General features: G+C 68.2%; 116 protein-coding genes and 14 pseudogenes (1 of these 130 only partly in view). 61 read left to right on the top strand and 69 right to left on the bottom strand.

Going from position 1 to position 110784, the window contains the following annotated elements:
• On the top strand, nucleotides 1–11 hold the 3' end of the coding sequence (locus tag ACWDEX_RS19170) for a TIGR04222 domain-containing membrane protein (protein WP_450464764.1). The gene continues 850 nt to the left of window position 1, outside the view; only the last 11 of its 861 coding nucleotides appear in the window; its start codon lies beyond the left edge, outside the window; its stop codon occupies nucleotides 9–11.
• 351 nt (nucleotides 12–362) lie between these two features.
• Here the strand turns inward: ACWDEX_RS19170 and ACWDEX_RS19165 are convergent.
• The 4 genes and pseudogenes from ACWDEX_RS19165 to ACWDEX_RS19150 all read right to left on the bottom strand — a co-directional run bounded on the left by ACWDEX_RS19165 (nucleotide 363) and on the right by ACWDEX_RS19150 (nucleotide 3952).
• Nucleotides 363–927 (bottom strand): annotated as a pseudogene (locus ACWDEX_RS19165) (GNAT family N-acetyltransferase).
• Nucleotides 928–1207: 280 nt separating this feature from the next.
• Nucleotides 1208–1630 (bottom strand): DUF6924 domain-containing protein, encoded by a 423-nt coding sequence (locus tag ACWDEX_RS19160; protein WP_450464762.1) that lies wholly within the window; start codon nucleotides 1628–1630, stop codon nucleotides 1208–1210.
• Between the two features lie 179 nt (nucleotides 1631–1809).
• The gene (locus ACWDEX_RS19155) at nucleotides 1810–3129 is read right to left on the bottom strand and encodes a serine hydrolase domain-containing protein (protein ID WP_450464760.1); all 1320 of its coding nucleotides are present in this window, start codon (nucleotides 3127–3129) and stop codon (nucleotides 1810–1812) included.
• 130 nt (nucleotides 3130–3259) lie between these two features.
• Nucleotides 3260–3952, bottom strand: a complete 693-nt coding sequence (locus ACWDEX_RS19150; RefSeq protein WP_450464758.1) for a Clp protease N-terminal domain-containing protein — start codon at nucleotides 3950–3952, stop codon at nucleotides 3260–3262.
• 260 nt (nucleotides 3953–4212) lie between these two features.
• On the opposite strand from ACWDEX_RS19150, the gene ACWDEX_RS19145 reads away from it, so the two are divergent.
• A complete protein-coding gene (locus ACWDEX_RS19145; protein WP_450464757.1) occupies nucleotides 4213–4479 on the top strand; it encodes a zinc finger domain-containing protein in 267 nt (88 codons plus the stop codon).
• On the opposite strand, the gene ACWDEX_RS19140 is transcribed toward ACWDEX_RS19145, so the two are convergent.
• The 6 genes from ACWDEX_RS19140 to ACWDEX_RS19115 form a co-directional block, all read right to left on the bottom strand.
• Entirely contained in the window at nucleotides 4423–5424 is a 1002-nt protein-coding gene (locus tag ACWDEX_RS19140) for a hypothetical protein (RefSeq protein WP_450464755.1), read from the bottom strand. The two genes, ACWDEX_RS19145 and ACWDEX_RS19140, sit on opposite strands and share 57 nt — an antisense overlap.
• Before the next feature lie 70 nt (nucleotides 5425–5494).
• Nucleotides 5495–6334: an SDR family NAD(P)-dependent oxidoreductase gene (locus ACWDEX_RS19135; RefSeq protein ID WP_450464754.1), complete on the bottom strand. Its 840-nt coding sequence runs from the start codon at nucleotides 6332–6334 to the stop codon at nucleotides 5495–5497.
• A gap of 124 nt (nucleotides 6335–6458) precedes the next feature.
• Nucleotides 6459–6875: a hypothetical protein gene (locus tag ACWDEX_RS19130; protein WP_450464752.1), complete on the bottom strand. Its 417-nt coding sequence runs from the start codon at nucleotides 6873–6875 to the stop codon at nucleotides 6459–6461.
• 474 nt (nucleotides 6876–7349) lie between these two features.
• Nucleotides 7350–8819: an MFS transporter gene (locus ACWDEX_RS19125; protein ID WP_450464751.1), complete on the bottom strand. Its 1470-nt coding sequence runs from the start codon at nucleotides 8817–8819 to the stop codon at nucleotides 7350–7352.
• A gap of 126 nt (nucleotides 8820–8945) precedes the next feature.
• Nucleotides 8946–9392 carry an RrF2 family transcriptional regulator gene (locus ACWDEX_RS19120; RefSeq protein ID WP_450464750.1) on the bottom strand — a complete coding sequence of 149 codons (447 nt, stop codon included), beginning with the start codon at nucleotides 9390–9392 and terminating at the stop codon, nucleotides 8946–8948.
• A 50-nt stretch (nucleotides 9393–9442) separates the two neighbouring features.
• Complete coding sequence (locus ACWDEX_RS19115) at nucleotides 9443–9718, bottom strand: hypothetical protein (RefSeq protein ID WP_450464749.1); 276 nt, start codon at nucleotides 9716–9718, stop codon at nucleotides 9443–9445.
• A gap of 41 nt (nucleotides 9719–9759) precedes the next feature.
• On the opposite strand from ACWDEX_RS19115, the pseudogene ACWDEX_RS19110 reads away from it, so the two are divergent.
• Nucleotides 9760–10044 (top strand): annotated as a pseudogene (locus tag ACWDEX_RS19110) (Tn3 family transposase); the annotation flags it as partial.
• 97 nt (nucleotides 10045–10141) lie between these two features.
• Here the strand turns inward: ACWDEX_RS19110 and ACWDEX_RS19105 are convergent.
• Nucleotides 10142–10744, bottom strand: coding sequence for a TetR/AcrR family transcriptional regulator (locus tag ACWDEX_RS19105; RefSeq protein ID WP_450464748.1), 603 nt, complete (start codon nucleotides 10742–10744; stop codon nucleotides 10142–10144).
• Nucleotides 10745–10898: 154 nt separating this feature from the next.
• Between ACWDEX_RS19105 and ACWDEX_RS19100 the strand changes: the two genes are divergently transcribed.
• Together ACWDEX_RS19100 and ACWDEX_RS19095 are read left to right on the top strand one after the other, a co-directional pair.
• Complete coding sequence (locus ACWDEX_RS19100; protein WP_450464746.1) at nucleotides 10899–11744, top strand: 4Fe-4S domain-containing protein; 846 nt, start codon at nucleotides 10899–10901, stop codon at nucleotides 11742–11744.
• A 531-nt stretch (nucleotides 11745–12275) separates the two neighbouring features.
• Complete coding sequence (locus ACWDEX_RS19095) at nucleotides 12276–12848, top strand: hypothetical protein (protein WP_450464745.1); 573 nt, start codon at nucleotides 12276–12278, stop codon at nucleotides 12846–12848.
• Nucleotides 12849–13031: 183 nt separating this feature from the next.
• Here the strand turns inward: ACWDEX_RS19095 and ACWDEX_RS19090 are convergent, their stop codons facing one another.
• From ACWDEX_RS19090 to ACWDEX_RS19080, 3 genes and pseudogenes are all read right to left on the bottom strand, one after another.
• Entirely contained in the window at nucleotides 13032–13232 is a 201-nt protein-coding gene (locus tag ACWDEX_RS19090) for a hypothetical protein (protein WP_450464744.1), read from the bottom strand.
• Nucleotides 13233–13457: 225 nt separating this feature from the next.
• Nucleotides 13458–13850 (bottom strand): hypothetical protein, encoded by a 393-nt coding sequence (locus ACWDEX_RS19085; protein WP_450464743.1) that lies wholly within the window; start codon nucleotides 13848–13850, stop codon nucleotides 13458–13460.
• A gap of 185 nt (nucleotides 13851–14035) precedes the next feature.
• Nucleotides 14036–14325 (bottom strand): annotated as a pseudogene (locus tag ACWDEX_RS19080) (phosphotransferase); the annotation flags it as partial.
• Between the two features lie 439 nt (nucleotides 14326–14764).
• Between ACWDEX_RS19080 and ACWDEX_RS19075 the strand changes: the two are divergent.
• Nucleotides 14765–15280 (top strand): RICIN domain-containing protein, encoded by a 516-nt coding sequence (locus ACWDEX_RS19075; protein ID WP_450464742.1) that lies wholly within the window; start codon nucleotides 14765–14767, stop codon nucleotides 15278–15280.
• 50 nt (nucleotides 15281–15330) lie between these two features.
• Here the strand turns inward: ACWDEX_RS19075 and ACWDEX_RS19070 are convergent.
• From ACWDEX_RS19070 to ACWDEX_RS19060, 3 genes and pseudogenes are all read right to left on the bottom strand, one after another.
• Nucleotides 15331–15830: pseudogene (locus tag ACWDEX_RS19070) on the bottom strand (IS5/IS1182 family transposase); the annotation flags it as partial.
• Between the two features lie 119 nt (nucleotides 15831–15949).
• Entirely contained in the window at nucleotides 15950–17131 is a 1182-nt protein-coding gene (locus ACWDEX_RS19065; protein ID WP_450464741.1) for an alpha/beta hydrolase family protein, read from the bottom strand.
• Nucleotides 17128–17268 carry a hypothetical protein gene (locus ACWDEX_RS19060; RefSeq protein ID WP_450464739.1) on the bottom strand — a complete coding sequence of 47 codons (141 nt, stop codon included), beginning with the start codon at nucleotides 17266–17268 and terminating at the stop codon, nucleotides 17128–17130. Before ACWDEX_RS19060 ends, ACWDEX_RS19065 begins: the two co-directional genes overlap by 4 nt.
• Nucleotides 17269–18337: 1069 nt before the next feature.
• Here ACWDEX_RS19060 and ACWDEX_RS19055 point away from each other — a divergent pair.
• Complete coding sequence (locus ACWDEX_RS19055) at nucleotides 18338–19255, top strand: IS5 family transposase (protein ID WP_450464737.1); 918 nt, start codon at nucleotides 18338–18340, stop codon at nucleotides 19253–19255.
• On the opposite strand, the gene ACWDEX_RS19050 is transcribed toward ACWDEX_RS19055, so the two are convergent.
• From ACWDEX_RS19050 to ACWDEX_RS19030, 5 genes are all read right to left on the bottom strand, one after another.
• Complete coding sequence (locus ACWDEX_RS19050; RefSeq protein WP_450464736.1) at nucleotides 19212–19745, bottom strand: hypothetical protein; 534 nt, start codon at nucleotides 19743–19745, stop codon at nucleotides 19212–19214. The two genes, ACWDEX_RS19055 and ACWDEX_RS19050, sit on opposite strands and share 44 nt — an antisense overlap.
• 1059 nt (nucleotides 19746–20804) lie before the next feature.
• Nucleotides 20805–21743: a bile acid:sodium symporter family protein gene (locus ACWDEX_RS19045; protein ID WP_450464735.1), complete on the bottom strand. Its 939-nt coding sequence runs from the start codon at nucleotides 21741–21743 to the stop codon at nucleotides 20805–20807.
• 61 nt (nucleotides 21744–21804) lie between these two features.
• Nucleotides 21805–23139, bottom strand: coding sequence for a Dyp-type peroxidase (locus ACWDEX_RS19040; RefSeq protein ID WP_450464734.1), 1335 nt, complete (start codon nucleotides 23137–23139; stop codon nucleotides 21805–21807).
• A gap of 19 nt (nucleotides 23140–23158) precedes the next feature.
• Nucleotides 23159–24097, bottom strand: coding sequence for a hypothetical protein (locus ACWDEX_RS19035; protein WP_450464733.1), 939 nt, complete (start codon nucleotides 24095–24097; stop codon nucleotides 23159–23161).
• 86 nt (nucleotides 24098–24183) lie between these two features.
• The gene (locus tag ACWDEX_RS19030; protein ID WP_450464732.1) at nucleotides 24184–24717 is read right to left on the bottom strand and encodes a hypothetical protein; all 534 of its coding nucleotides are present in this window, start codon (nucleotides 24715–24717) and stop codon (nucleotides 24184–24186) included.
• Nucleotides 24718–25530: 813 nt separating this feature from the next.
• On the opposite strand from ACWDEX_RS19030, the gene ACWDEX_RS19025 reads away from it, so the two are divergent.
• Complete coding sequence (locus ACWDEX_RS19025; protein ID WP_450464730.1) at nucleotides 25531–26133, top strand: GNAT family N-acetyltransferase; 603 nt, start codon at nucleotides 25531–25533, stop codon at nucleotides 26131–26133.
• A gap of 226 nt (nucleotides 26134–26359) precedes the next feature.
• Nucleotides 26360–27003: pseudogene (locus ACWDEX_RS19020) on the top strand (IS701 family transposase); the annotation flags it as partial.
• A 273-nt stretch (nucleotides 27004–27276) separates the two neighbouring features.
• Here the strand turns inward: ACWDEX_RS19020 and ACWDEX_RS19015 are convergent.
• On the bottom strand, nucleotides 27277–27621 hold the full coding sequence (locus ACWDEX_RS19015; RefSeq protein ID WP_386579934.1) for a MerR family transcriptional regulator: 345 nt from the start codon (nucleotides 27619–27621) through the stop codon (nucleotides 27277–27279).
• A 1148-nt stretch (nucleotides 27622–28769) separates the two neighbouring features.
• Here ACWDEX_RS19015 and ACWDEX_RS19010 point away from each other — a divergent pair.
• On the top strand, nucleotides 28770–28931 hold the full coding sequence (locus tag ACWDEX_RS19010; RefSeq protein ID WP_450464729.1) for a hypothetical protein: 162 nt from the start codon (nucleotides 28770–28772) through the stop codon (nucleotides 28929–28931).
• A 445-nt stretch (nucleotides 28932–29376) separates the two neighbouring features.
• Nucleotides 29377–30021, top strand: coding sequence for a hypothetical protein (locus tag ACWDEX_RS19005; RefSeq protein ID WP_450464728.1), 645 nt, complete (start codon nucleotides 29377–29379; stop codon nucleotides 30019–30021).
• 188 nt (nucleotides 30022–30209) lie between these two features.
• Here the strand turns inward: ACWDEX_RS19005 and ACWDEX_RS19000 are convergent, their stop codons facing one another.
• Complete coding sequence (locus tag ACWDEX_RS19000; protein ID WP_450464801.1) at nucleotides 30210–30365, bottom strand: DUF6131 family protein; 156 nt, start codon at nucleotides 30363–30365, stop codon at nucleotides 30210–30212.
• Between the two features lie 534 nt (nucleotides 30366–30899).
• On the opposite strand from ACWDEX_RS19000, the pseudogene ACWDEX_RS18995 reads away from it, so the two are divergent.
• Nucleotides 30900–31081: pseudogene (locus ACWDEX_RS18995) on the top strand (IS256 family transposase); the annotation flags it as partial.
• 363 nt (nucleotides 31082–31444) lie between these two features.
• Here ACWDEX_RS18995 and ACWDEX_RS18990 read toward each other — a convergent pair.
• The 3 genes from ACWDEX_RS18990 to ACWDEX_RS18980 form a co-directional block, all read right to left on the bottom strand.
• Nucleotides 31445–32689, bottom strand: coding sequence for an MFS transporter (locus ACWDEX_RS18990; protein ID WP_450464726.1), 1245 nt, complete (start codon nucleotides 32687–32689; stop codon nucleotides 31445–31447).
• Between the two features lie 1179 nt (nucleotides 32690–33868).
• Nucleotides 33869–34435 carry a CocE/NonD family hydrolase gene (locus ACWDEX_RS18985; RefSeq protein WP_450464724.1) on the bottom strand — a complete coding sequence of 189 codons (567 nt, stop codon included), beginning with the start codon at nucleotides 34433–34435 and terminating at the stop codon, nucleotides 33869–33871.
• Between the two features lie 1065 nt (nucleotides 34436–35500).
• Nucleotides 35501–35761, bottom strand: a complete 261-nt coding sequence (locus ACWDEX_RS18980; RefSeq protein WP_450464723.1) for a hypothetical protein — start codon at nucleotides 35759–35761, stop codon at nucleotides 35501–35503.
• Nucleotides 35762–36380: 619 nt separating this feature from the next.
• Between ACWDEX_RS18980 and ACWDEX_RS18975 the strand changes: the two genes are divergently transcribed.
• On the top strand, nucleotides 36381–36806 hold the full coding sequence (locus tag ACWDEX_RS18975; protein WP_450464722.1) for a hypothetical protein: 426 nt from the start codon (nucleotides 36381–36383) through the stop codon (nucleotides 36804–36806).
• The gene (locus tag ACWDEX_RS18970; RefSeq protein WP_450464721.1) at nucleotides 36754–37209 is read left to right on the top strand and encodes a hypothetical protein; all 456 of its coding nucleotides are present in this window, start codon (nucleotides 36754–36756) and stop codon (nucleotides 37207–37209) included. The genes ACWDEX_RS18975 and ACWDEX_RS18970 overlap by 53 nt, the downstream gene beginning before the upstream one ends.
• Here the strand turns inward: ACWDEX_RS18970 and ACWDEX_RS18965 are convergent.
• On the bottom strand, nucleotides 37131–38483 hold the full coding sequence (locus ACWDEX_RS18965; RefSeq protein ID WP_450464720.1) for a phosphatase PAP2 family protein: 1353 nt from the start codon (nucleotides 38481–38483) through the stop codon (nucleotides 37131–37133). The two genes, ACWDEX_RS18970 and ACWDEX_RS18965, sit on opposite strands and share 79 nt — an antisense overlap.
• Nucleotides 38484–39092: 609 nt before the next feature.
• The gene (locus ACWDEX_RS18960) at nucleotides 39093–39560 is read right to left on the bottom strand and encodes a hypothetical protein (protein WP_450464719.1); all 468 of its coding nucleotides are present in this window, start codon (nucleotides 39558–39560) and stop codon (nucleotides 39093–39095) included.
• A gap of 393 nt (nucleotides 39561–39953) precedes the next feature.
• On the opposite strand from ACWDEX_RS18960, the gene ACWDEX_RS18955 reads away from it, so the two are divergent.
• Entirely contained in the window at nucleotides 39954–40478 is a 525-nt protein-coding gene (locus ACWDEX_RS18955) for a peptidylprolyl isomerase (protein ID WP_450464800.1), read from the top strand.
• Nucleotides 40479–40507: 29 nt separating this feature from the next.
• On the opposite strand, the gene ACWDEX_RS18950 is transcribed toward ACWDEX_RS18955, so the two are convergent.
• The 4 genes from ACWDEX_RS18950 to ACWDEX_RS18935 form a co-directional block, all read right to left on the bottom strand.
• Entirely contained in the window at nucleotides 40508–41128 is a 621-nt protein-coding gene (locus ACWDEX_RS18950; RefSeq protein WP_450464718.1) for a transposase family protein, read from the bottom strand.
• Between the two features lie 228 nt (nucleotides 41129–41356).
• Nucleotides 41357–42085 carry an SDR family oxidoreductase gene (locus ACWDEX_RS18945; RefSeq protein ID WP_450464716.1) on the bottom strand — a complete coding sequence of 243 codons (729 nt, stop codon included), beginning with the start codon at nucleotides 42083–42085 and terminating at the stop codon, nucleotides 41357–41359.
• Between the two features lie 173 nt (nucleotides 42086–42258).
• The gene (locus ACWDEX_RS18940; protein WP_450464715.1) at nucleotides 42259–44328 is read right to left on the bottom strand and encodes an NB-ARC domain-containing protein; all 2070 of its coding nucleotides are present in this window, start codon (nucleotides 44326–44328) and stop codon (nucleotides 42259–42261) included.
• A gap of 215 nt (nucleotides 44329–44543) precedes the next feature.
• Entirely contained in the window at nucleotides 44544–44921 is a 378-nt protein-coding gene (locus ACWDEX_RS18935; protein ID WP_450464714.1) for a hypothetical protein, read from the bottom strand.
• Between the two features lie 328 nt (nucleotides 44922–45249).
• On the opposite strand from ACWDEX_RS18935, the gene ACWDEX_RS18930 reads away from it, so the two are divergent.
• Nucleotides 45250–45576, top strand: a complete 327-nt coding sequence (locus ACWDEX_RS18930) for a hypothetical protein (RefSeq protein WP_450464713.1) — start codon at nucleotides 45250–45252, stop codon at nucleotides 45574–45576.
• Nucleotides 45577–45642: 66 nt separating this feature from the next.
• Nucleotides 45643–45900 carry a hypothetical protein gene (locus tag ACWDEX_RS18925; protein ID WP_450464712.1) on the top strand — a complete coding sequence of 86 codons (258 nt, stop codon included), beginning with the start codon at nucleotides 45643–45645 and terminating at the stop codon, nucleotides 45898–45900.
• Nucleotides 45901–46414: 514 nt separating this feature from the next.
• On the opposite strand, the gene ACWDEX_RS18920 is transcribed toward ACWDEX_RS18925, so the two are convergent.
• Nucleotides 46415–47083: a TetR/AcrR family transcriptional regulator gene (locus ACWDEX_RS18920; RefSeq protein WP_450464710.1), complete on the bottom strand. Its 669-nt coding sequence runs from the start codon at nucleotides 47081–47083 to the stop codon at nucleotides 46415–46417.
• A gap of 70 nt (nucleotides 47084–47153) precedes the next feature.
• Between ACWDEX_RS18920 and ACWDEX_RS18915 the strand changes: the two genes are divergently transcribed.
• The 4 genes from ACWDEX_RS18915 to ACWDEX_RS18900 all read left to right on the top strand — a co-directional run bounded on the left by ACWDEX_RS18915 (nucleotide 47154) and on the right by ACWDEX_RS18900 (nucleotide 49598).
• Nucleotides 47154–47456 carry a hypothetical protein gene (locus ACWDEX_RS18915; protein ID WP_450464708.1) on the top strand — a complete coding sequence of 101 codons (303 nt, stop codon included), beginning with the start codon at nucleotides 47154–47156 and terminating at the stop codon, nucleotides 47454–47456.
• Nucleotides 47453–48445 (top strand): saccharopine dehydrogenase NADP-binding domain-containing protein, encoded by a 993-nt coding sequence (locus ACWDEX_RS18910; RefSeq protein ID WP_450464707.1) that lies wholly within the window; start codon nucleotides 47453–47455, stop codon nucleotides 48443–48445. The genes ACWDEX_RS18915 and ACWDEX_RS18910 overlap by 4 nt, the downstream gene beginning before the upstream one ends.
• Before the next feature lie 110 nt (nucleotides 48446–48555).
• Entirely contained in the window at nucleotides 48556–48969 is a 414-nt protein-coding gene (locus ACWDEX_RS18905) for a hypothetical protein (RefSeq protein ID WP_450464706.1), read from the top strand.
• Nucleotides 48970–48980: 11 nt separating this feature from the next.
• Nucleotides 48981–49598, top strand: a complete 618-nt coding sequence (locus tag ACWDEX_RS18900) for a hypothetical protein (protein WP_450464705.1) — start codon at nucleotides 48981–48983, stop codon at nucleotides 49596–49598.
• Here the strand turns inward: ACWDEX_RS18900 and ACWDEX_RS18895 are convergent.
• Nucleotides 49598–49717: pseudogene (locus tag ACWDEX_RS18895) on the bottom strand (IS5/IS1182 family transposase); the annotation flags it as partial. The gene ACWDEX_RS18900 and the pseudogene ACWDEX_RS18895 sit on opposite strands and share 1 nt — an antisense overlap.
• Before the next feature lie 120 nt (nucleotides 49718–49837).
• The gene (locus ACWDEX_RS18890) at nucleotides 49838–50224 is read right to left on the bottom strand and encodes a hypothetical protein (protein ID WP_450464704.1); all 387 of its coding nucleotides are present in this window, start codon (nucleotides 50222–50224) and stop codon (nucleotides 49838–49840) included.
• Between the two features lie 199 nt (nucleotides 50225–50423).
• Here ACWDEX_RS18890 and ACWDEX_RS18885 point away from each other — a divergent pair, with 199 nt between their 5' ends.
• Nucleotides 50424–51791, top strand: coding sequence for a hypothetical protein (locus ACWDEX_RS18885; RefSeq protein ID WP_450464703.1), 1368 nt, complete (start codon nucleotides 50424–50426; stop codon nucleotides 51789–51791).
• A 446-nt stretch (nucleotides 51792–52237) separates the two neighbouring features.
• A complete protein-coding gene (locus ACWDEX_RS18880; RefSeq protein ID WP_450464702.1) occupies nucleotides 52238–53374 on the top strand; it encodes a hypothetical protein in 1137 nt (378 codons plus the stop codon).
• A 326-nt stretch (nucleotides 53375–53700) separates the two neighbouring features.
• On the opposite strand, the pseudogene ACWDEX_RS18875 reads toward ACWDEX_RS18880, so the two are convergent.
• A pseudogene (locus ACWDEX_RS18875) lies at nucleotides 53701–53814 on the bottom strand (BTAD domain-containing putative transcriptional regulator); the annotation flags it as partial.
• Between the two features lie 360 nt (nucleotides 53815–54174).
• On the opposite strand from ACWDEX_RS18875, the gene ACWDEX_RS18870 reads away from it, so the two are divergent.
• On the top strand, nucleotides 54175–54834 hold the full coding sequence (locus ACWDEX_RS18870) for a LysE family translocator (RefSeq protein ID WP_450464701.1): 660 nt from the start codon (nucleotides 54175–54177) through the stop codon (nucleotides 54832–54834).
• Between the two features lie 341 nt (nucleotides 54835–55175).
• Here ACWDEX_RS18870 and ACWDEX_RS18865 read toward each other — a convergent pair whose 3' ends face one another.
• Together ACWDEX_RS18865 and ACWDEX_RS18860 are read right to left on the bottom strand one after the other, a co-directional pair.
• Nucleotides 55176–56348: a sensor histidine kinase gene (locus ACWDEX_RS18865; protein WP_450464700.1), complete on the bottom strand. Its 1173-nt coding sequence runs from the start codon at nucleotides 56346–56348 to the stop codon at nucleotides 55176–55178.
• Nucleotides 56341–57036, bottom strand: a complete 696-nt coding sequence (locus tag ACWDEX_RS18860; protein WP_450464699.1) for a response regulator transcription factor — start codon at nucleotides 57034–57036, stop codon at nucleotides 56341–56343. The genes ACWDEX_RS18865 and ACWDEX_RS18860 overlap by 8 nt, the downstream gene beginning before the upstream one ends.
• Nucleotides 57037–57210: 174 nt before the next feature.
• On the opposite strand from ACWDEX_RS18860, the gene ACWDEX_RS18855 reads away from it, so the two are divergent.
• The 4 genes from ACWDEX_RS18855 to ACWDEX_RS18840 all read left to right on the top strand — a co-directional run bounded on the left by ACWDEX_RS18855 (nucleotide 57211) and on the right by ACWDEX_RS18840 (nucleotide 59944).
• A complete protein-coding gene (locus ACWDEX_RS18855; RefSeq protein ID WP_450464697.1) occupies nucleotides 57211–58299 on the top strand; it encodes an endonuclease/exonuclease/phosphatase family protein in 1089 nt (362 codons plus the stop codon).
• Nucleotides 58296–58484, top strand: a complete 189-nt coding sequence (locus ACWDEX_RS18850; protein WP_450464696.1) for a hypothetical protein — start codon at nucleotides 58296–58298, stop codon at nucleotides 58482–58484. Before ACWDEX_RS18855 ends, ACWDEX_RS18850 begins: the two co-directional genes overlap by 4 nt.
• A 180-nt stretch (nucleotides 58485–58664) precedes the next feature.
• Nucleotides 58665–59819 (top strand): lipid II:glycine glycyltransferase FemX, encoded by a 1155-nt coding sequence (locus ACWDEX_RS18845; RefSeq protein WP_450464695.1) that lies wholly within the window; start codon nucleotides 58665–58667, stop codon nucleotides 59817–59819.
• Nucleotides 59816–59944: a hypothetical protein gene (locus ACWDEX_RS18840; RefSeq protein ID WP_450464694.1), complete on the top strand. Its 129-nt coding sequence runs from the start codon at nucleotides 59816–59818 to the stop codon at nucleotides 59942–59944. Before ACWDEX_RS18845 ends, ACWDEX_RS18840 begins: the two co-directional genes overlap by 4 nt.
• A gap of 1 nt (nucleotide 59945) precedes the next feature.
• Here the strand turns inward: ACWDEX_RS18840 and ACWDEX_RS18835 are convergent, their stop codons facing one another.
• On the bottom strand, nucleotides 59946–61289 hold the full coding sequence (locus ACWDEX_RS18835; protein WP_450464692.1) for a UDP-N-acetylmuramoyl-tripeptide--D-alanyl-D-alanine ligase: 1344 nt from the start codon (nucleotides 61287–61289) through the stop codon (nucleotides 59946–59948).
• Between the two features lie 159 nt (nucleotides 61290–61448).
• Here ACWDEX_RS18835 and vanH point away from each other — a divergent pair, with 159 nt between their 5' ends.
• Genes vanH through vanX form a run of 3 tightly spaced genes read left to right on the top strand, consistent with a single transcriptional unit; the run spans nucleotide 61449 to nucleotide 64127 of the window.
• Nucleotides 61449–62489: a D-lactate dehydrogenase VanH gene (vanH, locus tag ACWDEX_RS18830; RefSeq protein ID WP_450464691.1), complete on the top strand. Its 1041-nt coding sequence runs from the start codon at nucleotides 61449–61451 to the stop codon at nucleotides 62487–62489.
• Nucleotides 62482–63522, top strand: coding sequence for a D-alanine--(R)-lactate ligase VanA-Sc (gene vanA-Sc / locus ACWDEX_RS18825; RefSeq protein ID WP_450464690.1), 1041 nt, complete (start codon nucleotides 62482–62484; stop codon nucleotides 63520–63522). Before vanH ends, vanA-Sc begins: the two co-directional genes overlap by 8 nt.
• Nucleotides 63519–64127: a D-Ala-D-Ala dipeptidase VanX gene (vanX, locus tag ACWDEX_RS18820; RefSeq protein WP_450464689.1), complete on the top strand. Its 609-nt coding sequence runs from the start codon at nucleotides 63519–63521 to the stop codon at nucleotides 64125–64127. Before vanA-Sc ends, vanX begins: the two co-directional genes overlap by 4 nt.
• Nucleotides 64128–64197: 70 nt before the next feature.
• Here the strand turns inward: vanX and ACWDEX_RS18815 are convergent, their stop codons facing one another.
• Nucleotides 64198–64365, bottom strand: a complete 168-nt coding sequence (locus ACWDEX_RS18815) for a hypothetical protein (protein ID WP_450464687.1) — start codon at nucleotides 64363–64365, stop codon at nucleotides 64198–64200.
• A gap of 181 nt (nucleotides 64366–64546) precedes the next feature.
• Here ACWDEX_RS18815 and ACWDEX_RS18810 point away from each other — a divergent pair, with 181 nt between their 5' ends.
• Nucleotides 64547–65764, top strand: a complete 1218-nt coding sequence (locus tag ACWDEX_RS18810) for an MFS transporter (RefSeq protein WP_450464686.1) — start codon at nucleotides 64547–64549, stop codon at nucleotides 65762–65764.
• Between the two features lie 193 nt (nucleotides 65765–65957).
• A complete protein-coding gene (locus tag ACWDEX_RS18805; protein ID WP_450464684.1) occupies nucleotides 65958–66683 on the top strand; it encodes a dienelactone hydrolase family protein in 726 nt (241 codons plus the stop codon).
• Here the strand turns inward: ACWDEX_RS18805 and ACWDEX_RS18800 are convergent.
• The 3 genes from ACWDEX_RS18800 to ACWDEX_RS18790 all read right to left on the bottom strand — a co-directional run bounded on the left by ACWDEX_RS18800 (nucleotide 66605) and on the right by ACWDEX_RS18790 (nucleotide 68334).
• Nucleotides 66605–67012 carry a hypothetical protein gene (locus ACWDEX_RS18800; protein WP_450464683.1) on the bottom strand — a complete coding sequence of 136 codons (408 nt, stop codon included), beginning with the start codon at nucleotides 67010–67012 and terminating at the stop codon, nucleotides 66605–66607. The two genes, ACWDEX_RS18805 and ACWDEX_RS18800, sit on opposite strands and share 79 nt — an antisense overlap.
• A gap of 477 nt (nucleotides 67013–67489) precedes the next feature.
• On the bottom strand, nucleotides 67490–68098 hold the full coding sequence (locus ACWDEX_RS18795; RefSeq protein ID WP_450464681.1) for a MarR family winged helix-turn-helix transcriptional regulator: 609 nt from the start codon (nucleotides 68096–68098) through the stop codon (nucleotides 67490–67492).
• Entirely contained in the window at nucleotides 68095–68334 is a 240-nt protein-coding gene (locus tag ACWDEX_RS18790; protein ID WP_450464680.1) for a hypothetical protein, read from the bottom strand. The genes ACWDEX_RS18795 and ACWDEX_RS18790 overlap by 4 nt, the downstream gene beginning before the upstream one ends.
• 216 nt (nucleotides 68335–68550) lie before the next feature.
• Here ACWDEX_RS18790 and ACWDEX_RS18785 point away from each other — a divergent pair, with 216 nt between their 5' ends.
• The gene (locus ACWDEX_RS18785; RefSeq protein ID WP_450464678.1) at nucleotides 68551–68835 is read left to right on the top strand and encodes a hypothetical protein; all 285 of its coding nucleotides are present in this window, start codon (nucleotides 68551–68553) and stop codon (nucleotides 68833–68835) included.
• Between the two features lie 89 nt (nucleotides 68836–68924).
• Nucleotides 68925–69410 carry a DUF1877 family protein gene (locus tag ACWDEX_RS18780; RefSeq protein WP_450464677.1) on the top strand — a complete coding sequence of 162 codons (486 nt, stop codon included), beginning with the start codon at nucleotides 68925–68927 and terminating at the stop codon, nucleotides 69408–69410.
• On the opposite strand, the gene ACWDEX_RS18775 is transcribed toward ACWDEX_RS18780, so the two are convergent.
• Nucleotides 69391–69996: a transposase gene (locus ACWDEX_RS18775; protein ID WP_450464675.1), complete on the bottom strand. Its 606-nt coding sequence runs from the start codon at nucleotides 69994–69996 to the stop codon at nucleotides 69391–69393. The genes ACWDEX_RS18780 and ACWDEX_RS18775 overlap by 20 nt on opposite strands.
• A gap of 60 nt (nucleotides 69997–70056) precedes the next feature.
• On the opposite strand from ACWDEX_RS18775, the gene ACWDEX_RS18770 reads away from it, so the two are divergent.
• Together ACWDEX_RS18770 and ACWDEX_RS18765 are read left to right on the top strand one after the other, a co-directional pair.
• Complete coding sequence (locus ACWDEX_RS18770) at nucleotides 70057–70311, top strand: DUF6332 family protein (protein ID WP_450464674.1); 255 nt, start codon at nucleotides 70057–70059, stop codon at nucleotides 70309–70311.
• 91 nt (nucleotides 70312–70402) lie between these two features.
• Nucleotides 70403–70691, top strand: a pseudogene (locus tag ACWDEX_RS18765) (transposase); the annotation flags it as partial.
• A 441-nt stretch (nucleotides 70692–71132) separates the two neighbouring features.
• Here the strand turns inward: ACWDEX_RS18765 and ACWDEX_RS18760 are convergent.
• The 3 genes from ACWDEX_RS18760 to ACWDEX_RS18750 form a co-directional block, all read right to left on the bottom strand.
• On the bottom strand, nucleotides 71133–71525 hold the full coding sequence (locus ACWDEX_RS18760; protein ID WP_450464672.1) for a VOC family protein: 393 nt from the start codon (nucleotides 71523–71525) through the stop codon (nucleotides 71133–71135).
• Nucleotides 71522–71824: an ArsR/SmtB family transcription factor gene (locus ACWDEX_RS18755; RefSeq protein WP_450464670.1), complete on the bottom strand. Its 303-nt coding sequence runs from the start codon at nucleotides 71822–71824 to the stop codon at nucleotides 71522–71524. Before ACWDEX_RS18755 ends, ACWDEX_RS18760 begins: the two co-directional genes overlap by 4 nt.
• A 70-nt stretch (nucleotides 71825–71894) precedes the next feature.
• The gene (locus ACWDEX_RS18750) at nucleotides 71895–72080 is read right to left on the bottom strand and encodes a hypothetical protein (protein WP_450464669.1); all 186 of its coding nucleotides are present in this window, start codon (nucleotides 72078–72080) and stop codon (nucleotides 71895–71897) included.
• A 773-nt stretch (nucleotides 72081–72853) separates the two neighbouring features.
• Here ACWDEX_RS18750 and ACWDEX_RS18745 point away from each other — a divergent pair.
• Nucleotides 72854–73951: a PP2C family protein-serine/threonine phosphatase gene (locus ACWDEX_RS18745; protein ID WP_450464668.1), complete on the top strand. Its 1098-nt coding sequence runs from the start codon at nucleotides 72854–72856 to the stop codon at nucleotides 73949–73951.
• Between the two features lie 661 nt (nucleotides 73952–74612).
• Nucleotides 74613–75089: an SRPBCC family protein gene (locus tag ACWDEX_RS18740; RefSeq protein WP_450464667.1), complete on the top strand. Its 477-nt coding sequence runs from the start codon at nucleotides 74613–74615 to the stop codon at nucleotides 75087–75089.
• Nucleotides 75090–75351: 262 nt separating this feature from the next.
• On the opposite strand, the gene ACWDEX_RS18735 is transcribed toward ACWDEX_RS18740, so the two are convergent.
• From ACWDEX_RS18735 to ACWDEX_RS18720, 4 genes and pseudogenes are all read right to left on the bottom strand, one after another.
• A complete protein-coding gene (locus ACWDEX_RS18735) occupies nucleotides 75352–76845 on the bottom strand; it encodes a phosphatase PAP2 family protein (protein WP_450464665.1) in 1494 nt (497 codons plus the stop codon).
• A 282-nt stretch (nucleotides 76846–77127) separates the two neighbouring features.
• Nucleotides 77128–77298 carry a DUF5670 family protein gene (locus tag ACWDEX_RS18730; protein ID WP_086727732.1) on the bottom strand — a complete coding sequence of 57 codons (171 nt, stop codon included), beginning with the start codon at nucleotides 77296–77298 and terminating at the stop codon, nucleotides 77128–77130.
• A 63-nt stretch (nucleotides 77299–77361) separates the two neighbouring features.
• A pseudogene (locus tag ACWDEX_RS18725) lies at nucleotides 77362–77585 on the bottom strand (hypothetical protein); the annotation flags it as partial.
• 93 nt (nucleotides 77586–77678) lie between these two features.
• Nucleotides 77679–79013: an aminotransferase-like domain-containing protein gene (locus ACWDEX_RS18720; protein WP_450464663.1), complete on the bottom strand. Its 1335-nt coding sequence runs from the start codon at nucleotides 79011–79013 to the stop codon at nucleotides 77679–77681.
• A 133-nt stretch (nucleotides 79014–79146) separates the two neighbouring features.
• On the opposite strand from ACWDEX_RS18720, the gene ACWDEX_RS18715 reads away from it, so the two are divergent.
• On the top strand, nucleotides 79147–79923 hold the full coding sequence (locus ACWDEX_RS18715; RefSeq protein WP_450464662.1) for a crotonase/enoyl-CoA hydratase family protein: 777 nt from the start codon (nucleotides 79147–79149) through the stop codon (nucleotides 79921–79923).
• 131 nt (nucleotides 79924–80054) lie between these two features.
• Here ACWDEX_RS18715 and ACWDEX_RS18710 read toward each other — a convergent pair whose 3' ends face one another.
• Nucleotides 80055–81005, bottom strand: a complete 951-nt coding sequence (locus ACWDEX_RS18710) for a LysR family transcriptional regulator (protein ID WP_450464661.1) — start codon at nucleotides 81003–81005, stop codon at nucleotides 80055–80057.
• A gap of 82 nt (nucleotides 81006–81087) precedes the next feature.
• Between ACWDEX_RS18710 and ACWDEX_RS18705 the strand changes: the two genes are divergently transcribed.
• The 3 genes from ACWDEX_RS18705 to ACWDEX_RS18695 all read left to right on the top strand — a co-directional run bounded on the left by ACWDEX_RS18705 (nucleotide 81088) and on the right by ACWDEX_RS18695 (nucleotide 83137).
• Nucleotides 81088–81849, top strand: a complete 762-nt coding sequence (locus ACWDEX_RS18705; RefSeq protein ID WP_450464659.1) for a sulfite exporter TauE/SafE family protein — start codon at nucleotides 81088–81090, stop codon at nucleotides 81847–81849.
• 446 nt (nucleotides 81850–82295) lie between these two features.
• Nucleotides 82296–82835 carry a putative immunity protein gene (locus tag ACWDEX_RS18700; RefSeq protein ID WP_450464658.1) on the top strand — a complete coding sequence of 180 codons (540 nt, stop codon included), beginning with the start codon at nucleotides 82296–82298 and terminating at the stop codon, nucleotides 82833–82835.
• 110 nt (nucleotides 82836–82945) lie between these two features.
• Nucleotides 82946–83137, top strand: coding sequence for a hypothetical protein (locus ACWDEX_RS18695; protein WP_450464657.1), 192 nt, complete (start codon nucleotides 82946–82948; stop codon nucleotides 83135–83137).
• A gap of 240 nt (nucleotides 83138–83377) precedes the next feature.
• On the opposite strand, the gene ACWDEX_RS18690 is transcribed toward ACWDEX_RS18695, so the two are convergent.
• From ACWDEX_RS18690 to ACWDEX_RS18670, 5 genes are all read right to left on the bottom strand, one after another.
• The gene (locus ACWDEX_RS18690) at nucleotides 83378–84544 is read right to left on the bottom strand and encodes an alpha/beta fold hydrolase (RefSeq protein WP_450464655.1); all 1167 of its coding nucleotides are present in this window, start codon (nucleotides 84542–84544) and stop codon (nucleotides 83378–83380) included.
• A 473-nt stretch (nucleotides 84545–85017) separates the two neighbouring features.
• Nucleotides 85018–85599, bottom strand: a complete 582-nt coding sequence (locus ACWDEX_RS18685) for a GNAT family N-acetyltransferase (RefSeq protein ID WP_450464654.1) — start codon at nucleotides 85597–85599, stop codon at nucleotides 85018–85020.
• 113 nt (nucleotides 85600–85712) lie between these two features.
• Nucleotides 85713–85913, bottom strand: a complete 201-nt coding sequence (locus ACWDEX_RS18680; protein ID WP_450464653.1) for a hypothetical protein — start codon at nucleotides 85911–85913, stop codon at nucleotides 85713–85715.
• 71 nt (nucleotides 85914–85984) lie between these two features.
• A complete protein-coding gene (locus tag ACWDEX_RS18675) occupies nucleotides 85985–86641 on the bottom strand; it encodes a response regulator (protein ID WP_450464799.1) in 657 nt (218 codons plus the stop codon).
• Nucleotides 86638–87882 (bottom strand): sensor histidine kinase, encoded by a 1245-nt coding sequence (locus tag ACWDEX_RS18670; RefSeq protein ID WP_450464652.1) that lies wholly within the window; start codon nucleotides 87880–87882, stop codon nucleotides 86638–86640. Before ACWDEX_RS18670 ends, ACWDEX_RS18675 begins: the two co-directional genes overlap by 4 nt.
• A gap of 224 nt (nucleotides 87883–88106) precedes the next feature.
• On the opposite strand from ACWDEX_RS18670, the gene ACWDEX_RS18665 reads away from it, so the two are divergent.
• Both ACWDEX_RS18665 and ACWDEX_RS18660 read left to right on the top strand, forming a co-directional pair.
• Nucleotides 88107–88562, top strand: a complete 456-nt coding sequence (locus tag ACWDEX_RS18665) for a hypothetical protein (protein WP_450464650.1) — start codon at nucleotides 88107–88109, stop codon at nucleotides 88560–88562.
• 11 nt (nucleotides 88563–88573) lie between these two features.
• Nucleotides 88574–88999, top strand: coding sequence for a hypothetical protein (locus ACWDEX_RS18660; RefSeq protein ID WP_450464649.1), 426 nt, complete (start codon nucleotides 88574–88576; stop codon nucleotides 88997–88999).
• Between the two features lie 260 nt (nucleotides 89000–89259).
• Here ACWDEX_RS18660 and ACWDEX_RS18655 read toward each other — a convergent pair whose 3' ends face one another.
• On the bottom strand, nucleotides 89260–89520 hold the full coding sequence (locus ACWDEX_RS18655) for a transposase (protein WP_450464648.1): 261 nt from the start codon (nucleotides 89518–89520) through the stop codon (nucleotides 89260–89262).
• A gap of 334 nt (nucleotides 89521–89854) precedes the next feature.
• Here ACWDEX_RS18655 and ACWDEX_RS18650 point away from each other — a divergent pair, with 334 nt between their 5' ends.
• A complete protein-coding gene (locus tag ACWDEX_RS18650) occupies nucleotides 89855–90370 on the top strand; it encodes a putative immunity protein (protein ID WP_450464647.1) in 516 nt (171 codons plus the stop codon).
• 350 nt (nucleotides 90371–90720) lie between these two features.
• On the opposite strand, the gene ACWDEX_RS18645 is transcribed toward ACWDEX_RS18650, so the two are convergent.
• On the bottom strand, nucleotides 90721–90954 hold the full coding sequence (locus ACWDEX_RS18645; protein WP_450464798.1) for an nSTAND1 domain-containing NTPase: 234 nt from the start codon (nucleotides 90952–90954) through the stop codon (nucleotides 90721–90723).
• A gap of 271 nt (nucleotides 90955–91225) precedes the next feature.
• Between ACWDEX_RS18645 and ACWDEX_RS18640 the strand changes: the two genes are divergently transcribed.
• Entirely contained in the window at nucleotides 91226–91423 is a 198-nt protein-coding gene (locus tag ACWDEX_RS18640) for a hypothetical protein (RefSeq protein ID WP_450464646.1), read from the top strand.
• A 115-nt stretch (nucleotides 91424–91538) separates the two neighbouring features.
• On the opposite strand, the gene ACWDEX_RS18635 is transcribed toward ACWDEX_RS18640, so the two are convergent.
• Both ACWDEX_RS18635 and coaD read right to left on the bottom strand, forming a co-directional pair.
• Entirely contained in the window at nucleotides 91539–91751 is a 213-nt protein-coding gene (locus ACWDEX_RS18635) for a hypothetical protein (RefSeq protein ID WP_450464644.1), read from the bottom strand.
• 456 nt (nucleotides 91752–92207) lie between these two features.
• Nucleotides 92208–92837, bottom strand: coding sequence for a pantetheine-phosphate adenylyltransferase (gene coaD / locus ACWDEX_RS18630; RefSeq protein WP_450464643.1), 630 nt, complete (start codon nucleotides 92835–92837; stop codon nucleotides 92208–92210).
• Nucleotides 92838–92931: 94 nt separating this feature from the next.
• On the opposite strand from coaD, the gene ACWDEX_RS18625 reads away from it, so the two are divergent.
• The 6 genes from ACWDEX_RS18625 (at nucleotide 92932) to ACWDEX_RS18600 (ending at nucleotide 98403) form a co-directional block, all read left to right on the top strand.
• Nucleotides 92932–94263, top strand: a complete 1332-nt coding sequence (locus ACWDEX_RS18625) for an extracellular solute-binding protein (RefSeq protein ID WP_450464642.1) — start codon at nucleotides 92932–92934, stop codon at nucleotides 94261–94263.
• Between the two features lie 73 nt (nucleotides 94264–94336).
• Entirely contained in the window at nucleotides 94337–95218 is an 882-nt protein-coding gene (locus ACWDEX_RS18620) for a carbohydrate ABC transporter permease (RefSeq protein WP_450464640.1), read from the top strand.
• A complete protein-coding gene (locus ACWDEX_RS18615; protein ID WP_450464639.1) occupies nucleotides 95215–96051 on the top strand; it encodes a carbohydrate ABC transporter permease in 837 nt (278 codons plus the stop codon). The genes ACWDEX_RS18620 and ACWDEX_RS18615 overlap by 4 nt, the downstream gene beginning before the upstream one ends.
• Nucleotides 96052–96053: 2 nt before the next feature.
• On the top strand, nucleotides 96054–96779 hold the full coding sequence (locus ACWDEX_RS18610; RefSeq protein WP_450464637.1) for a GntR family transcriptional regulator: 726 nt from the start codon (nucleotides 96054–96056) through the stop codon (nucleotides 96777–96779).
• On the top strand, nucleotides 96776–97669 hold the full coding sequence (locus ACWDEX_RS18605; RefSeq protein WP_450464635.1) for an ROK family protein: 894 nt from the start codon (nucleotides 96776–96778) through the stop codon (nucleotides 97667–97669). The genes ACWDEX_RS18610 and ACWDEX_RS18605 overlap by 4 nt, the downstream gene beginning before the upstream one ends.
• Nucleotides 97670–97692: 23 nt before the next feature.
• Nucleotides 97693–98403: an N-acetylmannosamine-6-phosphate 2-epimerase gene (locus tag ACWDEX_RS18600; protein WP_450464634.1), complete on the top strand. Its 711-nt coding sequence runs from the start codon at nucleotides 97693–97695 to the stop codon at nucleotides 98401–98403.
• A 318-nt stretch (nucleotides 98404–98721) separates the two neighbouring features.
• Here the strand turns inward: ACWDEX_RS18600 and ACWDEX_RS18595 are convergent.
• Nucleotides 98722–98961: pseudogene (locus ACWDEX_RS18595) on the bottom strand (alpha/beta hydrolase); the annotation flags it as partial.
• 62 nt (nucleotides 98962–99023) lie between these two features.
• Between ACWDEX_RS18595 and ACWDEX_RS18590 the strand changes: the two are divergent.
• Nucleotides 99024–99371 (top strand): hypothetical protein, encoded by a 348-nt coding sequence (locus ACWDEX_RS18590; protein ID WP_450464632.1) that lies wholly within the window; start codon nucleotides 99024–99026, stop codon nucleotides 99369–99371.
• Here ACWDEX_RS18590 and ACWDEX_RS18585 read toward each other — a convergent pair.
• Nucleotides 99350–100042, bottom strand: a complete 693-nt coding sequence (locus tag ACWDEX_RS18585; RefSeq protein WP_450464630.1) for a hypothetical protein — start codon at nucleotides 100040–100042, stop codon at nucleotides 99350–99352. The two genes, ACWDEX_RS18590 and ACWDEX_RS18585, sit on opposite strands and share 22 nt — an antisense overlap.
• Before the next feature lie 202 nt (nucleotides 100043–100244).
• Between ACWDEX_RS18585 and ACWDEX_RS18580 the strand changes: the two are divergent.
• A pseudogene (locus ACWDEX_RS18580) lies at nucleotides 100245–100360 on the top strand (IS5/IS1182 family transposase); the annotation flags it as partial.
• Between the two features lie 117 nt (nucleotides 100361–100477).
• Here the strand turns inward: ACWDEX_RS18580 and ACWDEX_RS18575 are convergent.
• The 3 genes and pseudogenes from ACWDEX_RS18575 to ACWDEX_RS18565 form a co-directional block, all read right to left on the bottom strand.
• Nucleotides 100478–101280 (bottom strand): annotated as a pseudogene (locus ACWDEX_RS18575) (GNAT family N-acetyltransferase).
• 308 nt (nucleotides 101281–101588) lie between these two features.
• A complete protein-coding gene (locus ACWDEX_RS18570; RefSeq protein ID WP_450464629.1) occupies nucleotides 101589–102092 on the bottom strand; it encodes a VanZ family protein in 504 nt (167 codons plus the stop codon).
• A gap of 345 nt (nucleotides 102093–102437) precedes the next feature.
• Nucleotides 102438–103100 carry a DUF4230 domain-containing protein gene (locus ACWDEX_RS18565; RefSeq protein ID WP_450464628.1) on the bottom strand — a complete coding sequence of 221 codons (663 nt, stop codon included), beginning with the start codon at nucleotides 103098–103100 and terminating at the stop codon, nucleotides 102438–102440.
• Nucleotides 103101–103735: 635 nt separating this feature from the next.
• On the opposite strand from ACWDEX_RS18565, the gene ACWDEX_RS18560 reads away from it, so the two are divergent.
• From ACWDEX_RS18560 to ACWDEX_RS18550, 3 genes are all read left to right on the top strand, one after another.
• Entirely contained in the window at nucleotides 103736–103999 is a 264-nt protein-coding gene (locus ACWDEX_RS18560) for a GlsB/YeaQ/YmgE family stress response membrane protein (RefSeq protein ID WP_450464627.1), read from the top strand.
• Nucleotides 104000–104277: 278 nt separating this feature from the next.
• Nucleotides 104278–104682: a DUF6281 family protein gene (locus tag ACWDEX_RS18555; RefSeq protein ID WP_450464625.1), complete on the top strand. Its 405-nt coding sequence runs from the start codon at nucleotides 104278–104280 to the stop codon at nucleotides 104680–104682.
• A 192-nt stretch (nucleotides 104683–104874) separates the two neighbouring features.
• A complete protein-coding gene (locus ACWDEX_RS18550; protein WP_450464623.1) occupies nucleotides 104875–105909 on the top strand; it encodes an AI-2E family transporter in 1035 nt (344 codons plus the stop codon).
• 117 nt (nucleotides 105910–106026) lie between these two features.
• On the opposite strand, the gene ACWDEX_RS18545 is transcribed toward ACWDEX_RS18550, so the two are convergent.
• Nucleotides 106027–106683, bottom strand: coding sequence for an HAD family hydrolase (locus tag ACWDEX_RS18545; RefSeq protein ID WP_450464622.1), 657 nt, complete (start codon nucleotides 106681–106683; stop codon nucleotides 106027–106029).
• A gap of 47 nt (nucleotides 106684–106730) precedes the next feature.
• Nucleotides 106731–107148 (bottom strand): annotated as a pseudogene (locus ACWDEX_RS18540) (PHP domain-containing protein); the annotation flags it as partial.
• A gap of 76 nt (nucleotides 107149–107224) precedes the next feature.
• Between ACWDEX_RS18540 and ACWDEX_RS18535 the strand changes: the two are divergent.
• From ACWDEX_RS18535 to ACWDEX_RS18525, 3 genes are all read left to right on the top strand, one after another.
• Nucleotides 107225–108031: an SDR family oxidoreductase gene (locus ACWDEX_RS18535; protein ID WP_450464621.1), complete on the top strand. Its 807-nt coding sequence runs from the start codon at nucleotides 107225–107227 to the stop codon at nucleotides 108029–108031.
• Nucleotides 108032–108389: 358 nt separating this feature from the next.
• A complete protein-coding gene (locus ACWDEX_RS18530) occupies nucleotides 108390–109514 on the top strand; it encodes an SPFH domain-containing protein (protein ID WP_450464620.1) in 1125 nt (374 codons plus the stop codon).
• Between the two features lie 46 nt (nucleotides 109515–109560).
• Entirely contained in the window at nucleotides 109561–110643 is a 1083-nt protein-coding gene (locus ACWDEX_RS18525) for a hypothetical protein (RefSeq protein WP_450464619.1), read from the top strand.
• The last annotated feature ends 141 nt before the right edge of the window (nucleotides 110644–110784 follow it).

Genomic DNA, 110784 nt, shown 5'->3' with positions numbered 1-110784 from the left:
GCGGCGGATGACGGTCCGGATGTGTCCGGAGGCGACCTCACCCCATCAGAGCGTGCAGCATCACGAACCGCGGTCAGAGCCTGATCACTCTCAGCGTCGAATGTTCGCTGACTGCTCCTCAAAGCTCTTGATCCCCGCGAGTTCGCGGAAATGAAGGTTCTTCAGCACGAACCCAAGGGTGCGATGCCCCGATTCTGGGGGAGAGACCCGTGGGTTCGCGGTCCGCCCCGGTCTCCTATCCCTGATCCACGGTGCAAAGTAGCCGTTGACCCTCAGCGTACTCCCGTTGCTTCGTCTCCGGCCTGTTCGTCAGGCCGAACGAGTGCCGACGAACGAGACTTGTGCAGGGTCTGCGAGCGCGGTCAGAACCAGTGCAGGCAGTGCGGGGAGCGCTCGGCGCGGAAGAGTAGGTCGGCGAGGGTGGCTGCGCCTGGGCGGTGGGCCCCGATGTGTCCGGCACGCACGAGCGTGCTCGGGGCAGTGCCGCCGAGGTAGATGGAGCCCAGGTCGCTGATGTCCAGGGACAGGTCGGGCTTCCGGTGCGTCGGGACGCAGTCGGCCTTGCTGTCCCGGACGGTCAACAGGTAGCGGCCGTGTTCGCCGAGGAACGGGTCGTCGGTGAGCTGATGTCGCATCATCGCGCTGAGCACGCCCTGGCGCCGGTGCGAGGGCAGGACGCCGACGGCGGTCACCCCGGCGGCCGGGACGAGGGTCTCACCGGGCAGGGTGAGCTCAAAGGAGTGCGTGGCGGCGGTGCCGACGGGCCGTCCGTCCGCCGTCAGGGCGAGCATGCAGCGGTCCATTTCGAGCGCCGACCACCAGAGCCCGCCGCCCTCTATCGAGGTTTCCGGGAAGCGCCCGAACGCGGCATGGACTGTGTCGACGAAGACGTTCGAGCTCGTTGTCGGTCGTGGGACGGATCTCCATTGCTGGCTGCTGCCTCCTGGGGATACCGGCACCACGACTCGTGGTGTCTGGCCACAGTGCAGCGTTGACCCGTGGCCAGGGCAAGCGAATGACGGCCGGGCCCGCGGCCGCATCGACGGCCGCCGCCCCCCGTCATCGCGAAGGCCCTCGGCTACCACGACAAGACCGCCACCCGGCTGATCATCGAGGCCGGAGGAACCTGGAGCCGATACGCACCCGGTGACACCCGTCAACCTCGCGGCGGAACTCAGGGCTCTCGGGCCGCGGAGACGATGTCGGGTCAGCCGCCCTCGAAGCCCCGAAACGTGCCCGATGCGCCCGCAGTATCGGCGAACTCGGCGAAGTCCATGTTGGCAATCGTCAAATTGGCGGAGACGTCGGCATACCAACGAGGTGGCACCCGAAACGTCCGGCCGGGTTCGTCACACAGATCGACGGCCATGAGAGGATGTTCCTCATCTGTCATGGTGATCGTGTCTGCGACGAACAGGTAGCAGAGCTTCTCATCGTCGTCAGCAGCCGCATCTGCGTCCACCAGCGCTTGAACGCTCACGCCCTTGAACGAACGGTCGCTGACATACGTCGCGTGAGGGTACTCATCAGCGCCGTCAAGCGCCGCTCGTACCAGCTCCCACGCCGCGTCGTTGCTGAAGTCGGTACGCAATATGAGCGAGGTCAGATCCTCGGGTTCAGGCAAGGCCATGCTGGCGATCCTCCCACCTGACGGGCCATGCCCAACACGCAAGGTCTGGCCCCCTACGTCCCGCCAGTGCGCCGCCACCACCGCGGCACGAGCCAGCCGTGACTCACCGTGTCCGCTGCCTCAGGCGGCTCGCGAATACGCGACACCTCAACATGCGAGCCCACCAGTCCCGGGGCCGGTCACCGGTGTGATGCGGTGCCGTCCCTGCGCATGACGCGCATCCGGAAGCGCAGGCAGTCAGGCGTGCCGTGGTCGTCGATGTCAAGGAACGCCACCGGCCCGCCCGGTGAATCGAAGGTCTGGCGGTCGCGCGGGACCAGTGGGAGGTCGGGGTACCCCTCGGCGCGGGCGAGAAGACCGTCGCCAGCTGTGGTGACCTCGACGGTAACGGCGTGTGAGACGTACCGGCCGGCGTATCGGGACAGGTCGGCTGGAGCGGGCTCGGGCTCGGGTGTGGGCAATGGCCCGGATGCGTCGAGCAGTGCGTTGACGGCGTTGATCCCCTGATCGGAGTTGGTGAGCACGACGACGGCGGTCTGGGTGGTGGGATCGGCGGCGATCAGGCCGGACTGGCCGGGATTGGCGCCGCCGACGCGCACGCTGGACTGGGCGGCGTTGGCCCAGATCATCCAGCCGAGTCCGGCCCCCTGCATGGTGGACACGCCTCCCGGGGCCGGCGCGTGCAACGTTCGCATGACCTCCGTGCCGGGCGTGCGCAGATGCGCCAGGGTGAAGCGGCCGAGGTCGGCCGCGGTGGACACCACGGTGCCGCCGGCCGGGTCAAGGCCGCGCGTGCACATCGGGTTGTCGATCCGCCGGGGCAGCGCGGCCAGTTCGCCGCCGCGGACCACATGACCACGGACGGTGCCCAGATCATGCTCGGCGTCCACACCGGTGACGAAGCTCGTCTCGCGCATGCCCACCGTGTCGAGCACCTTCTCCCGCAGTGTCTCGCGCCACGTCCGGTCCAGCAGAACCTCGACCAGTCGACCGGCGAGGATGATGCCACCATTGCAGTAGGAGAACGTCGCGCCCGGCGGGAACAGTGAGCCCACCCCCCGCAGCATCGCGGTGTAGCGCGCGATGGCGTCGTCGTCGTTCCCCGTGTCGACGAAGATGTCGCCGGCGTCCAACCCCGTGGAGTGCGACAGCAGGTGACGCACGAGAACGCCGTCCCAGGGACCGGGGACGAACCGGGCCAAGGGGTCGTCCAGACCGAGGCAGCCGTCGAGGACGCAGCGCATCACCAGGTCGGCCGTGAGCAGCTTGGTGATCGAGCCGATCCGGAACCTGGTCGCGGCGGTCACCGGCTCATCAGTCTCCACGTCGGTCACGCCCGCCGTGCCGACATCCACCGAGCCGTCGACGACGCCGGCGACCTGCACGCCCGCCACCGACGGCAACGCCGCCAGCCGCTCCGCTGCCGCCTGCGGATCGGCGGCCAGGGCACCAATGGAGTTCGAAGCGGGGGCGTTGAAGGGATTCAGCACAGGGTTCACCACACACTTCCCAACATGATGAGGACGAAGACGTCCAGCAGGAGTAATCGCTGCCAGACCGGAAGGAGATGTAAGCCACACCGCCGCTCCTGATCGGGCGGCGTGCTGTGGCTTCGGCTGACCACGGCGGTCAGCCTTCGGAAGTAAGGCCAAGGTGCTCCTCCAGCCGTGCGATGCGACGACTCAACGGTTCGAGTTCGGCACGGATGGCCGTGGCAAGCTCTTGTTGCGCCGCCGTGGGCCGGCCCTGCCCGCTCTCGGCCCGCAGGTGCACGTAGCCCGCCAGCGCGGCGGTGACGGCGCGGCGAACGAGCTTGGGATCGGCTCCCAGGGCCCGCAGTACCTGTCCGGCTGCACCGTCGGGTTCGACAGCCAGGCCGAGCAGCAGGTGTTCGCAGCCGATGTAGTTGTGGCCAAGGGCGGACGCCTCGGTCACCGCCAGTTCCAAGGCATTGGCCGCGGGTCCGTCGAGTCGGCGCGGATCACTGTCCGGTAGGGCGGCCGCTTGTTCTCCGGGCTGGCGACGGGTCAGATCGCGTCCGACCTGGTCCGGCTCGATCTCCATGGCGCGGAGCACGTGGAGCGCCAGGTTGGTGCCCTCGTCGAGCAGGGCACCCAGCAGGTGCTCGGTGCCCGTACTCGGTGCGTCGGCGTCCCGCGCCCGCTTCACCGCCAGTTTGAGCACGGCCCGCGTCCTCGCGGTGAAGTGCGCGAGTGCCCCGGCTGGTTCGTCATCGAGGTCGCCCAAGACCGTCTCCCGGATGGCGCTCACCCGGCGTACGGCCTGTTCCAGCGCCCGCTGACAGACAGCCGACACCGGCATACCGGCCTCCTTGACCGCCTCGCCAGATCGTCTGGCAGGTAGACATTGATCTTTGGCATACACCCAAGGCAACCCCATTGGGGTTACCTTGCCCAGGGGGCCACATTCTCGCCGGGTGACGCCTCGCGTTCGCAGAAATGAGTAAGTCTGAGAGACCAGAGCCCACCGCGGGAACGTGTCCGCTTTGCCCCTGACCCTCGTTCTCACAACCTCTCGCAAAACGGCTTTCGCACAATGTCCCTCGCGATAGGTACTGCGACATGCCCCAGCCCGCCGAACCGGCTGCTGCCGTCGCACAGTTCGACTGTCCGACCTGTGCGGTGCCTGCCGGAAGCACCTGCCGCAAACGCGGCGGCAAGGTCGCCCCGAAGTACCACACCCCGCGCTTCGTGCTCGTCCCCCGAGTGAGACGGTGCTTCGCCGGAATCTCACATGGTGTTGTCGCCCAGCGGCACTTCTCCAAGGTCGTCTCACTTGAAGTTGTCGGTCAGCGGTTCTGCCCGTCGGAGTCGGCTGTTGGCGATTAACGCGCCAGTGCATCCGTGCCTCGCGGGCCTGGTCGGCCCCGGAGTCCTACCTCTGACGCCAGCCGCAAAGTAGACCGAGTCGCTCGTCAGCGCCTGCGGCGCCGGGGAGCCCGCAGGTGATCTGCTCCACCATCGCGGCCCACTGCAGGTCTGCCTCGCGGATCCGCTGCCACCGCTGCTCGCGCAGCACCGGCCAGTACTCCTCGGTGCGGCGAAGCGCGGCCAACAGCCGCTCGGGGGTGGTGCCGAAGGCGGGCACGGCCCAGTCGTCCCAGGCGATCTACTCATCCCGCGCACGTTCGTAGTGGGCGCGGGTACCGCGGCGCCCGGGTCCCACCGGTGTGCGGCGACCAGTTGGGCCATGTAGTCGATCCTGGCTGCGAAGTTCTCCTGCTGGACCTCCAGCGTGGTGTCGACGCTGCTCGCGATCGAACTGCGCTCCAGGATGCCCGCCCGGTCCTCGAGCGGTGCCCCCAGCAACTCGCAGATCACGATCAGGGGCAGCGGTTCGGCGAAGGTCTTGATCAGGTCGGCGCCCGGACCGGCCTCCTCCACCGCCTCGAGGTGCTTCTCGACGATCTGCTCGATCACGCCACTGAGCGCCCGGATCCGCTTCATCGTGAAGGCGCCCGCCTGCATCTGGCGGTACCGGGTGTGCTCGTCCCCGTCGTAGTTGAGCAGGACGCCAGGCTGGTTCATCACCGAGCGCGGGCCGGTCCAGTGCGGATCGAAGGCGAACCCGACTTCGTGGCGGGCGTCGGACAGCACCGTAGGGGCGTCCTCCTCACGTGTGATGAGGACGGCTCCGACCTCGCCGAGCTGGGAGTTCGGCACCGGAACCCGGTGCAGCGACGGGTCTTCGTGCAGTTCAACGAGCGCGGGCCCGGGCCGGAACGGACACTCGGCCTGACGGTGGTTGTGGGGCATCGACACTGGTCCGGTCATGGCGTTCATTTCCTTCCTGACGGCACGAGGGCGATTCAGCGCAGAGCGGGCACCGGCTGCGGGCCGTTCGTCATGAGGCGCTCGCCTTCTCGCGCAGGAGTTCCCTGGTGATGCTGTCGAGCCGCGCCGCGGCGCCCTTGTCGAACGCAGGGCGCAGCAGGCTGAGGGGCGTGCCCTCCACGAAGGCGCTCAGCGGCTCCCGCGGCGGGGCGTCGATGATCTCGAGGATCGGCGGGACGGTGAACTCGACCGGCTGCGCAGCCCGCTTCATCTGGTCGATGTGCGCCGCGGTGGCGGCGTCGAACTCGCCCGCGAAGCCGGTGCGCGTCCCACCGGGGAACAGCAGCACGTACCGGGCGCGACGCGCGCTCCCGCCCTCGGCGAACGAGACGCCGAGGAGGTCGTTGAGCCGGCCGCCCTGGAACATGGCCGACCAGCCGTCGTAGCCCCGTTCGAGGCCGAGGTCGTTCCAGTGGATGCCCGGCGCCCCCACGCCGGGACCGGCGATGTTCATCACGACCGGCGTCTCGGCCTTGTTCATCAGGTCGGCCAGGCCGTACCCGAGCAGGTACCGGCTGAGGTAGTAGAGCGCGAAGTTGTGCTCGATCCCCTCGGAGGTGACCATCCGATGGCTGCGGAAGTACCGCGCGCACAGCACGAGTACGTCCACCGCCTCGAACCGGTCCTCGATCTCCGCGATGACGCGCCGGTTCTCGCTGACGAGGCTGAGGTTGGCCTCGATGAAGAAGGCGCGGTCGGCCGCGCCCAACTTCTGCGCCGTGTCGAGGTACTTCTTCCCCTTCACCGGGTCCGGAGCGATGACGACCACCTGGTCGCCCCGGCCGAGATAGGTGTTCGCGAGCGCCTGCCCGATACCGGAAGTGCCCCCCGTGACAACAATGGTCTTCACCGTGATCCTCCTCGGAACACCGAGTCGTGAGATTCTGCGCAGCAGAAGAGCTCCCGCCCGCGGGCAGACTCCACCCGGGGGCGGATTGCGAGAAAAGAGATGAATCGAGAAAAGAGAAAAGGGGTCAGCGAACGGGGATCAGCCGACCGCGGCGGCGATCTCCGCCCGGACCACGTCGCTGGCGAACCCGACGGCCGCCTCCGCGGCACCGGTCGAACCCAGGGTCGACCCGTTCACAGACACCGTCGATGATCAGCATGATCCGGTCGCCGAGCCGCTCCGGCTTCGCGGCCGGAGTCCTGCGCGCGAGGCCCCGCAGTTGCTCGCGCACGCGCCGGAAGTGCTTCACGGAGACCTGGTGCGCCGGATGGTCCGGGTCGGGGAACTCCGCCTGGGTGTTGCGCAGCGGGCAACCCCTGGCGTTCAGCGCCATGGCCCGGACCAACCCCATGCCGACCGCGTGCACGCCCCGCTGGTCGAAGAGGTGGACAGCGGCGTCCAGGATGCGCTCGCGGGTACCGGCAGCAGGTTTCCGGGCCATGGGCCGAGGCAAGCAGACCATTCGGTCCCGTCCCGGCTGAACTCCGGTCGTCACGACCGCTCGTGCGGCTCACCCCGGCCTCCACGCGCGCGCCATGGGCCCCGGCCCGCCGTGCCGCCTCCTCGACCGCACTGGGCGAACCGTCCCCACGCTCCGTCACCTCGTACCCCTGGCCTGCCAGCAGGATGGCGTTCTCGCCCAGTCCGCAGCCCACGTCGAGCACCTTGCCGCTGAAGCCTCCCGCGCGCGCTAGGTCCACCACGGCCCGCTGAGACTCACCGATGTCCCAGGGGATCAGCACCTCACCGGAGGCGACGCCGTCGAAGGACGCGCGCCCCGCGCACAACGCTTCGTATTCCTCGTCCTCTTGAGAGAAAGTCCGCTGCGTGGTCATGCCGGTCCCCTTGTCGCTCGCAAGCTCGTCAACCAACACTCGGTGGATCTGGCGCGCCCTGGACGGGGCGAGTCGCGTTCCTACTGGACGTTGTTCACTTCCTGCGCCGACGCGGCCACCGGAGCCGCCTCAGCCTTCGCTCCGGCCTCGCTCCTCGCTCCCGCCTCGCCCTCCGCCGCGGCCGCCACCGCTGCCGTGGGACGCATCCGGGACGCGACGACGAGCGTGAGGACGACGACCACGGCCATGGCCAGGAAGACGTCGGAGTAGGCCGAGCCGTGGTGGCCGGAGAAGAGGGGGTTGATGGCGTCGCTGCCGCTCTGCTGCCTCGCGGACACCAGCACACCGAACACGGCCGGGCCGGTACCGGCCCCGAGGAACTGGGCCCCCTGGAGGATCCCGAGGCCGACACCGACCTGCTCCGGGGGCAGTTCGCTCGCCGCGGCGCCGATGATGGTGGTCATCACGAACATGAAGCCGATGCTCAGCCCGAGGATCCCGACACCGGCGAACACCACCGAGGAGCCGCCGGTGAAGGACGAGAGGCACAGCGAGAACAGCCCGATGAGGCCGAGCCCGAAGAGCACCAGCACCCGCGCATTGACGCGGCCGGCGAGGCGTCCGATCCACGGCGAGAGGAGCGCGGTCACGACGCCGGCCGGGATCATGACCAACGCGCCCTTGCCCGGGGTGAGTTCGTTGACCTCCACAAGCAGCAGCGGGACGAACACCAGACCGCCGAGGTTGACGGCCATCGCCAGGAACGCCACGAGGATGCCGGTCCGGTAGACGCGGTTGGTGAACAGCGACGGCGGAACGAACGGCTGGTCGACCCGGACGGTGCGCACCCCGAAGACCACGAGCGCCGCGACGGCTACCAGCAGGCTGCCCCAGGACAGCGGGTCGGTGAAGCCGGAGACCTGCGCCCGGGTCATGCCGAACAGGACGAGACCGGCTCCGAGGCCGAGGAGGATGCCGCCCGGGAGGTCGAGTCGGCCCGAGCCTTGCGGAGCCTCGTCCGGGAGTACCCGCAGGGCCGGGACCAGCAGCAGCGAGACCACGAGCATGATCCAGAACAGCGCGGGCCAGCCGAGCGCCTCCCCGATGCCGCCGCCCAGCGCCGGCCCGGCGGCGGTGCCGACGCCCGCACCGGCCGAGACGACGCCGATCCCGACACCGCGCCGCTCCGGCGGCAGCAGCGTCGTGACGGCGATGATCGACAGCACGGGGATCGCGGCCGCGCCGATGCCCGTCACGATCCGCCCGGCCACGAGCACGGCCAGGTTCGGGGAGAGCGCGCAGATCAGGCTCCCGAGGGCGTAGGTGAGGAGCGCGAACGCGAAGAGCCGGCGCAGGCTCACCCGGTCCGAGATGCGGCCGTACAGGGGGATCCCGACGGAGAACATCAGCAGGAAGCCGGTGACGATCCAGGCGAGTTCCGCCTCGGAGGCGCCGAACTCGGACCCGATCGTCGGAAGCATCAGGTTGACCATGTCGCTGGCCGTGACCGTGGCGAGGATCGCCGGCATCAGGACGGCGAGTAAGCCCATCCCCGAGCCAGTCCGCTCGGTCGTTGTCGACGTGCAAGTCATTCGAGGCCCTTCGGGTGACTTACCGCCACCATGGTAGTTACAGTTAGGGCAAAAGGACGGCGGAGGCACTGCCTCCGCCATCGATCAGCTGGTGACGCGTCGCGCGAGCTCGCGCTCACTGGCCAGCACTTGCCGGACGAGGTGGGCGATCGTCGTCCGCCTGAGCCGTTCCTTCATGGCCCGCTCCGCGTCCTGGAACTCCGCCTCGAGCAGCTTCTGCATGTTCCGCCCCACCTCGCATTCGGCGCTCGGCGGGTGCGGGTGCCGCGACAGGATCGGCCCCGCCTCCACCGCCGTGTACGCGTCGTAGAGCGTGATCTCGCGGGCGGGCCGGGCAAGCGACCAGCCGCCGTTGCGCCCTTCGGTGGACGAGACCAGGCCGGCGTCCCGCAGGCTGCCGAGGATCCGCCGCACCAGAACCGGATTGCTGGCCAGGCTCTCCGCGATCTCCGCGGATGTCAGTGAGTGGTCCCAGCGCCCCAGCATGGTGAGTGCGTGGATCGCCACCGCGCTCCTGCTGCTGATACTCACCGTGATGATCCCTTCGCGACGGTCACCTCGCCGATCCAACTGCAACTACGCTAGTAGCGGTTTGATCCGGATGTCAATCCGCTGCGCGCGTGCGACGCCACCAGGGCTGGCATGGCCCTGCCCCACTCCGTCGCCAAGGCGGCGCTGAACACGTTCAGCCGCCACATCGCAGGCATCGCCGGCCACTTGACGTTCGCCAGCAGCACCGGATCGATCGATCCCACCCGGCGAAAGGCCCATCCGGCGAGTTCGTAGGCTCGCGCCGTGGCTGCGAACGCCGCCGCGTCGTCCGGCTCGATTCGGTCGTCAGGACGGACATCCACCACCAGACCGCCGCCGTCATCAAGCCGGGCAAAGAAGTCCGGGGCGTGCCCGCGAGGGCCAGGAGGACCAGCGAGCCGCCCTGGGCCTGGTCCTCAACGCCGTGGTCCTGTGGAACACCCGCTACCTCGACGCCGCCGTCACACAGCTGCGTGCCGAGGGCCACGACATTAAAGACGAGGACGTCGCCCGGCTCTCCCCGCTCAAGGACCGGCACATCAACTTCCTGGGCCGCTACCTGTTCAACATCAGGGCCAGCGGCCCCAGCCAGGGCCTGCCTCCTCTCCGGGACCTGGACGTCTTCGAGGACGACGCGGACGACGAAGGCTGACGAGGACTGCACCTGGACTCGCCGCCCGGATCGCTCTCGGCCTCTTCGGACGTGGGACGCCCATCATTCCGACCTGTTGGATGGCTGAGTTCGCGTCTCATGCCTGGCGGTGTTCCGGATCGGGCGTATGAATACCGTTTTCGAGCGTGCGGATGACAGTGGAGACAATGCCGTGCCTCGGCAGCCCACAGGCCTCGGCGTCCTGGTACCCGGTGTACACCAGCGACCAGAGCACACGTTGGATCCAGGCGGGAGTGACGTCCGGGTCGAAGGCGCCTTCGGCTTGCCCGCGCTTGATGAGAGTGAGCACCGGGTCATCGAGAGGCTCCGGTGTCTTTGCTGCGCCGCGACCTTCCAGAACGCGTGGATCGCCGAAGAGGAATACCAGCCGGTCGCCGACCGCCACCATCGCGGTGACCAGCCTGCGCATCGCCTCAATGGGGGAGCCCTGGTCGATGGCCGCCCCGGCCACCGACTCATCGATCGCCGCGATGGAGTCCTCGATGGCTGCGCTGATGAGCCCGGTGCGGTCGGAGAAGTAGCGGTGCAGTGTCGTGCGGCCGACGCCGGCGGCGTCTGCGATATCCGCCAGCGTGGCGTGATAGTCACGGCCGAGTACGGAGGCGGCCGCGCTGAGGATGGCGCGGCGTGTACGACTGCGCGTTCGCGCTCCCGCGGCCTCGGGTCCAGGCTCCTTCATGCTCGTCACTGTACTACCGGACCCCAATAAGTGACGTCGCTGATCATTAATGGAACACCAATGTTCCATTAGGTGATAGGTTTGTTCCCCCTGGTGACCCTTACTCAGAGGAGGAACGGCGATGGTCCGCGGAGACCGGCGTCACCCTGAGAACGTGGCTGGAGACTGGTTCGTCGACGACCGCTGTATCGGCTGCGGAGGTTCGGTCTCGCTCGCGCCGACGCTGTTCGGGCTGGCAACCGACGGCGAGCAGTTCGTCATGACCCGCCAGCCGACCACCGAAGACGAGATCTTGCAGGCACAGCTCGCCGCCGAGGTGTGCCCGTCCCGGTCGATCCGCACCGAATCCGGCGTGACGTGGCGGCGACACCACCCCTTGGAGATCACACCCGGCATCTGGCGGACGGGCTCGAACTCGTCCAAAACCGCAGGCGGCAACGCCTTCCTCGTGCAGCGCACCGAGGGCAACCTCCTCGTCGACGCGCCGCGCTTCACCCCGTCGCTCTGCGCCTGGATGGAATTGCTCGGTGGAATCACGGCGGTCTTGCTGACGCACCGCGACGACGTCGGCGACGCCGAGCGCTATGCCGATGCGTTCGGCTCTGAAGTGGTCATCCATGCCGCCGACGCTGACGCCGCCCCATTCGCAGACCGGATCCTGAGAAGTACCGAAACCTGCGAGGTTGCCGCTGGCGTGCTGGCGATCCCCACCCCGGGGCACACCGAGGGACACGTTATGTACCTGAATGACGACGGCACCCTGTTCACCGGCGACTCGCTCGGCTGGGACCCCTATCGTCGTGACCTCAGCGCAGAACCGTCCGTGTGCTGGTACTCCTGGCCCGCCCAGGTCGACTCACTCCAGCGGCTCGACGGCTTCAACTTCTCACGGGTCGTTCCCACCCACGGCACGATGAGCCCGACGCTCGAACCGGGCGACATGCGCCGGCGGCTGCAGGCGCTGGTCGCCCGCCTGCAGCGCGACCTGGCGGACGAGTAGCACGCTCCGCTCGCACGGGTTCGCGTCAGCGCCGCGAACACGTGCGAGTGGAGCGTGAGGTGGGGGGCGGTCGGACGGTTCCCGCGTTGCCAGACGATGCCAGAGTCGGCTGCGCGATGCGCATCCGCGGCCGCTGCCCCTGTTGCGACACCAACCGCCTGCTGCCCGGACGGCATACTGATGGCACCCCGATCTGCCGCGACTGCGCGGGCATCGTCCGCGACTTCTTCTGTGACCGCTGCGGCTTCGAGGGACTCTTGCTCGGTGGGCGTCTCTGCGGACACTGCACCCTCACCGACACGCTCGCCCGCCTCCTCGACGACGGCACTGGCCGTATCGCCTCGAACTTCCTGCCGCTGGTCAAGATGCTCCTGGAGATGGACCGGCCCAAGAGCCGCTTGATCTGGCTCCGCAACCCCCAACGTCGTCCGTCTCCTGCGGGGCCTGGCCACCGGCAGCATTCCGCTCACCCACGACGGGCTGCACCAGGAAAACCCCTGGCGAACCGTTACCCACCTGCGTGACCTGCTGATGGACAGCGGTGTCCTCCCGCGAGTCGACCGGCAGCTCCTGCTCTACCAACGCTGGCTGACCGAACGGCTCGCCACCATCAAGGAACCCGAACACCATCAGCTTCTCCGGAACTTCGCCATCTGGCACCAGTTGAGGCGCCTGCGGGCAAAGGCCGAGAAGGCACCCCTGGGACGCTCCCAGACCAACCACACCAAGCAGGAAGTCACCCAAGCCGGCGCCTTCCTCGCATGGCTCGCCGACCGAGGGCGCACAATCGGGCAGTGCCAACAGGCCGACATCGATGCCCGGCACACCGAGAGCCTGGCCACCCGCCGTCCGTTCCAGTCATTCCTGCGATGGTGCATGAAGACCGGCCGGATGCCCCGCCTCACACTGCCGCCCGTGGTCATCACCCAGGACTCGGAACCGCTGCACCAGCACCGCCGCCTCGCGATCCTCCGGCGGGTCCTCAATGACGTCTGCTTGCCCCTGCGGGCCCGCGTCGCCGCCGCCCTCGCTCTCCTCTATGCGCAACCCGTCAGCCGCATCGTCCGCCTCACCATCGACGACGTCTCGGCCAGGTGCCGCTGAGCGCCGGCGAGATCCGTCTTGTCGTGGTAGCCGAGTGCTTTCGCTATGACGGGGGCCGGGGCTTGCGGTCTCGTCGTCGATGAGCCACACGCCTGGTCACCGAGGCCGGCGGAACCTGGAGTCGATACGCCCCCGGTGACCACACACGGTGAGTTGTCGCTCCGCTCCCGCTGACATGCCTCGTCACTCGGGAAAAGTGAAGCCCAGATCGCGCAGGCGGGGCAGGCAGGCTTCGAGGCACTGCTCCATGTCGACGACGACAAGGTGACCCGTGTGGTCACACTGCCGGAAGAAGTTCGCGAGGACCGCGATGACATGGGCCACTTCCTGGTCTATGACGAGGAGTTCATCCGCCGGAGCGGCGACGACCAACCCCAGGTGCACGCCTTCTGTGTGGGGGAACCTCGGTGGGCAGACGACCGGTTTCGCATCGGCGGCCCGGCGAACTGGCCAGAGCGCTGGGAGGAGAGCTTCGGCCGGGACGAGTCCGACGACGGTACGAGGAGATCAACCCGTACGAGCTACGTGACGGTAGAACCCCGCTGGGCCCGGGATGCGGCGAGGGCCGCCGGGTCCGGCCCGGCGGCCCTCATACGTCGGGCGGTGCGCTCAGTCCTCGGCGAGGCGCCAGGCGCTGGGCACCAGGCCGGGCAAGCGGTGGTCGATCTGGTGCTCACCCTTGGTGCAGCCCGCGAACGGACGGTAGAGCCGCGCAGTTCCCGCAGGGCGGGGTCCGGGTGGTCGCGGTGCCACCCCGACGGCCCGGGGGACGCCGACGAGCCCCAGAACTGGGCCGATCGGCCGGTGGACGAGGCTGTAGGCGGCCACCTTGCCGCGTGGGAGCTGTCCGGATTCGTGCGGCCCCGCCGGCCCGACGAACAGCGCCAGGTCAGGAGCGATGAATCCCACCATGCCCAGAGGAATCGTCCCGCCGCCGTGGTTGACCATCTCGAGCACGGTCCAGGCCAGCAGAAACACGGCGAGCAGGTCCCAGGGCCCCACGGACCGGGCCCGAGGCTGAACTCCGGTTGGCTTTATGGCGTGTTGGGGATGTCATGCGTTCACTCCTTGCGAGGAGACGGTGGCCGAGATCCAGCTTGGGGCGGGGTGCTAAACGGTTGGCAAAGCGACGAGCCCTGCGGCGCGGGATTTGGTCATGCATTACTCGGGGGCGCTCAGCGCCGCATTCCGAAGTCGGGCTCACCCACCCCCGCTGGTACTGGGGTGGCCAACGGCAGGTGCGGGGCGATCCTGGGGAGCCACTCAGACTCCTTCATGGCCTGTCTGATGGCACCCGCATGGCGGGGCAGCCGGACGGACAGGTCCTCGCCCAGCCGGTAGATCACATGTCCGAACCGGCCGGGTCGAGCAGCTTGAGAGGCAGCCCGGACCACTGCGGGAACTGCGTATCGACCAGACGCCTGGCCAGTGCGGCATCGATCGCGGGGCGGGGGTCCGCGGCTCTCCCGGCTGCCAAGAGCAACTCCTGCGGTGGGCCCGCTCCATGCGGCGGGCAGTCGGTGACATCACAGTGCCTCGTGGACTCGTCTGTCGATCGGTTTTCTCGACTGGCCGTCCTCTGCTCCGCGCACTCCACACGCACGCCTATCGAAGCCGACCCAGCGTGTTCCCCATGAACCCAGGGGTCTATCGCTGAAAATGGAGGCACCGAACCCTCAGGTTCCCGATGAACTACCTTCAGTTTTCGCGAACCCACGGGGATCACGGCCCCGAACTCGTATCCCTGGCCCCAGCCGCAAATTGGCCGCGGGAGCGTATGACGGCCGATCTCGCACCATTCTGCTGGTCACCGGAGCTGGTGAAGATCTTCCTGGACACCAGCCTTGGCGCACAGGAATCGGGATTATCTATGTTAAAAGGTAGGCATTCACCGCCCAGGATAAAATGGAGGATTCATGCGCTTTTCGCTCAAACCCAGACAGCGTGTCCTCGCTGTCCTCGTCATCGCGGCATCCGCGGTGACCGCCATCCCCGCTACCGCTACATTCGCAGCCGCCGATCCCAGCTATGAGATTCGGACCTTCGTCAACAAGTGCCTCGACGTGAGGGGTAGCAGCACGGCCAACAGCGCGCCGATCATCCAGTTCCACTGCACCGGAAACGCCAACCAGCGGTTCCGGTTCGTGCCCGTCAAGTTGGGGACTTCTCCCCAGTACGAGATCCGGACCTTCGCCAACAAGTGCCTCGACGTGAGGGGCGGCAGCACGGCCAACAGCGCGCCGATCATCCAGTTCCACTGCACCGGAAACGCCAACCAGCGGTTCCGTGTACACGGGCCGCAATCTGGCTATGAGATCCGGACCTTCGCCAACAAGTGCCTCGACGTGAGGGGCGGCAGTACGGCCAACAGCGCGCCGATCATCCAGTTCCACTGCACCGGAAACGCCGACCAGCGGTCCCATTCTCAGTGATCCGTCCACCCCCGGACTGGATAGCACGTGGCAGGGCCTGCCACCGGCCCCACCCAGATCTGCCGCAGGACCTCCACCTCGTCCAGGGCCAGCAGACCGTGCGGGGCGGTGGGTGCGAAAACCGCTTCCAGCAGCCGTGTCCCGTCCCGGCCGATCCGCAGCCCCACTTCGTCCCGCTTGGCACGGGCCTTGGGGAAACGAGAGTCCTCGGCCCGGGTCGCGTAGTGCCTGAACCAGTCCGGCTCGGCGACGCCTGCCAGCCAGTCCGGGGCCACCCGAGCGAGCGTCGATCCTGGCCCGAACCGCCTCCGCGGCCTGCCGGTCGGTCAGCCCCACCACGAACTGCAACACCAGCACCAGAGCAAGCCGTCCCGGCGACCAGGCCGGTTTACCCCGTACCGGGAACAGGCCCGCGAACTGCTCGTCCATGAACAGCGGCCCCAGCTTGTCCCGCACCCGGATCACCAGACTGCCCTTCGGGAACGTTGGCCCGAGCCACCCGCACCGTCTCCGCCGGGATCTCCCCAGATCCCTTCGGCTGCAACGACATCCGCACCCACCCCATACGACAACGTCGGCCTTCAAGACCACAACCATGTCTTGAAGGCCGACGTCACGCCAGACCCCGGATTAACCAACAGCGACGCTCGCCGGCCGGGGCCCATCCCCTCAGCGGACGCGTACCGCCTCCGGGAAGCGGGCCGACGGCCCGTCGAGGAGGTGGTCGTCCCGGCCGCGCAGCCAGTGGTCGAAGAACGAAGTGACGTACGCCCGGGTCGCGGCCACGGCACGGTCCGGCGGCAGCGTGCCGATGTCGTCCCTGACGACGTCCTCCGGCACCGCGCCCTGCCGGGCCAGCTGCGGCAGCAGCGGTGCCGCGTCGGTGAACGCGCCGTGAGCGGTGTTCCGCAACGTCACCTGGCGGTGCCACCCGCGGGTGTTCCGGGCGAACGCCTCCCAGGAGGGCCGGTTGTCGGCCACCCCCGCGCTCGACCCGATCAGCAGGAACGGACGGTCCAGCCCGTCCCGGGCCGCCGTCCCGAGCGCGGTGCCCTGCCCGTTGGCCGTGGTCGGGAAGTGCATCTGGCCGTCCATGTTGATCCCCGCGGCGATCCGTGGGTCGTCGTGCATGGCCTGCGCCGCGGTGAAACGACCCGACGATTGCCCGGCCATGCCGATCCGCTTTGGGTCCAGGGCGTCCGTCAGCCCGCGCGGCAGTGAACGGGCCGCCGCGGACCGGCCCTTCCGGAGCTCGTCCAGCCGGTCGAGGACGAAGCGCGTGTCGTCCACCCGGGCCTTCATCGCGGTCCGGGTCAGCACCCGGATGTCCCGGTCGGGCCGGCCCATGAGGCCGGGCAGGACCGACGTCGCGAGCCTCCCGCCCGGGAGCAGGACCTCGGACGCCTCGTAGGTGTGGTCGAGGGTGACGACGACGTAGCCGCGCGACGCCAGTTCCTCCACGAGACCGGTGTTCCAGGTGCGGGGATCACCGATGCCCGAGGAGTACAGCACGACCGGGCGCGCTCCGCCCGGCAGGACCCGGGCGCCCGGCCGGGCGTGGGACCGCGTCGCCGCCCAGTCCGTACTCCCGGGCGGCACCCGGTAGTTCCGCGCGCCCATGCCGTCGGCGGTGCCGAAGTGGGCCGCCGCGCCCGGCTCCATGTGGGGCGCCACTCCGTCCCCGCCTGTGCCCCCGGCCGCCGGGTACCAGAAGCTGACCATCAGCTCACGGACCCGGTCGGGCCGCCACGGATCCCGCCGGGACCGGTCGGTGAGGTGCAGGGCGGCCGTGCCGACCGCGTACGGACCGGTGGGCGCGGGCAGTTCGGCCCGTGCGGGTCGGGCGGTCACGGCGGCCGGCGCGTTCCCGCCGCCGGCACGGTCGCGGCCAGCAGCAGTGCGGCCCCGACGACAGCACGACGGACGCGCCGACGGGCCGCCGGCCGGGCGGGATTCTCCTGGGGCTCACGGGGCTCGTGGGTCGGCACGTCGCTCTCCCTTCCGCACGTTTCCTCGCCCACCACGGCCGGTGGGTCCGGGGCCCCGACCTTACGGCCGGGAGCTCCGCGGCACGTCGTGCGTACGGGGGAACCGCCCCCTGAAACCCCCCTGACCGTCCCCTGAAAGACCCTGAGGCACTGGTGTTCCCGGGCTCTTCCCGGACGCCGTTTCCCGCTTCCTCTGTCGATCCGGCCCCCGCCCGTCAGCGACACCAGACGGCGCCAGCGCGCTGACTACCCCTGGCGGGACGTCCTTGTGACGGGCACGCGCGCCTGGGGGCATGGCCCCGCCGTCGGTACTGCTACGTCTGCGGAGTCGTGCTCCCGAAGGACGCGACACGGCGGCGCCTGCACTGCGGGCCGCCTGCCGGGCCCAGGCATACAGAGACCGGCAGCGCACCGTGTGGATCGGTGCCCTCGGTCGGCTGCCAGGAACAGGCCGACGTACCGCACCGTGCACATCTGGAGCGCGAACCTTATCTTCAGTCGCAAGACCGAAGATGGCTCTGGGCTGGGACGTTGCGTGGTGGCCGGTGTCGATGACGGTCGGGATCAGCAAGGGCCAATGGTCTTCGCTGAATGGCGGTCACTGCTGCTTGTTTCACCCGCAGAGGTGACCTCATCTGTTAGTGGCTGTTGTCGTTCCGATCTTGAGGGGTGTCGGTCGAACGGGCGTCTCGATCGGGTGAGCTACCCTGTCGGCCGTGGACACGCCTCCTGAGCAGCCAAGCTGCCCCGACTGCGGGCGGTCGCTGAAGAGCCTGGGTCTTGTCCTGTCTCTCCGCGACGAAGACCAGAAGCGCGTGTGCCGCCATGCGTGGAAGTGTTCGGCGGGTCACTTCTGGTGGCGCTGGGCGGATCGGCCTGCGGAGCCCCTGGAGGTCTGCCCCTACCCGCGGCTCTTTCGAAGTTAGTGACGGTCGTTGGCCCGCTCTCCGAGCGGTTTCGGTCGAGCGGAGATCTCGATCGGGTGGCCGCGGCGGCTACCACGCATGGAAGCAGGGCCTCTTGGTAGCTCGAAGGGTGTCTACGCCAACGACCATTCCAGGAGACCCTGTTGTCGCATTTCTACGGCATCGCGGATGCGGGGTCCACTTCGGCCACCCTCGCGTGTGACTGCCTGGCTCACAGGTTCGGGAACGCCGGCGACCACGGGGTGCGCGAACGCCGCTACCCGACCGACATGACCGACGCCGAGTGGGCGGCCGTCCGGCCGCTGCTGCCGGTTCCGGGATGGCTGCGCGGCCGGGGCGGCCAACCGGAGGCCTACTGCCACCGAGCGATACTGGACGCGATCCGCTACCTCGTCGACAACGCAACGAAGTGGCGAGCCATCCCAGTCGACTTCCCACCCTGGGACCGGGTCTATGCGTTCTTCCGACGCTGGCGCGACCACGGCCTAGTCCGCGAGTTCCACGACCGCCTCCGCCGAAAGGTCCGCGAGCAGGCCGGACGGGATCCGGAACCGAGCGCCGGGGTGATCGACTCCCAGTCCGTCAAGGCGGACGCCGTCGTCGGATCCGACAGCCGCGGCTTCGACGGCGGAAAATTGATCAACGGCCGCAAGCGGCACGCCGTGGTCGACACGCTCGGCCTGCTGCTCGCGGTCATGGTCACCGCCGCGGACGTCGGCGACCGCGCCGCCGCCCAGGTGCTGCTCGCCCAGGTCGCCGCCGCGCACCACCGACTGGCTCTGGTGTGGGCCGACGGCGGCTACACCGGCAGCCTCGTCGAATACAGCCTCGCCGTCCTCGCCGTGGTCCTGGCCATCGTCAAGCGCAGCGACGACATGCGCGGCTTCGTGGTGCTACCGAAGAGGTGGATCGTGGAGAGGTTCTTCGCTCACCTGATGCAAAGCCGCCGCCTCGTGCGCGACTTCGAGCGCTCCACTAGCAGCGCGGAGGCGATGGTCTACTGGTCGATGACGATGCTCATGACGCGCCGCCTTGCCCAGCCACGTCCTTCGCGAGCGTGAACTTGCCCGGCGCCGACTCGACCAGCCAACCCCGGGCCACCAGCCGCTTCGCCTTCGACCGCAGCGCTTCCACCTTCGCCGGCACCGGGTCCAGGCCGAAGCAGGCCGCCATCTCCTGGCACGTCAAAGGTCCTTGACCGAGCCGGCTCCGGTCCGCGAGAGCCTGCAGGATGCGCTGATAGTCCACCGAGAGCGCCGAGCAGGCCAGTCCCGCACGCCACATCGGTACCACGGACTTCCGCCTCGCCGCTTCCGCCGGCTCGGGACGAACCGGCGGCCCGTCCGGATGGCCTTGGTCCTCGGAGGCGTCGGCGTCGTCGTCCGGGGCCAGCACCTCGCCCACGCGCGAGCGGGCGATGACCCACTCGTTCCACTCCCGCTCGGCCACATCCAGCTCGGCGTGAATGCGGTCGGCATCCTCCCGCAGCTCGTCCACACGACGGCGAGCAGTGAGCTCACGCTGCTCCAGCAGCCCCACGACCGACGGCATCCCCGACCTCCACCCCAGCGACGACACGACACATCACCACTGCCACGAGGCCGCCGACCCTATACCTGACCAGCGGAAACACAGCCATCAAGACCGGAAAGACAACAACCACTTACTCACGCGTGCCGCTCCAGCAGCGTGTGCTTGGCTGGGTCGCCGCGGCTCGGCGGCGGGCCGCGGCGACGATGAGCCGGGAGTTGTCAGCCCGCATCGGCAGCCTCCTGCGTGCCGTCGGCTTCGAGTTCACTGATCATCCGGTCGAGGTTGGCCACGACCTGCTCGTTCATCTCGGCCACCCGTTGATGGCCGCAGCCCTTGGCGTTGTCGATGAGCGTCAGCGTCCGTCTGTGCTGAGCCTTCAGATCGGGGAAGGTCGGTCAGCCAGGCCAGGTAGCGCTCCAGCAAGGCCCGGTCGACGTCGCCCAGGCCGCGGACGACGGTGGGAACGACGGCGGTGAGGAACTCGCTGAATCGGGTCAGGCCTGCATGTAGCCGGTGACCGTGCTGACGTTCAGGCCGGCTGACAGCCGCAGCCGGATCCACCGCTTCGCCAGCACCCGCAGCCAGGGCTGGGCGATGCGGTCGAACCGCAGCTCGCTGCGTGGGCGGGGGCGGCTGGCGCTGCGGTTGATCCCGGTCAGCTTGCCCAGCCGCCAGATGTCGCGGGCGTACTCGACCTCCCAGCCGGCGCCGTCGCGCAGGGTCTCGACAGTGTCCTGGGCGTAGAGGAGGAAAACCGCGAGTGTCCTGGCGCCATCCGGCGGGGGCCTCCCACCCGGCGAGGTAGAGGCCGTAGCGGTACTTCGTGTCCTCGTCCCAGGCGCGGCCGTGGACCTCCTGGCCGTCGGGCCGGACGTACGCGCCGGAGAGCCGGCCGTGCAGGGTCGCGTGCGGGTCGAGGGCCTCGTGCGGTGAGCTCATGCCCCCACCCTGTGAACTTCAAGGACCAGACCGGCCACCGTCACCAAGAGCCAAGAGGTGGCTGAGCACCGTACGGACAGTGCGGAGCGGCGCCGCGCCCCGCCCCCACCGCACTTGGCTGGGGGAACGGTCTGTTCCTTAAAGTTCAGTCGGGTCAACGCCGGCTCCCGGTTCATGTGGTAGGCCATCGACACGCACCTCTGTCCCCGCTGGCGTAGGCGCGCGTCGCTGGCGGCTGAGCAGCGTGGCGATCGGCAGGGCTGCTGCCAGGCCGCTGAGGAGGATGGCGGCGAGTGCGCCGAGGATGGCGGGCTGGCCGTTGAAGGCGATGCCGATCGCGGCCAGTGCGGGACCGGCGTTGCGTACCGAGGCGATGCCGCCCATGGTGGTGCGCCGCACCGGCGGGCCCGTGGCCAGCAGCGTTCCTGCGGCGAAGGCGATGGCCGAGAGCAGGAACCCTGCGAGGAGGGCGAGGGAGCCGAGGAGCGCGACGACGCCCTGCCAGTTGCCGAGCAGCATGCCGGCCAGCACGATCAGGAACGTGACGTTGGAGACGGCCGCCGCCGGGGGGTGCCATGACCGTGCGGTGGGTTCGGCGTAGCGGCGTAGCAGCAGCCCCATGGCGAAGGGGACGAGTTGCAGCAGGGCAACGGTCCGTACCAGTGCTCCCACGTCGAGGGAGACGTTGGTGCCTACGTCGGCGGCGGTCAGGAGGCCGTTGACGGTGGGGGCGAAGGTGATGCTGCCGACGGAGGCGAGCAGCACCTGCATCGCCGCGCCGCCGACGAGGTCACCGCTTTGGACCATGGCGAGTTTCGCTCCGAAGGGGCCGCCCGGGGAGGCGGCGACCAAGAGGAGTGCGATGAAGGAAGCGGAGGGGAGGCTGAAGAGGGCACCGATGCCCCAGCCGAGCAGCGGGACGACGACCATGTTGGTGATCAGGGCCAGCAGCAGGAGCGGAACGTCGGTGAAGACCCCGCGCAGTGCCGGGACCGTGGCGCCCAGGCCGGCGGCGAACATGGTGGCCGCGATGAAGATGACGGTGACGGCGTTGAGTACCAGGTGCAGGGTCTCCATCAGCTTCCCCTCAGGCGGCGGGGCACGCGGGGACGGCGCCGGGGCGTCCGTCGCCGCGCTGTCAGTCGTGCAGGCCGCCGAGCCGGCGCAGGGCGGTCAGGCTCGGCAGGAAGCAGTACTCGCCTCCTCGGGTGACGACGAACCGCGGCAGCAGGGCGAGGCGCCGGCGCAGCGGCCGCCGGGGAATGGTGAAGTCGGTGGAGCCGTCGCGGGATCCGGTGATGGGGTCCTGGGCGTTGTTCGCGCCGAAGAAGACGCCGTCGTTCATCCACTGCGTCTGGACGAACTCGAACTGCCGCCCCAGGTGTGCGCCGATGAACGCGAACATCAGGCCGCGGTCGGCTCCGTCGTCCTCCAGTACCCCCTCGGGCAGCGGCGGACCGTAGACGGCGCCGCGGCGGATCATGCGGTGCAGTCGTACCTCTCCTGCCACCGCGGCGTCACGGGGGTTGGCCCGGCGGATGTGGCAGCCGCCGGGCGTTTTGAACCCTGACGGGTCGTCGCTCTCGTACAGGAAGGTGTTACGGCGGTGCGGGTCGGCGCCGAGGGCGGGGTCGTCGGCTTGCGGGGCCAGCGCCAAGGGAGCACCGCTGCGCCAGCGTCCCATGATCTTCGCGGCGATCAGCTCTTCGTCCTGGGGCCCGCTGGCGTTGTCCTTCAGATACCGGCGGAACTCGGCGACGTTCTGGTGGAGCTTGCGGAAGACCGCGTAGCTGCCGTTGCGTCCCAGCACGCTCGGCTGTGGGGTCTGGACGCCGCTGAGCTCGTCCGGGTAGCCCAGGACGAACTCACCGGCCTTCAGGGGAACTTCCAGCCGGTTGGATCCCGGTATGCCGCTGCCTTCGACGGCCGGATGGCTGACTCCGTCGCGGTAGCCGAAGTGCTCGGTCTCGGTGGGCATCGCGTAGCAGTCCTGCTGCCATATCGCCGTCACGCCGGACAGCCCATCGGATGCCGGACGGGCCTGGTCGACGGCCGCCTCCAAGTGCGCCGGGTCGGGCGCGACCGCTGTGACCACTACATGGACGTCGGGGCTGCCCAGCGGCGCTTCCCAGTGTTCCGGGCTGCTGTCGCCCACATCGCCCAGCGCTTCGGCGCGGGCCGCCATGCCCTGCCGGAACTCCCAGGCGAACGTGTTCAGCGAGGCGCGTGGCACTCCTAGCGCCTCCAGGCCGCGACAGGTGACGGCCACACTCACCCATGTCTCCCCCAGACGGCTGACTGAGTCCGCTGCGGAGGTCACCGCTGTACTCGCGCGCCGCATCAACTCCTGCCCATCACTTTGGTCGTCGATGCGGAAGGCGAGGTAGGTCGCCGCGTAAGGCGTCGGCCGAGGACTGAGCACCCCACGCTGGATGTCGTCGAGTTCCAACGTGACGTCCGTATGCACGCTCACCGTTGACCTCCCGCCGGCCTTACTTGGAGACGAGGTTGCGCCAGAAGTTCCGCAGGCTCTCGTCCCCGCCGAACAGAGAGCTGAAGATCGTCGAGTCCGCCAGCAGCAGGTCGGCCGCGCGGTCACCACTGGGTGGCATCCACAGGAACATGTTGAACTCGGCGTTGCCGGCCTCGGTGAACGGATGCGGCCTCGAGGTGTCGATCGGCTGCCTGGCCAGCACACGGATGGCGTCCGGGTCGTCGGTCGTCACGTCGTAGTGCGGCAGGTGCATGTGGAAGTTGAAGTTCGTCACCCCCTCCAGCCAGCCCTTCGCATCCAGGTCCCGGACCGTGGACAGCGGGACGATCTGGTTGCCCTCGCGGGTCGCCGGACGCAGCCCGTACCGGTTCATGACCGGCACCCCAAGGCCCTTCATCAAGTCCCTGACGTAGGTGGCGAATCGCTGCTGCCGGGGCACCAGGGGATCGCCGTGGTGGCGGTATTCCATCTCCCGGACCTTCAGGTCGTCCGAGGCGCCGACATCGTGGTGCGGGCCCAGGACGAGGCAGGCGTCCTCCCGGCCGAGGAACGCCCGCAGGGCCTCCATCTCCCCGGGCTGGGCCTCCTGCTGGGTGACGGCGTGGTCCAGCCCGAACACGAACAGCACGTCGGTGTCGCCGAGCACCCGCTCGTCAAGCGGGGTGAAGAATCCCGCCTGGTCGACGCGCTGGTACACCGGGACGGGGTGCCCCGTGACCTCCTCGACGAAGTCCTGGAACGGCACCCAGGCCCAGAAGAACAGCTCCAGGGAGCCGGCGATGCCCTGCTGGAACCGGTACGGGTCCGACCACTTCGGGTCCTCGTACGCGGGCCAGGCCACCCGCCTGACCTCGGTCATCGTGGAGAAGCGGTTGTCCAGCTCGGCCACGTTGCGGCCCGCCTCGGCCGGATAGCTCCACGAGACGTAGATGCTCACGCGCCGCCCGTCAGGGGTGTATTTGCGCGGAACGTGTCGCTGATTGTACGTGCGCGCGGTTTTGACATCGCTCATTTCACTCAGCCTCACTGCATCTGGTCGAGCATCTCCGAGAAGGCGCTCTTGATCCGCAGAGCCTTCTTGATCTCGTCCGCCGTCACGTACGGATACTCTCCGTACTCGATGAAGCTCGGACAGTGGTGTTCTCGTACGAAGCGCACGAACGCCTCCGGGTTCGTCCGCCAGTCCTCCGGAAACCCTTCGAGGTTCTCGAATGTGGTGCTCACACCCGACTTGCTGAACAGGGCGACGGCGTCCTCGGTGTACTTGTCGAAGTCGGTGTCGAAGATCCCCTGATACATGAAGCGGGTGTCGTCGTCGAAGAGAACCCAGCGCAGGTAGTGCAGCTTCAACGGTGCGAGAAGGTACGGATCCTGCTCCAGCGCCTTGGCCAGGGTGTGGCCGTGCTCCCGTATCGCGCCGGCCCTGCCCGGCTTGACGTTCGCGATGATCGTGAAGCCGTAGCAGGCCGGAGTCCTCGGGAAGACGGGGCCGTACTTCCCTTGTTCCAGATGGTCGGTCTCCTTGGGGATGACGACCGCTTGCGGTTTGATCTCCATGTCCGCTCCTCCGCATCCCACGGGACGAAACCGCCTCCAGCGTGGCACCGGACGGCTGGGCGCGCTCGCTGAGCGGGAGGGGGACTGACGCATCCGCTGCCAGCCACTGAGGCGGACGAGCGTGTCCGCCTTCATCGCCGAGGTCCTTCCTCTTCAGCCCGCCCCCTCGCCGGGGCGGTGACCGCGCCGACGGAGCCGGCGGGCGCAGCGGCGCGGAAGCGGAAGACGGCGCCGGGGCCGAGGATCGCGCTGGCAGGCGGCGGTGCCGACGTCCTCGCGTGCCGTGGGAACGGCGCCCTCTGCATGCTTGAGCGCCATGCGGGCGGCGACCAGGTCCGCGCATCGGCGGCCTGCTCGGGCGCCCAGCCGGGCGATGCAGGCCGCCGCGGCGCTCGCTGCCCGCGCGCCGGACGGCACCGCGGCCCGTGCACCGTCGCCGGGAACCGCGGGGCAGACGGGCCACGAGGGTGGACAAGCGCTTGTGATCGAACAGCCGCAGGTACTCCGACACGGGCATCCGGTCTCCACCCGCCAGGCCGCGGATCACAGGGGGCATATGTAGCGCCGCCCCTCAAAGGCCCGGGGGAACACAATCTGTGGGCCGCTGTAGCCATCGGTTGCCCGGCTGTCGGGTGTGAGGGGTCGGCGCATCGCCCGAGGTCGGAGAAGCGAGACCGCGGAGGCGACCGACTAGTACTCCAGTACGACTTCGCGATCTTGCGGCAGGGTGACGGCTCCCGGACCGCGTGTTCAGGCTGACAACGAGGCCGGGCGGCTCAAACGTTTGCCTGCTGACAAGATGATTCGGTGAACATGGCACACCACGAAAACGTCCCTGTCGTACGTCCCATCACCGACGCCGACATCCCCACCTCGGTCGACACACTTGCCCGAGCCTTCGCCGATTACCCCTTCACCCGGCACGTGATCGCCGCAGAAGGCCATGAGGAACGGGTCCGGCGCTTCCAGGAAATCTGTCTCACCCGCATCGGCATGATGTACGGCCGCGTGTGGGTCGCCGACGAAGGGCGCGCTGTGGCCGTGTGGGCCACTCCCGACGAGGATCCCTCGCCCGCTTTCGCCGAGGTCGGCCCGGTGCTCGGCGAACTGACCGGCGACCGGCAGGCCGCCTACGAATCCGCAGAGCAGGCTGTTGCTCCATACCGGCCGCAGGAGCCGGCGTGGTTCCTCAACACGGTGGCCGTCTCTCCCGAAGCGCAGGGCAAGGGCCTTGGCAGCGCGGTGCTGGTTCCCGGCATCGAGGAGGCAGGGCACGCCGGGTATCCGGCGTTCCTGGAGACCTCCAGTGAGAGGAACGTGCGGTTCTACGAGCGGCTCGGCTTCCGGGTCACGGCTGCTGTCACCCTCCCCGGCGGCGGCCCCCACACATGGTGCATGCGCAAGGACCCGCGCTGAGGTCTGGAATCCCTGCTGGCGACGGTGTGCACTCCGGGCCACCTCGCCGGGAATCGCAGTGCGGGTAGTTGCAATCCTGGCGCGGACCGGACCGGACCGGACCGGGCTGGGAACGGGTAAAGCAACTGCGTGATCATCAGGGGTTGTGCGGACTCCTGAAGATCGTGCGGTGGCCGCGGGCCATAGCGTAGACCCTGCCCGGTGGCGAGCCATGTTCGACCAGGTCATGGCCCGGATCGCGGGACGCTTCAGCCGAGTTGAGCCGCGGGCCACCGCCCGCTCCTACCTGCTCGGGCTGCTGTCGAACGCCGAAGGGAAGGACTGCTGGCAACTGGCCGAACAGGCGGGCCATGCCCGGCCCGGGCCGATGCAGCGTCTGCTGCGCTACGCCCGCTGGGACGCCGATGCCGTCCGCGACGAACTGCGCGCCTACGCCGCTGAACACCTCGGCGCTGACGGCGGCGTTCTCGTGGTCGACGAGACCGGCTTCCTGAAGAAGAGCCGGTCCTCAGCAGGGGTACAGAGGCAGTACACCGGCACTGCGGGACGCATCGAGAACACCCCGGTCGGCGTGTTCCTCGCAGTGGTCACCAGCCGGGGACGGGCTTTGATCGACCGACGGCTCTACCTCCCCGAACACTCCTGGACCAACGATCCCGAACGCCGCACCGCGGCCGGGATACCCGAGACGGTGCAGTTCGCCACCAAGCCCCGCCTGGCCGCCGAGATGATCACAGCCGCGCTGGACGCCGGCATCACCGCCTCCTGGGTGACCGGGACGAAGCCTACGGCCAGGACCCCCAGCTCCGCGCCGTCCTCGAGGCACGCGGCACCGGCTACATGCTGGCCGTCGCCTGCTCGATGCGGGTGTGCCTCACTGGGTCTGGTCAGGCCGCCGATGGGCAACCGGCGCGCTGGCAGGGCTCTTCTGCGAGATCTGCCACGATGCGCTGGGCCGTGCGCTGGGTGAGCTGACAGGTGGCAGCGAGCTCGTGCAACCGGGCAGTGGGATTCCGGGCGATCACCATCAGCACCCGCGCGTGGTTGGTCAGCAAGGTCCACCGCCGGCTCCGGTGGTCCATGATGATCGAAGCCCTTCCCTCCTCAGTGCCTGTCAGTGTCCAGCTCGGGCCCGGCTTCCGGTCAGGCTGAGGTCTTCGACTGCGGCTCGGGGCCTTGTGTGCGCATTTGCTCGTTGATGCGCTGCGCTTCTTCGAGTTGGTCTTCGAGGACGATGATGCGGCAGGCAGCTTCTATGGGGGTGCCCTGGTCGACGAGCTCGCGGGCGCGGGCGGCGATGCGCAGCTGGTAGCGGGAGTAGCGGCGGTGGCCTCCTTCGGAGCGCAGAGGTGTGATCAGGCGGTGTTCGCCAAGGGCGCGCAGGAAGGCGGGGGTGGTGCCGAGCATGTCGGCGGCCCGGCCCATGGTGTAGGCGGGGTAGTCGTCATCGTCGAGGTTGTCGGCGGGACGGGATGCGGCAGGGGGCATAGACCTCTTCTTCCGGGGACGCATCGGGGGGCCCGGGTGCCGAACTGGCACCCGGGCCCCGAGCTTTCAACACCATCTACCGGCACATCGTGCCGGTCTTCTGCGTCCGCAGGTTCCGCCTGGGAGGGCGGGGCTGCGGGGATCGTGAATGCGTGACCGGGGACCACCTTCCAATCCGGGGTCTGCGTACCCGGGCGGACTGCTTCCTCGCCCGGGCGATCCTGATGGCGTCTCGCTCCTTACCTTCGGTTACTCGGTTTGTACTGCTGGATATCGCAGGTACTGCTCGCGGCCCCCCGCGGGGTCGCGTCCTGCTTGACCTGCTTGCACGGCAGTTCGTGTCTGCCGTGCCCTCTTCGACTTCCTGAGTACGACCACGACAGTAACTCCGCGACGAGCCAATGTCTACTACTGCGATGACAGATTTTCTCCAGGGCTGATGCGCAGACTCTTGCCTCGGATACACCCGAAAGAGTGCTGTCCCGGGCTGCTTCCCGGCTCGGCGGCCACATGCTGAGCCTGGAGGCACAACTGATCCAGGGTGGGGTGACAGCGCATGACCGACATGGAGACGACACGCACGCAGGCCCCCAGAGCCCCTGCCGTGGTTGAGGGCGACAGCCCGCCGGTGTCGCTTGCGCCCGTGACATCGCCCGCGTCTTCGTCGAAGGCCTGGATCCGCCTCCGGCCTCCGAGACGGCGGAAACCCTCGCTCTCGCCGTCACCGACCTCAACCCGTCACCCTCGCGGGAACGCGACCCCGACCTGGGCGGTGGCGCCGGCGGGTTCGGATGGCCCATGGTCCGCCGCCTCACCAGCGAGGTGACCATTCCCTCCCGGTCCCGGGCGAGGCAAAACCGTCCATGTCCGCCCTGTCACGGTGACAGCGCCGCCATGGGGCAACCCTGGCTGACTGAAGTTGATCTCATGAGGAGCGGCAGGCTCCGGCCGGTCGGACGGAGCCTGCCGCGTGAGTTCCGACGTCGCACATGGAGCTCTACATCGGTCAGTCGGGGGCGGCATCTGTGGCTCTGACGGAGTCCGTAAGGGGTCGAATCGGGCGGCGAGACGCGTATCGCGGTCTCGGCGGAGAAGCCCCCGCGCCCCTCAGGCGGGTGCCAGGTAAGTGCCACGGAGTAGACGGCGACGTGGGCGGCGGACGGGGCGGACTGCCGCCCCATATCGCGCAGGTCCTCGCAGGTCACTCCGACATCAACACCACGATGGGCTACAACGCCATCGAAGCCCACCGCGCCTTCATCGCCCGTCGTCGATCGCTTCGTCCCAGCGAGGAATACCGAGCCCGATGAACGAGGAGTGGAATGCCTTCCTCGCCCACTTCGAGAAGCGGAAGCTCTCCCTCGGGACCTGCGCTCGGGCATTCGGAACCGCATGCCCTCACGAGCACGCCTGCGTCCGATGCTCGCTTCTCCGGCCCGAGCCGTCCCAGCGAGACCGTCTGATCGAGATTCGCGACAATCTGCTCAATCGGATCGCCGACAGCACGAGGGCTGATCGGAGAGGTCGAGGGCTTGGAGATCAGCCTGGTCGGCGCCGAGGTCAGCCGACCAACGTGAACCTCGGCATGCCCGACCTCAGCCGAATCGCTGGGCGCACGGTCACTACCAACCCGAACGGCCCTGGCGCCAGCAGGCAGTAGTTTCAGAGAAGGCCGCCAACAACGACGACCGTAACGAGGCTCGCTTGGTCGTCCCACCGGATCGGAGAAAGATGCAGCCCGGACAGAATGAAGAGGTGGCCGACGCCGCAGAGCTTCCGGCACGGCTGCGGAACGTTTTCTGGATTGGTGGCGGGAGTGGCGCAGGCAAGTCGACCATCGCCCGCCGACTCGCCGATCGTTACGGGTGGCGCCTCTACGCAACCGACGACGTGATGCATGATCACGCGAGGCGGACTACCCCCGAAGAGGCTCCCCACCTGCACAAGTTCATCGCCATGGACATGGACGAGCGATGGGTGAGCCGGACTCCGGAGGTCATGCTTGAGACCTTCCACTGGTTTCAAGGCGAGGGCTTTGGCCTAATCATTGAAGATCTCCTTCGCCTGCCGCAGAAGCCATGTGTCATCGTCGAGGGATTTCGGCTGCTGCCGCACCTCGTGAAACCTCTGCTTGCTGCTCCTGAGCACGCAGTCTGGCTTCTTCCCACACCCGGTTTCCGCCAGGCCGCCATCCAGAGTCGGTCGGTACCAGGGCAAGGGTTCGTATGGAAGACCAGCGATCCCGCAAAGGCTGGCCGCAACATTGCGGAACGTGACCACATGTTCACAAAGTGCCTTGAGGAGGAAACCGAGCGTCTCCAACTGCAGACCATCCACGTCGATACCACGATGACGGAAGACGATCTCACTGAGCAGGTGACCACCGCGTTTGGACTCTGATGTCGGCTGGCCCCACAGCAGGGCAGGTCCCGAAGCACCCATGCCCCGTACCCCAGGAATGGCCCGGGACACGCGGGTTTTCGGCCCGAGACGGGAAGCGGAAATTGGCAGCGCACAGCTACGACGCCGCGGTCACGGTCGGCGGGAAGAAGGCCGACAGCACAATGCAACCCCGCCCCGGATGCGACTTACCAGTAGTGGCGTCGCCCGCCGACAGCGTGTCCGACGGAGCCGAGGAGAAACAGAATGAGTCCAATGACGAGCAGGATGATCCCGATCGTCCATAGGATGCCGATGTTCAGGACGAATCCGACGATGAGCAGTATGACGCCGAGGGCTATCACTGTGGCCCTCCTTTTTCTCCGAGAGGCATTCCGACCGCTAAACGACGACGCCCGGTAGAGCGTCGCCACCTCGCTACCGACTCCTGGGTCAGCGGAGCCACCCGGGGATCAACTCCGCATATACGACCAAGCCTGGCCAAGTCACCCATTATTGGGTACCCAAGAATCCCAGCTCATACCTTGCAGCGATTAACGGCTATGAAAGACCCGACCCCGGCCGTCGCACTGTAAATCGTCGGTTACGTTCCGTGGCCGTGACGAGGTCTCAAATGATCAAACTGGAATGAAAGCGCGCGAAGTTCGCAGCCCACAACGCCCTCTACCCCGATACCCCACGGCGATGCGGCTCTGCGTCATGTCCTCGAAGACTGTGCGGCGTCTCCTCGGCGATGAGTGACGCGTAGTCCTTCAGAAGCTGGTGCAGCGGCCGAAAGTCGCATCGGCATCCCCGGAACGCTCCTCGAAGTGCGGGCGGCCGGTGTCACACCGCGCGGCGGCCGCCGGGCGAGGGTCGCGGACCCGGGCGCAGCAGGGACCAAGGTCACTCGCGGCGCCGGGAGCCCGGCCGCGGCCCTGGCGATGGTGTTCAAGCTCGCCGAGTCCGCCCAGGCCACTGGCGCGCTATCACCGGACCCCACCTCGTCGCCCCCGTCCGCAACGGCGCCCGCTTCGAACGCGGCGTCCTGGTCGAGCGTGAGCAGGAGGCTGCAACATGAGTGCGCGCGGAACGCCCGCTGCTGTTCCTGGAAGTGGACTTTACCGACCGCGGGTAGTGCCGCCCGTGATGTCCGTCTGGGTCTCACCACCGAGAACACCGCCCTCAAGCAGCGAGTCCCCCAGCTCACTGCCGACAACCGCACCCTCGACGAGCTGCTCAAGGCCGCCCGATCCAACCTCCGCTCCAGGACCGGCGCGTGGCCGACCTCGAAGCCCAGATTGCGGAGCCCGGACCCCGCACATGACAACGTTCCGCTGGTTACCGCGCTCCCGCCGCTAACCGCGGTCCCATCAGCGGCGAATCCAGGCGTGTCCCCTCTCGGGCGTTGAGAGGGGACACGCCGTCGTTCGCGACGCCCTGCCTATGGCCCGGCCTGGCGCACACCCCGCAGTGGCGTCGAGGCCAAGCCGGTGACTCCGGCCACGCAGCCGAGAACAGCACACAGCACGATCGCGCTCCTGGCGTCGGCCGCGTTCGCGAGCCAGCCCAGCACGTTGTTCGCCACCACCAGGGCCAAGCTCTGCACGAGCGTCACCAGTGACTGGACCCGGGACAAGTGAGTGTTCGGGGCCCCGGCCAAGACCAGCGGGCCAATGTGACATGCGAACATGCCCGACCCCGCACCGACGACCACTGCCGCGGCACTGGCTGCGGCAGTGGTTGGGGCCGCCGCGAGTATGGCGAGTCCCACCGCGGCGAGCGCCAGGCCCAGGCTCGCGCCCGTCCCGATCCGGCGCATTGGACCCAGGCGGGCTACCAGCAGCGAGGCCAGGAGTATTCCGACGCCCTGCCCTGCGGCGATCAGGCCCGCCGCCCCCGGCCCCCAGCCGTTGGAACGGGCCAGCAGCGGACTGAGCAGGGCAACCGCTGGCAGAAGCCCCGCCGCAGCCGCTGCGGTCAGCAGGAGTGCGGGGCGAAGGACAGGATCTGTGGCCGCGAGCTTCACTCCATCGGTGATCCCCGCAAGCAGACTCTCCGCGCGAGGGGTCCGCTCCGCCTCGGCCGCCGGGCGCACCCACACCATGACGGCCAGGACGGCAGCGAAGCTGCCCGCGTCGATCAGGGCCGTCCCGCTCAGACCCGCCATCGCCACCAGCACCGCCCCCAGCGGAGCCCCGAGCAGGGAGGCCACCTGGCCACCGGCCTGCCGCAGGGCCATCGCCCGGGGCAGTTGTTCCTTGCTCACCAGGAGGCGTGGCATGGATCCCGTTGCCGGGAGATAGAACGCGTCAACGGTCCCGACCACAGCAGCGAACCCGAGCAGCAACCATGGCGGCGTCCCCCAGATCTGAGCCGTCACGGCCAGGGCGAGTACAGTCGCGAGCATCGCCACATCGCCGGTGATCATCACGCGGCGGGCGCCGAAGCGGTCACCTACGGCCCCGCCCAGCAACAGGAGCACGGTCCGCGGCAGCGTGATCGCAGTCAGCACCAGCGCGGCCATCTGACCGCCATGGGCACTGGCCGCCCAGCCGAGAGCGAAGTAGAGGGCTGCGTCACCGACCAGAGAGGCCCGGGTCCCCGCGAGCCAGAACAGATACGACCGGGGAAGAACTATTCGCGAGGGAGCGGAGACAACGGATTCCGTGGTGCCAAGTGATGCCATGACCGCTGACCATAGGACCCTCAAGTTGGTCGAGGGCTAGTGACGGACCATCAGCAACTGCCAGGCGATGCTCGCCTCGCCGCCCTCTCTAATATGGAGCGGTCGATCTCCTGGGCCAGCTCCAGGCGGGTCAGGCCGCGCTGCTTGGCTGCCGCGACGCAGTTCGTCACCGAGTCGGCCTGGGCCGTGCTTGGGGGTCGGCACCGGCTTCACCGGGCGCCCCGTCGCGGTGTCATTGTGCTGCGTGCTGCTGGCCAGCAGCACGCAGAAGGCAACTTGATGGCAGCTTCTGGTTGTTGTGCGGGAGACGACCAGCGGCCCGGTCTGCTCGGGCCGCGATCCGGGAGGCGTTCGGCACGACCTTCATCATGCCGGCCCGCGAATGCGCCAGTGCCGGGTCGCAGCGTTGCGCAGCCTCCCGATGTCTGCCCGGGACGTCCAGCATCGCGGGGCACTCATGGTCGGCTACGCCTCCCCGGTCACGTGGACGCTGCATCAACACGCCGTCTAACTGGGTGGATGAGGTTTTCGGCAGGCGCAAGGTCGAACAGGACGTAGGTGAGGCGGATGAGTCGTAGCCGCTGTCAGTCACGACCGTGCACAGGCCCGAAACCCGCCGACTCCTGCGCACCCGCATCCTCGGCGGCACCATCAACGGGTACCGCTACGCAGCTTGACCAGCAGCGACGACTCTCCGAGCCCCACAGGTTGGAGCGGTCACCCTGGGTCGGCGAGTCGAACCGCGGGCCCTGCACCTCGAGGGCGAGCCGCGCGTCGGAGACGGTGATCGTCTCCCCCGACGGAACGCTCCGCCAGCCGTTTGAGGTGATGGTTCCGACCTGGACCCCCAGCCGGTGCCCTTGCTCGAAGTCCAGTCCGTCGCCTTCAGGGCGAAGGAGGTTGATCCGCTGCTTTCCAGCAGCGCGACGTTCTCGTTGAACATCGTCGCCTTACCGTCCGGAGCGACGTCCCACAGCCGTGCCCAGACGTTGCCCTGACCCCTGGTCTTCAGCGTGATCTGCGGGCTGCCCGTGATCCGCACCTGCTCAGCAGCGGGCGTGGACCAGGTCCAGTAACTGTTGGCGGGTGCGCCGGCGCTGAGCGCACTCGTCCGGTCAGTCGTCGGCGAGCCGACCCCCGGCGCGTCCTCGATGTCCCAGCCCTGAGACTCCGGCGCCGTCATCGACAGGCCGGCCTTCTGGGCCTTGCCGCCGTCGTCGACGTACCGCCCGGGCGCCAACCGCACTTGTACGAGTCGTTGGTCACCGGCCAGGTCGGCTGACCACGCCAGTTGCCGAGGCTGTCCTCGAGGGAGAACGCCGGGTCGGTCACCGACGGTTCGATGCCGCGGAGGTACTGGTCGTAGAACCGCATCACCTCGTCGAACCAGCCTGCCCGTCCCATCTTGAGCTGGCCCTTGGCATTGGTCTCGTTACCACGCACGTGTTCCCACTGGCCGATCCAACCGCGTTGCGAACCCTGATGGTTGGCCAGGTACTTCTGCATCTCCTCGGGCTTGGTGTTGTCCTCGATGAAGCCCGACGTGACGAACAGCGGCGTCTGGGATCCGGCAGCGCGAGAGGCAAGGTCCCGGGCACGCCAGAACGGCGACTTCGGGTCGGGGTTCTGAGTGTTGGTGAGGTTGTCGCTCTCGCACTCGGGGTGGTTCTTCTCGTACCCCGCGTTCGCCTTGTAGTGGTCGCTACGGGGCGGTGCAGGTGGTGCTGTCGGGCAGCGACCCCGCACCCGCCATCGACGGGCCGACTAGGGGCAACCGCGCGCAGACGGACGGAATCTGGATTCCGGATGCGCACCGGAGCCGACGGTGAGGCCGCCTAGGATCAGCATGAACACGCGTCAACAGGTCGTATGAGCGACGAGTTGCTGATGTGGCCGCAGATGTCCCGACCGAGGCTGGTCACGGGAGCGCGTAAGCGACGAAGCCCGGGCGCGCCCGAGGGCAGGGTCGTCGCATGTGATTGGTGTCCGACCGGCGTTCGGCCGACGCTGTCCTTGCCGGAAACCTCATCCGCCCAGATGGGACTCGGTGTGTGCGGTGCGCGGGTTCTCGAGCACGGACGCTCGCATCGGTACTCCCCGCACGACTGGTGATCACCCGGCATGACGGCCGGTCGTGCTGCTGCGACTGGCTTACCTGACCGTGACGAACGCGTCCGCCGTACTGCGCCTGCTGCCCCTGAGCGACCGGGACAGCGACGAACTCTTCGCATGCGCGTTCAGCTGGGCCCCAAAACACCGCCCTTGGATGGCGAGGTGTCCGCACCCACATGACACACAACCCCGCCGAGGAGTGGATCCGTTCCAACGAACGCGCCCGCGAAGCAATTGCGCCTGATCCCCGATCTCACGAACAGAGCCACCGCTATGCGACGGCGGTGTCACGCAGCCGCTCAGCGTGGCCGCCTCGCGCTGGACCGCGAGGTGTCTGCGTCGTTTGGGCCGAAACACCTTCAGTGGAGCAGGCCCGACGTGTCGTGGCGCGAAGGGATGCTCCCCTTCCTACATGCTCAGAAGGTTGCACCGTGAGTACACCCTTGGGAGGGCGCGAGCACTGCCCCCGGGCAGCCAGGGTCCTCCCGCCTGCTGCACGCGACGGCGCCCCAGAGCATCGTCTCCGGGCGCCGTCGTCGGTACGGGCGGGCGTCAGACGGCGTCGGCCCGCCTGGACGCACGGCCCAGCACTGGCCCCGGTCGATCGCGGCAAGCAGGACCGGCACGAACCCCGCGGCCGCGAGCGACGCTTCGTCGGGCAGGTCGGCCTCGGCGAGGACGGACAGCTGGCCAGCGTGTTCAACGCACTCCGCCCAAGCGTCGCGACGGCCTGCGGACGGCGACACAGGCCTGCAGCTCGACCGTGGAGTTCTCCTCGACAGCGCGGCGGAGTTCGGCGAGGGCGCGGCCACGTGGGGCGATGGCGTCCAAGCAAGTGTGCTGCGCTACTGGGGTGCTCGTGATAGCGGGACTGTCAGGGGCGGCGCGGGCTGCCGTCTGGGCGTCGGCGGGGTTGTGCGCCGCGATGTTGATCGGGCTTGCGGTGGTGGACCTGGACACGGCGGATCGTGCGGCCAGTGTGGTGGGCGCCGTCGGGCTCCTCGTTTCTGTCTACGCCCTCTTCAGACCGTCGTCAGACCCGACGCCCTCGGGCACGGGTACGACCCGGGGCGTCCGCTCTCGTGGCCGCCGCGCCATGACGGTCGGCGGAAACATTGATGGAAACGCCTTCGGTACCCGGTCCACGGTTCGCTCCTCTGCGCCCACCGCGGTGCCCACGCCTCCGGCCGACGATGTCGACGTACGGGCACGCGGCCGTGACGCACTAGGCGCGGCCGGCGACACCCGCAACGCCTTCGGCGACGACAGCCGCACCTGATGAGCGGCGACACACCACCGCCCACTCCCCCTCACACCCACATGGAAGTAGGACGAAGAGGGATCGGAGCAGGCGGAGACATCAAGTACAACGCCTGGGCGCCAGGCAGCTCGGTGCAACACCACGAGCACTACCACCAGACTCAACGGCCTCCCGTCAAGTGGCCCCTCCGTATCGGTGCCCTGCCCCTGCAAGCAAGTTTCTACCAGCACCGCTCCGAGGCGGACGCGCTGCACCAAAGCCTCAAGGATGGCGGCACGGCCATCCTGACCGGAGGCGAGCAGATTTTATCCGGGATGGGTGGAGTCGGCAAGACCCAACCTGCTGCCGACCTCGCCCACTCCGTATGGGACGCCGACTCCCCCAGTGGACCTGGTGATCTGGGCGGCGCCTGGCGACCAACAGGCGATCACCGACCTCTATGCCCGAGCCGCCCGCATGATCCTGACCAACCGTGAGGTCGGCCAGGACATGGAACTGGCGGCCCAGCAATTCCTCACCTGGCTCGGCACCACCGAGCGCACGTGGCTCGTCGTCCTGGACGACGTCACAGCGCCTCGCGATCTCAACGGCCTGTGGCCACCACGCACGTCGACCGGGGCGCACCCTGGTCACCACCCGATCGCGCGACGCCACCTGGACGACGGACTCCCGCACAGTCATCCACATTGGCGTGTTCACCGCCGAGCAGTCGCTGGCATATCTACGGCAAGCGCTCGGCCGTAGCGAACGTGCCCACCGGCACGACACAGACGCTGAACTGACAGCACTCGCCCGCGCCATGGGTTATCTACCGATCGTCCTGACCCAGACGGCCGCCTATCTGGTGGAAGCCGACCTCGACGTGCCGGCCTACCTCGAGCTGCTGGCCGATCAGACCCGCTCCCTGGACGAGGCACTGCCGCAGGAGGACGCGCTGCCCGACGGACACCGCGATCCCGTACCGACGGTGTGGGAAATCACCGTAAGACGGGCCCAGGAACTGCGTCCGGCGGGGCTGGCGCGACCAGTGCTGGACCCGGTGGCGCTTGAGGCGGGCTCCCTCGCGAATCAAACTGGTTCGGGTTGCGGTTCTGGTTGCCCCTTTGACACGGCCTCCGGCTTCCACGGTTTGGTGGTCCGTATGTAGCCGTGGACCACTGAGGTCATCGCCAGAATGAGAAGTGGCCCGAACACCAGCGGATGCCTGGCCATGTCCATGGACAGATAGCGGTACGCCACCAAGAGCGCCGCAAAGACCGTCGCGCCGTAGGCGACCAGCTGGATTCCTGGCCGGTCCCAGCTACGGTCCAGCGTGCGCAGCGCTGCCTCGACAGTGACCGCGAACACCACACCGGCGACGAGATCCACACCGTAGTGATAGCCGAATCCCAGCGTTGCGCCGAGCGTGGCGATCAGCCAGAACGTGCCTGCGAAGCGCAGAATCCGAGGGCCCCTGCGGGAATGAATGAATATAGCGGTGGCCCAGGCCGTGTGCAGGCTGGGCATGCAGTTGCGGGGGGTGATCTCGTCGTATGCCACCGCATGCGGGGTGTTGATCGGCGGTGGCATGTGCGGCCACAGGTTGGCCACAGCCCAGTGCTCGCCGCCAGTGCCAGAGGCGCCTGGGCCGTAGGCGAAGACCGGTCCGACCACCGGGAAGATCATGTAGATGGCCGGCCCGAGGAGGCCGATCACCAGGAAGGTGCGCACCAGGTGGTGGCGCGGGAAACGGCGCTCGACTGCCACGTTACGGAGCTGGTACAGCGCAACGACGATCGCGGCTACCGCAAGCTGGGCGTAGACCAAGTCGAGGACATGGGTGGAGATCGGGCCGGTGGCCTTGAGGATCCGGCCCGCCAGCCACGACGGGTTGCCCAGCGCGTGATCGGCGGTTGCCACGTACTGGTCGAGCACCGCCGGGCGGGTCTTCGCGGTGATGAGCAGCCAGGTGTCGCCGGTCTTGCGGCCGGCCACCAGCAGCAGGCCCAGCCCGACGCCCTTCAGTAGCAGGATGCGTTCCTGGCCCGTGCGGCGTGTGATGGCGATGACCGCACAGCCCAACATCACCCACAACGCGCCGTTGCCGAAGAAACGGTCGTCGGTCGTTTTGACGTCTGCCGCCCACCGCACCAGCACGAAGACGACGTCGATGCCGATCGCGACACCAGCCGCGATGAACCGTTGCCGCCAGGTGAGCACCACCATCATCAAAGCCATACCGCCGTACAACGGCCCCGGTTTGGGCGGGAATATCACCTCTCGCGCCTGGTCGGAAATCGGCCCCGGCGAGCCGTAGTGCCGTGCGGTGATCTCCAGCGCGATGAGGAGTCCGAGAGCCGTGACACCCACTGCGACCCACAGCACCGCCCGCTGTGGGCGCCACACAGCGAACCTGATTCTGCTGTTGATTCGCGAAAACATTTGTGATGCTCTGATTATCAACATTTTGGCCGATTTGCTCGATTTTTTTGAGTAGGTGAAGCGGCGATGAGGGTAATCACCGTGAGTTCGAACATGCTATCGGGGTGGTGTGGGTGGATTCGCTGGCAATCGTGGCGGCACCTGGAAGGCCGTGCCGGCTGTCCGCCGACGAAGGGCACGGGCAGTGGGGGCGCCGTGACCGCGTTGCTGAAAGGGAGTCTCATCCGGGTGCTGTCGGACGCGTGCTTGCCACCGGGCGACATCGCAAGGATGGCCTCTCAGTGCTGGTCCACACCGGACTCAGGCCACTGCAGCCGGTGATGGGCGACGGCACCCGCCACAGTAGCGTGGTCATGGGCCGTCGGGATCATGCGATCCCGTTCCGTTCTGAGCAGCGAGGGCCTCGACGGCCACAGCGCGCTCGGGTTGCCGAGCTGCCCGCATGCCGTCGGCGAGAAGGCTGAGGAGCATGCATTTCTGCTCGCTGTGGGAGAAGTCTGCAAGGAAGTCCCGTAGAACAGCGTGCAGTTGGATCTCGAGTGGCTCTCACGGCCTGCCCCACGATTGATTTTGGGCCGTGCCGGCCTTGTCGTTCGGCTGATGGGTGATTCAGCGGGGCGTTGTGCGGACGAGCACGAGTTCCGCAGTTGGTTTGTGCTGGCTGGCCCGCTGGGCTGCTCGGTCAGAAACCAGGCCGGCGATGGCGCTGTGGGTCTCGGCGTACTCCTCGCGTCGTCCGGTGTACCGCTTCCGCACGCCGACAAGGGCTACGACTACCTCCGTTGTCGGCGAACACTCTTCGTTGGCAGCACACCCTGGCCGCGGGCGCTCGACTCGCTGGAAGGCTTCGCATCTTGCAGGTCGGCGCGGAGACCGGGGGTTGATCCGGCCGCGGTCGGACAGGCCGAAGTGGTGGGCGGGGAGGCTGGTCGCAGCGGCGAGCACGTCCTGCGGGCTGAACCCGGCCTCGGCGAGGAGGTGCAGTTCGCGGTGCAGGCCGGCGCCGTGGGCGGGCACGAACGGGGTGGCGTCGGTCCCGGCGAGCAGGGACACGCCTGCGTACCGCAGGGCCTGCACCGCGCCGACGGCGTTGCGAACCCTGCATCAGACCCTTTTGTGTCGTGGGGGCTTCCAGAGCGGAGGCGTACGTGCAAGCCACGGGCCGAAGTCTGTTGAGACGGATGTGGCTTGCCGGGCGGGTTCTCGCCCGCCAGGCCGCGCCCTAGACTGCGACCGCTCCGAAATCTGGTGATCTTCTGGAGGATGTGCAGGATGAACCGAGCTCTCATAACCGCATTGGCGGCAGCAGCGTTGGTCGCGTCCGGGGGCAGTACCGCCTCCGCTTCCGATGCCCCGCCGCGAACCACGCACGGCCCTTGCCAGTACGCCCAGACCCCGGACGAGCCGGCGGCGCGGCCGGTTCCCCTGCCGCCCGATCCGCGACGCACCCCCAGTCACGGCACGGTCGATATGGCTGTCCCGACCAGCCAGGGCCCGCTCCCGCTGCGTCTGGACCGGGCGAAGGCGCCGTGCACGGTCCAGAGCTTCATGCATCTGGCGCAGCACCGGTTCTACGACCGTACAGTGTGCCATAGGCTGACGGCGTATCCGACGCTGAAGGTCCTGCAGTGTGGCGACCCGACCAGCACTGGCGAGGGTGGGCCGGGGTACGAGTACAAGGACGAGCTGCCGGTGGACCTGCCGCCAGCACCGAGCGATCCGACCGGCGTCCGTCGTCTTTACGGGCGCGGCTTGCTGGCGATGGCCAACGCGGGGCCGAACACGAACGGTTCGCAATTCTTCGTCGTCTACGGCGACTCGGCGCTGCGACCGAACTACACGGTGTTCGGCACGGTCGGTGCCGCCGGCCTGGAGACGCTCGACAAGATTGCTGCTGGCGGTATCGAACCAACTGCGCAGGACCCGGCGCCTGTCGACGGCACGCCCGTGCTGCGGACCGAGCTGCTCAGCGTCCGGCCGTCCTGCCGCCCCTGACGAATTGTGGTGCGGTCAGCGCGGTCCAGCTACGCGACTGGCCGCGCCACGGTGATGCTACTGGACTTCATCGGGTGATGTCGGGGTCGTTTGCCTGATGGGGGTCGAGCCGAACCGGTAGGTCTGGGGTGTGAAGTACGTGCAGCAGCCCGGCGGCGGGCTGGCCGACGCCGGGCTGCTGGCATGTCGCTCCCGTTGCACCTCTTGCGGAAGGCGAACTCGTCCACGCCGAGAATGCGCCGTGGCCTCTGCGGAACGGGAGGAGCCTGAAGGAGCTCGAGCAGCCGCATTCCCCCCGCCGGCGCGGCAATCTTCCGACACAGCCTGGCAGCAGGACGCCCTCCGAATTCTGCCGCGATGGCGTGCAATAACTGGCGGAGCCCCGTACTCGCCTGGCGGTAACGCTCACTGATCCCATCGACCTGCTCAACGAACGTCCGGCGGTGACATTCGGCGTTGTCGCAGAAGAACCGGCGAACTGTCAGCAGAATGACCGTCGATCGGCCAGCAACGGGCCGATCGGAGATCTTCCGTTCGTAGCGGCTGTGCACACGTCTCGACCAAGCCCCGCAGACAGAGCATGACCGCAGAAGCGTTCGGCTGGAAACGCGCGCCAAGAGCAGGCAGTCGTCTGCCGTGAAGTCCTCCACCACAACACCGTCGGTGCTTGGAGGCAGAAACCCTTTGATCGATCGTGCAGTGACCCCCACCACCAAACGCTGCCCTGGCGTAACGATCCGCCAGTCCCATCGTCCGGACCTTCTTCAAGAACGTGCGGACAGAACCATGAAAAGGCCCGGGTTGCTCGCGCTCCTCAGGCGCTTGCCACGCATACAAGGGGTGAGAGTCCGCCATGGTGAACTGAGTGTGGCCGGGGGCTACAGCTGCTCGAAGTGAAAGGAGCGGATGAAGCAGTCTCGCGGTTGGCCGATCGCGAAAAGGACGCAGTCGAGGACGGATTGGGCGGTCAGCGGGTCGTCTGCGGTCCGGGAGGCATGGTCCCAGGTGGAGTGGAGCGGGTCGCCATCCGTGAAATCCGGCGGGTAGAGCGAGATGACTCGGATGCCCTCGGGGCGGAGCCGATGAGAGAGGACGTCAGCGAACCCTGCCTGGGCGGCCTTGGCTGCGTAGAACGCAGGATGGGCCTGAGAGCGGTGGTTCTGGGGTTCCGCGGCAGAGGAGACCAGGTTGACCACATCTGCGCCCTCAGAAGTACGCAGCAAGGGCAGGAAGTGCTTGACCGTCAGCAGTGTGCCGGTGGCTCCGGAAGCGACGGTGTCGGTGATCGCTTCGTCGTCGGCGTCCCACAAGTCAGGGCCTTCCAGGTACCGGGCGCCATTGTTGATCAGCACATCTACCTGGTCAGCGTGAGTGGCGACCCCCTTCGCGAAGCCCCGTACGGTGGCCGGGGCAGCCAGATCACAGGAGAACGCATCCACTCGCGCACCGCTGTCGGCCGTCACCTCGCCGGCCACCTTCTGAGCGGCAGCCAGAGTGCGAGCGGATACGAACACGCGCGCACCCATCCGGCCCGCGTGCAACGCAAACGCCCTCCCGAACCCACGCCCGGCCCCGGTAACCACCACCGTCTTCCCGGCGAGATCCATACGCGCTCCTCCTTCGACCTTCTTGTGTTGATCACCGTGAGCGTAACTGTGGCGTCGAACGCACCGAACCCCTCCCTCGGCTGAAGCGCAGGCGTGGAGATCCACTGAGCACTCTGGGGCAAACGTGAGCACCACCTCGCGGCCATGACAAACGATGGCCGTTGACAGCAGGCTCACCGGTTCCGGGCGCATTCCTCCCAGTAGGCCAACTCTTCACGTGTGGCCAGGATTCGGGGATGGTCGGGGCCGAGTATCTGTATCTGCTGGTTCAGCAGATACGTGAGGGAGGTCGCGGCCCCGGCCGCGTCTCCGGCCCAGCCGCGCCAGTGCGCGTGGCTGTGGTGTGCGTCGAACACCTTCAACCAGTTGGAGAGCGCCGTCAGGTCTTCCAGGCCGCTTTGGTATGGCCCCGTACGTCTCTCCTTCGGATGGCGGAGCCCGCCGTGCTGGCCCAATACGCGGATCAGATCGGCCAGGAGGGCCTCGCACGCCATCGCTGCTCCGTACGGGTCTCCCGACGCACCCTGCCAGCGTGCGAGTTCCGCCCGCGTGTCGAGGACAGCAGTGGGGTCCGGGAACGAGTGCTGCTGCAGCAAGGACAGGAGTTCGGTGTATGCGGCTACCGCACCGGCCGCGTCACCCGCGGCGCCGCGCCAGCGGCCCAGGGCGGCCCGGGTGTCCAGTGTGCGCTTGTGGTGAGGTCCGAAGAAGCGGCTCTGCTGGTCAAGGATTGCTTCGTACCTTGCCACAGCCCCGGCTGCGTCGCCGGACTCGCCCTGCCAGTGGGCCTGACGGATGCGGGCGAATTCGAGGCCCGGAGAGTAGGGGCCTTGGTGGTGAAGTGCCGCGTCGGCCAGCCGCTCGAAGTAGGCGACGGCTGCCTGCGCCTGGCCGGTCGTCCCCAGCACCTCACCAACGCGGTAGAGCAGCTCATGGTCGGTCGGGCTCGGGCCGTTGCCCGAGAGGCCGGAAAACTCCTCGGGTCTGGGGTAGGGCATGCCCGACCAGAGGGCCGAATCGGCGTGCCCGCGGAGCACATCGACGGCGTCGACGAGTACCGGGGCGAAACCGGGGACCTCTCTCTGAGCGTCGGCTGCCTTCACCAGTGCTGACGCGACTTTCCAGGTGAGGTTGCTTACCCTGCTGGCGGACAGTGCCTCGCGCGTCGCGCGCTGTAGTACCGGGTGGACACGCACCGCGCGATACGGGTCGCCTGGTATGTAGTCGACGATCCCCAGGCGGTCCATCAGGCGGAGTGCACTGTGCACCTCGTCCGCCCGAAGCATCTGGCCGGACGCCGCAGTGGTGCGGTGCTCTTGGAAGTACTCCGCAGCGGCGGAGTTGGTGAACACGGATTCGGGTATCCCCTCGGCAGGCAGCAGGGAAGCCAGCTCCAGCAGGGGACGGGCCAGGTCGCCGGAGGGCATCCGGTCGGCCTGGTCCAGCGACGACCGCCACGCCTCGGGCACGGCCGCGTTCTGGCCGTCGGGCAACGCACCGTGTGTGGGTACGAGTTCGGCGAGCGGCTGCCCACGGCGAGGTCGGCCCCCGCCCCACTCGTCGGGCCCACCGAGCAGGTCGTACTCGTCGAGCAGGCGGACATACGCCGCCAAACCCAGCCCCGCGCCGGCCAACTGCGCAGCCGCCTGCGACAGGGCCAGCGGCAGGTATCCCAGCGTCCTTGCGAGGGCGGCGAGTTCATCAGCCGCAGCGCCCGGATGCCCGTACTCGGCCAGCACCTCGGAGAGGTAGGCCGTCGCCTCGTGGGGCGTGAAGTCCGCCACGGGGACCACCAGTCGGTTCAGCCCTGGCTGGGCGACGTCTCGGCGCCGAGTGGTGACCAGGAGCTGGCCGTCCGGGTGATCGGGCGGCCACAGGCCCTGCAGATCCTCGGGGTCGGCCACGTCGTCAAGGACGATCAGCCAGCGGCGCCGCGCACCCTCGGCGTCGGGCCGAAGCCAGGCGAGGAACGCCTGCGCCGCGTGTTCGGCTGCCGCCGAGCCGGTGTCCGCGTCCGTCCCGGTGATCTCGGCCATGGCGCGGGCATATCCGGCGACGACTGCGTTGCGGTCGGTGGCTGTGACCCACACGAGCAGGTCGACCTGCTCATCCCGCCAGGCCACGCGCGCGATCCGAGCGGCCTGCTGGGTCTTGCCGACACCCGCGGTGCCGACGAGCACGGTGCAGCGCACGGCGGCCGACGCGACCCCGGTGTCCGCCGGCACCGTGAGCCCTGTTCCCACGTCGAGTTCTGGGCGTGGCTGAAAGCAGCGCACCTCAGCTGGAATGACTCCCACGAGAAGCGGCCACGACGCGGTAGGACGGGCATTGCCGTAGTACGAGACTTGGTCGGCGTGCCCGACGGCCACGCCGTGGTGACTGGCCTGGACGATGTGCGGCGCTGACGCGGTGGAGGAAGCGGAGGAGGGGCGCGGGCTGGGGTCGTCAGCCGGTTCGATTAGCCCTGGGACGAAACCGGCGGTGGAGGGGGGCTCAGGTGCACACCTCCGTTGATCACCCCTGCGGCGACCGAGCTATTGTCGGCACTGACGTTCAAGTCCCGGCCGGCGGCCAGTCCGCCGTCCCCGACCACTGCCCCGGACGCGCGTTCTGCGTCCAGCAGCGACTGCAACTCCGCGACCGCACGGTCGCGTTCGTCCTGTGCGAGGCCCTCCAGAAGGCCCTCGAACCGGGCCTGCCACAACGCCTCCTGACGGATGCGGATGCGCTCGGCCGATACGCCCTCCTCCGCGGCCAGGTCAGCCGCGGTCTGGTCCAGACGTGCCAGTTCACCGGACTCCCGCTCAGCGTCCCCCCGCCCGAACCACACAGCCACCCGCCGACGGAACCCCTCCCAGGCATCCGTACCGGCGGCTTGGACCACCGCGGTTCCCCCGGCGGTCGCTAGCGCCGTCAAAGCCTCCGGCAGCACGTGCCATCCCCCTTCTGTGCTGATCACCAAAGACGTCGTTGATCTTAGCCTCGGCGCGCCTCGAAACCGGGTGGTTCTCTGCATCGACCTATGCCGAGACCGCGACTATGCAGAAGCCATGTGTGCTGTTCCGCTCCTTCGTGGGGTTTCGGCTGTTCGTGGCTCTGCATAGTTTCGGTGCCGGGCAGCCTCGCGAGCGAGGGGGCAGGGGTACTCCCGCAAGGGGGTGGCGATGCCGCTCGGAAGTACGCGTCGGAAGGCGAGTGCTCTGGCACCGCACGTGGAGGGCTACCGGGCATGGCTGGCGGAGCGCGGGTACACAACCCAGACCGCCAGGAACATGCTCAAGGATCTGGGGCAGTCACTGCTGCAGGCCGGTGTCGACACCACGGTCATCGCACTCTGGCTCGGCCACGCTGGCGTCCGCTCCACCGACGCTTACGTCCACGCCGACATGACCATCAAGGAGAACGCGCTCGCGCTGACCGCGCCGGTCACCGCCCAGCCGGGCCGCTACCGGCCCACCGACAAGGTCCTCGCCTTCCTCGACCGTCTGTAACTATGCCGAGATGCTTTAGGCCAACAAATGATTTGCCCCCCAGCGTCGACCTGAACACTCCCGTTCATGGTCACAACCGCCCGCGCTCTCGCACTCGAGCACTTCCAATGGATCAACGGCCACGCGGACGTTTGGGCTATCTTCCGTGACCCGAAGCGCTGGCAGCCGTGGTCCGTGGTCTCGTCGACCCCTTTCGAGACGAGAAGATCACTGCGATCTGCGGGATCGAGCGATCTGCGCCGCGAGATCCACGGCGAGCTCCAGGTCGTGGAGAAGTGGAACAGTGCGAACCTGTGCTCCACTACGGCAAGGACGGTGCCCTGACCGGCCCGGACAGGGAGCACGCCGAAACATCGATGCTCGCCCTGCACCTGCTCCAGTCCGCACTCGTCTACGTCAACATCCTGCTGGTTTCAGCAGGTCCTGGTCGAACCGGCTTGGGCGAAGAAGCTCGGCGACGAGGACCGGCGCGGATTGATCCCGCTGTTCTGGTCCACCGTCAACCCATACGGCACCTTCCGCCTGGACATGAACAAGCGCCTCGACCTGGGGCTGGTCACCGTTGTGCCTCGCCCCCGGCCCCCGGCCCCCGGCCCCCGGCCCCCGGCCCCCGGCCCCCGGCCGACACTGCCAGCCGATCTCGTACGGAGACACGGTGAAGGGCTTCCGGGACCTCACCGACCCCGAGTGAACGGGGATTGTGCGGTACTTGCCAGTCCCGCCCGGGGCCGATCCACAGGTCTCGGCTCAACGTACGCCGGGCAGCGTCCGGGAAATCGGCCGACGGGTATGAGGAGCCCGCATCCCGCGAGAGCCGATCGCCGGGAAACGCCGTGGTTCAGGCGGTCGGCAGGAGCTGACTCGTCAGCGCATGCTCGGCCCAGCCCTGCCACGCCTGGTGGGTCCAGTGGCGTTCGGACACCAGCAACGTGTAGGTCTCCGGCGACAGGGTCGCCAGTGCGATGTCCGCAGCGGCATCCAGGGTGAGCCCTTCCTGTAGGGCGGTCTTGCGGACCAGTGCCTCGGCGAAGGCACGCTGAACCGTCAGCCGCTGCTCCAGGTTGGTACGCCACAGCCGGTTCAGGTCTGGGTCGGTAGGTGCGGCGCTGCGCACCACGTCCAGCAGCGGCGCCGTGCGACTGAGGATGTCACCGGCCCCCGCGACCTGGAGTTCCAGCTGCCGGCGCGGGTCGAGTTCGGCGATCACCGTCTTCGCCCAGGAGCGCTCCAGGGTGGGGACGGGCTGATCGTCGCCCGCGACGGCCTGATCCAGGGCGACGGCCAGGACGGCCCTCTTGGTCTTGAAGGCGTAGTAGACGGTCTGTTCACCGACTCCGGCCGCGGCGGCGATGGCGCCGATGCTGGTGGCGGTATAGCCGTGGGCGGTGAACAGGTCGGCGGCGGCGGCCAGGATGCGGGCTCGGGTGGCCCGCGACCGTGCGGTGCGGCCGTCGGCCGTCGTGCTGTTCCCGCCCGCGGGGTCCTTGCGCTGTGACTCGGCTCTCACGCCCTTGATTATAGCGGCACTACAAATATCTTCTTGTAGTGTGACTATGAAAACTTCGGGATCGGGCAGCTTGCCCGTCCTGCTCCTGCTCCTGCTCACGTCAAACCTGCTCGCGACCCACTGGACCGCATCCCACGGTGGGCCCCCCGAACCACACGCACCCTCCGGCGGTCTGCGCCTCGGACCCGCCGGAGCGGCCGTCTTGGCAGCCGTGGGCACGATCACCGCTTTGACCATGCTGCCGCGCGACCGGGCCACCGCGACCGGCTCCGACCCGAACCGGCGGGCCCCTACGCCGCCGACCAGACGGCAGCACACAACCCCCGGCCCCACCGCCACCGGCAGCCAGGCCGCCGACGGAGAAGCCCGATGACCACCATCCTCATCATCGGAGGCTACGGAGCTGTCGGCCAACACACGGCCACAGCGCTCACCGGCCTCTTGCCCGACGCCACCGTCCTGACCGCCGGACGCCGCCCCGAACGCGCCGCCCCCATCACCGGCACCGTCGCCCTGCGCCTCGACGCGGCCGACCCCGACGCCATGGACGATCTTCCGCCGGACGTCGACACCGTCGTGATGTGCGCGGCCCGCAACAACGCCCGGATCGCCCAAGCCTGCCTGGAACGCGGCATCCACTACCTGGATGTATCCGCCTCCCATCACGTCCTGGACGCGATCGAACCGCTGGACCCGACCGCTCGCCGCACCGGCGCCACCGCCGTCCTCAGCGTCGGACTTCTACCCGGAGTCAGCAACCTGCTGGCCCGTCACCTCACCGACCAGCAGCACGGCGCCGACCTGCGCATCAGCGCACTCCTCGGATGCGGCGACCAACACGGCCCGGCCGCGTTGGAATGGACCCTTGACGGCCTGGGAAGCCTTCACGGCTCCTGGGCCGCCGACTTCCCGGCGCCGTACGGCCGGCGGACGGTCCATCACTTTCCCTTCTCCGACCAGTACACCCTGCCCGCCACCACCGGCGCCGCAACCGCAGCCACCGGCCTGTGCCTGGACTCGCGCCTGGTCACCGGCCTCCTCCACACCGCCGGGCAGCCCGCCGTAGCCCGGTTCCTGCGCCGCCCCGGCGTCCGCCGCCTCCTGCTGGCAGCACTCGACAGAGCACACCTCGGGGGAGACGGGTTCGCCGTCACCGTTCACACCGAGGACGCGGCCATCGCCTTCAGCGGCCGTGACCAGAGCCGCGCCACTGGTCTGGCTGCTGCACTCGCCGTCACTTGCCTCCCGAGCCTGCAGCCGGGCGTGTTCCACCTCGATCAGGTGGTGGACCCCATCGGCTTCCTCGAAAGACTGGCTGCGCACGGCTCCTTCACCCTCCACCCGCTTCACGCCACGGGCTGACGGTGTCACCCCATACAGGCCGCCTGCGACGCGGAGCCCCAGCATGCTCTCCCAAGTTGAGTAGCAGTACGGATATCAGGCGATCAGCCGGCGGGAAGACGATCGTGTTCATGACGTATCTGGTGCGGGCTGTGAAAGCAACTTCCGTGGCTGCCGCAGCCACGCTCGCCGCATGGTGGCTGTTCCGCAGCATGTACTCCCTGATCGACCACGCCACCGAAGCCGACAGCGCACGCAACCCTCTCGCGGGTGTCCCCTATTACCTGGCCGCCAACGCGGCAGGCATCGCCTTCCAACCCCTCGCCCTATGGGTCGGCCTCAGACGGGCCAAAGTCCACGGCAATCATTTGGCGATCACCATCAGCGCCTACGTGTGGGCCACGATGACCGCAGGACGCCTCGTGGAGTCGACCCCCGGCCCGTGGGAAGCCCTCCTGTGGGTGGCCGTCCAGTCCGCCGTTACGACCGGCTCCTCGCTTCTGCAAGTCAGGCTCATGCCCACCAGCACACAGCGGTCCTTATGACCCGGCGCCCGGTGAAGATACTCGTGCTGCGTGCTATGACGTGGCCGATCCTTGGCACGTTCAATGTTGCGGCCCGTGTGTGGACGCTCCTTGGCTCGACCAGCAGCCGCGGAGCCCGCCGACTCGCAGACAGTGACACCGCCCGGCAGGCTCGGCAGGCTGCCGAGGCCCGGCTGCGTGCCATCGCCCACACATACGCGGAGAGCACACCGCTGGTGTTACGTCTCCTGGTCATCGAGGATTACTACGCCCGCGGAATGGTCGGCTGGAATCTGTTCACTCCGGTAAGGCCCGCCCGCCGGGTGTCCTGCTGGATGCGTTTGACGGCCTACTACAGTTCCCCGCTGCCGTCAGCCGAGACCATCAGCCGGATCCTCGACGCGGGGACGCAGCCCCTGTTCCGTTATCCCCTTTTTACCCGCAACACGGCCCGCGAGGACGGCCGGTGCGACCTTACTCATGTCAGTCACACTTTGACCGGCGGTCAGCCAGACTCGCCGGTTTCCGAGCCCGAACGACCAGCGAACGCCAACCGGTTCGTGTGCGAGCCTCCGGCGGCGAGCGTGGGCGGTATCCGTCGCCGGTACGGCACGGTGTTCGTGCTGACCCTGCCGTCCGGCGGCTACTAGAAGGCGTCGATGACAGTCGCCCGGCGCTCGTAGCAGCGGGTGAGGCGGTAAAAGGCGTTCTGCCAGGCGCGGGTCCTTTCGACATGCCACCTGTGACCTGCCTGGATCGGCGCCTTCTCACAAGACAGCCACCCGCCTGGTCAGCGAAGCCGGAGGAACCTGGAGCCGATACGCACCCGGCGGCCACACACGGTGAGTGCGTTTGGACTCTGGTGTCGCCACTCCGCACGCTTGCGAGATCAGTTGTGTGGTGGAAACTCCTGGTCCAGCAGCTGGAGTACCTCCTGTTGCCGCCGATGAAATCCGGGCAGCAAGGGCTGCACGGAGGCGAGATGCTCCGCAATCGACAAACCGCGGTCAGCGGGTAGCCGCGCCGGGTGATTCCGATCAAGGGCCTTGTTCAGCGAGGCACAGAACAAGTACACCGTCCCCAGAACCTCCGAGTTGAAGACGATCTGCCCGACCGTCACCGAAGCGACCGGACCACACACACCTTCGACCAAGGCGCCCAGCACATCAACCGCGACCGCCGGCTCACCGCCCGGATCCCACTGAGCGTGCATGAGCGCAGCGCGCATGACCTCTGCCAACTCCGAAGCCGACGGCCCCGCCAGATCACTCGCCATCCCCGCATCGTCCCAACCTGACCCGCGGAAAGCCACCCTGAATCGGCTACTCAGTGTGACCAACGCCGTGAAGTCCCGGCGAATACACGACACATCAACATGCGAGCCCACCGGTCCCAGCCGCCACTCTGGAGAGATTGCACACTTGCGCATTAGGTAAAGTATTTACATTGCCGCCTCGGTGAACCAGGAGGTTCCCTTGCTCTCCCCTTCCACACGGACCCGCCAACTGGTCCGGCCGCTGGCCGCGCTGGCCGTGACAGCGGCGGTCACGCTCACCCTGCCGATCGCCAGCGCATCGGCCGCCGAAACCGGCCCCGCCGCCGTCGCGGACGCGTTCCGAAAAGGACCGGTCTACGTCGATCCCCGGGTCAATGGCGAGTTGCCGAAGGCGGAGGCCGACGAGCTCGCCAAGAAGATCAAGAAGGCGGACAAGCCGGTCTTCGTCGCGGTACTACCCGAGGCGTCCGAGTACCCGCAGGCTACGGTGCTGCGAGACCTGCGCTCCTTGACTGGCATCACCGGTGTGTACGCGGTCCGGCTCGGCACCGGGTTCAACGCGGGCGCCGACCGACAGGTGATGCCGAAGAACGCGGTCGACAACCTCAAGGGCGCGGTGAGGCGCTCGTACTCATCCGACGCCTCCGCCGAGGTGAACGCGTTCGTGGACCAGGCGCTGAAGCAGGCCACGGGTCACTCCCCCGCCTCCTGGGACGATTCCGAGAACGGAAGTTCGGCCACCGGCATGCTGGTCGGCGGACTGGTCGTTGCCGGTGCGGCCGGAAGTGGATATGCGCTGTACCGCCGGGCACGGAAGAAGCGGGCGGAGCGCGAGCGGGCCGAACTGGAGGCCCTGCGCGTGGTGGTGGACGAGGACATCACCGCCTTCGGCGAGGAACTGGACCGCCTCGACTTCCAGCCGTCCGAGCCCGGCGCCACGGACGTGATGCGCGACGACTACACCCACGCCCTGGACGCCTACGACCGCGCCAAACAGCAAATGGCCGCGGCAATCCGTCCGCAGGATGTGCAGCCGATCACCGGGACCCTCGCCGAGGGCCGTTTCGCGCTGGCCGTCCTCGCTGCCCGGCGCACCGGCGCGCCTCTGCCACAGCGGCGCGTCCCGTGCTTCTTCGACCCCCGCCACGGCCCGTCGGTCAGCGATGTGAACTGGTGCCCGCCAGGCGGGGTGCTGCGCATGGTGCCCGCCTGTGCCGGGGACGCGCTGGCGGTGAGTCAGGGCGGACAGCCGCTGACGCGCATGGTACCCACCGATCAGGGCCCCCAGCCGTACTGGAACGCCGGCCCGGCCTACGCCCCCTGGGCAGGCGGCTACTTCGGCGGCGCCGGCGGTGTGGTCGGCGGCCTGCTCGCTGGCACCCTGCTCGGCAGCCTGCTCAGCGCGCCCTCGGCCTTCGCCGACGGCCGCGACGGCTCCCTGAGCGCCCCCGACCTGCCGGATGGCGGCGAGTCCTCCGGCGCAGACTTCAACGCCTCGGACTTCGGGGGCGGATTCGGGGACTTCGGCTCTGACGGCGGGGGCGACTTCGGCGGTGGCGACTGGTGACCTGACGCCAGGCGACACCGGACGAGGGCAGCAGGCCTCCGGCAGGCATCGTCCGCCGACATAGCCGAACCGGCGTCGGACCTTGCCCCAGCTCCACCGGTGACGCTCCCTCAGCATGCGGATGAGGCGCCACCACACGAAGGCGTCGAGCCTGGCGAGATCCGGCTGCGATGTCCTGCCTGTCAGAGCGCGGACCTTCGCCTGCACAGGGGGGAGTTGACTGCCCTTCGCGCGACCGTCAGTCAAAGTCTTGATGTAGACCTGTCAATCAGTGCGACTCGCTGGCACGCTCTCAGCCAGCCCCCCCCCCCCCACGACAACGCCCCCCACACCCCGCTTCGCAGCGAAGGAGCCCGCGTGACCCGCCAGCACTCCGCGCACCGCCGCACCACCGTCCGCGCCGCCGCACCACCGTCCGCGCCGCCGCCCTGATCGCATCCGCCGCCATGGCCGTGGTCGGCATCCAGCCCGGATCCGCCACGGCCGACGCCCAGCGCGAGGCCTACGCCGGCCTGCCGGTCCTCGGCGGCGACCTCGTCGTACACCAGAAGAAGAACGGCGCCCGCTCCACCACCAAGGCGACCGACGCCCCGATATCGGTCCCCGGCACGACCCCGGCCATCGCCGCCGCCACCGCGGGCAAGTCCGCCGTCGCCTCCTCTGCCGCCAAGTCCGCCAAGGCGGACGACGTCCGCAAGGTCATCTGGGCCGCCACCGGCAAGCCCGTCCTCGCCTGGGAGACCGTGCTCACCGGAACCCAGGCCGACGGCACCCCGAGCCGCCGCCACGTCATCACCGACGCCGACAACGGCAAGGAGCTGTTCTCCTACGAGGCCATCGAAACCGGCGTCGGCAACACCATGTACAGCGGTCAGGTGACCCTCGGCACCTCCCCCTCGTACACCCTCACCGACACCTCGCGCGGCGGCTCCAAGACGTATGACCTCAACGGCGGTACGTCCGGCACCGGCACGCTGTTCACGAACGCCACCGACATCTGGGGCAACGGCCTCCCCTCCCATCGCGAGACCGCCGCGGCCGACGCCCACTACGCCGCCGCCGTGACCTGGGACTTCTACAAGAACGAACTCGGCCGCAACGGCATGCGCGGCAACGGCGTCGCCGCCAACTCGCGCGTCCACTACGGCAACGGGTACGCCAACGCGATTGGTGATGTCCACGAAGTCGGCCGCGGTGGGGCCGTTGCCGGCCTGGCGCAAAGCAGCGGTCGGCTGGCCTCTGGCTGGTGGTCCCAGAGGTTCACGGTCTCGCCAACCTTGAGCAGCTTGTCGGCGGGACCCTTGATGTGGGCGGGCACGATGCGGTCCTCGTGTTCGCGCGCATCCCGTGCAGGTGGCACTGCCTGGGAGCACTGCGGCCACCTGCTCGGCGTCGGCGGCGTTGTCCAACACGATCAGCATGCGCCGTCCCTGGACCAGGCTCCGGTAGGGCCCGACCTGCGCCTGTACGTCCAGCGGGACGAAGCCACACCCAGGGCGGCGAGGAAGGCGCGGACCGCGACGGCGGGTGCGACGGGCGGCTCCCCCGACGGGTCGAAGCCGCGCAGGTCCACGTACAACTGACCGTCCGGGAAGCGGTCGAGGTTCTGGTGGAACCAGTGCAGGACCAAGCGGGTCTTGCCGATTCCGCCGATGCCTCCGATCGTGAAGATCGGCACCGACCGGCCCGGTGGGTCCGACACGTCCAGTGCTTTGTCGAGTTCCGCGAGCTGCTCATCCCGGCCGGTGAACCAGCGCGGGCAGGCGGACAGCTGGCGAGGTGTCGGAACGTCGGCCACGGCGGGGAGGGCCGGCTGTGGGGCGGCGAGGGCGAGTACCGGATCAGAGGTGAGGATCCGCTGGTGCAGCTGGCGCAGGAACGCTCCGGGGTCGACCCCCAGTTCCTCGGCCAGCTGCTCCCGCACGTGCCGGTAGTGGGTCAGGGCGTCCGCGGCCCGTCCGCTGCGGTACAGGGCGAGCAACGGTCGTCGTCCGCGCGCCGGACAGGACTGGGTGCTCGCCATAGGACTGGTGGTAGCCGAGGAGTTCTTCAGCACGCTCCCCCAGGAAGGTCTGCGCCAGGGTGTCGGCGAAGATCGAGGGAGTCTCGTCGACGAGGAGGTGTGCTGCGCGTGCTGCGGCCGACATGAGAGCTGTCCGGCTGGGTTGCGCCTTGTTGATCATGATGCCGGACATTAGTCCAATAATTTGACAGGATTTCACAAAAGCAAAACTTTCGGGAGTGCTTCCGAGTCGACCTATGGAGCAGAGCCACTAGTCGTTCTTCCCCGACACGTTGTGAGCGGTAGGCGGTGGACGTTCAGCCACATCGTGATGTCTGTTATCCGCCAGCACGAGCGAGGGTCGTTCCAGAAACTCGGTACGTGGACATCTCGACCCCTCTGACACCAGCCATGAGCGCGGACACGTTGATCGCGCTCCTGATCTTCTTGTTCCCGCTCGCGTACAGTCCGGGCCCTGGAAACGCGTTCTTCGCGGCGATCGGTGCATCGAAGGGACTGCGCGCCGCTAAGCCTGCACTCGCCGGATACCATGTCACGACCCTCGTTGTGACCGCGGCGATCGGGATCGGGATGGGTGCCACCATCCTCGAGCATCCCTTGCTCGCGAAGCTTCTCAGCGCGGTCGGGAGCCTCTACGTGCTGTGGCTGGCGGTGACGTTCATCCGTGCCGGTCGGGCGGAGGCACAGGACGCGGCGGATGCCGCACCGGTCGGAAAGCAGCGGATCGGGTTCTGGGCCGGCGCGATAGTCCTGCTACTGAACCCCAAGGCGTACTACATCATCGCGGTGATGTTCACGCAGTTCCTCACGCCGTCCGCCAACGACGACATCGCCACAGTGCTGGTCATCACGGTTGTCTTCACCCTGAACAACCTCGCCGCCTTCATCGTCTGGGCACTCGGCGGCCGGGCCCTCACCGCCCTTTTCCGCAGTGAACGGTCGAAGCGATGGATCGATTACTTGTTCGCCGCCACCCTGATCGGAGTTGCAATCTGGATGGCGGCACCGCTGTTCACCTGATCGGAAGTGGTGCATGCCTCACCGCACACGCCCCTTACCCCGGCCAGCCGCGAACGGTTGGCACGACTGATCGTCATCGAACGATGATCCGTGCGGCGCGCCGCCGAACGCTCCTCAGTGCGCGCCTGCCACAGCATCACGCTGGGCCCACCGCTACCGTGACAACTTTCCGCTACTGGAGCGCAACACCCGACCGCACTCGTCGCCGACGCGGACGCATGCGATTTTCGATACGCTCGCGATACACAGAACCGCCTGGCATCAAGGAACCGGCGGACGCGAGCCGCCAGACCCTTCCATGCGTGGGAGATCGACGCCACTGCGTCCACCGCGGCGTTGCGTCAGTCGTGAGGGGATGTCCTGTGCCGGTCAGGTCTGGGCAGCGCCGACCATGGTCGTGGCGGCGTACCACTGCCATGGTGTGGGGACGCTGTGGGCAGTTCCACCGTGACGCGGAGCCCGCCGGCGGGGCGCGGGGTGAGGGTGAGGGTTCCGTCGTGTGTGTGGGTGATGGTCTTGACGATTGCCAGCCCTAGGCCGACGCCCGCGTGGTCGGTGCGTACGCGCTCGGTGCCGCGCTGGAACGGCTCGGTGAGTGTCGAGACCAACTCCGGGGTGATCGGCTCGCCGGTGTTCTCGACAGTGAGCACCACTGTCTTGGGGCGGACCCCCGTGGTCACCCACACGCTGCCGTGTTCCGGCAGGTTGTGGACGATCGCGTTGTGCACGAGGTTCGTGGTCAGCTGCAGCAGGAGCGCCGGCGATCCGACCACGGGGGCGATGTCGCCGTCGGTCTCAAGGGTGACGTCGTGCCTTTCCGCGAGGGAGAGGAGTGTTTCGGTGGCTTCTTCCGCCATGAGGGACAGGTCGACGTGTTCTCGGATGAGGGGCCGCCGGTCGGCGCGGCTGAGCAGGAGCAATGCTTCGGTCAGGTCGATGGCCCGGGTGTTGACGGCGTGGAGGCGGTCGATGAGTGGGTCGGTGGCGCGGCTCGGATCTGCGCGGGCCACGTCGAGCAGTGACTTCGAGACCGACAGCGGGGTGCGCAGCTCGTGGGAGGCGTTCGCTGCGAATCTCTGCTGTTCGGCGACGTGTGCTTCGAGCCGCGCGAGCATCATGTCGAAGGCGTCGGCGAGTTCGCGGAACTCATCGCGGCGGCCCGGCAGGCGGATCCGGTAGGAAAGCGGCCCGTTCGCCACCCTGCGGGTGGCGTCGGTGATGCGAATCAGCGGGGTGAGCATCCGGCCGGCCAGAATCCACCCGCCCACGAGACCGAACACCAGCAAGAACGCCAGCACCAGGATCCCCGCCGGGACGAAGACGACCGGGCCAAAATTGCTCGGGTCGAAGACGCGCAGGAAGTCGGACCGATCGGGGATGTCAAGGCGGTTCGACCTTCCCCGCAGAAGGAACACCCACACGGCGGCAAGCAGCAAGGCGCCCGCGACCACGAGGAACCCGGCGTAGCTGAGAGTGAGTTTGAGGCGAACGCTCAGACCAGGTTCCCTACCCACGGTCCGCTCCCTCACGTCCGGTGCCGGGTGCTGTGTCGATGCGGTAGCCGACGCCGGGCACGGTGGCGATGAGCCAGGGTTCGCCGAGCCGTTTGCGCAGCGCCGAGACGGTGATGCGCACGGCGTTGGTGAACGGGTCCGCGTTCTCGTCCCACGCACGTTCCAGGAGTTCCTCGGCACTGACGACACCGCCTTCCGCGGCGACGAGGACCTCGAGCACCGCGAACTGTTTGCGGGTGAGCGCCACATAGCGGCCGTCCCGGTAGACCTCTCTGCGGAACGGATCCAGGCGCAGGCCCGCGATCTCCCACACGGGCGGCCTGGTGTGCGCACGCCTGCGGTCGAGTGCTCGGAGCCTGAGCACGAGCTCCTGCAGCTCGAAAGGCTTCGTGAGGTAGTCGTCGGCGCCGAGTCCGAACCCGGAGGCCTTGTCGTCGAGACGGTCGGCCGCGGTGAGCATGAGGATCGGCATGCCGCTTCCTGAGGTGACGATGCGTTTGGCGATCTCGTCACCGGAGGGTCCGGGAATGTCGCGGTCCAGGACGGCGATGTCGTAGGTGTTGATGCTCAGCATCTCCAGAGCGGTGTCGCCGTCACCTGCGATATCGGCCGCGATCGCCTCCAGGCGCAGGCCGTCACGGATGGCTTCCGCCATATAGGGTTCGTCCTCGACAACCAACACACGCATGCTGTTGATGCTACGAGTTGGCGCATATCGTCGGCGTATCGAAAACCGCATATGTGTCGGCAACATCGTGCTGTTTTGACTGGCGGCATGCTTCACACCGCACCATCAGCACGCCATCCGTCGACCTCACTCTTCGTACGGGCAGCAACCGCGAACGGCAAGCAAGGACGGACGATGACTCAGCTGGGCACGGCGGAGACCGGGCAGGACGGCGCCGGCCGCCCGGACACCGGCGCCGGTACCGGCCGGCCGGTCCGGCGCGCGCGCATCCGCCGGGCGATACGCGCCGCCTCCCGGCCCGGCCCCTGGAAGCGCGGTCTGGTGCTCGCGGCTCTGGCGCTGCTGCTCGCCCTGATCCTGCTGCTGCACCCGGGGATCACGGACCGCGGGGGCCTGCGCAGCCTGGTGGAGACCTTCCTGCCGTGGTTCGGCCTTTGCATACCCGTCCTGCTGATCGGGGCGCTGTGGCGCCGTTCCGTCTCCGCGGTGGTTGCACTGCTGCTGCCGGCCGTGGTGTGGGTGAACCTCTTCGGCCACCTGCTCGTCGACAAGTCCCGGCCGGGCGGCGACCTCACCGTGGCCGAACACAACGTCGACGCGGGCAATCCCGACCCGGCCGGTACCGCCCGCGACCTGGCCGCCTCCGGGGCGGACGTGCTGGCCCTGGTGGAGCTGACCGAGCAGGCCCGGGGCACGTACGAGAAGGAACTGGCGAAGACGTACCCGTACCACACGGTGCAGGGCACGGTCGGGCTGTGGAGCAAGCTGCCGCTGTCGGACACCCGGCCGGTCGACACCCAGATCGACGTTGGGCCGCTGGGGGCCACCAAGCCGGCCGACGTCAAGCTGGCCTCCAACCGGGCGCTGCGCACCACGGTTGCCACCAACCAGGGTCCGCTGGCGGTGTACGTGGCCCACCTGGGATCCGTACGGCTGATGCCCAGGGGCGGCTTCTGGACGGACAGCCGGGACCGCAACGCGCAGGCGCTCGGCGAGGCCCTCGCCGCCGAGCGGAGCAAGCGGGTGGTGCTGCTCGGCGACCTGAACGGCACCATGGACGACCGCGCGCTCGACGGCATCACCTCGCAGCTGCGCTCGGCCCAGATGCAGGCCGGGGACGGCTTCGGCTTCACCTGGCCGGCGACGTTCCCGGTGGCGCGGATCGACCAGATCCTGGTCCGCGGAGTGAAGCCGGAGAGTTCCCGGGTCCTGTCGGCCACCGGCAGCGACCACCTGCCGGTGGCAGCCGGCATCAACTGGTGACACCGCGCAAAGCCGCCGGATCCGTCCCGCGCCTCCCGCAGGATCTGCTGTCGCAGATCAAGGCGCGTCCCGGCAACGTCGATCCGAACTCGCCGCTGGACCAGATCGCCGAAGCCAAGGCCATACGCGCCCTCGGTGTCCCCGCCCACTTCACCGGCATCGACCCAAGTCATGGGGGTTCGTGAGGCGTTGCCCCGGAACATATCGTCGGTGTATCGAAAACCCCATACGTGCCGGCAACACCACGCTGCCTTGACTGGAGGCATGTCCTACAGCGAACCAGCGCGAACAGCAGCCCAGATCCGGTGGTACCCCAGGTGCGTCAGCATCCCGTCCGTGAGCGCCGACGTGAGGATGGCGGACCAGTGAGCCGAACCACGCACCACCGAGGGGCCAGGGCCGCGGGCGGGAGTCTGACCGTCGGGCCGATCAGCGCCGCCGAGCACTTGGCGTTCGTGCGGACACAGCGGTCGGTCAGTTTCCTCCAGACCCCGGCATGGGGCCGTGTCAAGACCGAGTGGCGCAGCGAGTCCCTCGGCTGGTTCGACGGTCGGCGGCTGGTCGGTGCAGGGCTTGTCCTGCACCGTCCAGTGCCGCGACTCGACCGCTTCACGCTTGCCTATCTGCCCGAGGGCCCGGTCATCGACTGGGCCGGCGAGATCGACGCGTGGCTCGATCCGCTGGCGGCACATCTCAAGGCACACGGTGCGTTCGCGATCCGGCTCGGCCCGCCGGTGTGCACGGACACCTGGAGCGCCGCCCAGGTCAAGGAGGGCATAGCCGACCAGGGCATCCAGCGGCTCACCGAGCTGCGGAGTCAGTGGGCCGACCCGGTCGGTGCCCGCGTGACCAGTCGGCTCAGGAACGCCGGCTGGCTGCCGCAGAGCCCCAAGGACGGCTTCGGGGTTGGGCATCCACAGTTCAAGTACGAGATTCCGCTGGCCGGCAAAACCGAGGACGACCTGCTCAGGGGTATGAACCAGCTCTGGCGCCGCAACATCAAGAAGGCGGCCAAGGAGGGAGTCGAGGTCAGGGTCGGCGAGGACCTGAAGGCGTTTCACGACCTCTATGTCCACACGGCCGAGCGCGACCGTTTCACACCCCGGCCGCTGCGCTACTTCGAGACCATGTTCGCGGCGCTGACCGCCGAGGACCCCGAGCGGATCAGGCTCTACCTGGCCCGCCACCAGGGCGACCTGGTCGCCGCCACCGTCCTGGTTCGCGTAGGCGCCCACGCGTGGTACTCCTACGGCGCCTCCTCCACCGAGAAGCGCGAGGTGCGAGGCTCCAACGCCTGCCAGTGGGCGATGATCCGCGACTCGCTGGCGGCCGGCTGCGACATCTATGACCTGCGTGGCATCACCCCCACCCTCGACGCCGACGACCCGTACGCCGGACTGGTCCAGTTCAAGGTCGGCACCGGCGGTCAGGCGGTGCGGTACGTCGGCGAGTGGGACCTGCCGCTGCGGCCGATGGTCTATCGGGCCTTCGATCTCTATATGAAGCGGCGCGGGCGATGAGCCCGACTCTCACGCTGGTCGGCGGCCGCGACCACGTGTGCGCGGCCGCCGACCGGACGCCCGGCCTGGTGCCGGCGGCCAAGGACACCGGCCGCGGCCTCGGCCTGGTGTCCGCGTACGAGTGACTCAGGCGAGCGCGGCGGCGACCAGGTCGAGGCGCGCCCCGCGGGAGGCCTTGACGAGCACCACATCGCCGGCGGCGAGGTGGCCGCGCAGCCAGTCGATGGCCGCGTCGTTGTCGGCCAGCACCACCGCCCGCTCTCCCACGCCGTCGGCGATCGGCCGGGCGGCCTGGCCGACAGCGGCCACTACGTCGGCTCGGGATGCGGCGTACTCCCCGACGGCGCGGTGATCAGCCTCGCTGTCGTCGCCGAGCTCGAGCATCTCGCCGAGGACAGCTATGCGGCGCCCGCCCTCGATCGCCGCCAGCGCGTCCAGGGCGGCGCGAGTCGAGTCGGGGTTGGCGTTGTAGGAGTCGTCGAGCAGCGTCGCGTTGCCGGCGAGGTCGCGCAGCTCCATACGCCACTTCGACAGCGAGGCGGTGGCCAGCGCCGCCGTGGCCATGTCGAGGGGAACGCCGGCCGCCAGCCCCGCCGCTGCGGCAGCCGACGCGTTGAGCGCCTGGTGGGCGCCCACGAGCGGCAGCACAAAGGAAGCCGAGGCGGCGACGGTCCGCAGCCTGAAGGACGGCCGGCCGAGGCGGTCAAGGGCCAGGTCGAGCATCCGCACGTCGGCGTGGACCGTCCGGCCAAAGGTCAGCACGGGACCGTCGGCGAGCGAGCGCATCGCGACCACCCGGGGATCGTCGGAGTTGAGTACGGCGGTGCCGCCGGGCGCCAGCCCCCGCACCATCTCGCCCTTGGCCTTGGCGATGGCCTCGCGCGACCCGAACTTGCCGATGTGGGCCTGGCCGACGTTGAGGACGACGCCGATGTCGGGCGCGACCAGGCCGGTGAGTTCGGCGATGTCGCCGACATGGCGGGCTCCCATCTCCAGGACGAGGAACCGGGTGGCCGCGTTGGCGCGCAGCATGGTGAGCGGCACACCGAGCTCGTTGTTGAACGAGCCGATCGTGGCGATCGTCGGCCCGGCGCTCGACAGCACAGCCGCCAGCAGGTCCTTGGTACTGGTCTTGCCCTGCGAGCCGGTCAGCCCGACAACGGTCAGCCCGTCGCGCAGCCGGCCCACGACGTGGGCAGCGAGCGCCTGCAGTGCGGCTTGGGCGTCCTGGACGACGACGGTGGGCAGCGGCGTGGGCCGGGAGCCGAGCACCGCCACGGCGCCGGCCCGGCCTGCCTGCTCGGCGTAGTTGTGGCCGTCGACGTGCTCGCCGGCGAAGGCGACGAAGAGGCTGCCCTGTTCGGCGTGCCGGCCGTCGAGCACGGCCGGCGCGGTCACCGTCACGGAGCCGTCGCCCGAGATCGTCCCGCCGACGACCGCAGCGATCTCACCGAGACTGAGCGGGATCATGCCGAGGCCTCGCGGGTCTCGGAGGACGGGCGTGGGAAAAGCGAAATCGGATGAACGATCAACGTGGCCATGTGCTCGACGCTACCGGCCTGTTGCATATCGTCGGCGTATCGAAAACCGCATACGCTCCGGTAACACCCCGTCACCTTGGCTGTAGGCATGACCTACAGCGAACCAGCCCGAAATGCGGCCGGCCGCCCCCGATCGTCGGCGACCTCGTCCTCCTCGGCCGTCCCGGCGACGGGTATCACTGTCTACGGATGCGGGCAGGACGAGGCTGCTCTGTTCCAGGAGATGGCACCCCGCTTCGGTGTCACAACCATCACCACGGATGCGGCGGTATCCGAAGCCAATACCGAACTGGCCTCCGGAAATCGGTGCATCAGCGTAGGCCATAAGACCCGGATCGCCAATCCCACACTTCTCGCCCTCAGTCGAGCCGGCGTAACGTACATCTCCACACGGAGCATCGGCTACAACCACATCGATGTGGAATATGCGACAAGCGTCGGAATTTCCGTCGAAAATGTCGCCTACTCACCCGACAGTGTGGCCGACTACACGCTGATGCTGATGCTGATGGCGGTACGGAACGCGAAAGCCACGGTCCGCCGCTCGGACCGCCACGATTACCGGCTGAACGAGGTGCGCGGAAAGGAACTGCGCGACCTGACCATAGGGGTCGCCGGAACAGGACGCATCGGCACGGCAGTCATGGAAAGGCTGCGAGGTTTCGGCGGACGAATACTTGCCTACGACCGTCACCCCAAAACGGCTGCCGACTACGTTTCCCTCAATGAGTTGCTGCGGCTGAGCGACATCGTGACGCTCCACACACCGCTTACCACGGATACGCATCATCTCCTTGACCGTCAACGGATCGAGCAGATGAAACACGGCGCTTTCATCATCAATACCGGACGCGGTTCCCTGATCGACACCGAGGCTCTCGTTTCTGCACTGGAAAGCGGCCGATTGGGCGGTGCCGCGCTGGATGTCATCGAAAGAGAAGAAGGAATCTTCTACGCCGACTGCCGCAACAAGCACATCGAAAGCAAGGCGTTGCTGCGGCTGCAGGAGATGCCGAACGCGCTCATGACTCCGCACACCGCGTATTACACGGACCACGCGCTGAGCGACACAGTCGAAAACTCCATCACCAATTGCCTGAAATTCGAAAGAAGGCATCAGCATGGCTAGGTTAAAGGTCGGCATCATATTCGGCGGCTGCTCCGAGGAACACCCTGTTTCCGTCAAGTCCGCGCGAGAGGTCTCGCGGAATCTCGACGTCGAGAAGTACGAGCCGTTCTACATCGGGATCACGCAGAGCGGTGACTGGAGGCTCTGCGACGGGCCTGACGGGGACTGGGAGAAGGGCAACTGCCGCCCGGCCGTGCTGTCACCGGACCGGAGCGTCCGCGGACTGCTCGTCCTGGACCAGGGGCGGTACCAGACGATCGCCCTGGATGTTGTGCTGCCGGTGCTGCACGGCAAGCTCGGCGAGGACGGCGCGATTCAGGGTCTCCTCGAGCTCTCCGGCATCCCCTACATCGGCTGCGACATCCAGAGTTCCGCGCTGTGCATGGACAAGTCCCTCGCCTACCTCGTCGCCAAAAGCGCGGGAATCGCCACGCCGAATTTCTGGACCGTCACGGCGGACGAGAACATCGATCCCGACCGGATCACCTATCCTGTCTTCGTGAAGCCGGCCCGTTCGGGGTCGTCCTTCGGCGTCAGCAAGGTATCCGGGAAAGAGGAACTGCTGAGTGCGGTGAAAAACGCCCGGCAGTACGACTCGAAAGTGCTGATCGAAGAGGCCGTCGCCGGCAGCGAGATCGGATGCGCCATCCTCGGGAACGAGCTGGACCTGATCGCGGGACAGGTGGACCACATCGCACTCTCCCACGGCTTCTTCAGGATCCATCAGGAGGACCGGCCCGAGACCGGATCCGACAACTCCGTAGCCATCGTTCCCGCCAACATTTCGGAAGAGTCGCGATCACTCGTCCAGGAGAAGGCGAAGGCCGTCTTCCGCGCCCTGGGATGCCGGGGACTGTCGCGGGTGGACATGTTCCTCAAGGAGGATGGCGAAGTAGTCCTCAACGAGGTCAATACTTTTCCCGGTTTGACCTCGTACAGCCGTTATCCGAGGATGATGGCGGCTGCAGATCTGCCGCTCGCTGAAGTGATCGACCGCCTGGTGTCGCTGGCACGGACGGGGAAGCTCCGATGAACGAGGACTTCGTCTTCGTGGACGAGCTCGTCCCCGGAATACGCTGGGACGCCAAGTACGCCACCTGGGACAATTTCACCGGCAAGCCGGTGGACGGCTACCTGGCGAATCGTATCGTCGGCACGAAGGCCTTGTGCGCGGCTCTGGAAATGGCGCAGGAAAAGGCGGGATCCCTCGGCTTCGGCCTGCTGCTCTGGGACGGCTACCGTCCGCAACGCGCCGTGGACTGCTTCGTGCGCTGGTCGCAGCAGTCGGAGGACGGCCGGACGAAGCCTCGGCACTATCCGAACATCGACAGATCCGACATGTTCGAGATGGGATACGTGGCCACCATGTCGGGCCACAGTCGGGGCAGCACTGTGGACGTGACGCTGTATCACCTGGGCACCGGCGAACTTTCCTCCATGGGGGGTGGTCACGACCTGATGGATTCTCTCTCCCATCATGGCGCGACGGGGATCGAGCAAGTCGAAGCGCGAAACCGTGAACACCTGCGTTCCATCATGGAAGACTGCGGTTTCAGCTCCTACGAGTGCGAGTGGTGGCATTACACACTGAAAGGCGAACCTTATCCAGACACCTACTTTGATTTCCCCATCACGTAGTTGGGCACGGGCCAGCCGTAGCGCAGGCAGGGCTGGTTCAAATTCGATGTGATGTTTGCAGCTGTCCAACTCAGGGGCCGACGGCCGCCGTAACCGCGGTCGCCGCCGGGCCTGGCTGCAGCGATGTCACCGTGGTCTCCGGATGCGCGCTGGCGGCCGGCACGCGGAAGAGACTGCGCAAGGCCGTGGCCAGCCCCCTGCGGGCGTAACCGGACACCCCGTCCACGGCGTCCTCCACCTTGCGAAATCCCTCTCACCTGCAGTTACGCGGCATGATGTGACTGCGCCGGCGGATCTGGGCCATTTCAAGCTGATGGCGGAGTGGTTGTTGGTGTCGGGAACCTGCCAGAAAATGGCACCTGTTCCTGCTGGACTAGGGGGCGCACTCCGCATGTGAAGCCCACCTCAGGACGGAATTCGTGTCCACAAAAACCACCCCTTCTGTCCAATCTCCCGCGCCATCAGACAGCTCGCCCTTGGTTTCCTGGCTGGCTGTCATTTCGGTGATGCTGGGGATCTTCTCCATCGTCACCACCGAAATTCTACCGATCGGCCTGCTCACCTCGATCGGCTCGAGTTTCACCATCTCGGACGGAATGGCTGGTCTCATGATGACCATGCCCGGGTTCCTGGCCGCGGTTTCGGCCCCACTGGTCACGGTGACCACAGGGCGGATCGACCGACGGGTCATGCTGGGTGTGTTCATCCTCCTGCTGGCGCTGGCCAATTTCCTCGCCGCCGTCGCGTCGAACTATTGGCTGGTCTTGCTCTCCCGCGTCATGGTGGGGGTCACCATCGGCGGCTTCTGGTCCATCGGAGCTGGGCTCGCCGGCCAACTGGTGCCCGCCAGGTCCGTGGGCCGCGCGACCTCGGTGATCTTCTCCGCGGTACCGCTCGGCTCCGTACTCGGGGTGCCGCTGGGCACGTTCATCGGTGACGTCGCGGGCTGGCGGACCGCGTTCCTCGCCATGGGCGGCTTCACGCTGGCCGTCCTCGCCCTGCTGCTCCTGGCCGTCCCGCCGCTCCCCGCCCACCAGGCAACACGCCTCGACGTCCTCAGCGGCATGCTCCGCAGCGTCAACATCCGCTTCGCCCTGACGATGACCTTCCTCGTCGTGCTCGCTCACTTCGGCACGTACACGTACGTCACGCCCTTCCTGGAGCAGGTGACACACGTGAGCTCGGGTCTCATCACGGTCTACCTGCTCATCTACGGAGCGGCCGGCATCGCCGGCAACTTCTTCGGCGGATCCACGGTGGGACGCTATCCGCGGGCCACCTTCGCCGCGGCCGCCGCGCTGATCGCCGGTGCGACCCTGCTCCTCCCCGTCCTCGGCGGGTCGGACGTAGGAGCGGTGGCACTGCTGGTCGTCTGGGGCGTCGCCTACGGAGCCGTGCCGGTCTGCTCGCAGACCTGGTTCTCCAAAGCCGCGCCCCACTCCCCCGAGGCGTCCTCCGTCCTCTTCACTGCCTCCTTCCAGGCCACCATCTCCATCGGAGCCCTGGTCGGAGGGGCTGTCCTCGACCGCTCCTCGCCCTCGACAGTCATGGTGCTGGGCGGTCTTGCCGCCGTCCTGATGGTGCTGCTGTCTTGGGTCCACCGGGCGGGGAGGTACACGTGGCCCAAGGCCTCGTAGCCTCACCGCGCCAAGTGCGGCCAATCTCCCCGACACCTGCCCCACAGCGTTCGTCCTCTCGTCCGGTCGTGCCCGCCCCGGCGGGCCGGCCCGGCGAGTGGCGCCTCCCCCATCACTTTCTCGGACCCACGCTGTTCTGCCAGCAGCAGAGCCTCGGCCCTACCGGGCCCGCCGATCACTACCGTCCAGTCTCATGACGACGATTACAACGCGCACGGTCGAGTACCAGGCCGACGACCTGACGATGATCGGGTACCTCGCACTCCCAGCCGATGTCGACCGTCGGCCCGCGGTACTGCTCGGACCAGAAGGCCCGGGGCTCAGCGACGTCGAGCGCCGCCGGGCCGACGCGCTCGCCGAGCTGGGATACGTAGCACTGGCCTTCGACCTCCACGGCGGGCGCTATTTGAGTGACCCCGAGGAGATGCTGACCCGTTGCATTCCGCTGCTCGCCGACCCCGACCGGATGCGGGCCATCGGCCACGCGGCGCTCGACGTGTTGCGCGCCGAGCCGCGGACCGACCCCGACCGGATCGCCGCCGTCGGCTATGGCACCGGGGGCGCGATCGGGCTGGAACTCGGGCGCGACGGCGTCAACCTGCGCGCGATCGGTACGGTCAACGCACTGACCACGGGCCAACCTGGCGAGACGGCGCGCATCCGCTGCCCGGTGTGGGCCGGGGTCGGATCGGAAGACCCGATCATGCCGCCCGCTCAACGGGACGCCTTCGCCGCCGAGATGCAGGCTGCGGGCGTCGACTGGCGTCTCGTCGTCTACGGCGGCGCCTTGCACGCCTTCCACCACCCGCCAGTCGACCATCCCGTGGTCCCCGGCGTCGGCTACCACCCACGGCACGCGCAGCGAGCCTGGCGCGACATCGTCGGCCTCCTCGCCGAGTGCCTGCCCATAACGGAGTGATAGCGGAGCGGTTTGCCGGGGCTGCGGGCGTAGGCGATCTCGCGGTAGGTGCTCCCGCCGATGTAGCCGCCGGGATTGACGACAACTTCTTCCGCGAGGCGGATCTTCTGCAGGTGCAAGCTGCCGAGCATCGGCTTGAGTCGGCTGGCCTGGGCGGTGGTAGCCCACAGGGGGTGCAGTTCCTTGAGGCTGCAGCCGGAGGCCAGGACGATGCGGCCGGCTGCGGTCTCGACAGAGGTTGGCTTCTGCGAGGCGTCCCAGTACCTGGTCGATCGGCACAGCGCGACGATGCGCGGGCTGGACTGCGGGTTGCTGGTGGTGTCAGGCACGGAGATGCCGCCCACGGTGAGGTCTGCCGAAGGCGACGATCGGCCACGCGCTGCACCCGCCTGGAGCGGTGCACGTCGCGCCGTACGACCGTCTGACCTGTCGCGAAACTGCGCACGGCGTCCTCCTGCGCTGGATGCGGCCGGGATGTCCGGCCGGGGAAGCAGCACTCACCGCACCCCGGCCGGGGTGGGTAGCCGCTGTCCGAGGGTGGCTTGCCCACCCTGGCCGCAGCGGTTCACCCAAGTTCCCCTTGGGCTTGCCCACGACTACCGGCGTCGTCCGAAGGGGCCGCCACTCTTCTTCGTCTCTGCTTCGGCCGCCTCCTGTGCGGCAGTCTCTTCTGCCTGGCCCCGCGCGACACGTTCGGCTTCGGCGCGAACGCTCGCCGCGTCCACGCACGGCGCGCACAGGCCATCGCTATCGCTGGCTCAGGACTGTCCCGCCCTTGCACGATCTCCCAGCGGTCGTCGGTGAACTTATGCGGTGGTGGTCCCTTCGGTGGCAGTGAGGTGGGCGGTGATGCGCTGCTGGTTCTGAACGAGCCGTAGGCACAGGTGGCGGAGCTGGTGAAGTTCGGTGTCGGTGAATCCGTGGAACAGCGCCGCCATCGCCCGCTGCGTCGGGACCCGGAACTCGTCCAGCCACGCCAGTCCGGCGGGGGTGATGCGGGCGAGGACGGATCGGCGATCTGAGGGATCGGGGTCGCGCTGGACGAGTCCTTGGCGTTCGAGCGTGTCGACCAGGCCGGTGGCATTGCGGGGGGTCATGCCTGCGGAGCGTGCGAGGTCACCGAGATTCGCACCGGCCGTGCCGAGGCTGCGCAGCCGGAGCAGGACGTCGACGGCTCCCGTGCTGAGACCTCGGCCTTCCGTGCCCTGAGTGCGGAGCCGTTCGACGGACTTGTGCGCAGCACGCGCGGCGGCCGCCGCCTCCAGGCGGAGCGTGTCCCCTCCTTCCGCAAACTCGTCGATAGATGCGCGGACTTGGGGGTCATAGAACAGCCCGTCTGTGTCGCGGGTGAGTCCATCAGGGTTAGTTACATGCTTCATAATGAAGTAGTACTGGATCTTATCGAGTCCGGTCAAGACGAGGAAGGCACCCGGAGCGGCGGCACCCGCCAAAGGGCGATGGCCGGCAGCACATACCGGCCTGCGGGCAGGTGCAGGTGCACTTCGGCGTGGTGCCGTCCTGCCCAGGCGAAGAACCAGGCGGCGATCACGGCGTTGGAGACGGCGCTGGCGAGGCTCTGCAGGCCGACAGAGCCCGTGGCAGCCCCGGTCTCGATCCCCGTCTTCTGCAGGTAGCGCAGGTTGAGCGCCACCGGAAGGCTTCGGGCAAGGTCTCCTCACCGACTCCAATAGTGAGGGCGTCGACATCATGTGTGGCATGAAGGAGAGGGAATAGCACGGTCATGGCGACGTCATCGAAGCTACCTCGCATGGGTCGACCATCCGTGGCACCGGCTCGCACGACGAGTCCTGGGGCCGGGGGCCGGGTCAGGCAGGCGTTCCAGCTCATCGTGCTCGCGGAGCGTGCGTTGATCTCGGCCGTAGTACATGAACGGGAGCAGGGCAGCTCCTGGGCCGAGATCGGCCAGTATTTGGGCTTCGGCCCGTCGGAAGCGGAAGAGCGCTTTTCCGCACACCTGGACGGTTGGAACACGGCCTTCGAAGTGCCCTACCGGCTCGACACCTCCGGCCGCAAGCTAGGCATGTTGCGAAAGTTCCGTATGGATGGCTACCCGTCCACAGTGGTCGATCTCGACGAAACACGGCGCTCGGGTTTCGGAGGGTGTCCTGGCACCGCCAGGCATCCCGCGTGAGGAGACGGGGCGTCTCGCCGTCAGTGCCGTCGAGTAAGTTCCGTCCGTTCGGCCCGACACGCGGGCCGCCGAACTGGGGACTCGTCGCGGTGAGCATCTATCTACACCTTCGGGCTGTCACGCAATCAGAGATCCGGGACGACCACACGTGGCTTGCTGCGTTCATGTCCGAGGCGTGGGACAACCACCCCGCCGAATACGCGGCAGGTATCGCCGACTCGATCGACAAGGTCTGCAGCTCCGTCAATGACCTCTACGCTGCAGCCGACGTCCTCGATACAGACGCCGACAAGCCCTGGGGGCTGCCGATTTACGGCGGCCGTCCTGTAGCACACAGTGCTGATGCCGACCCCTCCAACCCGCCCCTGATGATTCTGGAGCCGCCTGGGGTGTCACAGGCCGCAGGCTTCCTCGCGACTGTCTCTTTCGACGAGCTTTGGAACGTCGCTGGCGGCCGCGTCAGGGAAGATCCACAGGTCAGGCAGGAGTTCCTCGACCATCACAGGAACCTCCAAGGGTTCTACGGGCGGGCGGCTTCAGCAGGCCACGCCGTGGTCAAAGCGGTGTGGGCGTGAGACGTGGTCGCGTGCCGGTTACAGCCATTCGTTGATGGCGGCGACCAGCACGGTCGCGTGACAGCGGACAGCGGACAGCGGACAGCGGACAGCGGACAGCAAGCTTGTCGTACCTTGTGACGACCGCGCGGTGGCGCTTGAACCGATTGATCCCGCACTCGACCGCGTGCCGCTCCTTGAAGTCACCCTTGTCGAACTTCGGCGGGCGGCCACCGCGAGAGCCGAGTTTACGGCGGTTGCGGATCTGGTCCACCTCATCCGGGACGGTGCACTTCACGCCACGTCGGCGCAAGAAGGCGCGGTTCGCGCGCGAGACGTACGCCTTGTCTGCACAGACCTTGTCGGGCTTGGTCCGAGGCCGACCAGGTCCAGTTCCGAGTACCCGGATATCGTCCAGAACTGGCTGGAACTGGGGATTGTCGTGCCGCTGGCCTGCGGTGACAAGCAGGGACAGCGGCTTCTGCCCTGCTCTACCGCCAAGTGCAACTTCGTGGTCAGCCCGCCGCGTGAGCGCCCGAGACCGTGGCCGTTCGGCTCCGGGTCGACGCCTTACTAGCCATCTCAATTGGTCAGTGCGCCTCCGCACGTGAGAGTCAGGCTGTCCAAACCATGCGCCATAGCTTGACCGTGATGTGAGACTTGCAGCATGGACATGGGGCGTGAGTCGCGGTGGGAAAAGGACGCAATGACGGTGGAGATCGTTTTCGCCCTCGTGACTGCCGTCGTGCTGGCCGCGGCGGTCTTCGCCGTCGCTCTGACTGCCACACTAGCCTTTGGTGCCTCTGGTTCAGCGAAGAAGGGCGTTTTGGTGGGGGGCGCACTGCTCGGAGCGACGGTCGGAATGTGGCGTCTCGTACGGGTGCTGCGTCGGTTCGACGAGCAGCGCCGAATGGGCCGCTGACTGCGGGCCTTCTCCTTGAGGTCGGTAGCCTGCCGGCGTGGGGATCGTTGAGCGGCTGGTGCCGGATGAGTTGTGGCAGTTGTTCTAGCGGGTGGCGCCGGAGGCGCCGTCGCGGCCTCAGGGGGGTGGCCGGCGCCGCCACGGTCCGGGAGGTGCTGGCGGCGATGGTGTTCGTGGCGACATCGGGCTGTACGTGGCAGCAGCTACCTGACGCGTCGTTCGGGCCGTACGGTGCGACGACCCACCGCAGGTTCACCGAGTGGACGAAAGCCAGGGTGTGGGCCAAGCTCCACCGCCTAGTCGTTGACGAACTCGGCTCCCGAGGCGACCTGGACTGGTTCCATTGCGCGATCGACTCGGTGAACATGCGTGCCTTGAAAAGGTGCCCCTGTGGCGTGATGGTGGGCTCGGGCGATGGTGGAGTCCACGCTCTTTTCCATCACGGGGGGCAGCGGGAGACCGAGCACGGCAGTGCCGGCAAATGATCACGCAGCGCACCTCGGAATGAGGCAGAGAGCCACGTGCTGACTGCTCGTCAAATCGACAGCAGTGTCATGCTCGCTGGTCGCTGATGAGCCGGGAGTGCGCGCGGCGTGCGCACCGGTGCGCAGTGCCCGATGCACGGCGCTCCCCCGCCCACCGGTGCGCACCACGGTGGAGTCCGCTCTCCGGCCGGTGCGCACAATGGAGCCTCCGCCGACTTGAAGTCGCAGGTCAAAGGGCTGGTGACCATTGCTCGGGGTACTGACGCCGACCGTCTGCGGAGTAGATCATTTGACGCGGGAGCGGCGGCGGCCGGACCCTCGCACGAGGCTGACCGCTTACTGCGACCGGGTCGCGATCTGGATCAGGTTGCCGCAGGTGTCGTCGAAGACGGCGGTGGTGATGGTGCCCATGTCCAGGGGCTCCTGGGTGAACCGGACGCCGAGGCCGCGCAGGCGCTCGTACTCCGCCTTCACGTCGTTGACGGCGAACTGGGCGAGCGGGATGCCGTCCTTGACGAGCGCGTCGCGGTAGGGCTTGACGGCCGGGTGGCCGGCGGGTTCCAGGAGAAGTTCGGTGCCGTCGGGCTCGTCGGGCGAGACGACGGTCAGCCACCGGGCCTGCTCGCCCAGCGGGACGTCGTGCTTCTTCACGAATCCGAGGATCTCGGTGTAGAAGTGCTCGGCCTTGGCCTGGTCGTCGACGAAGACGCTGGTCAGATGGATCTTCATGGGGTGCTCTTCTCTGGTCCGGAGGTGTCGGGCACGGGCCATCGCTCGGTGATCTGCCGCAGCGGGGCTGTGTTCAGGTCGTGGAACTTGTAGCGGCCCTCCCGCCTGGTCTCGACGAGCCCGGCGGCCTCCAGCAGGGCGAGGTGCTGAGAGATCGCCTGGCGAGAGATGCCGAGTTGGTGCTCGGTGCTCAGCCGCGAGCAGATCTCGAAGAGAGTCTGTCCGGACTTCTCCGATAGCACGTCGAGGATGATGCGGCGGGTGGGGTCGGCCAAGGCTTTGAAAAGGTCGTCGGCCACGACCACAGGATAGGCAACCTTTTACTTGCCCATCAAGTCGAGGGCGGCGGCCTGCGGAGTAGATCGTCTGTCAGCGGTTGACTGCGAGGTTCGTCAGTACGAGTAGCGCGCGAAGGAGGCGAGTGGCGTGGACGGGGTCGGTGCGGAGTTCGGTGAGGGCCCGCCAGTTCTTGAGGTGGGCGAAGCCGTGCTCGACCGGTGCCCGTCGGACGGCGACGACCAGTTGGTTTCCGGGTCCCCACGTGCCACGCGTCACGGCCTGCGATCGTCTGTCACCCCACTCCACCCTGGTGCTGTGCACCGACGGGCTCATCGAGCGCTGTGGGGAATCGCTCGACGACGCCATGGCCCGACTCCGTCAGCATGCCGCCGCACTCCCCGGAGCCCGCTCGACGTCTTCTGCGACGAACTGATCATCGGCTCCGACAGACCGGAGGACATCGCCCTGCTCGCCCTGCGTCCCGCGCCACCGGCCTGACACCGGCCCGGCCGGGCCGGTGTTCCACGCTCCGGCGGGCGTGCCGGTCAGCGGACGTGGGCGCCGGCCCCGGGCACGAACAGTGCCAGCTGATCCTTCACTTCCAGCCGATGGCGGAGCGACTGCCGGACGGCAACGAGCAGAACCTGCAGCAGTTCGTGAACCAGTCGACCCGGGCACGGGCGAAGAACGTTGCGATCAGTAGCCGAAGAAGTGAAGGCCCGGGTCTCTGGCCTGCAGCCGGGTAATCGATCAACGCTGCGACCTGCGGCTTAGCTGTCGACGGTTGTCAGCGTTGGTCGTCGTTGAGTGCCCTTCGGCGGCCCCGATGCTTCTGGACACCCACGTCGACCGTGACGTGACTGACCGCTTGGCTCGTCACACATGCGGCACACGTGTCGTGATCGCAGCCATGGGCTCTGGCACCATCGAATGGGCCCCAGCGGTGGCCTCGGACCAGGACATGCCGGAGACTGGAGCCCGGAACGGTACGGGACGACCCGAGGGCCAGATGGATGGAGCGGTACCGGCACGAACGCGCCTCCAGGAGAATGCGGTGGTTCCGGTGCCTGCCCGTCGCCGTGCTTCTCGCCGCGGTCGTCATTGATCTCGCCTGGCCGGAATTCCGAACGTTCCCCCTGCTGGCGGCTGTCTCCGTGATCGCGGCACCGATGCTCTCCCTGGCCTGGACGATTGCCAGTGGTGTGGCGGCCTGCCTGGTCGGGGCGCTCCAGGTTCTTCGCGGAGGCGAGACTCTCTCCACCCCTTCGGATTTCGTCGGGTTCGCGACCATCGGCGTCCTGACTGTTGTCGCGGCCTTCCTCAACCGGATGTTCGCAAGCGAGCGGGAACAGCTGAGAACGTCCCGCCAGGTGGCGGAGGCGGTCCAGCGCGCGGTGCTGCCGAACATGCCCGACCGTGTCCGAGGACTGGCCGTCGCCACCCGGTACCAGGCCGCCCAGGAAGAGGCCCTGATCGGCGGCGACCTCTATGCACTCCACGACACCCCCTACGGCCTCCGCATGGTGATCGGCGACGTTCGCGGCAAAGGCATGCAGGCAGTCACCATGGTCAACACCCTGCTGGGTTCCTTCCACGCGATGGCCCTTCATCTGCCGGACCTGCCCGACGTTGTCCGGGGCGTGGAAGCGCAATTGCAGGACGTCAAGAGCCGCCAGACCGATGCCACATACGAGGACTTCGTCACTGCCATTGTCGTCGAGATCTCCCCCGACCATTCCGTGCTGCGCATGGCGAACCGGGGCCACCCGGCGCCGCTGATGGTCCACGAAGGCAAGGTGACCGTCCTGGAACCGGAGGAGCCGTCACTGCCGTTGGGTCTGGGCGACCTGGCCGGGCCCGATGTTCCGGTGGACGAGTTCGAGTGGCCCCCCGGCGCCACGCTCGTGATGTTCACCGACGGCATCATCGAAGCCCGCGACCGAAATGGCACCTTCTTCGACCCCGTCCCCCCGCTGACCGGCCCCCTCCCCCCAAACCCCGGGGTCGTACTGGACACCATGCTCGCCGCTCTGTTCCGGCACACCGAAGACCTCGAAGACGATGCCGCGGCCCTCGCGATCACACATGTCCCGGTCGGCAGCGTGGGACGAGACCCCTCCGTCGCACCGCAGGTCGGTGGGCGATAGCTCATCCTTATCAGGTCGATCACGGGGGTCTGCCAACGTCGGCCAACGTCCCCTGAGCCTCGGCCGATCGCCCACTGAGGTCCGGCGTCGATCGCGGTTGTTCGCGCTTGTGGGTGTCAGCCGCTGGTGTCAGCCGCCGCACGCGGTCTTGACAAGGGCTGTCTCATCCGGCACGGAGTACCAGTTTGGAAGATCCCGCATGCGGATGTCTGCTGAGCTGGCAGGACGCCGACCCCGGACGATGTGGTCTCTCGTTGCCGCGCTAGGCTCCCCGCCGCGCCAACAAGAGGAGCCCACAAGTGACGCCGTACCAACTGGGTGAATAGAGCATCTATACCGTCTTGGGCCTGGTGGTGATCTTAGTTAAAGCGACCTTGTGCACACTCCCCGGCGAACAGATGCCGACCCCTGCGGGACCTGAACGACATCGCGGCCCGCCGCGGGCAGACCCTCACCCAGATAGGCCGCCCGGGCCGGAACCCTTGGCTGACCGGACTACCTTTTCGCCTGCGCCGTCGCTCCACCGCCCTGCCAAGAAGCCGCCCCCGCCAAGAAGGGGTCGTAAACCGGACGCAGCGGGGTACTCGCGCCACCTGTCGAGATTCCACGGCAGGGCGTAACACACCCCCGCCGCGGCCGATCAGCCGAACAGGAGACGCAGATGAGCACGGTCAAGGAAACAGTGGAAGTCGACGTCCCTCTCCACGCCGCCTACAACCAATGGACACAGTTCGAGGAGTTCCCGAACTTCATGGAGGGCGTCGAAGAGGTCAGGCAGCTCGACGACCGCCACAACCGCTGGACCACCAAGATCAGCGGCGTCCAGCGCGAGTTCGACACCGAGATCGTCGACCAACTGCCCGACGAGCGCATCACCTGGCGCAGCACCACCGGCGACACCCGGCAGAAGGGCACAGTCCGCTTCGAGCGCGTGGACGACACGCACACCAGGGTGGAACTCGTCATGGACGTCGAGCCCAGCGGCGCCGTGGAGAAGACCGGCGACATGCTGGGCGTGATCGACCGGCGCGTCAAGGGAGACATGAAGCGCTTCAAGCAGTACATCGAGCAACGCGGAGGGGAGTCCGGAGCCTGGCGGGGCCGCATCCGGCCCGAGGAGTCCGGCCCCTCCCTCTGAGTACTCCGGGGCCTCGCAAACCCGGCCTTCCCGCGTCCCGGCTGCCCCGACGACCGTTCGGGGACGCTGGGGCGCGCCGTGCCGCAGGCCGGAGCCGTACGGTGCGCCACAAGGCGACGTGCGGCAGGAGGACGTGTGGCGTCACCGCCCGTCCCAGGTCACGACGGACCGGATACTCGCCGCCCGCCCGCACTTCCCAACCCACATGCTGCGCATGGCGAATGACGAGATACCCGCTTTGCCATATGAACTGGTGCCATCGTCAGTTCCCGGGCAATGGCCGGTACACGGTCAGAGCCTCCGGCAGCTTCTCCAGCCACAGCTCGTCCTCCACCTCCACCACCTCGCCGTCGTAGGCCAGGAGAGTGCCGGGCGCGACCCCGCTCAGGTGCAGCCGGCCGACCTGGACCGCGGCGTGGGCGGGGGACCGGGTGAGCGGGCCCGCGAGCGCGGCGAACAGAAGGCGCAGGGCCGGCCTGCGGCCCCCGTGCACCACCCGCACGTCGAGCACCCCGTCGGCCAGGTCGAGCCGGCGGCCCGGGGCGAGCCCCATTCGGTGGTATGTGCCGTTCCCCGCGAACAGCAGCCACAGCGGGTGGGGCCGGCCCTGTAACTCGGCCTGCAGCGGATGACGGTCCGCGCGCAGCACCTTGAGGGCCGCCAGCACCCCGGCCGGCCAGCTGCCGATCCGGTCCGTCCAGCGCTCGCGCTCACGCACCAGCTCCGGGTACACGCCGAGGCTGAAGGTGTTGAGGAAGACGCCCCGCCTGGGCCCGGAGCGGAAGCGGCCCACGTCCACGCGCACTCCGTCGCCGTTCTGCAGAGCCCGGCTCAGGTCTCGTACGTCCTCCACGCCCAGGTCGTAGGCGAAGTGGTTGAGCGTGCCGCCGGGCAGTACCGCGAGCGGTAGATCGTGGCGCAGGGCGACCTCGACGGCCGCGTTCACGGTGCCGTCGCCGCCGCACACCCCGAGCACCCGGGCACGGCCCGCGGCCCTCTCCAACTCGGCGGAGACGTCGGCGGGTCGGCACTCCACGACGTCCGCCATCGGGAGCGCGTCGCGCAGCGCGCGGGCGCGGTCCGAGGTGCCTGAGCCGTTGTTGGCGACGAGCACCAGACCCTCACCTCCGGGCAGCGCCGGTACGTCGGCGCGGGGGCGGGCCGGCGGGGCTATCTGCGCGCGGGTCGGCACCATGCCCCGCACCGCCAACGCGGCGCCCGCGCCCAGGGCGGCGCCTGCGAGCACGTCGCTCGGGAAATGCACGCCGGTGTAGACGCGGGAGAACGCGACCGAGACGGCGACCGGAGCCACCGCCGCGCCCCAGGCCGGGGACTCCAGGGCGACGCCGGTGGCGAAGGCGGCCGCGGACGCCGCGTGCCCGGACGGGAAGGACGTGGTGATGGGCTGCCGCTTGAGCCGGCGCACGATCGGCACCGGGTCCAGCACAGGACGGGGGCGGCGCACCGAACGCTTGCCGAGCGTGTTGATGGTCAGGGACGCCAGACTCAGGGAGGCCACCCCGCGGGCAGCGGCACGGCGTGCCCGCGGGGTGCGGCTCGCCGCGACGGCGGCGGCCGCCGCGAACCACAGCAACCCGTGGTTCGCGCTGCGGCTCAGCCGCGGCAGCACGGGCCCGGCGCCGGGCCAGTTGCGCTCGGCCGCGAACTCGAACAGCCGACAGTCCACGGCCAGCAGGCGTTTGAAGACGGCGTGGGCGCCGGACTTCGGGGCGGTGAGGTCGATGTCTGGGCTCATACAGGGACCCCTACCCTGAAGTGGCCGCTCCTTGCGAGGGATCTTTGTATGCGCCTGCTCCTCGTACGAGGCCATCAGGCCCCTCTCCCCCAGGGCCACCGAGCGGAACCCACCGGCCGACAACAGACCATGCGCGGCGGCAATACGTCTCCGGCTGACCGCCCGGGCCGCATCCAGCCCGGCATCGGCAACAGTGGCCGCACCACCGCCCACTCCCCGTCCGTCATGTCGGTCGGACAACGGCGCTCGCGCATACGACAACGGTTGCTCGGGCGCCCTCGTCTACCAGCGGTACCAACGGCCCCTTCGACCACCGCTGTCCGCGGAGCGGACGACGAAGCCCAGCAGCCACACAACGAGCACGATCACCGCGATCCACCACAGCGCCTTCAGCGCGAAACCCGCACCGAACAGGATGAGAGCCAGCAGAAGGACCAGAAGTAGGGGAACCATCGTTATCAACCTCCTGGCCACCGGATGCCCTTACTTCGATCCCACAAACACACGAAATACGTGTTACTTCCGCCGGATGCTGGGCAGCTGAAGCGGTGCGGTTCGCAGCGTACGGCGGTCTCGGGCGGTCATGTGGGCCACCAGCTCACGGACGGCTGGGCGCCGGATGTACTGGGCTGCGCAGCTCTCGGCGATGCGCAGGGCCTGACACCCGTCGGCCAGGCGGCCCTGCTGGCTGTAGGCACGGCTGCCTCGACCCACGGGGCGGCTCGTCGCTCGGGTACGGGCTGCGCGGGTGGCTTGCTTGCCCGCTGCACCGTGGTGGAAGCGGTCATGGTGACGAGGGCTGTCATGTTCGGGCGGCGAGGTAGTGGGCCATGTCATGGGGGGATGCTCTCGACCGCGTCCTTCAGGCTGCGCAACGCAGCCCCGAGCTCGTCTCGGGGTGGTGTTGCCAGTGCCAGGCGGAGTGCTCGGGGACGGTGGGGACCGGTGGCGAAGGCGTCCGCGGTGGACACGAGGATCCCTTTCTCCGCGAGCACGGCCGCGAGGTGATCGGGGCGCTGGTGCGGCTCCAGGCCGAGCCACACGATGTAGGAGACCGGGTGGGCAGTGAGGTCCAGGCCGGCAAGCGCGGCGCGGGCGATGTCCTGCCGGGCGGCTGCGTCCTGACGGCGGTCTTCCTCCAGGCGGGTGACCGTTCCGTCGGCGATCCAGCCCGTCGCGAGTGCGGTGACGACTCCGGGGGCTCCCCAGGCCGCGGTGCGAAGACTGCTCGTGGCTGCCTTCACATGGCGGTCGGGCAGGACGGCGAAGCCGAAGCGAAGGCCGGGTGCCACGTTCTTGGACAGGCCGGCGACGTAGCAGGTGCGTTCGGGCGCGAGGGCTTGGAGCGGTGGTGGCGGCGAGGGGTCGAGGAAGGCGTAGGTGCCGTCCTCGATGATCAGGCAGTTGTGTGAGTGGGCGAGGGCGGCCAGCCGCTCGCGCTGCTCGCGGTCGAGCACCCAGCCGAGCGGGTTGTGCACGGTGGGGATCGTGTAGATCCCGCGGACGGGCCTGGCGTGGCACAGCTGATCGAGTGCGTCGAGGTCCGGTCCTGTGGCCGTGACCGGGATGGGGGCCAGGTCGAGGCCGTGTGCCGAGGCGAGGAGCTTGATGCCCGGGTAGCTGAGCGCGTCGACGGCGAGGACGTCACCGGGCCGAGTGAGAGTGTGCAGCACGATGTCGAGCGCCTGCTGGGTCCCGCTCGTCAGCAGGACGTTGTGCGGCACCGTGTCGATTCCCCGCCCCAGCAGGTAGGTGGCCACGACGGCCCGGTCGTGGCGGTGTCCGCCGGGCGGGTGCTGGCGCAGCAGCGCCTCGAGGTCTCCCGACGCCGCCATCGTGCGCATGGCCTGCCGCAACTGGTCGCCCTGCCCGGGGGCCAGGGGCTGGTTGAACGACAGGTCCGCCACCCTGGGCACCGGCAGAGCGCGTGATGGTTCGAGCCCGTCGTAGCCGGAGCGCACCCGGACGAACGTGCCCCGGCCCGGCTCTCCCACAACCAGGCCCAGGGCGGCGAGTTCGGCGTAGACGCGGGTGGCCGTGGCCAGCGCGATCCGCCGCTCGCGCGCGAGACCGCGGTGTGTCGGCAGCTGGGTGCCGGCCGGGATCGCGCCGGAGCGGATGGCTGCGGCGAACTCGTGGACGACGGCCTTGTATGAGGACGGTCGCATGCGGCACTCGCTGTCCGTCGCGGAGGAGTATGGGAGTCGAACTCCATTGTATGCAGGACAATTAATGGATCGTCCTGGATCACGGCTCGTAGCCTCGATGCCACCGAACCCAGGCGAAACGGAGTAACCCGGCATGACCGTGCGCATCGAGCGGGACGACCAGGTCGTAGTGATCACCATCGATCGGGAGCAGAAGCTCAACGCCCTGGACTATCCGACGATCGACGCACTGCTTGCACAGCTCGACCACATCGACTCCGACGACAGCATCCGGGCGGCCATCCTGACCGGCGCGGGGCACAGGGCCTTCAGTGCGGGCGCAGACATCCCTTCATTGGCGGCCAGCATCGCCGACGGGCCCGAACGCGCGCTGCGCGAGATCGTGCGCCGGGGCCACGCGCTGACCCGGCGGATCGAGGAGTTCCCCAAGCCGGTGATCGTCGCGGTCAACGGCCTCGCCTACGGCGGCGGCTGCGAGATCACCGAGGCCGCCCCGCTCGCGATCGCCGCCGAGCATGCGACCTTCGCCAAGCCCGAGATCACCCTCGGCTTCCCGCCGCCCTTCGGCGGCTCGCAGCGCCTGCCGCGGCACGTCGGCCGCAAGCGCGGCCTGGAGATGATTCTGACCGGCGACCCGATCCCGGCCGCCCGAGCCGCCGGACTGGGCCTCGTCAACACGGTCGTACCGGCCGACGAACTCCTGGACGCCGCACGGGACCTGGCCGCGCGGATCATCCGGCACGCACCGACGGCCGTAGCTGCCTGCCTGCGCGCGGTCACCCGCGGCATCAACCTGCCGATCGACGAGGGCCTCGCGGTCGAGGCAGCATGCTTCGCCACCACCGTCCCCACGGACGGCGTACAAACCGGCCTGCGACGGTTCCTCGACCGGACGGCCATAGCCGACTGAAACTGACGCGCTCACGCTCGACCGAGGCCACCTCGGGTCACGGCTGCCCGCGCCGGTTCGAGCCGGGTCGTGCGAGGCCACTGACCATAAGAAGTCTCGGACTATGGTCTCGGACCATGTCCGGTGTTCGGTCAGCCCTCGTGGAAGCGCTGGCGTCCGACGGTGTCTTCGTTGGCGTTGCGGAGGGACGGCTCGGACTGGGCCGCGTGGCGCAGGTGTTCGGCGAGCGCCGCGGTCGCTGTCGACACGGCACGGTCCTTGACGCCCCAGGCCAGTAGGTGGTGGCGGCGAGCCCAGGGGTCCCGCAGTTCACACACGTCGAGGCTTTGGTGGGGGCCGATGGCACGACGCGGTACGACGGCGAGCCCGGCACCTGCGGCAGCGAGGGAGACGAGGACACTCAGGTCTGCGACGGTGGTGCGGTACCGCACCGCGGGGGCGTGGGGCCCTAGGTGCTTCTCGATCCAGCGGCGCAGCGAGGACTCAGCGTCGAGGCCGACGAGCGGGTGCTCGGCGACCTCGCTGTAGGTCAGCGCGGGCCGTCCGGCAAGGACTCCTCCGCTCTGGCCGATCACCACGAGGGAGTCGTCGCCGAGGGGCTCCATGCGCAGGCCGCATTCGCCGGCCTCGGCATCGAGGACAACCCCCAGGTCCGCCTCTCCGTCCGCGAGCATCCGCACGGTCTGTGGGGTACGGCTTTCGGACACCGTGACATCGATATCCGGGTGGGCACGCAGAAACGAGATCAGGGCTCGCGGTACGAGCCGGTGCATCGCAGAGCCGCCGCCCAGCAGTCTCAGCGGAGCGGTCGAGGACAGGGTGTAGCTCGCTACGGCGCTTTCGAGCCGCGCAGTCTGGTCGAGTACATGGCGTGCATGGCGGGCCAGGGTTGTCCCCGCCGGCGTGGGCCGCACGCCCCGTCGACCGCGGATCAGCAGTGCCACTCCGGCCTGATGCTCCAGCGAGCGCACTCTGGCGCTGGCCGAGGGCAGGCTCAGGTGCATGCGATGAGCGCCCGCCGTGATCGATCCCTCCGTGACGACGTGGAGAAAGAGCCGCAGGTCGTCCAGGTCATAACGCACAGACTCAGACTAAGGCTCAGGCGTAGGCAGGGTACAAAGATTCCGCATTGTGGAACTGCTCGTTCACGGCAATGCTCGGCATGTGTTCGAGTTTCCTCTTGTCCTGCTGGCCGGTGTAGCCGCCGGAGCCCTGAACGCCGTGGGCGGCGGTGGCACGTTCGTCGCGCTGCCGGCCCTTGTCGCCTGCGGCCTGCCACCGGTGACGGCGAACGCGGTGTCGCGGGTCGCCCTCGTACCCGGAGCCGTGGCCGGCGCGTGGGTGTACCGACGCGAACTCACCCCTATCGGGCCTGCGTCAACGAAGGCGCTGACGGCGATCAGCGTGATCGGCGGTGGCGTCGGCGCCGGCCTGCTGCTGGTGCTGCCCGCATCGTCGTTCGACGCCGCGGCACCGTGGCTGCTCGCCTTCGCCACAGTGGTCCTCGCCTTCGGCCGCCGCCTCTCCCAGGCCTTGAGCAGCGCACTGGGCCGCTCATTCGGCATGAGCTCACGAGCCACCCTGATCGGACAGTTCTTCCTCGCCATGTACGGCGGATACTTCGGCGGAGCCGTAGGCATCTTGATGCTGGCCCTGTGGGGCATCGGCCTCGGCATGGACGCCGCGGTCAGCAACCCGATGCGAATCACCCAACTCGCGGCCATCTACCTCAGCGCGACACTGCTGTTCCTCATCGCCTCGGACGCACTGAGCGCTTCGCTGCTCCTGACCACCATGCTGGTCGGCGCCGTGGCCGGGGGCTTCGCCGGCGCCCACCTCGCCCGCCGTCTACCCGCCTGGCTGCTGCGCGGCGCCCTTCTGGCGACCGCCGTCATCACGACCGTCCTGTACTTCGTGCGCGGCTGAACACAAGGGGATGCACAGCGGTCCTCGCCCATCGTCGCAAGCGGAGGCTGACGACATGACCGAAAGGGGCCCGGGAACGACCGCACCGTACACGACGCGGGCGCGGGCGCGAGTGGTGATGACCTACGAAGCATGCGCCGCCGCTCAGCGGTTCTTCGAAGCTGCCGCCGTGTTCCAGCGTGTGGGCTGCTGGCCCAGCGCGCGTAGGCGGCCGGGTGGCGTACTGACGTGCTGTGGTCGGGGGCAGCTCACGGACCGTCAATCAGTGACTGTCTGACATCCCTCGTCGTCCGGTCTGGTCGTCCCGATGCTGGGCCGGTCACCGCCCGGTTCTCGCTCTTCGGTCTGCCTGCCGATAGGCCAAGGCCCGACCTGGTGCTGCCATTTGCCGCGTAGCACATCGTGTGGGGCATCAGGCACGGTTGGCCCGTGGGAGAATCGGATTCGTGACGATCGGACCCGGGGACTTCGAGTTGACCATGGACGAACTGCGCGTGGTCGCGCGCTACGTTGCGGAGAGCGCTGAGGAAATCCTTCCTGTGTTTGAGGCCGCCAACCCCAACGATCCTCGTCCTCGTGCAGCCGTCGAAGCGGCATGGGAGTTCGTGGGCGGCGCGAAAAGGACCAAGCTCCAGCGCATCACTTCCTTGGACGCGCACCGTGCGGCGAAGGAAGCGGCCACCGAAGCCGAACGGCTCGCCGCACGCGCCGCCGGCGATGCCGCCTCTGCCGCGTACCTCCATCCGATCGCGAAAGCCACCCAGGTAGGTCACATCCTGCGCGCCGCTGCAAGCGCGGCGCGTGTGGGGGAATTGAACGCAGGTGGTGATCCCGACGTCGGACTCAAGCTGATCGAGCAGGCTCGGCAACGCGCCACACCTGTCTTGATTGATGTCCTCAACCGGTATCCTCTCGCGCCGACCGGAAAGAGTCGTGCTGCACAACTCATGGCCCTTCTGGACACGTCCCTGCGCACTTCCCGCTAAGAGGGCATCCGATCCAGGTTGTTGGTAGTCAGGGATGTTTTTGTGACTGCTGGCGTTGGCGGTCCTTGCACGGTGTCGGTGTGAGTGATCGTTGCCCGTACCGTAGTGATGTGTCTGATGCCGGCTCGGCCTTGATCGAGCCGGTCTTCACCTCGTGGAGGGCGGGACGGACCGGGCCCGGAACGGCGGCCCGGATGCACGACCTGCTGGAGATCGTCAACGCTGTCGGCGCCGCCGCCGACCGGGCATTGCACTCCGAGGCACTGCTGCGCGGGGGTGTCGACGGCCTGCTAGCGCTGTGACCGGGAGATTCACCGGCTCGCGACGCCCGGCACGGCACTCCCCCAAGCTCTTCGAGCAGGGGGACCCCAACGCCGCGTTGTCGCATCACCCGAGTACATCCAGTACGCGGGTAATGCTCCGCCTTGCGATGCTCCCCCACTGCCTGAAGGGTGTGGGAGGTACCCCCAGCACCGGACGCCGCGAACTTTCCGGCAAACTTTCCCGGCCACAGCACCAGGGTCAGCCCTAGAGCCGTACGGTCAGGAAGCGGCTGCCGGCAGGTGCAGGGTGGTGAGGTAGCCGATCGCGGCGTCGACCGTGGCCGGGTCGTTGAGCCAGGCGGTGTGGCCGTCGCCGTCCCAGCGCAGCAGCCCGCCGGCGGGAAGGGCGTGCCGGACCCCGTCGGCGAATGCCGGGGGTGTGGCGACGTCGTGCGTGCCGGAGATCAGAAGCGCGGGCGGGAAGCTCGCGGGAACCCTCCAACCGTGCAGTGTCCACGTGGAGTTCACCGGCCAGCCCGCGCAGCCGCTGACGACGTCCCAGAACTCGGAGTAGCCGCGCAGGGTCGGTCCGGCCGCACGCACCCGGCGCACCGCCGCCGGGAGGACGCTCTCGGCATCCACCGAGCCGGGGATGTCCTGGCAGATGATCGAGCGGTACGGAACGTAGTCGGGATTGGTGGCCAAGGGGGCAAGGGGCGCCATGTCCTCGGTATCGGCCGTCTTCCTCAGTGAGGTTGCGAGCATCTCGTAGAGCCGCGGTGACTGGAGGCCGGCGTTCACCGCTTGGGCGATCTCCTCCGCGCGTACCCGTCGGTCACCGTCCTTGATGTCGCCGTCGTCGGCACGGCGCAGCAGCGAGGTCAGAAAGCCGCGGACGCCCTGGCTGTGCAACGCGCTGTGCCCGTCCTCGGCCGACCAGCGAGCGAACCGTCCCACTCCGTCTTCCACCGCGGCCGCGTCGATCTCGACCATCCGACGCCAGGACAGCGACCGGTCAACCACGCCGTCCAGGACCATCGCACGCACCCGCGCGGGGAAGAGTTCGGCATAACTCTGGGCCACCATGGTGCCGTAGGAGAGCCCGAGGAAGCTGATCGCCTCTTCTCCCAGTGCCGCGCGCACTGCGTCCATGTCCCGCGCGATGCTCCCCGTGTCCAAGTGGGCGAACAACGGGCCGCTGCCCTGGGCGCAGGCAACCCCGAACTTCCGGTTGCCGCGCACCAGTGCGGCAGCCGCCGACCGGTCGGCGGGGAACCTGCTCACTGAACGGGCGTTCATAGAAGGGCGGTTCAGCGGTGGATTGACGCCGATGCCGCGCGGCTCCACGGCAACGATGTCGAAGCGGTCACGCAATCGCGGTGGGAAGAACTGCTCGCGAAGCCTGCTTGGAGAGGAGATAGCCGACCTAGCCTTCTCCCGGGCCACCGGGATTGAAGAAGAGCTTTCCGATGCGATGCGGGATCGGCCGCCGACAGGCGCGCGACTTCGATGGTCGTTCCGGGAGAGGTCGCGGGCCGGGTCCAGTCGGTCGGGACGGAGATCCGCCCGCACCGCAGCGCCGCCGGATCTCCCTGCCCTCGGCCAGCCAGCACACCACCGTCCTGCGCAACGCCGACCTGATCACCACAACCAGCATCGGCAGCGCCGTTCTACACACCCTCAGCCCCTTGAGAGAAATTCTCCTCCGCGGCGACACCACCCTGCGGTGAACACACCTCGCGGCTGACACCCCAGAGGAGTTCGGCTTGGCCGATCGATCGGTCACCGCGTCGGCAGAGCAATCCCGGCGCTCTGAGGGGACAGTACGTAACTCTTTGTCCGGTTCGCCGTCGTGTGTGGATGAGGCGCAGTGATCAGTTGCTTGGGGCTAGCCGATACCGGATGCCGAGCGACGGAACTCAGTGGGCGGGAATCGGCTCGTCCGACGGCTGCCACTCCCGCCTGATCAGTCCGTAGACCCACGAGTCAGAGACCTCGCCGTTGACGACACAGTCTTCCCGCAATGTCCCTTCACGTACGAAGTCGAGCTTCTCCAGTACGCGGGCAGAAGCCACGTTGCGCGTATCGGTCTCAGCTTGGACGCGATTTAGGTCCAGCGTGTCGAATGCCCACCGCAGCAGAACGCGCGCGGCCTCGGTCGCGTAGCCGTGGCCCCACGCTGCATCGTCGAAGCAGTAGCCAAGCGACGCACTGCGGAAGTCCGGATTCCAACTGTTCAGGGTGCACCAGCCGATGAACGCCCCGTCGGAGACACGATCCACGGCCAGCCGCGCCCCAGTGCCCTCCTGTTCCATCCGCCGGCAAGCAGTGATGAACTTCTCGGCGCGCGAGCGTTCGGTCCACGGTGGCGAGTCCCAGTAACGCAGGATGTGGGCGCTGCTGTGCAGTGCGAAGAGGTCGTTCGCATCTGTGTCTTCGAAGGCACGCAGTCGAAGGCGAGCGGTGTGCAACGAGGGCGTGGGCAGCAGCGACGTCCTCATGTCCCCTCCCCTGATCGGTGGCGGATCAATCAGACCTCCGATGTGAGTCACTGGCAACGGGTTTTCTCGGCAGGCTGGCAGACGTGTCCGCTCATCGGCGCGACCGCGCGCCCTCAGAGGGCGGCATCTGAGGTCATGCCCGGTTTGGTCATTCGGACGGGCTGAGCAGGCTGGTTTGCGGCCCGCCGGAGGGGCTGCGGCCGTGGCGGGGTGAACAGCCCCTGCTCGGTCTCGGCCAGGATCCCCCGCTCGGCGGCCCACTTGAGCTTCAGACGGACGTTGTTGATGTCGCTGGGAGCGATCTCCAAGTCCATCTACACGCCGGAGACAGCGCGTTGCCACCCGCGGCCGCCCCCGGCCAGAACCAGAACCTGACGAAGCACTGCTAGGGCGCGACCGTCAGGCCGGCGCGCACGGCCAGGACGACCAGTTGGGCGCGGGAGCGGGCGTTGAGCTTGGCCATCACCCGGCCCACGTGGGTGCGGACGGTGGCCGGGGAGAGGAACAGGGCGTCGGCGATCTCGTTGTTGGACCTGCCGGTGGCCACCCAGGCGGCGATTTCGCGCTCTCGCTCGGTGAGGGCGTCCAGCCCCTCGACGGCGACGGGAGGCGCCCAGCGCGCCGCGAAGGTGCTCACCAGCAGACGGGTCACGGAGGGCGACAGCAACGCCTCCCCGGCGGCCACCACCCGGATGGCGTGGACCAGTTCGGTGGGGGCGCCGTCTTTGAGGATGAAACCGCTGGCGCCGGCCTGAAGCGCCTCGAACACGTACTGGTCGATCTCGAAGGTGGTCACCATGACGACCCGCACAGTACGCAGTTCCGGGTCGGCGGCGAGGTGACGCAGCAGTTCCAGGCCGTCCATGTCGGGCATCCGGATGTCCAGCAGCATCACGTCGGGCACGCCGCGGCGCAGTTGCGCGAGAGCTTGCCGACCGTTGTCGGCCTCCGCAACCACCTGCATGTCGTCCTCGCGGTCGACGAGGACCTGCAGACCCATGCGGACCAGTTGGTGGTCGTCGACCAGCATCACCCGGATCACCTGGTCACCTCCGGCACGGGCAGCCACGCCTCCACCTGGAAGCCGCCGCCGTCGCGAGGACCGGCCTCCAGGCGGCCGTTCAGTCCCTCGACGCGGCGGCGCATACCGGCCAGCCCGCGGCCCGGCGGCCCCACCCGGACGGGGGCGCCGCGACCGCGGTCGGTCACCCGGACGAGCACCTGCTCGCCGTGTCGGTCGATGGTGACCTGGGCCGCAGTGGGTCCTGCGTGGCGCAGTACATTGGTCAGCGCCTCCTGCACCACCCGGTACACCACGCCACTCAGCGGCTCGGGCAGGTCGTCTGGTACGCCGGCCATCACCTCGACCGGCAGTCCACCAGCCCGGACCTGCCGGATGAGGTCGGCGAGGCCTGGCACACCGGCTGCATCGACGGGGCCGCTCGTACCGCACTCCCCCGCAGCGCACTCCCGTGCAGCGGGCTGCCCCAGCGCGGGTGGCTCCGACGCTGGTCCGTTCCGGGCCGGCTGCTCCTGGTTCGGATGGAACGTGTCCAGCATCCGACGCAGGTCGGCCAGCGCGGTGGAGCTGGTGTCACGGACCGCTTCCAGCGAGCGGCGCGCCTGCTCGGGCTGCTCGTCGAAGACCAGCAGCGCCACCTGGGCCTGCATGGTGATCAGCGCAAATCCATGGCCGGCAATGTCGTGCACCTCGCCGGCGAGGTGCATCCGCTCCTCGAGTGCAGTCCGGACGATCAGGTCCTGACGGGCACGGCGCCGGGCCGCGTCCATCACGTGGATCAGCGCGCCCAGCGACCACGGCAGCACGCTCCAGCCCGTCCAGGCCAGCGCCAGCAGGCCGATGACGTGCAGTTCGCCGAACAGCCGGGCCAGGATCGTCGCCGAGGAGACCGCCGCTGCCAGTCCGCAGGCCAGGGCCGAGGAGGGCAACGGCCGCTGCCGGGCCACCTCGAACGCCGCGACGACCAGGCACAGAAGCACCGGCCCATACGGATAACCGACCAGCAGATACATGTTGACCAGCAGAGTCGTGCCGGCGAGTGCCCCGAACGGCGCCGCCCGGCGAAAGCCCACCGCCACCATGGCGGCCGCCACCAGGAGCACAACTCCGAGCACGTCCAAGGGGCGGGACCGAGACTGTCCGGCGGACGCCCACACCGTGCCGACGACCACCGCCGCCGCGAAGACCGCCGCGAGCAGGGCGTCCGAACGCGCCGGTCGCGGAAGCCTCCCACCGATCTCCGTGACCATGCTGCCCAGCATGCCCGCCTTCCCGGGACCAGAGCATCAGCCGTGGCGATGAAACCGCGCTACGTCAGCGAGCGTATCCACGCGGCGCCGAAGACGCTCTGCGTCCGATGCGTCCGGCATCTCTCAGCACCGACCCTGGTCCCGTCATCGCTGCACAGGCTGACCCGGGGCAGCCATCTCTCTCCCCGGCGACGCCGACCCGCACCCCGGAACATCGACACAGGAAGGGTTGTCCGATGGCAGCACAGGCACAATCCCACGGCCACGGGTTGCCGGATCCCGTCTCAGCACCGCGACACCGCGCCGCGGCCTGGACCGCGATCGGCCGTGCCAAGGGGCGGCACCGGACCTTGCTGATCGCCACGTGCGCCGCCCTGGTCGTGGCCGCCATCAGCGACGAGGCCCCAGGCTACGACGGGCCGGGCCCGTTCATCTATCCCGCTTTCGCCGTCGTGGTGGCGCTGGGTCGGTGGCGGTTCACTCCGCTGTCCGCCGCAGTCATGAGCGTCTCCTTCATCTCCGGAGGACTGGCCTCCGACCAGTTCATGCACCGGCTGACCACCCCGGCGCGGATGCTCGACTTCATCTCCGGCTGGGTTCAGATGCTCAGTTTCGCCGCCGCAGCGGTCTTCGCGGTGGCCTCGGTCATCCATTCCCCGCGCACTGCGGCATCTCGTCCATCGCACACGTGAAGGAAGTCGTCATGTTTCATCTGCACCGTCTGAGCCGCAGCTCGCTCGTCACGTTCGGCGGACTGCTGGTGGGCATCGTGGGCCTGCTCATCCAATGGATCGCCGACCCCGCGAAGTTCTCCGCAGCCCAAGGGACGTTCGGCATCTCGTTCCCGCCCGGGATCGCGTTCATCGTCGGGTTCGGTGTGCTGATGATGCTCACCGCCCGCTGGTGGTGGCACGCGGTCTTCGGAGTACTCATCGCGTTCTGGATCGCCGGCGTCGGTACTCTGGCCGGGAAACTGACCCCCAATCTGGTCTCACACAATCTCGGCACTGTCGTCGGCAACGCCGTCATGGCCGCCGGCCTGCTCCTCGCCTTCATCGCCGGCCTGGTCAGCATGACCGTGGGCCGCCGCAGCCGACGGGCCGACCGAAGCCGACCCAGCACCGTTTGACGGACCCGCTCGGATCCGCGCGGTCCTGAAGACGTCTGTTGCGGAACAAGCGCCCCCGTTGGGTTCGCGCGTCCACCTGACTGGAAAGAACGGAACCGTGCGTATTTGCCGGGTGAGCGCTGCGTCGGCGGCCTTCTTCGCTGCCCGCGCCGGGGCGGTCTTCAGCCACCGGTAGAACCCGGACCGGGACAGATTCAGCACGGTGCACAGCCGCTTCACGCCGAAGGCATCGCGATGGTCGGCAACGAACTCGAAGCGGCTCACCAGTTCGCCCGGCGCAGGATGTCACGTTCCATCTCCAGCTCGCGGACCTGCTTGCGCAAGGCCGCGATCTCCGCGTCCTTTGTGGACTCCGCGAGTGCCTCAGGACGCTCGGCGTTCTCCGCGGTCTTGATCCACTGCCGCAGCGTCTCGTGGTTCACGCCGAGTTCGGCGGCGATGCGTGAGACGGGCCGGCCCGACGAACGGGCCAGCGCCACCGCGTCGGCCCGGAACTCCGCCGAGTACTTGTAGGTCCCCACTCGGGACTCCTCTCGCTGAATTCAAGATCCAGTGTCAAGGTGTCCACGATCAAGGTGGAGGGCCCATCCCCTTACCGATGAATGAGCAGTGTGCATCGTGAAGTTGCAGGTCACCGGCGTGGTGTGAGGGGCGGTAGGGGGGCTCGTGCTGGTTGGCGGCCGGTGTCCACGGCGAAGATCGTCCGACCGGTCAACTGGAGTGGTTCTCGGCTTCTGCTGTACTTGCTAGGGGCCTGGCCAGCACTCTGGACCATTCCCCGCGCCAGGCGGCTGACCGGCCGCCGGGCCACACCGCAACGAGTGGCGCCGATGCGCGCAGGAGGGACTGCAAGTCATGATCCTCCCGAAGGTCCGGGACTCACGCTTCGTGACGATCCGCCGTGGTGGAACGCTCACTGATGCGGATCACCGTCTCCTCGCTCTATGGGCTGCCTCGTGCGCAGAGCACGTCCTTGGCCTCTTCGAGTCGGCCCAACCTGGGGACCCGCGACCGCGCCAGGCGATCGAGCATGCCCGGGCCTGGGTGCGTGGCGAGGTCAAGATGATGCAGGCTCGCGCGGCGGGCGGCCACGCGATGGGGGCAGCCAGAGACCTGCGTGGGGCAGCACGACATGCCGCGTACGCCGCCGGCCAGGCCGGGGCCGTCGCCCACGTCGCCGCTCACGAGCTCGGCGCGGCCGCCTATGCGATCAAGGCCGTACGTGCAGCGGCACCGAAAGGTGAGAGTGAGACCGCGGGACGACTCGAATGCCAGTGGCAGCGCGATCAGCTCCCGGAGCCGATCCGTGAACTCGTACTTGATGACCAGAGGTTACGCAACGACATCTGCTGGTCGGTATTCGACTGTTGAGTCGGATTCTGCTGCGCCTGCCGCGGGGTCCGTCAACGATCCGTCGCCGTCCGGGATGCACCGCCGGGTCGTGAAGGGTGCGGGGATGTCGGAGCTGGAGTGGATCACGGCTCGCCGGAGCGAGCTGGACGCGCTCGCCGAGGAGCTGGGCAGGCGACTTCAGGAAGTCCAGACGGAACGCTAGGAGTTGGTGATCGCCAAGCGGGTCCTGTACCGGCTGGCCGAGCAGGACGAGGCCGCCACCCGGGGCGTGAGAAAGAACGACGAGCTGGCGGGTGGCCAGCTTTCGGGCAAAGTCGAGGAGTTCAGGAGCGAGGTCGGCGGCGCGGGTGGAACTTCGCGAAAAGGTGTCACCGTGGTCGGGCCGGGCCAGCTGCACGAACAGCCTTGGGACGCATTGCCATTGGGCCTGCGTCAGCTCTCCGTGAAGGATACGGTCCGTGCACCTGACCATTTCCACAGCTCGAAGGGCCGGCCACTACTGTTACCGGCCGGGTGTGCACGGCTTCGTACACAATCGCGGTATCACTGTCGCGGCCGTAAAAGAACTCCGTGTCGTCCTTCGTGAACGCCGAGAGTCCCACGAAGGGACAGGCTGGCCCCAGGATCGGATCATTCAAGCGTCCAGCGTACGGATTGCCGACGACGACTTGCGGCTGCTGGCTAAGAATGATGGCAGTCAGTGGGCGTCGAAAGCGGACGAAGGGTGCCCAGCGTCCGGCGAACGACGCGACCGTGAGGAGTCGAGTTCGCCTTGCGCCAACGGACCGGAAGACCCGCAGGTCGGTCCAGTTCTAACCCACCGTCGACCCGCAAGTTCCCGACCACAGCCATTCAAGAACCCGCGAACCCAATATGGTGCGGCTTGGCTGGGTCCGCTCCCCGCAGTCGATCCAGGTTCGCTTCGGCACGAACCGGGCCGGGGCCATCGACGTCGCGCTCTACACCACGGCGTCCATCGACGCGGTCATCGCCGCACACCGGTGCGGGTACGCGGGCCCCTCGGCCGTCCCCGCACCCGACCCGACGCGGCATCCGCGCCGTCGTCCCTGAACCGGCTGATCAGATCGCCAACCGCAAACGCAAGGGACGCAACGGTGGCCGACCACCCGGCTTCAGCGAGCGAAGGACGGGTTTCCGGTGCGACCGCCGTCCCAGGTGCTGGGCCTCAGCGCGAGAATTCGCTGCCAGACGCGGGCGATAGCGGCGCCAGGCGTACGTCCTTGCTGAACGCTCTCGCCGATCGCCAAGCCGGGCTGGTCCCCGTGATGCGGCTGGCCGAACGGTGTGGTCTGCCGCGACTGGTGACGAAGAAGGTCAAGTTGACCAGAGTGAGGAACGGCGCGGGTGCGGCGGCGGACGTGAAGGTCACCAGCACCATGGGCGGCACGGTCGCAGGCGCGGACAGCCTCGACGTGCTGCGGCACGGTGCGATGCCGACTATGTTCGGCGTTATCCATGCCCCCCTCCACGCTCGGCACTTTCCTGCGCGCGGTCACCCACGGCCATGCTCTCCAACTCCACGCCGTGCTCAGGAGGTTCCTGGGTGCGCCGGCCGCACAACCCCGCTGCTGCCCGGGGCCGATCAGATGGCGTTCATCGATGTCGACTCCACCCACAAACGCGTCTACGGCCGGACCAAGTAGGGCACCGAGTACGGCCGGTTCAAAGGCATCCGCACCCTCCACCCGCTGCTGGCCACGGTCTGCACTCCACAGTCCCGGCCGGTGATCGCCGTGGTGCGGATGCGTCGCGGCAAGGCGGCCGACTCCCGCGGAGCCCCGAAGTTCGTCAGTGAAGCTCTGGCCACCGCCGCGAAAGAATCTCGCTCAAATCATCATTCGGGAACACGGTCCTGTTGACTCATCGCGGTGACGAGAGTGGAGGAGATGTGGGCCAGGGCGGGGTCTGCAGCGATGAAAAACGTTTCGACTCCGGCCAGTTCGTGGTTCATGCGGGCCATCGGCATTTCATAGTCCAGGTCGGAAACCCCGCGGACTCCGCGGATGACGACGTCGATTCCGACTCGGCGGCAGTAGTCGACCAGCAGGCCGCCGGTGTGGGAGTCGACCGTGACGTTGCTCAAGCCAGTTGCTGCCGAGCGGAGCCGGTCCAGCCGTTCCGTGATGGGGAGGCGGCCGGTCTTGTTCGGATTGAACATCACGCACACGACGACCTCGTCGAACAGGAGGGCAGCGCGCCGCAGTACGTCCTGGTGCCCTTGAGTGACCGGGTCGAAGGATCCTGGGAAGAGGGCTCGCATGATCGGAAAGAGTAACAAGCGGCCGGCCCCCGTAGTGAAGTGCCAGGGCAGCCAGTTCAGCAGGTTCTCAACCGGCACCGAGCTCTGAGGCAGAGCGGCAGGCACCCGCGCGACAGCGACGTGATCTCCATCGAACTCGGAGCGGTTCACTCCCTGGCGAATCCGAGAGCGGTTCCCGGCTGCCTGCCAGACCTTGATCAGCAACTGGTGCGGACCACTTTCGAGCAAGGGCTAGACCACACCGCGCGCTTCGGCTTAATCTCCCTCAACTGGTCCGTACCACTCTGAGGGGTTCGGTATGAAGCTGAGGTCAGCCGGCTGGGCGGTAGTCGCCTCCGGCCTCGTATTGGCGGGCTGCGCACCAAGCACAGGCGGCAGCGCTGGTGGTGGTCAGGGCAGCGGTAGCGGCACCGTGAAGATGGTGTTGTGGCCTGGACCCGAGGGCGACGCGATGGGGAAGGTCATCAAGGCGTACAACGCCGGCCAAGGCGCCAAAGACAAGATCAAGGTGGAGATGACCCTGCTCTCGCGGCAGGACACCTTCTCCAAGGAGTCGACCCTGATGGCGGCGAAGTCGAGCCAGCAGGACATCTACTTCGTCGCGAGCTACAACGTCGGTCAGTTCGCGAATGCGCTCGACCCACTGACGAGCGTGAACGCCGGCAACTACTTCCCAGTGGCGGCTGAAGGCTTGAAGTACCAAGGCAAGCAGTACGCCCTGCCTCTCGACGTCAGCAACCACTTCCTGTACTACCGCAAGGACCTACTGGACTCACTGCTGAACGCTCGGGACAAGTGGCCGGCGTACGAGGCCGTCGCACGGAAGGCGATCGGAGAGAAGCGGGACCCCAAGCCCGCCGAGGACTGGGACTGGAACGACTACGTCGCGATGTCGGCGTGGTTCAGCAAGTCCGCAAACCCCTCGTCGCCCACGCAGTACGGCACCATCCTTCAGGCCAAGAACCTGCTGTACAACACGATGATCTGGGACGACGTGCTCTGGGGCGAAGGCGGCAGCTGGACCACGTCTGACGGCAAGGCGAACCTCAACACCACCAATGCGCAGAAGGCCGTGCAGGTGTACAGCGCCATCTACAAGAACGGGTGGACGTCCAAGGACAGCTCGCAGGCCGAGTTCCCTGAGACCCAGGCGGCGCTGATGTCAGGCAACACCGCCCTCGCAATCCAGTGGTCCGCAGGGTTCGCCGAGCTCAACGACAAGGCGAAGTCGCCCGAGGTTGCCGACAAGATCGCTGTCGCACCGGTGCCCGGGCACAAGACTCACGTCCACGCCCTGGCAGTGGCGATGAACAAATACTCCCAGAACAAGGGCGCGGCGACAAAGTTCCTGAACTACCTGGCCACCCCCGAGGCGATGACCGAATACGCCAAGGCGGGCGGAATCCCCGCGATGCCCAGCGTGCTCAAGGCGAACACGTCGATCAACCCTGCCTTCGACAAGATCGCCGAGTCGATCGACAAGTACGGCTACTCGGTCCCGGTCTTCCCTGGCACCTTCGAGGCCTACAGCAAGCTCGCCGAAGACCTCAGCGGCGCCTGGGTCGGCCAGCAGGATCCAAAGGCGGCACTACAGCAGGCCAACACCGACCTGCAGAAGCTCCTTGGCTGACCATCCGCGTCAAGGGCACCACGACACGGCGCCCTCGACCGGGTCATCGCCCACGAGTTCCAGGAGATGACAATTGAGCACCCCGCCAGCTTCGCGCAATGTCACATCCAAGTGGATCCTCGGGTCCCCTCTGATCATCTTTACGCTGCTTTTCGTCGGCTACCCGGTCTACCAGGGCATCCAGACCGGCTTCTACGGCTTGTCCCTGCAGTCCGCCGCTGTCCCATTCACGGCGTTCGACAACTTCACCGCCGTCCTGACTGACCCGGGCTTCCTCCACGCCGCCCGGTTCACGCTCGTGTTCGCGCTGATCGTCACGACGATCGAGACGGTCCTGGGGTTCGGGCTCGCGTTGCTCGTCAATCGCGAGTTCCCCGGCAAGAGAATCTTCTTCACCATGCTGCTGATCCCGATCATGGTCGCCCCAGCCCTGCTGGGCGTCATGTTCCGCCTTCTCCTCAACGGGGACATCGGCCTCGTCCCGGCAGTCCTCCGAAACCTGGGGCTCGATGTGTCCCTCTTCGCCCCGAACACCGTCGTCCCACTCCTGGTCCTGCTGGACGTCCTCCAGTGGACGCCGTTCGCCTTTCTGATCATGTACGCCGGTCTGCAGTCGTTCCCCACGAACGTCCTGGAGGCCGCGCAGATCGACGGTGCTGGTCGGCTGCGGACCCTGCGCTCCATCGTCGCCCCGATCATGAAGCCGATCATCTTCGCGGCGGTGTTCCTCCGGCTGATCGACGCGATCCGCACGTTCGATGTCATCTACGTCCTCACCGCCGGGGGCCCCGGCACCAAGACGACAACCATGAGCCTCTACATCTACAAGACTGCCTTCGAGTCCGGGAAGTTCGGCATGGCGGCCGCCGCGTCGACCATCGTGATGATTGCCCTCCTGGCCTTTGTGCCAATGCTCGTCAAGCGCATCGTCAACCCGAGCAGGACCGCCTCATGAGCATCTTCACCACCGTCCGAAAGCGGCGGCTCTGGGGCACGACCATGGCGGTCGCCGCCGTCGCGATCATTGTGAACATCCCTTGGTTCAACGCACTCTTCGTCAGCGTCAAGGCTGACGGGGACATTTCCCGCGGCGCGACTGTCGTCGGTGAACCAACGGTCGAGCACTACGCCAACGCGCTCGGCGCAGCCGGCTACGACTTCCCGCGCTTCTTCATGAACTCCGCGCTCATCGCAACGGGCGCGGTCATCCTCGTCCTACTCATCGCCGTACCCAGCACCTACGCGGCCATCCGACTGGGCTTTGGGGGCCGGTTCATCATGAATGCCTCCAGCGGCCTGCGGCTTCTGCCGGCAATCTTCTTCGCGGTCCCCTACTTCCTACTGATGTCACACCTGAGGCTGCTGGACACCGTGTTCGGGCTCGTCCTGGCCAACACCTTCCTCAACCTGCCTCTTGGAATCATCCTGCTCTCCGCCGGCTTCCGCGACGTACCAGTTGAACTGGAGGAAGCAGCCAAGGTGGACGGCGCGAACACGTACAGGATCCTCTGGTCTGTTCTGATGCCGGTCCTCGCACCGACACTGGTGGCGGTCGCGGTACTGGTCTTCATCTTCTCGTGGAACGACTACCTTTTCGCACTCGTGCTGTCCTCTTCCAATGCCACACCCATCACGTTGGGGGCTGCGAACTTCGTCACCAGCACCGGCATCCGATGGGGCGACATCTCGGCGACGACCATCCTCTCGACACTTCCTCCGGTGCTGTTTGCCGTCTTCGCCCAGCGGTTCCTCGTCAGCGGTCTGGCGGCCGGCGCGGTGAAGGGGTGACCATGACCCAGAATGGTGCTATGGAGGAACGGCCGAAGTACGAGCGTGTCGCAGACGAGTTGGCGCGGCAGGCCAGACAGCTGCAGCCGCATGACACGCTGCCCTCCGAACGAGACCTCATGCAGCAACTAGGTGTCAGCCGGATAACGGTGCGGCGTGCCATCGAACTGCTCGGCCGTCGCGGACTCGTCTACCAGGTCCACGGGTCTGGCACCTTCGTCGCAGACCCCGACGTCGTCACCAAGACGCTCCGCCTCACGAGCTTCACCGAGGACATGGAGCAGCGCGGGCTGACTCCCTCCACGAGGGTACTCAGCACCCAGGTCGCACCGGCCGACGCCGAGGTTGCCAGGTCGCTGCGCATCGACCCCGGCGTCGAGGTCCTGGTACTCGAGCGCCTCAGGCTGGCAGACGGTCAACCCATGGCTCTCGAGTCCGTCCACCTGCCGCCCTTGGGCATCGACTGGAAGATCATTGACCCGACCAGCTCCCTCTATGCGCAGATGGAGTCCATTGGGGTCAGCGTTGAGCGAGCATCCCAAACCATCGAGGCTGTCAATTTGCACCCCGAACAGGCGCACGCCCTCGACCAGCCGGTTGGGGCCGCGGCGCTACGCGTAACCAGAGTCAGCTACACCCAACCCGGGCTACCCGTCGAGCTGGCACAAACCATCTACCGCGGCGATCGCTACGACTACGACGTCGTCATCAGCCGGGACGCACGATGATCCTTGCCGCAGACATCGGCGGGACCAAGATCGCCGCCGCGCGTATCGACAACAACAGCTCCCTGCTGACCGAAGTGATCGAGACGCCCACGCCTGCGCGAGAGGGTGCCCAAAGCGTCGTGGCCGCGTGCGTTCATCTCCTCGAACACCTTCGCGCACCAGAAGACACGGCAGTCGCCATCTCGTCCGCCGGCGTGGTCGACACAAGGAAAGGAAAGGTGCTGGCCGCGACGAGCAGCATCGCCGACTGGGGCGGAACACCCTTGGCAGCGCGAATCTCCGATCACCTCAAGCTTCCGACCTGGGTCCTCGGAGACGGCAACGCATTCGGTGTCGGACTGTGGACCGAACACAGAGTCGACAGCCTGCTCGTCTTGGCCGCGGGTACAGGGATCGGCGGCAGTCTGCTCTTGGCCGGTGAACCACTCCTGGGAGCACACAACGTCGGCGGGCACATTGGCCACATCATGTCTCCGCAGGCCATCGGTATGCCATGCCCATGCGGGCGGACCGGTCATCTGGAGGCGGTCGCGAGTGGGCACGGAATCCTGGCTTGGTACCGGAACCACGGCGGGGACCCATCAGTCGCGACGACGGTCGACCTGCCGAAACGCCCTTCAGACACGGTGGCGCGCGCTGCCCTTGCAACAGGCGGTGCGGCACTCGGCGCTGCCGCTGCGGGGCTGGTCAATGCGTTTGACCCGCACTTGGTCATCGTGTCCGGGAGCATCACCAGAGCCGGAGCCACCTGGGAGTCCGCGCTGCGGGAAGCGTACGCGGATGCTCTGATTCCTGCGGTGTCCAGCACTCCGATTGAGCTCTCGGCGCAAGGTGCCGAGACCGCCCTCCGCGGCGCTGCCTACTTCGCCATGAGGAGGATGACTCAATGACGGTGCACCTTGATAACGCCGCGATGGCATCGATCAGAGACCAGCTCGTGGTCTCCTGCCAGGCATACCCGGGTGAGCCCATGCGATCACCGACCATCATGGCGGCAATGGCACAGGCGGTGATCGAAGGCGGCGCCAAGGGGGTACGCGCCCAGGGCCTCGAAGACCTTCAGGCGATCCGCCCGCTCATCGACGTGCCGCTGATCGGGCTGCTCAAGCGCGGATCACACGGCGTCTTCATCACCCCCACCGTGCAGGATGCCGTGGACTGCGTCGCTGCGGGTGCAGACATCGTCGCCCTCGACGGAACCCGCCGCGAACGGCCCGATGGTCGACCCCTGAGGGACAGCATCGACGCGGTGCATGAAGCCGGAGCCCTGGTCATGGCGGACTGCGGCAGCGTCAACGACGCGATGTACAGCACAGCCGCTGGTGCCGACTGCGTCGGCACCACTTTGGCCGGGTACACAGGAGAACGTCCTGCCACCCGTGGACCCGACCTGGACCTCATCGCAGAACTCGTCGCACGCGTCCACGTGCCAGTCATCGCCGAAGGACGGATCCGTCACCCCGACGACGCCTCCGCCTGCCTAGCAGCTGGGGCCTACGCCGTCGTGGTCGGCAGCGCCATCACCCACCCGACCCGCATCACGAAGACCTTCATGGAACGGATCAACACCACCAATGAACACGCCACCAGGAGCCCCCAGTCGCCACACGATCAGGGTGTGTAAGGGATCAGGCTCTGCCCCAAAATCGGTGGCACCGAAGGGTGAACCGCTCCGAGATCAGTGGAGGCGCTACGCGTCGGCCCCAGCCACGCGTCCAGGTGCGCAGTGAACGCGAAGGACGTGTACTGACCGCCCGCGTCCGAATGATGAATCAGCCCGGGGTCCTGCTGGCGGATGGCGCACGACTACGGCGAACTGAAGACCGCCCTCGGCCTGGACCACTTCGAGAGCCGCTCGTTCAACGGCTGGCACCAGCACGTGTTGGTGAACTTCCCGCGTCCTCCAGCACCCTGTGGCAGGGCAGACCTCGCCGTAACGTGCTCAGCGGGCAGGTCCGCTGCTCGCATCGGACTGTGCGAGGAGGCGCCGAAGCCAGTGGGTACGGGCGCTGCGGGCGTCCTGGCTGAGAGCCGCCTGTGGTGCGAAGGTGTCGAAGCCGTGGAAGGCTCCGGGCCATACATGCAACTCGGCTTGGCCACCGGCCTGCCAGATCGCATTCGCATAGGCCACGTCCTCGTCCAAGGTCTCGGCCGACCCGACCTCGATGTAGGCCGGGGGAAGCGTGGGCGCTCGGGACGTCCATCTGCGAGCATCGGTGACCGTGCGAGGTCAGCGGTGACCGCTTGGAAGCGCAGACGGCGCCGGAGCGCGGCACCAAGGAGAGCGACCTGGTCGGTGCGACTCAGCACCTCGGGTCCTGTCAACAGGTGCGGTTCGTGATCTGGTTGATCGTGCTGCGCGAGCAATACGGCTACGGCCGCATCCGCGACATCGCGCTCGTCGACAACGGCTGTGCGAGCCACGTCCGGGCCCGACACCACGTCGCCCGCCCTCAGCTGCGGCGCCCAGCCTCGGGCGTTGGAGTGATGGGACGCGTGCTGTCATCCCAACATCGAGCCCGAACTCTGGGATCCCTTCGACCGGTAGCGGCGAGCGCATCGGGCTCCGCTCAGCCGCCGTCGACGATCTGATACAGGTAGATGATGTGGCTGCTGTCGTCCGGCATCTCGTTGACGTCGTCGGAGGCGGCGTCGATCCGGAGGTAGAACTGCGGGGCCTTGGGGCCCTTGAGCTCGTTCTTGGCCCCCATCTTGGCGAGTTGGTCGAGGAACTTGTTCGTGTCTGGCGTCTTGGTGCCCAGCTCGCTCGCGAGCTGGGCACCCACGACGACCTTCAGGTGCGCCACGTCGATCAGCACGTCCGTGGCAGCACCGGTCGCGCTGTCGGGGACGAAGTCGGGGCCCGTGCCGCCGTCGCACTGGTAGTGGCCGAGGACCATGCCGAGCCCCGTGGGGCTCTCGCCGCCCATGTTGACGGACTCGATCGCCCCGTATGGGCCCTGGCCGTCGTGGTCGCAGACAGAGCCGGTCGGCGGGGTCTGCCGGTCCGCCAGGCCCCAGCTGCCGTTCTTGCCGTCGTCGATGCCGCCGGACCGGGCCGGTGACGGCGACGCCGGCTTGTCCGGGGCAGGCTTCGTCGGCGCGGACGTGGGCGCGGACGGTAACGGGGACGCGGGCGCGCTCGGCGCCGGGCGCGCCGTGTCATCAGCCTTCCCGTCCGACCCGCTCGGGTCACAGGCCGTGGTGACCAGGGCCGCCGCGGCGGCCATTCCCAGGACGTACAGCTTCGCGTTCGTGCACATCGCTCGCATGATCGGATCCCCCGTGATCGCGTGGACGTGGTGTCGCTCATATTCGGTGAAGGTGGTGCCAGGAGAGCGTGCCCGCGGAACCGGCCGTTCTGTATCGCCCGCGCCGGACCGTTACAGTGCAGGAACACACGCGTAGCAGTACATGCTGCATGGGCCTCCGTGGCCTAGGGCGCGCCTTTCGAATAACACGCGGCCTAGGCCCCTCACGCTCACCGGCGGCAACCGGCACGACGTCACCCAGCTTCTGCCCCTGCTGAACGTGGTTCCCCGATCCGGGGCCTTCGGGGACGCCTTCGGCGCAAGCCCCGGCGACCGTACGAGCTCGCCGCCGTGTTCGTCCCGGTGCGTTGCCTGATCCGGCAGGCCCGCAACCGCTACTGGTGGGATGCCCGGCCAGAAACCCGTCGCCTGAAATGATGCCTGTCCTCAGACGCTTTGTGGCCGGTACACGTGTGGCGTGGTGGTGCTCAGAACGGCGAATCCGAGGCGTTGCAGGATCGGGCGGCTCTGGCTGGAGGCATCGACCTGCAGAAGGCGATAGCCGAGTTCGGCGGCGATATGGGCCCGGTGGGCGACCAATGCCCGGTAGATGCCCCGGCCTCGCCATGCAGGGACGGTGCCCCCGCCCCAGAGGCTGGCGAAGGCGGTGCCCGGGTGGAGTTCCATCCGGGCGGCGCACACCGGCAGGTCGCCGGCCATCGCGACGACCATACTGAAGGTTTCCGGCTTCCCTGCCAGCTGGGAGAGCATGCGATGGCGAAGCCGGACGGCACTCGTGCCGAACGCCCGTTCATGGACGTCGGCCGCGAGATCCACGCCGGATGGGCCGGTGACCGACTGCAAATGGACGCCCTCGGGTAGTTCGACGCCGATGGAAAGGTCGTCGGTCTCGGCGACCATCAAGGTCTCCTCAGGCTCGGGGGAGAACCCCGCAGCCCGCAGCCCGCAGCCCGCAGCCGTCCGGCAAGATCCCCAGGCTGGTCGTGACCATACAGCTTCCATTCGAACTCGCGCCCCAGCGAGGCGAAGTACTGGACCTGTGCCGCGATCGCCGCGTCCGCCGTGACCTCATTCAGATCGGACCAGACGACGCCGCTCCAGTCGTCGTCGCCGGCGCCGACCTGCCGCACCACGTCACCGATCTGCTCGACCCTCGCCCCAGGATCGTCGGCTCGCGCGTCCTGTCGCATCTGCCGGTTGAACAAGGAAAGTACCCCTGCACGGTCCATCCGCCCACTCGATCACCGAACGAGCAAAGGCAGCAAATGAATTCCCCGGCCCCCGGCCCTCGTGCGAGGACCAGTTCCGCTGGGTCGGCCTGCGTCCCGCGCTGCTGCTCCGAGCACGCCGACGCCGCCCGCCTGCTGCGTGACTTACTGGGCGACGCCCCGGCAGCCACACTCTGCTGCGCGACGCTGCACCGCGGGTCCAGGTGCTCTCCTACGCCGGTGACATCTTGGGCGCGTCCGGTACGGATGCCACCGACGAAACGGCCGTGGACACAGTCCGCGCCACCCTGAACTCCGCGGGAATCGCGTCAGGCGCTCTTACGGCGATCGTGCACCCGCCCCAGCCTGCGGCCCAGCAGCAGGTAGCCGACCAACGCGCCTGACGTGTTGAGGAGGACGTCGTCCACGTCGAAGGCCCGCCCGGTGACCAGGGCGCCCTGGGCCATCTCGACCAGCAGCATCACGGTCGCGGTCAGCAGCAGCACCCGCCAGATCCCCCGGGCCCCCGGCGCGAGCACCGGCACCAGTACCCCGAACGGTACGCCCAGCAGGATGTTGCCGCCGATCTGCTTGACGGCGTCCCGCAGTTCGGGCTGGTCCAGATAGGCCTTGAGGGAGCGGCCGGGGTGCAGGTTGCTGTGTGCCAGGGAGATCGAAGCCGGGGACGGCTCCAGGGTGATCTTGGCCAGTACGACGGCGAAGGCCACCATGAAGACGAAGGCGCACAGCGTTGCCAGCATCCGGACCGGCAACGGAAGCACGTGCCGACGGCGAACGGGGGCCGGCTTCGCCTCCTCGGCACGCTCCGCCAAGGTGGCCTCACGGGCGTGGCCCGCCTTTCCCGCCCTCGCGCTCCGGAAAGGGCCGCCGCTCCATCGCGCCCGCGCCTTCGCGAGGCGACCGCCGCTCCCGCCCGCCTCCCTCGCCGGAGCCTTCTCGCCGCCCTCGCGGGCCTCCGACCCCGTCCCACTCCGGCCCCGACGGCGGAACCAGGCAAGGCGACTCGTCCGGGGCGCGCCGGGAGAGGCTGCGCGTGAGTACAGAACGGTGCGGGCCATTCGGTCCTCCAGTCGTCAACGACCCTGAGTGGTACAGCGGTTACCCGTGAAGCCGGCGGGGATGCCGGGCGCGGCGCGCGAGGGCGGGCCGCGTGCGCGTCAGGACCCGTAGGAGATGTGCACCTCCTTGAAGCCGAGGGAGTGCAGCAGACCCTCCAGCATGTCCGTGGTGTTGGTCTCGGCCCGTGCGGTCAGTCCGCTGCCTCTGGCCGCCTCGCCGATGTGGGACACGGCGAGCTTCTGCACGGCGTGCTCGCTGTTGGGGTTGTCCGAGAACAGGTCGCCCAGACGGTCGAGCAGTCCGCGCTGCTTGGAGACGGCGTAGGAGTGGTCTGCGTCCAGGGCCGGCTCACCCAGTCGCGCGTGCGGGAGCCGCAGCGTGGCCGACGTACGGCCCTCGTTCACCGTAACGTCCTTGTCGCCGACCTTGCCGAGGTCCACGTAGGCGTCCACGGTGCCGGCGCCGACGTACAGGGTGCGGGTGCCGCGAACGGCGTCCGGCAGGTACTTGGTGTCCTTCTGCAGGTCGACGACGACCTGGAAGTTGCCCGAGGCCGCGTCGTAACGGCTCATGTCCTTGATGGACTTGAGGAGAGCGGGACCCGAGCGGTCGTGCGTCTGCGTGCCGAACAGGTCCTTGATGCCCGGGAGCACGGCCAGCCTGATCCCAGCGAACAGCAGCGCGAGCACCAGCACGAAGGCGGTCACGACCTTCGCCCAGCCGGGCATGCCCCTGGGCAGACGCCTGAGGGGAGTGGTCATCCGGCAGTCCTCCTTCCTTCTGCTCGGATGCCCTTCAAACCCCGCGCCAGACAGGTGAGTTGACAAAAAGGCCTTACTGACGGAGGTGGCGTGGACGGCCCGGAGCGAGTCAGCTCAGCTCGGGCTCGCACAACCTCCACCTCTCCCCCGGTGCCCCCGGGCAGCGCGGGCACTACACCCGGATCTTCGGCAACCGACGCTGAACAGGAAGCGGTGCGGTGACCCGCCGGGAACGCGGCAGCACGGGGCCATGCCGTCCGTGGGCCTTGCCGCCACACGCCGCCCCGCCGCACCGGCGACCGCCGCCGGCATCCCCAACCCCGACCAGGAATCCATCGCTGCAACCTGGGCCGCCGACCAACCCGAAGCCCCGCTCCCCTCCCCCAGGATGCCGGGAAGTGTTCGTGGTCGACATGACCCTGTGGACGCGGGTCGTCCATGGGCACGGCTCGGCAGCTGGGCCTTGGGGGGCGCGACGACTCTGTCCCTGATCGCCGTCCCACCGGCCGGCGCCGCGGCATCAGGGCCGGGAGGAAGTGAGGACCTTGCTCCCGCATATTCCGCTCGGTGATGGATACCCGAGAGTACGTCGGAGCCCTGCCTCGGGGCCACAGCGGAAAGGAAGGAACACGCTCGTGGGCATCATCGCCTGGATCCTGATCGGCCTCATCGCGGGCGCCATCGCGAAGGCACTGACCCCCGGCGAGGACCCGGGCGGCTGCCTGGTGACGATGCTGATCGGTATCGTCGGCGGGCTGCTCGGCGGCTGGCTGGGCAAGGTGATCTTCGGCGTCCACTCCATCAACGGCTTCTTCAGCCTCTCCACCTGGATTGCCGCGATCGTGGGTTCCGTGATCGTGCTGCTGCTCTACCGCGTGGTGACGGGTCGCTCGCGTTGACACCGCGCACGAAGAGGGCGACTCCCGCGGGAGTCGCCCTCTTCGTGTGAGCGGGCATTGCGCATACCGGTCACACGACGGGCTCCCCCGTCGACGTCTCTGGCTCAGCCGTTCCCGTTTCCAGTTCAGCGGTGAATGGGCGCCTGTCGGTAACGAGAGGTTCGAGAGTCACAGCCACAACGCCGACGCCCAGGCCGAACGAAAAAAGGGGGCTGCTCCGTCGTTTCACTGAGAGGCCGAAGGGCCTACGGTGATGCCGGGGAGACGGAGGGCGGGAGATGGAAGCGAAGCCGCGGGTGCGGAGATGGACGAGGACTCTGGCGGTGGCGGCGGTCCTGGTGGTCGGGGGGACCGGCTGCGACGGAGGTATCAAGGCGGGCGGTACCTCCGAGGCGAAGTGCGCGTACCTCGTGAAGTACGAGGGGCTGTCCTACCTCGACGTGAGGGGGCGGTCCGTGACCGACAAGAAGTTCACGGTCGGCAAAAACCTCGGTACCGGTCTGCTGCCTGGGTGCAACGACACAGGCGAGGTCGACGGCACGGGGAAGCCGGAGAGGGTGACTGTCTACGAGGTCGAGGGCATCGATCCGGCGGTCGCCGTGGCGGCGGGGAAGACCCCGGGCGAGGCCGTGCTCGTGGCGGTCCAGGGCGCGGATCTCACATCGTTGGACGCAGCTTCCTGAGTCCGTCGTCGAGCGTGGCCAAGAATTCGTGCTGGGTGTGTGCGTTCCTGGGCGGAGCACAGATGTGCCCTTGTCTCGAGGGTGCTGCGGACACAGCAGTGCTGCGGGCGGCAGGGCCCCGGATGGGCAGCTTGGGTGGGCGTACAGCGGGTCGCGGGCCGTTCGTGGTGTGACGTGTAGTCAGCTAGTGGTGTGCTTCTGCTGCCCGAGTCCGTTCGACGGTTCGCCTCCTGGTGTGCCGTCGCGCTGCTGGCGTCCGGGGTGGTCTGGGTCGGGGCGCGGTTGTGTTCCGTGTTCCGGACCGCGGTGATCCCGGTGCTGCTGGCGCTGTTGGGGACCGCCTTGCTTCGGCCGCTCTTCCGGTGGCTCGCCGACGCGCGGGTCAACCGGTCGCTCGCCGCCGGGATCACCTGTGCGGCCGTCGTCGTGGTCGTCGGCGGAGCGACCTACATCGTGGTGACCGCGCTGATCGACACCGGAGCCCAGATCCTGGCCTCGCTGAAGCGGGCCGCACAGTCGCTCGCCACATACTTCGGGGCGGCCGGGAACTCGCTGGACGACCTCGCCACCCACGGCAAGCAACTGCTGGAGAAGTTCGGCGGGACGGCCGCCTCCAACGTGATCAGCGGAGTCAGCGTGGTCGGTGAGTGGCTCGCCATGGTCGTGCTCGCCCTGCTGCTCATGTTCTTCTTCCTGCGCGACGCGCACAGGGCCCTCGGCACCTTGCGCACGCTCGCCCCGCACGGGAGCGCCGACACCGCGGAGGCCATGGCCCGGCGGGCGTTCGCGGCCGTAGAGGGCTTCATGCGCGGCACGACGATCATCGCGTTCATCGACGCCGCTTGCATCACCGTCGGTCTGCTGCTGCTCCGGGTGCCGGGCGCCGTCGGACTCGGCGCGCTGGTCTTCGTCGGTGGCTACATCCCCTACCTGGGCGCCTTCATCTCCGGCACGGTGGCGGTGCTGGTCGCGCTGGCCGACCGCGGGCTGGTCGTCGCGCTGTGGGCGCTCGGCGTGGTGCTCGCGGTGCAGGTACTGGAGGGTGACGTCCTGCAGCCGTTGATCCAGAGCCGGACCGTGCGGATGCATCCGGCCGTGGTGATGCTGACGGTCACCGCGGGCGCGTCGGTCGCTGGGATCGTCGGGATGCTGCTGGCGGTGCCGTTGACGGCGGCGGCCTTCGGAATCTTGTACGAGCTGCGGGAACGACACGCGGCCCAGCCGTAGGAGCCCTGGGCGACCCGATGGCTCTGATGGCGCCGTGGGGGCAGTGGTCTGGTGCAGGCGACGGTCTACCTGTCACCTGTCCGCTGGGCCGTTGGGACGGCCCGGCGTATCCGGTGCTCAGGCCAGCGGGCTGTCCGCCAGGGAGGCCAGCAGGTGCGCGGGGTCGTCATAGACCGCTTTTGCCCCGGCCTGTTCCAGATCGGCGCGCGGAATGCCGCCGCACAGGACGGCCACGCAGCCCACGCCTGCCCGGCTGCCGGCCTTCATGTCCCAGACGGTGTCGCCGACGAACACCGCCCGCTCGACGGGCACCCCGGCCAGTTCCAGGGCGTGCTCGACCGGCTCGGGCGCGGGCTTGCCCTCCTCCACGTCGTCGGAGCTGGCCGTGGCGGCGATGGCGTCGTCCGCGTCGATGGCCCGGCGCAGCGCGCTCAGCTCGGGGCCGCTCGCCGAGGTGGCGAGCACCACCCTCCAGTCCTCCTCGTGCAGCCGCCGCAGCAGCCGCCCCGCGTCCCGAAAGACCGGCAGCCGGTCGAAGTACTGCGCGTACAAAGCGGTGTGGGCGGCGCTGAGGCCGGCGTCCTGTTCCTTGTCCCGCTCCTCGCCGAGCAGGTGGGCGATCAGATCGGTGGAGCCGAGCCCCACCGAGCGGTGGATGGCGTGCATGGGCACTCGGTGGCCTGCCTGCCGGAAGGCCTCCCACCAGGTGGTGACGTGGAGGTGGTTGGTGTCGACGAGCGTTCCGTCGACGTCGAAGACGGCGGCACGGTCCATCCTGGGTCCTTTCGCACGAGGTCTCGACGGGTCGCACGAGTACCACGTCAGATGCCCGCCACACCGGACGGCGTCCGGCGCTCCCGAGTCCAGTCCAGCAGTTGTTCCCTGGTCACGTGGTCACCACGCGCTCCGGGCGCACCCCGCACTCCTCCGCCCGCGCGCACCCGTGGATCTGCCAGTCCAGACGGCCGGGCGCGTGCGCGTCGGTGTCGCCCAAGAACAGCACGCCCGCCTCGACGGCCGGCGCAGCAGCCGCCGCGGCGGGTCCGGTCGCTCCCGACGGCTGCTGATCTCCGCAGCGGTGCCGGTCTCGGCGCACGCGGCGAACACCACGGCCGCGTCGAACTCCGACTCCGGCCGACCCCGCTGCCTCGACGGGTTCCCATCACCACCTCCACCTTCAGGTTTCCCCGGCACCACCGAGGCCGCATCTCGCGGAATCCCGGCGACGAGCCGGGCAGTCTCCGCCGGTTTGCCCGGTTCGTGGCCGGGTACTGCGGTGCGTCGTCCGACCCGCCCGTCCCACAGGAGGTCTGTCATGTGTGCTGCCGCACCCGCTCCCAAGGTGGCCGTGATCACCGGTGCCGACTCCGGCATCGGCCGCGCCACCGCCGTACGCCTGGCCGAGGCGGGGATGGACATCGGCATCACCTGGCACAGCGACGAGAAGGGTGCACAGGAGACCGCCGAGGAGGTCCGCGGCAAGGGCCGCCGGGCGGCGATCGCACGGATGGACCTCACCCGCCTGCCCGCCGACACGGAGGCGCTCGACCGGCTCTGCGACGAGCTCGGCCGGCTGGATGTGCTGGTCAACAACGCCGGCATCGGCACGGCCACCCCGTTCCTCGATCTCACCCTGGACGACATGCGCCAGGTGCTGGACGTGGACCTGGTCGGGCCGTTCCTGTGCGGGCAGAAGGCGGCACGCCGCATGATCCGGCAGGGCGGCGGCGGCCGGATCGTCAACGTGACCTCCGTGCACGAGCACCAGCCGCGCGTCGGGGCCGGGCCGTACTGCGCGGCCAAGGGCGGCCTCGGCCTGCTCACCCAGGTCATGGCCCTGGAACTCGCCGAGCACGGCATCACGGTGAACGCGGTCGCGCCCGGCGAGATCGCCACGCCCATGACCGGGCAGGAGGACATCGACGTGCGCACCGAGCAGCGCCCCGGAGTGCCGCTCGGCCGGCCCGGCGACGCACGCGAGGTGGCCGCCGTGATCGCCTTCCTCGCGGGCCCCGACGCCTCATATGTCACCGGGGCGTCCTGGAGCGTGGACGGCGGCATGCTGCGGATGGGTCCGATGGCCGGCTCGCACCTGGCCAGTGACGACTGGCGGCGCCCGTGAGCGAGGCCGCCGTGCGATCCGGAGCCAGGTCCCCCGACCGTCCCCGAGCCATGCCGGATCACAAGCGCCGGGCCTGGCAGCAACCCATCCCGGCCCGCAGAAGAGGCCTCCGCGCCGTGCCGCCCGTCCGCGCGTGAGGAACACGGGCGGACGGGCGGCACGGCGTCCGGGAGCCGGGCGGGGGCGCACAGGGCGGCAGGGGCCGGCGGACTGGGGCCCACCCCCGTCCGTAGACGCGCGGACCGCAATGGGCATACTGTCGGCTGATCGCTTGATCGCCGTGCGGTCACCGTCCCGGGACCGGCCGGGGAGCGGCGGTCTCCGGAAACGCGGGGAGTGGGGGATTGTCGTGGGGCTGATGGACCGCATCCGCGGTGAGTTCATCGACATCATCGAGTGGACAGACGACAGCCGGGACACCATCGTGTGGCGCTTTCCTCGCTACGGCAACGAGATCAAGATGGGCGCCCGGCTCGTGGTGCGCGAGTCGCAGGTGGCCGTCTTCGTCAACGAGGGCCGGCTGGCCGACGTCTACCAACCCGGCACATACACGCTCACGACCCAGAACATGCCGGTCCTGTCCACACTGAAGGGCTGGAAGCACGGCTTCGAGTCGCCGTTCAAGGCCGAGGTCTACTTCGTCACCACCCGGCAGTTCACCGACTTCAAGTGGGGCACCCAGAACCCGGTGATCCTGCGGGACGCCGAATTCGGCATGGTCCGGGTCCGCGCCTTCGGCACCTTCGCCGCAAAGGTGGTGGACGCTGCCGTGCTGCTGCGTGAACTGGTCGGCACCGACCCACAGTTCCGCACCGAGGAGGTCGGCGAGCACCTGCGGCAGCTGATCGTCTCCAAACTGGGCTCCGCGCTGGGCTCGTCCGGCGTGGCGCTGCTGGACCTCGCGGCCCGGCAGGACGGCATCGGGCAGCAGCTGGCCAAGGCGCTGACCCTGGAGCTGGCCTCCACCGGCATCGCCATCCCCCGGTTCTACATCGAGAACATCAGCGTCCCGCCGGAGGTCGAGGCGGCGATCGACACCCGCTCCCGGATGACGATCACCGGCAACCTTGACGACTACGCCAAGCTCCAGGCGGCCGACGCGATCCCGATCGCCGCCGCCAACCCCGGCACCGGCGGCGACGCCCTCGGGCTGGGCGTGGGCATGGCGCTGGGCCAGCGGATCGTGCAGAGCACCGGTGCGGCGGCTCACTCGGCCCCGGTGACGCAGGCCCCGGCTCAGCCCGCCCCGGCTGATGTCCCGCCGCCGCTGCCCGCCGCGCCGCGCTGGTTCCTCGCGGTCGACGGGCAGCAGCAGGGCCCGTACGACGAGAGCGCGCTGGCCGGCCAGGTGGCGGCCGGCAACCTGACCCGTACCACGCTGGTCTGGCGCAGCGGGCAGGCCGCCTGGCAGCCCGCGGACCAGGTCCCGGAGCTGACGCCGTTGCTCGCCGACGTCCCGCCGCCGCTGCCCCCGCAGGGCTGAGATCCGTCACCCGGAACTCCGGCAACAGGCCACAAGGAGAAGTGAGTTGACGGATCAGGACGTCGCGTCGACGCCCGACCGGGCGTTCCAGTGCGAGGCGTGCGGCGGGGTCAGCGAGTACGCGCCCGGGACATACGCGCTGCGCTGCCCGTACTGCAAGCACGAGCAGGACATCACGCCGATACCACGGCAGGTGACCGAGCACCCGATCGAGGAACTGGCCGTGCTGCCCCGCCGGGCATCCGCGCCGGGCCGGGTGAAGGTGTACACCTGCCCCGGCTGCCACGCGGTGACCGAGAGCGACACGCTCAGCGACAAGTGCCAGTTCTGCGCCACCCCGCTGGTCGCTGACGCCTCCAGTACCGAGCGCGTGGTCCCCGAGGCGGTACTGCCCTTCGGGGTGGGCCGCGAGCAGGCCCGTGACGCGCTGGCGAAGTGGACCAGGTCCCGCTGGTTCGCGCCCAACGAACTGAAGAAGGTCACCGAGGCGGAGACCTTCCGGGGCAGCTACCTGCCGCACTGGACGTACGACGCGCAGACCATCACCCGGTACACCGGCGAACGCGGCGAGCACTACTGGGTGGAGGAGGAGGACTCCGAGGGCCACACCCGGCGGGTGCAGCACACCCGCTGGCACCACACGTCCGGGACGGTCGGCCGGTTCTTCGACGACGTGCTGGTGCCCGGCAGCGGCCAGGTGCCGGTGAAGGAACTGGACAAGCTGGCCCCCTGGCCGCTGGAGGAGACGGTTCCCTACCAGGAGGAGTACCTGGCGGGCTTCCGTACCGTCCGGTACGACGTCGAGCCGGAGGCCGGCCTGGAGTCTGCGAAGGCGCGGATGGCGCCGGTGATCCGCGCCGACTGCAAGCGGGACATCGGCGGCGACGAGCAGCGGGTGCACTCGGTGTCCACCTTCTACAGCGGCCTCACCTACAAGCTGGTGCTGCTGCCCGTCTGGTTCCTGACCTACCTCCACGCCGGCAAGGCGTGGCCGGTGATGGTCAACGCCCGTACCGGCGAGGTCATCGGCAAACGACCGTACAGCGCGGTGAAGATCACCCTGGCGTCGGTGGGCGGCGCGCTGCTGATCGCCCTGGTGGTGCTGCTCGTGGTGATACTGCGCAACTGAGGACGCCGTCATCGGCCAGGGCCCCGGATGGACCCCGCCGGGCGTGCTAGACGAGTCTTTCCGAACACGGTTAGTGGTCGTAGGCGGTCAGTGAGCGGCTGACCGCCTGGCCGGTCTGGAAGTTGTGCCAGATCGCGGCGG

Source organism: Streptomyces sp. NPDC001020 (assembly GCF_053599115.1).
Note: the sequence above shows the minus strand (reverse complement) of the source record. Positions and strands in the feature narration are given on the sequence as shown.

Coding starts and splice junctions, on each gene's coding strand:
- ACWDEX_RS19160 (WP_450464762.1), bottom strand. CDS start 1,630: ATGGCCTTGCCTGAACCCGAGGATCTGACCTCGCTCATATTGCGTACC.
- ACWDEX_RS19150 (WP_450464758.1), bottom strand. CDS start 3,952: ATGCCGGTGTCGGCTGTCTGTCAGCGGGCGCTGGAACAGGCCGTACGC.
- ACWDEX_RS19145 (WP_450464757.1), top strand. CDS start 4,213: ATGCCCCAGCCCGCCGAACCGGCTGCTGCCGTCGCACAGTTCGACTGT.
- ACWDEX_RS19140 (WP_450464755.1), bottom strand. CDS start 5,424: ATGACCGGACCAGTGTCGATGCCCCACAACCACCGTCAGGCCGAGTGT.
- ACWDEX_RS19130 (WP_450464752.1), bottom strand. CDS start 6,875: ATGGCCCGGAAACCTGCTGCCGGTACCCGCGAGCGCATCCTGGACGCC.
- ACWDEX_RS19125 (WP_450464751.1), bottom strand. CDS start 8,819: ATGGGCTTACTCGCCGTCCTGATGCCGGCGATCCTCGCCACGGTCACG.
- ACWDEX_RS19105 (WP_450464748.1), bottom strand. CDS start 10,744: ATGAAGGAGCCTGGACCCGAGGCCGCGGGAGCGCGAACGCGCAGTCGT.
- ACWDEX_RS19095 (WP_450464745.1), top strand. CDS start 12,276: ATGGACAGCGGTGTCCTCCCGCGAGTCGACCGGCAGCTCCTGCTCTAC.
- ACWDEX_RS19075 (WP_450464742.1), top strand. CDS start 14,765: ATGCGCTTTTCGCTCAAACCCAGACAGCGTGTCCTCGCTGTCCTCGTC.
- ACWDEX_RS19050 (WP_450464736.1), bottom strand. CDS start 19,745: ATGCCGTCGGTCGTGGGGCTGCTGGAGCAGCGTGAGCTCACTGCTCGC.
- ACWDEX_RS19045 (WP_450464735.1), bottom strand. CDS start 21,743: ATGGAGACCCTGCACCTGGTACTCAACGCCGTCACCGTCATCTTCATC.
- ACWDEX_RS19030 (WP_450464732.1), bottom strand. CDS start 24,717: ATGGAGATCAAACCGCAAGCGGTCGTCATCCCCAAGGAGACCGACCAT.
- ACWDEX_RS19025 (WP_450464730.1), top strand. CDS start 25,531: ATGGCACACCACGAAAACGTCCCTGTCGTACGTCCCATCACCGACGCC.
- ACWDEX_RS19015 (WP_386579934.1), bottom strand. CDS start 27,621: ATGCCCCCTGCCGCATCCCGTCCCGCCGACAACCTCGACGATGACGAC.
- ACWDEX_RS18990 (WP_450464726.1), bottom strand. CDS start 32,689: ATGGCATCACTTGGCACCACGGAATCCGTTGTCTCCGCTCCCTCGCGA.
- ACWDEX_RS18965 (WP_450464720.1), bottom strand. CDS start 38,483: ATGTTTTCGCGAATCAACAGCAGAATCAGGTTCGCTGTGTGGCGCCCA.
- ACWDEX_RS18955 (WP_450464800.1), top strand. CDS start 39,954: ATGGCTGTCCCGACCAGCCAGGGCCCGCTCCCGCTGCGTCTGGACCGG.
- ACWDEX_RS18945 (WP_450464716.1), bottom strand. CDS start 42,085: ATGGATCTCGCCGGGAAGACGGTGGTGGTTACCGGGGCCGGGCGTGGG.
- ACWDEX_RS18930 (WP_450464713.1), top strand. CDS start 45,250: ATGCCGCTCGGAAGTACGCGTCGGAAGGCGAGTGCTCTGGCACCGCAC.
- ACWDEX_RS18925 (WP_450464712.1), top strand. CDS start 45,643: ATGGTCACAACCGCCCGCGCTCTCGCACTCGAGCACTTCCAATGGATC.
- ACWDEX_RS18910 (WP_450464707.1), top strand. CDS start 47,453: ATGACCACCATCCTCATCATCGGAGGCTACGGAGCTGTCGGCCAACAC.
- ACWDEX_RS18905 (WP_450464706.1), top strand. CDS start 48,556: ATGACGTATCTGGTGCGGGCTGTGAAAGCAACTTCCGTGGCTGCCGCA.
- ACWDEX_RS18890 (WP_450464704.1), bottom strand. CDS start 50,224: ATGGCGAGTGATCTGGCGGGGCCGTCGGCTTCGGAGTTGGCAGAGGTC.
- ACWDEX_RS18880 (WP_450464702.1), top strand. CDS start 52,238: ATGGCCGTGGTCGGCATCCAGCCCGGATCCGCCACGGCCGACGCCCAG.
- ACWDEX_RS18860 (WP_450464699.1), bottom strand. CDS start 57,036: ATGCGTGTGTTGGTTGTCGAGGACGAACCCTATATGGCGGAAGCCATC.
- ACWDEX_RS18855 (WP_450464697.1), top strand. CDS start 57,211: ATGACTCAGCTGGGCACGGCGGAGACCGGGCAGGACGGCGCCGGCCGC.
- ACWDEX_RS18840 (WP_450464694.1), top strand. CDS start 59,816: ATGAGCCCGACTCTCACGCTGGTCGGCGGCCGCGACCACGTGTGCGCG.
- ACWDEX_RS18835 (WP_450464692.1), bottom strand. CDS start 61,289: ATGATCCCGCTCAGTCTCGGTGAGATCGCTGCGGTCGTCGGCGGGACG.
- vanH (WP_450464691.1), top strand. CDS start 61,449: ATGACCTACAGCGAACCAGCCCGAAATGCGGCCGGCCGCCCCCGATCG.
- vanA-Sc (WP_450464690.1), top strand. CDS start 62,482: ATGGCTAGGTTAAAGGTCGGCATCATATTCGGCGGCTGCTCCGAGGAA.
- vanX (WP_450464689.1), top strand. CDS start 63,519: ATGAACGAGGACTTCGTCTTCGTGGACGAGCTCGTCCCCGGAATACGC.
- ACWDEX_RS18805 (WP_450464684.1), top strand. CDS start 65,958: ATGACGACGATTACAACGCGCACGGTCGAGTACCAGGCCGACGACCTG.
- ACWDEX_RS18770 (WP_450464674.1), top strand. CDS start 70,057: ATGGACATGGGGCGTGAGTCGCGGTGGGAAAAGGACGCAATGACGGTG.
- ACWDEX_RS18760 (WP_450464672.1), bottom strand. CDS start 71,525: ATGAAGATCCATCTGACCAGCGTCTTCGTCGACGACCAGGCCAAGGCC.
- ACWDEX_RS18745 (WP_450464668.1), top strand. CDS start 72,854: ATGCGGTGGTTCCGGTGCCTGCCCGTCGCCGTGCTTCTCGCCGCGGTC.
- ACWDEX_RS18740 (WP_450464667.1), top strand. CDS start 74,613: ATGAGCACGGTCAAGGAAACAGTGGAAGTCGACGTCCCTCTCCACGCC.
- ACWDEX_RS18735 (WP_450464665.1), bottom strand. CDS start 76,845: ATGAGCCCAGACATCGACCTCACCGCCCCGAAGTCCGGCGCCCACGCC.
- ACWDEX_RS18730 (WP_086727732.1), bottom strand. CDS start 77,298: ATGGTTCCCCTACTTCTGGTCCTTCTGCTGGCTCTCATCCTGTTCGGT.
- ACWDEX_RS18720 (WP_450464663.1), bottom strand. CDS start 79,013: ATGCGACCGTCCTCATACAAGGCCGTCGTCCACGAGTTCGCCGCAGCC.
- ACWDEX_RS18715 (WP_450464662.1), top strand. CDS start 79,147: ATGACCGTGCGCATCGAGCGGGACGACCAGGTCGTAGTGATCACCATC.
- ACWDEX_RS18685 (WP_450464654.1), bottom strand. CDS start 85,599: ATGAGGACGTCGCTGCTGCCCACGCCCTCGTTGCACACCGCTCGCCTT.
- ACWDEX_RS18680 (WP_450464653.1), bottom strand. CDS start 85,913: ATGGACTTGGAGATCGCTCCCAGCGACATCAACAACGTCCGTCTGAAG.
- ACWDEX_RS18670 (WP_450464652.1), bottom strand. CDS start 87,882: ATGCTGGGCAGCATGGTCACGGAGATCGGTGGGAGGCTTCCGCGACCG.
- ACWDEX_RS18665 (WP_450464650.1), top strand. CDS start 88,107: ATGGCAGCACAGGCACAATCCCACGGCCACGGGTTGCCGGATCCCGTC.
- ACWDEX_RS18660 (WP_450464649.1), top strand. CDS start 88,574: ATGTTTCATCTGCACCGTCTGAGCCGCAGCTCGCTCGTCACGTTCGGC.
- ACWDEX_RS18650 (WP_450464647.1), top strand. CDS start 89,855: ATGATCCTCCCGAAGGTCCGGGACTCACGCTTCGTGACGATCCGCCGT.
- ACWDEX_RS18640 (WP_450464646.1), top strand. CDS start 91,226: ATGGTGCGGCTTGGCTGGGTCCGCTCCCCGCAGTCGATCCAGGTTCGC.
- ACWDEX_RS18635 (WP_450464644.1), bottom strand. CDS start 91,751: ATGGTGCTGGTGACCTTCACGTCCGCCGCCGCACCCGCGCCGTTCCTC.
- ACWDEX_RS18625 (WP_450464642.1), top strand. CDS start 92,932: ATGAAGCTGAGGTCAGCCGGCTGGGCGGTAGTCGCCTCCGGCCTCGTA.
- ACWDEX_RS18615 (WP_450464639.1), top strand. CDS start 95,215: ATGAGCATCTTCACCACCGTCCGAAAGCGGCGGCTCTGGGGCACGACC.
- ACWDEX_RS18610 (WP_450464637.1), top strand. CDS start 96,054: ATGACCCAGAATGGTGCTATGGAGGAACGGCCGAAGTACGAGCGTGTC.
- ACWDEX_RS18605 (WP_450464635.1), top strand. CDS start 96,776: ATGATCCTTGCCGCAGACATCGGCGGGACCAAGATCGCCGCCGCGCGT.
- ACWDEX_RS18600 (WP_450464634.1), top strand. CDS start 97,693: ATGGCATCGATCAGAGACCAGCTCGTGGTCTCCTGCCAGGCATACCCG.
- ACWDEX_RS18585 (WP_450464630.1), bottom strand. CDS start 100,042: ATGTGCACGAACGCGAAGCTGTACGTCCTGGGAATGGCCGCCGCGGCG.
- ACWDEX_RS18565 (WP_450464628.1), bottom strand. CDS start 103,100: ATGACCACTCCCCTCAGGCGTCTGCCCAGGGGCATGCCCGGCTGGGCG.
- ACWDEX_RS18555 (WP_450464625.1), top strand. CDS start 104,278: ATGGAAGCGAAGCCGCGGGTGCGGAGATGGACGAGGACTCTGGCGGTG.
- ACWDEX_RS18545 (WP_450464622.1), bottom strand. CDS start 106,683: ATGGACCGTGCCGCCGTCTTCGACGTCGACGGAACGCTCGTCGACACC.
- ACWDEX_RS18535 (WP_450464621.1), top strand. CDS start 107,225: ATGTGTGCTGCCGCACCCGCTCCCAAGGTGGCCGTGATCACCGGTGCC.
- ACWDEX_RS18530 (WP_450464620.1), top strand. CDS start 108,390: ATGGACCGCATCCGCGGTGAGTTCATCGACATCATCGAGTGGACAGAC.